Genomic DNA, 114,398 nt, shown 5'->3' with positions numbered 1-114,398 from the left:
CGTGTCCCATCGAGATGCCGTCCGAGACCGAGATGGTGCCGAACTGCAGCGGATAGCCGCCGCCGGCATGCACGCCCTCTTTCGCGGCCTGGGCCAGCCGGTCGAGGCTCAGGTTGCAGGGCGTGATTTCGTTCCAGCTCGACGCGATGCCGACCTGCGGTTTGTCCCAGTCCTCGTCGCCCATGCCGACGCCGCGCAGCATGCCTCTGGAGGTCGTGGCCTCGATGCCGTCGGTCACGACCCGACTGCGGGGTTTGATGTCGATTGACCCAGATTCGACGGCGTCAGATTCGATGGCCTCAGATTCGATGGCCTCAGATTCGATGGCGTCACGGCCTGCGGTGCTCATGGCCCCAATCTAGATCGATCACTCCACCCCGCGGGCGTTCCGCACCGCATCGAGCAGCCGGTCAGCCACCTCACGCTTCGAGCCCGCCGTCTCGGTGACGACCTCATCGTCAGCACCCAGCACCAGCAGCCGGTTCTCGGCCGCCTCGAACCCCTTCGTCCAGCCCACTTCGTTGATGGCGAGCAGGTCGACACCCTTGCGCCGGCGCTTGCGGCGTCCCCGTTCGAGCAGTTCGTCACCGGTGGCCGTCTCGGCCGCGAACCCGACGACGGTCTGGCCCGGACGACGCTGCCGCGCCAGCCCCGCGAGGATGTCCTCGTTCTCGACCAGGGTGAGCACCGGCGGCCCTGATTCCTTGGTCAACTTCTGTTCCGAGGCTTCGGCCACCCGGTAGTCGGCGACGGCGGCGGCCATGATCACCACATCGGCTTCGGCGGCGGCGCGGCGCATCACCGTGCCCAGCTCGGCGGCCGAGCCCGCCCGGGTGATCTCGATGTCGGGCCGGTCAGCCTCGCGCAGCACGTCGGCCTCGATGTTCGCCGCCGCCAGCAGCACCCGGGCGCCGCGGTCGGCGGCCGCGACCGCCAGCGCCACCCCCTGGCGCCCGCTCGACCTGTTGCCGATGAAGCGCACCGGGTCGATGGGTTCGCGGGTGCCCCCGGCCGAGACCGCGAACGTCAGCCCGGCCAGGTCGTGTTGCAGTTCTCGTGGACGAAGCAGGTCGAGCGCCGTCGCATGGATCGCCTCGGGCTCGCTCATGCGCCCCGGCCCCGAGTCGCCGCCGGTGAGCGGCCCGTCGTCCGGCCCAACCAGGTGCACGCCACGCGACCGCAGTGTGGCCACATTTGCCCTGGTGGCGGCGTGGTGCCACATCTCGGTGTGCATTGCCGGCGCGATCAGCACCGGGGCAGTGGTGGCCAGCAAGGTGGTGCCGAGCAGGTCATCGGCCAGCCCGGCCGCCATCGACGCGATCGTGTTGGCGGTGGCGGGGGCCACCACGACCAGGTCGGCCTTCTGACCCAGGGCCACATGCCTGACCCGCGGCACGTCGTCGTGCACCGAGGTGGTGACCGGGTGGCGCGAGATCGCCTCCCAGGTGGGCAGCCCCACGAAGCGCAGCGCATCGTCGGTCGGCACGACATGCACTTCGTGACCGTCGGCAATGAACAACCGGACCAGGTGGACGACCTTGTAGGCAGCGATGCCACCGGTGACTCCCACGACAATGACCATGGTCGATTGTTTCACTTCACCCCGGCCGAGTACGGTCGCCCCATGTGCACCGTCGTGATCCGCGTGCCCGAACCCGGCGCAGGCCCCATCAGGATGCTCGCCGTCCGCGACGAGGACCCCGGTCGTCCATGGCGCCCACTGGGCAGCTGGTGGCCCGACCACCCCGGTGTGCAGGGGGTCATGGACGAACTCGCGGGCGGGGCCTGGCTGGCGGCGGACGACGAGCGCCTGGCGGTGCTGCTGAACCGCGCCGGTGGCGCCGAAGGCCCGGTATTCACCTCGCGCGGGACGCTCGTCCTCGACTCGGTGGCCGGCCGACCCCTGCCCGACCCGCTGACCACGCTGGGCTTCAACCTCGTCGAGGTCAGCGCGGACGGCGCCCGGGTCACCTCGTGGCACGGCGGCGCGCCCCAGGTCGTCGACCTGGCGCCGGGCACCCACATGATCGCGCACGACGACGTCGACGACCCCTCGACAGCCCGCATCGCGGCCTGGCTGGACGCCTTCGCCGCCGCCCCCACCGACGACCCGCACCACAACGGCGAGGGCAACTGGTGGGACGAATGGCTGGCCGTGCTGGCCCGGACCACGAGTGTCGGGCCGCTGGACGACCGCGCCATCATCCGCGACAACCGGGTGCACGGCTACCCGACGCTGTCGCTGCTGGTCAGCGTGGCCTCGGTGGGCGTCGGTGGCGTCGAGGTGGCGATGCGCACCCTGGCCGAACCGGGGCAGTGGAACGAGGCCGTACCGGCTCGCCACCGCTGAGCGCCGGTGCTGCGCGGGTTCACGCGGGCGGCTGGTGTCCTGCGGGGAGTCAGCCATGATCCATTCTGCCTCGTCCGCCCCGAATGCGCGCCATGGCAGGATGGAGCGCGTGCCTGCTTCGTCCACGACCCCCGGAAAGCGCCGGGGGAGCGCCGCATGAGCCCCACCGAACTTGTCATCGTCGCCCTCGCGGGTGTGCTGGCCGGTGCGATCAACGCGTTGGTCGGTTCAGGCACCCTGATCACGTTCCCGACGTTGGTGGCATTCGGGGTGGCCCCGGTCTCGGCGACCATGTCGAATGCGATCGGCCTTGTCGCGGGCGGTTTCTCGAGTGCCTGGGGGTATCGCCGCGAACTGCGGGGGCAGTGGGGACGCCTGCGTTGGCAGATCCCGGCGTCGCTGGGCGGCGCGCTGGTCGGCTGCTGGCTGCTGCTGCACCTGCCCGAGACGGTATTCGGTGCAGTCGTCCCGGTGTTGTTGGTGCTGGCGCTGTTGTTGGTCGTCTTTCAGCCCCGCATCAATGCGTGGGTCAGGGCCCGCAGTTCGGACGAGGCTGCGCAGGCGGGTGGCGAAGGACACCTCGGCCGGGGGCGCCTGCTGCTGCTGGTCGTCGGCACGTTCCTGGTCGGTATCTATGGCGGCTATTTCACGGCGGCGCAGGGCATCCTGCTGATGGGCCTGACCGGGGCGCTGCTGCATGACGACCTGCAACGGCTCAACGCCGCCAAGAATGTGCTCACCCTGGTGGTCAACATCGTGGCGGCGCTGACGTACACGATCGTTGCGCCCGACCGGATCCACTGGGACGTGGTCGTGGTGATCGCCATCGGGTCGACCATTGGCGGCTGGCTCGGGGCCCGCTACGGGCGGCGGCTCAAGCCGGGGCCACTGCGTGCCGTGATCGTGGTGGTGGGGCTGATCGGGCTCGTGCGGTTGCTGATGAGCTGATGGTCAGGGCCGTGCGGGCTGGCGGTCGCGGTGGGTGAATGCCCAGGCCGGGTCGAAGATCATCATGGACGCGACCAGTCCGCAGATCATGGTGATCACCTGCAGCACCACGAAGATGCCGTTCGACATGAACCCGAACAGGTCGCCGTTGTTGAAGTGCAGCAGTGCCTGCAGCGCCGGGGCGCCGGGGATCATCACCAGCAGCGTCGGCACGAGCATGATCAGCCTCGTCAGGCCAAGGCGCCGGGCGACGATGTGGCACAGCGAACCCATCACCAGCGCCCCGACGAACGTGGCGACATGCGACATCGCACCGGCGTCGACCAGCACGAGCCGCGCGACACTGCCGGCGATGGCCACGATGGACGAGCCCAGCGCCTCACGCCACGGTGAATTGAACATCAGGGCCCAGCCGAGCACGGCGAAGAAGCTCGCGACCACCCGTAGCGACCAGAGGACGGCCGGTTCGCCCAGTGCGGGCGGTGGGTCGGTCGGCTGCAGCCCCGTCACCGAGGCGACCGTCCAGATGCCGACCCCGATCGACAGCATGACGACCACGGCATAGACCATGCGGCCCACCCCGGCTTGCAGGTCGAGCCTGGCCAGGTCGAGCCCACCGGTGAACAGCGGGAAACCCGGTACCAGGAAGACGCTGGCGGCGACGAATCCGGCCAGCAGTTTCGGTGTGGACAGCAGTTCACCACCGTGCAGCAGGAATGCGAGGGCGGCGTAGATCGTCGAGGCGGCAACGGTCGAGATGACGACACAGCCGAACAGGTTGAGGTGGCGGCGCAACAGAAACCGGTGCACGACAAATGCGCCGGTGGCGGCCAGCAGTGCCGAGAGCACTTCGCGCGCCCCCGCCCCATTCAGGAAGGCCACTGAGGCGCAGGCGAGTCCGACGGCCAGGGTGACCAGCCAGGAGCGGTGCAACGGTGTGCGGGCCCCGATGGCATCGAGAGCGGCGGCGATGTCGTCCGGGGTCTGGTGCTCGGGCAAACGCCGGGTCAGGTGCTGGATGGCCCGGATGCGGTCGGCGTCGACGCCCGGGGTGGTGATCTCGCCGGCCTGGGTGCGGAACAGCCCGCCGCGGTGGATGGTCACCACGATGGTGGTGAACGTGATCTGGGCCTGCAGGTGGTCGACTCCGAGGCTGCGGGCGACCCGCTGCATGCTCTGGCGCACGCGCAGTGAACTCGTGCCGGCGCCGAGCATCAGGTTGCCCGCGCGCAGCACCAGGTTCGAGGCGCTGATGAGTTGGCGCGGCTCGAGTGCACGCTCGTCCGGGAAGTGGGCGTCCGGGTGGGCTTTGGTCACGGCAGCAGTCTAGGACGGGTGTGATGAGTGCGGCCGTGACCCCTGGGCGGTGGGTTGACGCGCGCCAACAATGCGTCAGGAATGTCCATTGTGCGGGGGTGGGTGGGCAACGATAAATCTGTTCTATAACATGAGCGTGGAACCTCGGGCATTCCCGACAAAAGTTCGTCGAGTGTGTGCGGGTTCAGCCACCAGGCCACCCCTCCGATGGCCGTCACCACCCTGTGACCCTGGTCACATCTGTCCTGGAAAGGACCACTCGAATGAAGTTCAACCTGCGTGGGATCGCCGCTGCCGCGGCGGCATCCGCGCTGTTGCTGACCGGCACGGGCATTGCCCAGGCCGAAGAAGGGGCGCTCGTCACCGACGCGGCGCTCGCTGCCTGTATCAATACCGCCATCGACCCGACCCGGGCTGCCGATGCTGCCATCAGCACGGCCGATCTCGACAAGCTGACCGCGCTGACCTGCAGCGGCAAGGGTGTGGCCGACCTGGCCGGCCTGGAGCACGCCACCAACCTGACCTCGATCAATGCGTCCAACAACGTGCTCACCGATTTCGATGAGCTGGCCGGTCTGTCGAAGCTCAAGACCGTGTCGCTCGACGACAACTACATCGCGGCGCTGCCGGCTGACATGAGCGCAATGACGAGTCTGTCGATGCTGCAGTTGCAGCACAAGACTGCGGGTGCGCCCAACAAGGGGATCACCTCGCTGGCGCCGTTGGGCGATGTCACGACCCTGGGCCTGATCAATGTTGGTTTCAACCAGGTGGCTGACCTGTCGCCGCTCACGGCGTCCAAGGACACCCTGACCGCGATCTATGCCGCGAGCAACCCGCTGACGTCGTTCGCGCCAGTGGCTGAACTGACGAAGCTGGGTCGGCTGTGGGCCTCGGGCCCGGCCGGGACGACCACCGCGCTGGATGTGGCCCCGATCAATGGTCTGCCCGAGCTGCAGCAGCTGTACCTGAACGACCGCGCGCTCGGTAACGCCGACATCGCCAAGCTCGACAACCTGCCGAAGCTGAACCAGCTGCGCATCCACAACAACAAGATCACCGACCTGTCGGTGCTGCAGCCCTACCTGGCCCGCACGCCGTTCCAGCTGTGGGCGACCGGCCAGAAGATCACGCTGGCCGACACCGCGCTGAACGTGGCCCAGACCCACATCGTCAAGGACGTCGACGGCGACCTGATGCAGTTCAAGGCCCCGGAGGCCGACGCTGCCGCGCTGAAGATCGACTCCGTCCAGGTCACCCACCTGCGCGGCGGCACCCACAAGTTCACCTGGAACAACGGGTCGAACGACTGGTCGACCAACGGCAAGGTCTTCAGCGGCACCTTCACCCAGACCGCGGTGAAGCCGTTCCAGGCCACCGCCAACGGTGACCTGTCGACCGGCTGCACCGTGAACTGGCAGGCCGCTGCGGTGATCGACCAGGACCTGGCCGACTACTCCAACAACGGCTTCATCAAGGTGGTGCGCCCCAGCCTGTTCGCCGAGAATGATGGCCTGCTCGACGCCCACCACTGGGTGGGTGCCTATGGCGCCGGCCCGCTGCATTTCCGCATCCCGGTGGCCACCAACCATGCCATCAATGACGCCAAGCTCGTGATCACCCCGGGTGCCAACTGGGACATCGCCGAGGCCTCCGTGGCCAACAGTGACTGGGCCAACTTCGTCAAGGTCAACTCGCTGACCGACGATGAGCAGGCTGCCTGGCCGGCCGCCAAGGCGATCCATGCCCCGGCGCCGACGGTCGAGGACGGCAAGCTCGTCTTCAACCTTGGTGACCTGCCCGCAGGCACCTCGTTCCAGGTCACGTTCGACGGCATCATCACCGACGGGTCGAACCCCGCCGCTGGTGGCGTCTACCAGGTCGATGCCAACCTGAGCGGCGCGTTCGTCCCCGGTGCCGGCGCTGAGGGCTGCACGCGGCCCGAGCTGCCGCCCCTGGGCAAGGACTTCGCCTGGGGCGACCAGAGCGGTGACCGCATCGGCGACATCATCGCCGTCGACAAGCGTGGCGACCTCTACACCTGGTTCGGCACCCCCGGTGGCCTCAGCGGCTCGTGGGCCAAGGCCGGCGGCGGCTGGCAGAACTTCACCTGGATCTCGCACACCCCCGACGTGAACGGTGATGGCAAGGACGACCTGATGGGCCTGCGCAAGGACGGCGCGATGTTCCTGTACCTGGGCCGCGGCCTGGGCCAGTTCAGCTCGCCGACCCAGGTGGGCAAGAACTGGAACGGGATCACCAACATCACCGTCGTCGGTGACATGAACAAGGACGGTCGTCCCGAGGTGGTCGGTGTCGGCAAGGACAACGGCAACCTGTACCGGTACACGCTGACGGCTGAGGGGCTCAAGAACGCCAGCTTCATCGGCAAGAACTGGCAGGGCATCAACCGGATCACCTCGGTCGGTGACTTCAACAATGACGGCACCGCCGACATCATCGCCACCAATGCCGCGGGCCAGCTGTTCGCCTACTACTCCGGACCCGGCGGCACGATCATCCAGGCAGCCCTGGTCGGTCGTGGCTGGACCGGCTTCACCGCGATGTTCGCCCCCGGCGACATGACCGGTGATGGCCGTGTCGACATGGTCGGACGCAACGCGGACGGCGTGATGTACCTGTACGCGAACCTCGGCGGCGGCCGCTGGGGAGTCGCCAAACAGATCGCCACTGGCTGGCAGGGCTACACCCTGTTCGGCTGATCGGTTGATGGGCTGGCCGGCTGACCGAGTCGCGGTTTGCCCTACAACGCAACAGTTGCCCCAGTGCCTGCACTGGGGCAACTGTTGCGTTCAGGGGCAATTCGGGGGCGGGCGCGTGAGTCCGGGCGTGCGGGCATCGGGGGTGGACGAGGCAGGCGCTGGGCCCTTCACCGGCTTGACCCCATGCATAGCGGGGCGACTCGTCCACACGACAGTGTCGGCACGCCCTTGTCGGGGCGGGCGGGGTGCCCGCGGCGGTGACCACGCTCCCGATGAGGGCATCACGCCCCCCTGTAAGTGCACGCCGCACCTCGTGGGTTCATGCCGCTCCCTTTGGGGCCCGGCGCAGGGGGAGCGTCGCGAACCGCACGGGAGCGTCGTGCACCGGAGGGGGAGCGGCGTGCGAGGGGGCAGACCATCCGCCAACGGCTCGTGCCCGTGGGCATGCTGGGCCGGGTTGGCGGGGCAGGCGCGACGCTCGGCTACGGGTTGATGCCGGTGGGTGCGTTCCTCGGTGGCGTCGTCGGTGAGGTGTGGGGGCTGCCGGCCGTCCTGTGGGGCTCCGCCGCCGTCAGCGTCGTGGCCGTTGCCTACCCGTTCTTGCGGGTCTCGCAGCGGTTGGTGGACGCGCACGAGGTGGCCGAGGGCGCGGACTGAAGGGGTGCGCTGATGCGGGGGCCTGAAAATGTCGGACGTGGCGCGTAGCGTGAAACCATGGCACCCGGGGCGGATCCGAGGCCACCAAGAGGAGGACATCGATGTCCCTTGCAGCATCCATCTCCATCGCCTTCCCCGGCAACGCCGCGGATGCGTTCACCTTCTACCAGTCCGTGTTCGGCGGCGACCTGAAGCTCTTCCGGTACAAGGATTTCCCTGACATGGGCATGCCGGACGATGCCGTGGCACACGCCTCGCTCACCACGGACACCTTCATGCTGGTCGGGGGCGACAGCATCGGCGAGACCCCGAGCACCGTCTCGGACGTCTACTCGATCATGCTGGTGCCTGACTCCGTCGAGGCGGCGCAGGAACTGATCACCGCATTGACCGCGGACGGCGGTGAGATCGCCATGCCCTTCGAACTCGCCCCCTGGGGCGACCACTACGGCCAGGTGCGCGACCAGTTCGGTGTGCTCTGGCAGCTTGACGTCGGCCCGGCGCAGGAAGCCTGAGGCGCGCGACCCGGGCTACTCGTTCGACACGTCGAACACGTTGCCCTGCGGGTCGGCCAGCGTCACCCGGCGGTACGCCTCGTCGTCGCCATCACCACCCCTTGGGGTGGGGCAGCCAGGCGACGGCGAGGTGGACCGCTGCGAAAAATGGGGCGCGGACGGTGAAGTGGGGCATGGGTGGCTTTCGTGGTGAAGCATGGGTGACCCGGTGCCGAGGGGATCGGAGCCGGTGGGGCTGGAGGGGCCCGGGTGCGGTTCGGGAGGGGGACCTGGTGAACCGGCGGAACTCTTGCGTGACGTCCATGCATGACGCAGTTACAAAATAGCCCGGCCGTCCCTTGAACGTAAAGAGATTTACCTTGGTTGGGCGCGGAGTGAGCGATGCGCCCACCGCTAGGATCAAGTGCTTGACTGCTGAAGGGAAGAAGCTCGTGGACTACCGCCGACTTGGACACTCCGGACTGACCGTCTCTGCCGTGGGGCTCGGTTGCAACAACCTGGGCCGCATCGGCACGCTGACCGAGCACCAGGCGGGAGTCGACCAGGTGGTACACGCCGCCGTCGATGCGGGAATCACCCTGTTCGACGTGGCAGACACCTACGGCGGCAGGACTCCCGGGCTGTCCGAGCAGATGCTGGGCAAGGCGCTCGGCAAGCGCCGCGACGAGGTCATCGTCGCGACCAAGTTCGGCATGGACATGGCTGGGGTCAACGGCAACGACTTCGGTGCCCGGGGTTCGCGGCGCTACATCGTGCGTGCCGCCGAGGCCTCGCTGCGTCGGCTCGGCACCGACTGGATCGACCTGTACCAGTTCCACACCCCCGACGCCCTGACCCCGATCGACGAGACCCTCGCCGCCCTCGACGACCTCGTCACCGCCGGCAAGGTCCGCTACATCGGGCACTCGAACTTCGCTGGCTGGCAGGTGGCCGAGGCCGAGTTCACCGCGCGAGCGCTCGGTAGCACCCGGTTCATCGCGAGCCAGAACCACTACAACCTGCTTGACCGCCGCGCCGAGCTCGAAATCACCCCCGCCGCCGAGGCCTACGGGCTCGGTGTGCTGCCCTACTTCCCGCTCGCCAACGGGCTGCTGACCGGCAAGTATTCCCAGGGTTCCGCCCCCGACGGGTCGCGGCTCACGTTCACCCGCCAGCACCTGGTCGAGAACCTCGACCTCGCGCAGATGAAGGCGTTCGGCGACTTCGCCCGCGAACGTGACCTGACCGAGGTGCAGGTGGCTTTCTCGTGGCTGGCCTCCCGGCCCAGCGTCGGCAGCGTCATCGCCGGGGCGACCAAGATAGAGCAGGTGCAGCAGAACGCCGCGGCCGCCGGCTGGGTGCCGACGGCCGATGACGAGGCCGCACTCGACGAGATCTTCCCGGTGGCGCCGAAGGTCGCGCTGTTCTGAGTCGGTTGTGGCTCTGAGACGGTGCTGTGGCTCGACCTCAGCGGCGCCGCGTAGGCACCTCGGGTTCGCCCAGCGACAACATCAGCCGGTTGGCCCAGTTGAAGAAGGCCGCGCCATTGATCACGTCCACGATCTCGGCGTCGTCCAGCCCGGCATCACGCAGCCGCTGCACACTGTCGGCCCCGAAATCGAGCGGGGTGTCGCTGAGCGCCACCGAGGCCGCGGTGACCGCGTTCCACACGTCGTCGCCCACATCGGCCGAGGTACCCTCGTCGAGCAGCCGCTGCACGTCATCAGTGCGGCCCGACTCGCGGGTGGCGGCAGCCGAGTGCACTGAGGCGCAGAAGACGCAGCCGTTGTGCCGCGAGGCGGTTGCCGCCGCCAGTTCGCGTTCGGCCCGGCCGATGCCGCCCTGGATGTTGAAGAAGATGTCCAGGTCGGTCAGCGTGCGGGCCTTCAGCGCCGCCGCATTGCGTGCCAGCAGCCGGAAGTACGGCATCTTTGCCCGTGCAGGCTCGATCAGGGCCTCGCGCTGCTCGTCGCTGAGCTCGTCCTCGGCCAGCGGCGCGAGCCACGGCACCCAGCCGAGGCCCTGCTGGGTGAACTGCTCGGGGCGGGCCAGTTCGGGGTAGTTGGTGACCAGGTGGTCGCTCATCGGGTGGTCCCTCCGTCGGTGTTGAGCACGCGCAGGCCCCAGGCCACGCGCAACTGGAAGCTCAGGAATGCCACGAGGTGGCTGAGGGTGACGATGTCGTCGGCGCCCCAGCCGGCGTCCACGAGCGACTGCAGTGCAGCCGGGCTCGACTCGCGGGGCCTGAAGACCAACAGGTGGGTGTGGGCCAGGGCCGCGGCAAGCCGTGGCCCGAGCGCGGCGATGGCCTCATCCGATGGCTGCCAGCGCAACCCATCGGTGTTCTCGCCGGTCAGCCCCGGTTCGCGGTAGTTGCCGAAGGGGCCCCGGGTGGCCGAGGCCGCAGCCGCTTCGCGCACTGGCGCGACCAGTGCCTCGTCCTCGTCGGTGAGCAGGTCGGCGTAGAACGCCGTGGCCTGCGCGAAGCCATGCAGCAGCGAGACAAACGTGGCGACCGCGTAGCGTTCGCGCAGCAGGAAGGTGCCGGGCTCGACCGGTTCGAGCAGCGCTTCGAAGCTCAGTTGGGCGTTGTCGCGGGCCTGGGGACGCTGGTCCCGCACGCTGGCGAGGCGACTGCCCGGGCTGATGCCGGCGAGCAGGTCGATGAGGTCGGCCGTCATGGGCGCTCCTGTCGTGGGTGGGTCGAACGTGCGTGGGTCACACATCCGTGGTTCGGACACGCACGTGCTCGGTGCAACCCGGGAAGGGCGCGCCCGTATTCCCGCAGTCCGGTGGCTGGGACGAGACCCTGCGGTGGAAGGATGGGCCCATGGAACCCACGCCAGGACGCATTGAACTCGGGCCCTCGAACGCCGACCTGCTGCTGCACACGACGTGCGAGGGGGCGATGGCCCGCATGGGACATGACCTCACGCTCGAGGTCCGCGACTGGACCGGCGAGCTGGTGGTCGGCGCCACGCCAAGTGAGTCGCAGCTGAAGGTCACCGCCCAGTTGGGTTCCCTTGCAGTGCGCGAGAGCCGCGGCGGGTCGAAAGAGGTGTCCGACGGCGACCGGGCGGCGATCCTGAAGAACGCCGCCAGTTCGATGGGGGTGGCGAAGCAGCCGCAGCTGGTGTTCACCGCCACCTCGATCACCGGCACCTGGGACCGTGGCAGGGTCGAGGGCGCGCTGTCGCTCAACGGGCGTTCCGAGGTGCAGGCATTCGACGTGGCGGCGGTCGAGGACGGCTGGCGGCTCAGCGGTGTGATGAGCCAGGGCCGCTATGGCATCAAGCCGTACAGCGCGCTGATGGGTGCGCTGCGGGTGGCCGACGTGGTCGATGTCGAGGTGACGCTCACCATCTGAGTCGGGTTTCTCGCCACGGGCGAAACCTGCCCTCACATTTCGCCGACTGCTTCGGTGAAGGTGGGCGGGCGCGGTGTACTTGGGTGTTGTGACCGTCCTGATCGACAAGCCCAGGTGGCCGGCCCATGGCACGCTGTTCGGGCACCTGGTTTCTGACACCTCGCTCGAGGAACTGCACGACCTCGCCGAGGCCGCCGGCTTGCCACCGCGTGCGTTCGACCGCGACCACTACGACGTGCCGGCCAGCCTGTACGACGACTGCGTGGCCGCCGGTGCCCTCGAGGCGCCCTCGCGTGAACTCGTCCGGGCGCTGCGCCAGGCCAACCTGCGGGTGACCAAGGCCGACTGGCATGCCGACCGCGAGGCCCGCCGTGAGCGGCTGCGGCAACGGTGGCCGCTGGCCACCGGACCGGCCGACGACCTGCTCGAGCGGTGGTCGTCCCGTGGTCGCTACTACCACGACCTGCGCCACCTGGAACACTGCCTCGACTCACTCGACGTCGTCGGCGCGGACGAACCCGTGGTGGCGCTGGCCGCGTGGTTTCACGACGCGGTCTACGAGGGGCGGCCGGGCCGCGACGAGGACGACTCAGCCGCACTCGCCGAGTCAACGCTCGAGCCCATCCTGCCCCGGGCCGACGTGCGTGAGGTGGCAAGGCTGGTGCGGCTGACCGCCGGCCACCAGCCCGCCGACGCCGACGTGCGCGGCCAGCAACTGTGCGACGCCGACCTGGCGATCCTGGCCGCCGACCCCGCCCGCTATGCCGTCTATCGCCGCGACGTGCGCCGTGAATACCACGAGGTGCCGTTGGCGATGTTCCGGTCCGGGCGCCGGCAGGTGCTCACCCACTTGGCCGCGCTCGACCCGCTGTACCGCACCGACCCCGGACGAGAGCTGTGGACGGCGCCGGCGATGGTGAACCTGGCGGCAGAGATCGCCCTGCTCGAGGCTCGTGCGCGGGCCAGGTGAGTCAGTCGCGGTCCACGTTCCACGGCGGCGGGGCATTGCGGTAGGTCTCATGGGTGGCCACCGGTTCGGCTGCCGCGCCCTGATCGTCCGATTCGGGGGTGGCCGCATCGCTTGCCTGGGCATACGTCCGGCTCACGCGGCGGTAGATCGGTGAGAACAGGGCCGCGAGTGCCGCCAGACCCATGATCACCCCGGACACCAGGAAGATCAGGGCGATGCCACGCGCCTGGCCGTCCCCGAGCAGCGGGCGAATGGCGGCTGCTCCGGCGTCAGAGCGGGTCCACGGGAAGATCCACACCTCGGCGATCGGCGCGATCAGGAACGCGGTCACGGGCGCGGCCGAGGTCTCGACGGCGGCAGCGAAACCGAAGACGCGACCCTGCTTCTCGAGCGGCACCACCCGCTGGATCACCGTCTGTTCAGCGGCCTCGACCGCGGGGGACAGGGCCATGTAGACCCAGATGCCGATGATGAACAGCAAGGCCCATTCGCGGATCGTGAACAGCGCACCCACCGCGGCCATCAGCATCAGGGCGAACAGCATCGTCCGCAGCGGGTTCTTGCCCAGGCCGGTGCGGCCGATGATCGCACCGCCGACGATGAACCCGGTACCTGCGATGGCATAGACGACGCCCCACACCTCGACGCTGAACATCTCGAGGCCATAGGGGTCGAGCAGCGCCATGTAGACACCCCCGATGAAGTTGTTGAACGTCGAGAACAGCAGCAGCGCGAGCAGGCCCGGGATGGCGCGCACCGCCAGCCATGAACCCATGAGGTCGAAGTGGCCCTGGGCATCGGACGCCGCGGGCTCGACCTCTTCGGGCATGTGCAGCGTCAACAGGTGCACCCAGACCGCGGCGGTCAGCACGAGCGCGATCACCAGTGTGCCGCCCATGCCGAGCTGGCCGACGGCCAGGCCGGACAGCACGCTGGTGACCATGAAGGCCAGGCCCTGCACGGCGCCGACCATGCCATTGGCCTTGTCGCGGGACTCGGCGTCGACCAGAATCGTGACGGTCGTCGACAGCGCAATGTTGCGCATGTTCTCGACGATGGCACCGACCAGGATGAGCGCGGCGAACACCCACAGCCAGGGCTGGTCCATGCGGATGCGCGAGGCGGCTGGGGCCATGAAGAAGACCCCTGCCGCGAGCACGAAACAGGCGAGCGTGAACAGGCCGGCGAACCGCATGATGTCAAGTTTGCGGAACCGGTCGACGAGCGTGCCGAAGCTGATGGCGGTCACCGACATCAGCAGCATGTAGCCGCCGCCGACGATGCCCGTGGCGCGCACATCGCGGGTCTCGAGATAGATCCAGAAGACCAGCGCGAACCACAGGAAGCTCGTGGTCAGGTTGGCCAGTCCGGTGTTGACCAGGATCGACCAGAACGTGCGCATGCGTGCCTCGACCGGGCGGCGCGGGGCCGTCGTCGGTGAGGTCGCCGGTGCAGCGGCGGGTGGGGCCGTGGCCGGTGGGGGTTGCTCGGTCATCGTCGTCTCCTCGGGTGCTGCAACTCCCCGAGTTGCCGAACAAATCTATGCGCGCCGTGGTGGTGGGACAAGCGTGTTTCGGTGGCGGTTCAGGGGCGGGGCCACGAGCAGGTGGGGCATCTGCGCGTCCGGCGCCGCGAGTGAGTGTCCCGAACCGGGCAGGAGTCCGCGAAAGGCGCCAGTGGGGGGCCAGGTCCCGGAACTCCGGCCCGGTTCTGGACAGGGTGGCGATCGGTCCGGCCGGAGCCGGGGCATCGGTTGCCTCTCGGGGCACACCGGGCTCCAGGGCATGCTGGTCTGGCCCGTTCGGGTACAAGCCGCCTCCTGTGGGCACACGCCGCTCCGTGAGGCACACCGGTCCATCGCGGTCAGGCGCCGCCGCTCCCTTTGGGCGCACGCCGCTCCCGTCAGCCCGGGGTCCAAGGGCAGCGGCGTGGCAGTCAGGGGAGCGTCGTGCGCTTGACGGGGTGCGGCGTGCTCCGAAGGGGAGCGTGGCGGGGCCGGGGCGTGATCCTCCCCCCTTGCAGCGGCGTGGCGGGCCGGGGCGTGATCCTCCCCCTGCCGCGGTGTGGCGGGGCCGGGCAGCGGTCCTCACCCACCCGTTGAAGCCTGAACCCCGAGGTGAACCTTGAACTCGAGAGAGTGTCCAGAACCCGGCCGAAGTCGGGGAATCGCGCCACCAGCGCGTCACATCCGCCAACTCCGGCCGGGTTCTGGACACCCGGGAGCCGGCCCCGCACACCCCGCCCCGCACACCCCGCCTCGCACCCGCCGCCCACAGGCTGAGAACGGCACCCGCACCCCCGCACCGCACCCACCGCCCACTCTCGGCTGAGAATCCGGCGCCACCTCTTCCCCTGCCGCCCCGCGTACAGCATTGTTGCTGCATGAGCGAGCGCATCGTCGTGCTCGGCGGCGGGTACGTCGCCATCACCCTTACCAAGGGCCTGGCCCGGGCCATCCGGCGCGGCCAGGTCGAGGTCACCGTCGTCAGCCGCGAGAACTACCAGGTCTGGCACGGGTTCATCGGCGAGATGTTGACCAGCCGCATCTCGGCCCACACGATCCTGAACTCGGCGCGCCGCATGGTCGCCCCCGCACGCCTTGTCGTGGCCGAGGTCACGGGCATCGACCTCGCCGCCCGCACGGTCACACTCGAGGATGACCGCGGTGACCAGCGCATCCTGCGCTATGACCAGCTGGTGATCGGCATCGGCACCGCCGACCGCCAGGACGCCTTCGACGGCCTGACCGAGCACGCGTTCATGATGAAGACCTTCGACGATGTGTTCCGGCTGCGCAACCACCTCATCGCCTGCTTCGAGCGGGCCGACCACGAGCCCGACCCCGCCGAACGACGCCGCCTGCTCACCTTCGTCGTCGCCGGCGGCGGCTTCGCCGGCTGCGAGATCGCCGGCGAGCTCACCGACTATGCCCGGCTGCTCGGCCGCATCTACCCGGGAGTCCAGCCCGACGACCCGCGCATCGTGCTGGTCTACCCGGGTGAGCAGGTGCTGCCCGAGCTGACCCCGCGCACCCTGCGCCAGGGCCAGCGCTCGCATCCCGAGCTCGTGGCCTATGCCACCCGACGCCTCGAGCGCCTGGGCGTCGAACTCATCGAGTCAGAACGCGTCGCCGGCGTCACCGACCATGCCGTGCAATTGCGCGACGGTGAGGTGATCCCCACCGCCACGGTCATCTCTGCCATCGGGTCGAGCCCGCACCCCGTGCTCACCCAGGTCGAGGGGCTGCCGCGCACCGAGTCGGGGCGCATCCAGGTCGATGCCACCTGCCAGGTCGTCGGGCACCCCGGGGTCTGGGCGGCCGGCGACTGTGCCGCGGTGCCGCATCCCCGCGGTGGCCTGTGCCCGCCCGTGGCGATCCATGCCCTCGAACAGGGACGACACGTGGCCAGGAATGTGCTGCGCCGCGCGCATGGGCAGCGGCCGACCCCGTTCGCGTTCACCGGTTTCGGGCAGGGGGCGTCCTTGGGGCGGCGCAGCGCGGTCGCCGAGATTTATGGCCGCGAGATCACCGGCACATTTGCGTGGGTGCTGTGGCGCACGCTGCTGTGGCGCTACGTGCCCACGTGGGATCGCAAACTGCGGCTCGTCGCCGACTGGGCGATCTGGCCACTGGTGGGCCGTGACGCAGTCGAGATGAGTGTCTCTGATGCCGATGACTTCGAGCTGCACCACATGCGGTTCACCGATGGAGAGGTGATCGTTGACGAGGGCCGCGCCCGATTCGTCCACGTCATCATCGAGGGTCAGGCAGAGCAGGTGGCGGCGGGTGAGGTGCTGCACCGGTTCGGCGCCGGAGACGTCGTCGGCCTGCGCTGGCTCGACCAGGCCCACACCGAAAGCGTCGTCGCCCGGGGCGTCGTGCGCACCATCAGATTGCGGACGAGGCAGGCGCGCGAGCTGCAGACGCTGGTGAAGGCCCTGTCGCAGGTGGCCACGGATCGGGCAGACACGTCGCTTCCCTTGTCGGATCGGCAGCCGGACCCTGTCGAGGGCGCTAGCGTTTGAAGCCACACATCGTTTCTGATGACAGAAGGTGACACACATGCCCTATCCGAGCTCCCTGTCAGGTACCTGGGTTGCCGACCCGGCGCACTCGTCGCTCGTGTTCATCGCCCGGCATGCCGTGGTGACGAAGATCCGTGGCAAGTTCACCGATTTCGACATTCGCATCGACGCGAATGCCGACGATGTCGAGGCCTCATCGGTGCAGGTGCACGTGCGCGTGGCCAGCGTCGACACCAACCAGGAACAACGCGACGCGCACCTGCGCAGCGCCGACTTCTTCGACGTCGAGCGCTGGCCCGAGATGACGTTCATCAGCACGTCTGTCGAAGAGGTGGATGAGGACGTCCTGCTCGTGCAGGGTGACCTGACGATCCGTGATGTCACCCGCAGCATCTCGTTGCCGCTCGACTTTCTCGGCGTGCAGGTCGACCCCCTCAGCGGGGTGGAACGCGCCAGCTTCGAAGGCACCCGTCGCATCAACCGCGAGGACTTCGGACTGAGGTGGAATGTGCCGCTCGACAAGGGTGGCGTGCTGGTCTCGGAGCGGATCAACATCGAGATCAGCGTCAGTGCGGTGCGTGAGCAGGACCTGCCGAAGCTGGCCGGCGAGGGCTGAGGAACCCGTCCACGGGCCAGCAGCCGCCTGCCACCACACGACAGAAAGAAACCCTGCCCTCGACGCATCAAGGGCAGGGTTTCTGGTGGTTCCTATGACTCAGAGCCCGTGGTTCAGCGGTTGCTGGGCGCGAAGATCTTCTTGATCCAGCCCATGAACCCGCCCTGGGCAACCTCGGCCTTGGGCTCGTCCTCGACGGCAGCGCGGGTCGGGGCGGGCTCGACGACCTCGGCCTCGGCGGCCTCGACGACCTCATCGGCAGCGGTCTCGTCGGCGGCAGCCTCGACAGCCTTGATGGCCGAGACCTCGAAGTTGAGGGTGATGTCCTCGCTCACGAGCACGCCACCGGTCTCGAGGGCGGCGTTCCAGGTCAGGCCGAAGTCCTTGCGGTTGACCACGACCGAGCCGCTCAGGCCGACGCGCTCGTTGCCGAACGGGTCGAGCGCAGCGCCCTCGAACTCGAAGGGGATCTCGATGGCGCGGGTGACGTCCTTGATGGTCAGGTCGCCGGCAACCAGAAGGGTGTTCTCGTCGGTGGCGCTCACCCGGGTCGAGGTGAAGGTGATCACCGGGAAGGTGGCGGCGTCGAAGAAGTCGGCCGACAGCAGGTGGCCATCGCGGTCAGCCGAACCGGTCTTCACCGAGGCGACCTGGACGGTCAGGTTGATCGAGGCGTTGGTGACGCCGGCCTCGGTCGAGGCGTTGCCCTCGAACTCGGTGAACTGGCCGCGCACCTTGGTGACCATGGCGTGGCGGGCGACGAAGCCGATCTCGGTGTGGGTGGGGTCGATGGTGTAGGTGCCGCTGAGGGTGTTCAGGGTGCTCATGAGTGTCCTTGGGTGACGGGGCGAGCCCAGAAGCCCACCGAAAGTTGAATGCACAAGTAATAGTAGGCCGTGCTGGTTGAACTGTCAACTACGACGACCCCAGCCTAGCCCCTTGTGTTCCTGGTTGCGCCGAGCGTACGCTGAACATGTTCACTGAACATGTTCGATGAATGCATTCACTGAAAGGCGGACGACCGTGCGCACCACCCGTGCCCAGCTGAAAGAAGCGACCCAGGCGCTTGTCATCGACGCGGCCAGCCGCTTGTTCATGCAGCGTGGGTTCGCCGCCACCACGGTGCGCGACATTGCCGAGGCCAGCGCGGTCAGCCCGGGCACGGTGATGGCCGTCGGCGACAAACCCGCCCTGCTGGTGCGCGTCTTCGACGACCTGGTCGCGGCGCTGCAGCGGGAATGGGCCGGCGCCGATCCGGTGGCATCCGCGCCCGGCGAGAGCTGTGCCGACGGGCTGCTGCGCGTCGTCCGGCCGTTCGTCACGCTGTTCACCGACCACCCGGGCCTGTCGCGCTGCTATGTCTCGATCCTGGTGTCGGGCAACCACTCGTCGTCGCTGCTGACAGACCTGGCCGACCGCTTGGTCGAGCAGTTCGGCGAGGTGATCGTCACCCACGGCGTCCCTGCGCCGCAGTCCCGCGACAGGGCGAGGGCGCTGTACGCCGCCTACGTGGGCACGCTGTTGCTGTGGGCGTCCCGCAGCACGGTCGACCCGGACGACGTCGCCGCCGACCTGCGCGCCACCTTCGACGCCATCTGCCCCGGCAAGGAATAGCCCTCATGTCCATCATCCCCGATCCCTGGTGGCCCTCGGCCGCACTGGCCCTGGTCGTGCTGGTCGATGCCCTGCTGACCGCGTACCCACCGAAGTTCGTCCGCGACTGCCTCGACGGCGTCCACTTTCCGCGTGAGTGGTGGTGGGTGCTGGTGGTGGTCAAATTGCTCGCCGTCGCCGGGCTGGTCGTCGGCCTGTGGTGGCCGGGTGTGGCCCTGGCCGCCAACGTCGGCGTGATCGCCTATTTCGTGTGCGCGGCCGTGGCCCATGTGCGCGCACGGTTCACCGGCCAGACGTTCTGGGTCAACTGCGTGGGCATGCTGGTGCTGTCCGTCGCGGCGCTCGTGCTCGCCTTCGGCCCGGCTTGACCTGCGTCAAGGAATGCCGCGCGCCGGCGACCTAGCGTGGTCACATCCGGTCCGAACATTGGAGGAATGATGACCACCACCATCGCGATCACCCTCGCGATCATCACCGGCCTGGCAGCCCTGGCCGCAGCGCTGTTGCTGCACCCCGCCACCGCCAGTGCCCATTGCGACACCATGGACGGCCCCGCCGTCAAGGACGGCCGCACAGCCCTCGAGGAGGGCAACCTCAACATCGCCCTGAAGTGGGTGCACGCCGACGGCACCGAAGAGCTCACCCGCATCTTCGACCAGGCCCGGGCGGCCCGCGCCCTCGGCGAGGCAGCACGGGTCGTGGCCGACCAGTGGTTCCTCGAGAACTTCGTCCGCATCCACCGCGCCGGTGAGGGGGCGCCGTACACCGGCATCCAGCCCAGTGGGACCGCCATCGACCCCCGTGTCGCGGCGGCTGACGAGGCGATCGAGGTCGGCAACCTGGCCCCGCTCCAGGCACTGGTGCCCGCCGAACTGCATGACGAGCTGGCTGAACGGTTCGCCGACGTGCTGGCCCGCAAGGACTTCAACGTGGATGACGTGGAGGCCGGGCGGTCCTACATCGAGGCCTATGTCAGCTTCTTCCACCTTGCAGAAGGTGAAGAGCACGGTCACCACGGTCACGACGAGCACCACGCCCACTGACCAACCACCACCCGGGAGGAGGACCCATGAACCAGCTCACCTGGCTGCTGGCCATCGCCGCCATCGCCATCGCTGGCGCCGTGGCCGGCCTGGCACTGCGCCGCTGGGTCCTCTTCCCGGCCCGGGTCGAGTCGTCGTCGATGCGGCCGACGCTCGACCCCGGTCAGCGGCTGCTCGTGCGCCGGGTGCGCGGCCTGCACCAGCTCAACCGTGGTGACGTCGTGCTCGTCCACTCGCACGAACTGGGTCGCGTCGTGGTCAAGCGGGCCGTCGGGTTGCCGGGCGACTGGGTCGTCTTCGACAAGGACGGACGTGCGCACCGGCACCAGGTCGGCGACGGCGGCGTGTTCCTGGTGGGTGACAACCGCGAGCAGTCCAGTGACAGTCGCCGGTGGGGCCGACCCGATGTGCCGGTCGGGGCGGTGCTGGGCAGGGTGGTGTGGCCGCGAGTGGGGCGAAGGCAATCAGCGCCGCGGGCGCTGGCGTCGTCCGGGTTCAGCCCTGCATGTCGACGAAACGTGAGTAATGCCCCTGGAACGCCGTCGTGATGGTGTCGGTCGGCCCGTTGCGGTGCTTGGCCACGATCAGGTCGGCCTCACCGGGGCGATTGTCCTTGTCATAGACGTCTTCGCGGTGCAGAAGGATGACCATGTCGGCGTCCTGCTCGAGCGAGCCTGACTCACGCAGGTCGGACAGCATCGGCTTCTTGTCACCGCGCTGCTCGGGGCCACGGTTCAGCTGGCTCAGCGCGATGACCGGCACCTCGAGCTCTTTGGCCAACAGCTTGATCTGGCGGCTGAATTCCGAGACCTCGAGCTGGCGGCTCTCGACCTTCTTGCCAGAGGTCATCAGCTGCATGTAGTCGATGATCACCATCTTCAGGTCGTGGCGCTGCTTCAGGCGCCGCGCCTTGGCCCGGATCTCCATCATCGTCAGGTTGGGCGAGTCGTCGATGTAGAGCGGTGACTCCGAGATCAGGGGGGTCTTGTTGACGACGCGGCGCCAGTCCTCGTCGTTCATCTTGCCGCCGCGGATCGAGCCCAGGAACACCTGGGCCTCGGCGCTGAGCAGGCGCATGACGATCTCGGTGCGGCTCATCTCGAGGCTGAAGAAGACCGTGGCCAGTTTGTGTTTGATGGCCGCCGCGCGGGCGAAGTCGAGCGCCAGGGTGGACTTTCCGACTGCCGGACGGGCCGCGACGATGATCATCTGCCCCGGGTGCAGGCCGTTGGTCAGGTTGTCGAGGTCGGCGAAGCCGGTGGGCACGCCCGACATCATGCCCTTGCGACCCTCGATGGCCTCGATCTCGTCGATGGTCGGCTCGATCAGGTCTTTCAGCGGCTGGTAGTCCTCGCTCGCCTTGCCGTCAGCGACCTCATAGACCGCCTGCTGGGCCGCGTCCACGATGTCGGCGACGTCACCCTGGGCCTGGTAGCCGAGCTGGGCGACCTTGATCGATGCCTCGACCAGCCGGCGCAGCACGGCCTTGTCGCGCACGATTTCGGCGTAGTACGAGGCGTTGGCCGCCACCGAGATGGACGAGAGCAGGTCGTGCAGGTACACATGGCCGCCGACGCGGCTGAGTTCACCACGCTTGCCCAGTTCATCGGCGACGGTGATGGGGTCGGCCGGTTCACCGCGGCCGTACAGGTCGATGATGGCGTCGAAGACCTGCTCATGGGCGGGGCGGTAGAAGTCGCGCCCCCGCAGCACCTCAACGACATTCGCGATGGCGTCCTTGCTCATCAGCATGGCACCGAGCACGCTCTGCTCGGCGGCGATGTCCTGAGGGGGAGTGCGGTCGATGCCCTGGTCAAAGCCCTCGCTCACCGGTCCCCCTCACTCGTTCCACGGCCAACAGCACCCGACTCTAGTGGGCGGAAGGGCCCCTCAATAATGCACCTTGCCCTCATGGGCCGCCCAGGCCTGGAAGGGGGCCAGCCGGTCGTCGGGGTGGTCCAGGTGCGCCCGGGTCACCGGGGTTTCGAGCACTGCTTCACCCCGAAGGCCCCGCAGGATCAGGTCGTCGTCGAAGCCGGCTGCGGCGGCATCGTCGCCGGTGGCAGCGAATTCCACCCGGTCGAGGCGGGCCCACTGCGCTGCCGCGAGGCACATGGGGCACGGCTGGCACGAGGCGTAGAGCACGCAGCCGGTCAGGTCGAAGGTGCCGAGGGCCGCGCCGGCCGCCCGGATGGCCATGACCTCGGCGTGGGCGGTGGGGTCATTGAGGTCGGTCACCCGGTTGGCGGCCGTGAACGTTCGACCATCCGGGGCGACCAGGACAGCACCGAAGGGTCCCCCGCCTGCGGTGACGTTGGCGATCGCCGCGGCAATTGCTGCCTCGAGATGGTCCATGGTGATGCCCTCCTGGCGGTGCTCGGGCCGGCCCTGCCTGACATGGCGGACTGCGCAACGATACGGCCCCGTTGGGTTGCGCGCAAGCGGTTCGGCAATGCGAGTTATCCACAGGCTGGGGTCCCGCCTGTGGACTGTGGTGGACGTGCGGGGAGAATGCTGTGGACAACACTGTCATGGCTGTGGGTATCTCGTTCATCTGGCCAGTAACCCGCTGTTGACTACCGGTTTTACCAACGAAGGAAAATTCTTTGGGGGCGGGGGCTGTTGACAGCGATGCCCAAAGCAGGTTCTCAGGTTGGGGAAAAGCTGATCATTCAACCGGCTCGCCAGGGCTTTGTCCACAGGTGGTAGGAGGTCGCGGAGCGCCGAGCTGTTGATCTTGGTCGGGGCGGACCCGGTGAAGCTGCTGGTGGGCTGCTGTTGATCTTGGAACCGGGTGCCCACCGTGCGGGGTTCGCCTCGTCTGCCGACAGGCGAATTTGCCACCCCCGGTTTTGGGGCCAGTACCCCCCGGGGGTATGGTCGGCGCATGACCGAAACACCCACTGAAGACGTGACCCATGACGGCCACCACGGTGGTCACCATGGCTACATGTCTGCCAAGGACGACTATCTGAAGCGCCTGCGTCGCATCGAGGGGCAGGCCCGCGGCCTGCAACGGATGGTCGAGCAGGACACCTACTGCATCGACATCCTCACCCAGGTGACCGCCATGAAGAGCGCCCTCGAGTCGGTGGCGCTGGCCCTTCTCGAAGACCACATGAGCCACTGCGTGCTCGACGCGGCCCGCAAGGGTGGCGTCGAGGCCGACGAGAAGATCTCTGAAGCCAGCGCGGCCATCAAGCGCCTCGTCAAGTCCTGACCGGCGTCGCACCACCTGGCAACAACCCACCACACCCACAAGGGAGAACCATGATCAGCAACTACACCGTTACCGGTATGACCTGCGGCCACTGCGTCGGCGCTGTGACCGAAGAGGTCAGCGGCATCGAGGGCGTCTCGGACGTCCAGGTGAAGCTCGAGGGCGGCACCATGGCCGTCACCAGCGCCCAGGCCGTCGACTTCGAGGCCATCAAGGCCGCCGTTGCCGAGGCCGGCAACTACGCGGTGCAGCCGGCCTGAGCCGACCCCCAACCTGTCGCATCGCGGCATGTCCACAACCCGGCAGGAGTTCGCGATCCGCGCCATCGTGTGCCGCTGGTCGCCAACTCCTGCCCGGTTGCGGACACCACCGGCGAGGCACCCCACCCAGCACCAGAACTCCTCAGGAGAAGCCCGGCATGACTGCCACCACTGGCACCACTGAACCAACCCGCATCGCGCCAGAACGCGACCTGCGCAACTCGATCGAACTCGACATCCAGGGCATGACCTGCGCCTCGTGTGCCGCCCGCATCGAGAAGAAGCTCAACAAGGTCGAGGGCGTGCAGGCCAGCGTCAACTACGCCACCGAGAAGGCCCACATCCTCGCCCCCGAGGCCATGGGCGCCGACGACCTGATCAAGGTCGTCGAGAACACCGGCTACGGGGCGAGCATCCCCGAGCCCGAAGCCGTGCCCGTCGACCGGGCCGCCCAGCTGCGCACGCGGCTGATCGTCTCGATCGTGCTGAGCGTGCCCGTCATGGCGATGGCCATGATCCCCGCGCTGCAGTTCACGGGTTGGCAGTACGTCTCGCTGGTGCTGGCGCTGGTCGTGTGGTTGTGGGCCGGCTGGCCGTTCCACAAGTCCACGCTGGTGAACCTGCGCCACGGCGCCACCACGATGGACACCCTGATCACCCTGGGCACCACTGCCGCCATGGGCTGGAGCATCTACGCCCTGGGCTTCACCCATGCCGGTGACCTCGGCTTCGTCCACCCCTTCGAGTTCACGCTCGACCGCTCGATGTCGGGCGCCAGCGTCTATTTCGAGGCCGCCGTCGCCATCATCACGTTCCTGCTGCTGGGCCGCTACATCGAGGCGCGCTCCCGGCGTGAGGCCGGTGCCGCCCTGCGCGAGCTGTTGAACATGGGCGCCAAGCAGGCCGTCGTGCTGCGCGATGGCCCCGATGGCGGCCAGGTCGAGGTCGAGATCCCGATCGAAGAACTCGCCGTCGGCGATGTCTTCGTCGTGCGCCCCGGCCAGAAGGTGGCCACCGACGGCGTGGTGCTCACCGGCAACTCGGCCATCGATGCCGCCATGATCACCGGTGAGTCGGTGCCCGTCGAGGTCGGCCCCGAGAGCACCGTGGTGGGTGCCACCATCAACACCAGCGGCCGCCTCACCGTGCGCGCCACCGCCATCGGCCAGGACACCCAGCTCGCCCACATCGCCCGCCTCGTCGAACAGGCCCAGACCGGCAAGACCCAGGTGCAGCGGCTGGCCGACAAGATCTCTGGCATCTTCGTGCCCGTCGTGCTCGCGATTGCCCTCGTCACGTTCATCGCCTGGCTCATCGCCGGCGCGTCCCTGTCGTTCGCCGTCACCAGCGCCGTCGCGGTGCTGATCATCGCCTGCCCCTGCGCCCTGGGGCTCGCGACCCCCACGGCGCTGCTCGCCGGCACCGGACGAGGTGCTGAGCTCGGCATCGTCATCCGTGGCCCCGAGGTGCTCGAGCAGGCCCATTCCATCGATACCGTCGTGCTCGACAAGACCGGCACCCTGACCACCGGCCAGATGTCGGTGACCTCGGTCACCGTCGCGGACGACGCCCGCACCGCGACCAGAGAGTCGCTGCCGGCAGAGCAGTTGCTGGCCCTCGCCGGTGCCCTCGAGTCGAACTCGGAACACCCGATCGCCCGCGCCATCGTCGAGGCGGCAGGCCAGGTCGAACCGGCCACCGACTTCGAGAACCTGCCCGGCTTCGGCGTGCGCGGCACCGTCAACGGGGTCGTGCACCATGCCGGCAACCGTGCGCTCATGCAGCAGCAGGGCCACGAGCCCGGCCCCGAGCTGGTGGCTGCGGTCAACCGCGCCGCCGACGAGGGTGCGACCCTGGTGTTCGTCGCCGACGACCGCGGGCTGCTAGGCCTGGTCGAGGTGCAGGACACCGTGAAGCCGACCAGCGCCGCCGCCGTCCGCGAACTGCGCGACCTGGGTCTCGAGCCCGTCATGCTGACCGGCGACAACGAGCACGCCGCCCGGGCGATGGCCGCGAAGGTGGGCATCGACAAGGTGCATGCCGAGGTGCTGCCCAGCCACAAGCTCGACGTCGTGCGTGAACTGCAGTCGCAGGGACGCCGCGTGGCGATGGTGGGTGACGGCGTGAACGACGCCGCAGCGCTGACCCAGGCCGACCTCGGCATGGCGATGGGCAGCGGCACCGATGCGGCGATCGCTGCCAGCGACATCACGCTGATGCAGTCCGACCTGCTGCTGGCCGCCGATGCGGTGCGCCTGTCGCGGGCCACGTTGAAGACGATCCGGGTGAACCTGTTCTGGGCGTTCTTCTACAACGTGATCGCGATCCCGGTCGCGGCCCTGGGCTTCCTGAACCCGATGTTCGCCGCCGCCGCGATGGCGTTCAGCTCGGTGTTCGTGGTGGGCAATAGCCTGCGACTGCGAGCATTCAAGCGCCGTCGCTGAGGCCTCGTCCACGGAGCCCACACACTGCAGCCGCCCCGTCGACCCACAAGGTCGGCGGGGCGGCTGAAGGTTTCTCAGCTTTCATTTGGGAATCTCTCATCGAACGCTTATGCTGAGACAGGCTTGGCTCAGGCTGGGCCCGTTCCGAGACGCTGTCATCACCCGGGCTGCGTCGCTGTTGAGAGGTAACAAAGCTCGTGAAGAAGGTTTCCCGCCCCGCGCTGATCGCGCTGTCCGGCGTGGTCGCCCTTGGCTTGATCGGCGGGGGCACCGCCACCGCGATCGCCATGGACACCGATGCCGTCACCGTCACCACCGACGGCCAGGTGCAGAACGTGTCGACCCGCGCGAAGGACGTGCAGGGTCTGCTCGACCAGCTGAACATCACCGTCGGTGAGCATGACGTGGTCGCGCCGGCCCTGAACACCAAGATCAGCGACGGTACCGCGGTCACCGTCAAGGTGGGCAAGCCTGTCACGCTGACGATCGACGGCAAGACCGTCACCCGCTGGACGACCGCGCTGACCCTCGACGACGCGCTGGCCCAGTTCAACCTGGACGATGCCGACAACATCCTCTCGACCAACCGGTCGACCGCGCTGGGCCGTGAGGGCCTGCAGGTGAGCGTCACCACCCCCAAGACGGTCACGATCACGAGCAAGTTGGGCACCACCACCGTCGAGGTGCCCGGCAACGCCACCGTCGGCGACGCGCTCAAGAAGGCCGGCATCACCCTGGATTCCCTCGACAAGGTGAGCGCCAAGCCCGAGAGCCCCGTGAGCGCCGGCCAGAAGATCACCTACCAGGACGTGGCCTACCGTCCGATCGTCGTGACCTCTGATGTCGCCTACGACGTCAAGGAGCAGAAGGACGCCACCCTGCCCAAGGGCGAGACCAAGGTCATCACCAAGGGCGTCAAGGGCCAGAAGCAGACCTTCATCACGCAGGTCTACCTCGACGGCAAGCTCGTCTCGAACAACCACAAGACGGGCGAGAAGGTCGTCAAGCAGCCGGTGACCGAGGTCATCGCCGTGGGCACCAAGCAGCCCGAGACCAGCTCGAACAACTCGTCCCCGTCGTCGACGTCGACCGCCCCGAAGACCACCAGCACCCCCAGCACGACCAGCTCGACGCCCAAGTCCGGTGGCTACTCGGGCAGCTGTGAGGCTTCGATGTACTGGCAGGGCCAGATGACCGCCACGGGCGAGACGTTCAACCCCTGGGGCATGACCGCCGCGCACAAGACCCTGCCGTTCGGCACCAAGCTCAAGGTGACCAACGTCGCCAATGGCAAGAGCGTCGTCGTGACCATCAATGACCGTGGCCCCTACATCGGTGGCCGCTGCCTCGACCTGGCCAAGGGGGCGTTCCTGCAGATCGCGCCCGAGAGCGCCGGTGTCGCCCAGGTGACTTACGTGCAGGTCTGATCCAGCAGCTTGCTGTCAACCCACAGCGCGGGCCCTCCTTTGATGGGGGGCCCGCGCTGTGTGTTTGGGGTGTCTGCTTTGGTGGTGTTGGACGAGGCAGTCGCTCGGCTCAGGAAGAAGCCTCGAGCCACTTTGTGGCGGTGACGCCCGCCTGGGCCACCGGCTGCTTGACGGTGAACTGGACGTAACCGTCAGCCAGGTCGATGAAGCAGCTCGCGGTGTCGGTGTCGTCGCTGGTGGCGGAGTTGCCGCAGACGGCATCGCCGCTCACTGCAGCGTTGACCAGCTTCGCCCGCGCCGCCTCGCCGCCGTTCGGCACGGCCAGCACGATCGCGAGGGCCGCAGTCTGGCCCTTCAGATAGATCGAGACGGTGTTGGTGGTGGCGGTGGTGTTCGAGTTCTGCCAGCCGTCGAACGATGCTGCGGGCTTGATCGACTTCGCGCTCAGTGAGGTCCATTTGCCGGGGTCGGCCGGCGCCTTACCGGTGTTCGGGGGTGCCGAGGTGGTTTCGGGTTCGGTGGTTTCGGGTTCGGTGGTTTCAGGTTCGGTGGTTTCAGGTTCTGTGGTTTCAGGCTCGGTCGACTGCGGCTCGGTGCTGGTCTGCGGCTGTGTCGAGTTCTGCTGCGTCGTCTGGTTGGTCGTGGGCGCCGCGGTGTTGTCGTCCCGGTTCAGCAGCCACACGCCACCCAGGATCAGGGCCAGCGCCACCACGGCGGCACCGATGATCATCGGCAGGTTGTTCTTCTTGGGCTGCTCGGGGCCGGGACCGGGGTAGTACGGGCCCTGCCCCCCACCCTGCTGCCCGTAGCCCTGCGGCTGTTGGCCGTACTGCTGCGGCTGCTGGCTGTACTGCTGGCCATAGCCCTGCGGCGGGCCATAGCCCTGCGCCTGCTGGCCGTAGCCCTGCGGGGCCTGCCCGGCGCTCGGCTGTCCATAGGGCTGCCCGGCGCTCGGCTGGTTCTGTGGCTGCCCCTGGGGGCCCCACGGGCCATGGGGATTCGGGTTTCCCTGGTTCGGGGGATTGGACATGTGTACTCCTGGAACGACGTTCGGGGTGCGTCACCGGTGGACGTGTTGGCTGTGGAAGTGGCGCTGCCCACCCGGGAAGAGCCGGGTGGGCAGCGCTGTGATGCAGGGGGCCGCTACTAGTTGGCGCGGCTCATGCAATAGGTACGCGGCGCGGGGCCGTCGGGAGCGACTCGCACCGTGTTGCCGGTGCCGGCGGTGCAGAGGTTCTTGTCGGCCTTGCCGTCGACGCGCTTGACGAGCTTGAAGTCGGTCGACTTGGTCGACTTGGCGCAGTCGATGACAGCCTCGCCGAACACCTTGGTGGTCGACTTGGTGTAACACTTGCCCTGCTCGAGGTTTTCCATCAGGCACAGGCGGGTCGTGGTGCCACCGCGGGTGGTGGTGTAGCGCGCGTAGTTGGTGGCACAGGTGCCGCCATCGGTGATGACCTTGGCCACGTAGAACGAGCTGCCGGACAGGTCGCCGCACTCAGCCTTGGACAGGTTGTAGCGCGAGGTCGAGACCTCGGTGATCCGGATGCAGTCGCCCGCCTTGTAGCCCAGCGCCGTCTCGGTCTCTTCAGGCGTGGTCTCGGTCTCTTCAGGCGAGGTCTCCGTTTCCTCGGGGGACGTCTCGGTCTCTTGGGGTGAGGTCTCAGTCTCGGACGGCGATTCGCTCGGCGACTGGGACGTCGCGGTGCTGACCGGGGTGGTGGTCGCGGAGTCGCCGCCGCGGGTCAGCGCCCAGATACCGACGCCGGCCACGAGCACGGCCACTGCCACGATCGCGGCAATCAGCGGTGTGTTGTTCTTCTTCGGGGGCTCCTGCTGCGGGGTGTACCCGCCGCCGTAGCCGCCGCCTGCCGGGGGCTGTCCGTAGTTCTGCTGGCCGTAGCCGCCCTGCTGGGGCTGCTGGCCGTAGCCCTGCTGGGGCTGCTGGCCATAGCCACCCTGCGGTGACTGCTGACCATAAGGGTCCTGGCCGTAGCCGCCCTGCTGGGGCTGCTGTCCGTAGCCGCCCTGCTGGGGCTGCTGGCCGTACGGGTCCTGGCCGTAGCCTCCGGGCTGGTTCGGGTTGTAGGGCGGGTTCGACATGTGAGACTCCTCGAAAGTCCTGAATGAGGTGAATCGATCGTAACGATCGAAAGGGTCACCCGAGGATGGTCAGAATTCAGGACCCGGTGGGCTGTTCGCCGTCCCGGGCCTTCGCGATGGCCTCTTCCAGACGCACCAGCTTGCCGTCCAGTTCCCCGGTGTGACTTGGCCTGATGTCCGCCTTCAACACCAGTGAGACCCGCGGTCCGTACTCGAGCATGGCGTCCGAACACCGGCGCACCACATCCATGCATTCGTCCCAACTGCCCTCAATGGTCGTGAACATGGCATCGGTGCGGTTCGGCAGGCCAGAATCACGCACGATCTGCACGGCACGGGCGACCGCATCATGCACCGAGGCGTCGGGATTGTTCATGCTGGGGGCGACTGAGAAGGCAACGAGCATGGTGCCCATCCTTCCATGCGCCGGGTGCGGGGCAACAGGTGCCGGACAACACCGCTACCGGGCTGTGACCTGACCTGTGCCGGTGTCGTGCCCGGCGAGGTCAATGATGCGTCCGCACGCGGCAATGACAGCCGGGTCGTGGGTGATCACCAGCACCGGGCGGTCCCCGGCCGCCTGCCACAGGTCGTCCATGAGCGCCTGTGCCGTCTCGCTGTCGAGGTGCTCGGTGGGTTCGTCGATGATCCAGCAGTCCGAGTCGTGGACGAGCACCCGCGCCAGTGCCAGGCGCCGGGCCTCGCCACCGCTGATGGCGGTGCCTGCCTCGGCCAGCACACGATCGGGTGCCAGGGGCAGTCGGGCCCGCCCCAGGGCTTCGAGCACGTCGGCGTCGGTGGCGTCCTTGTGGCCGATGCGCACATTCTCGGCGACGGTGGTCGCGAACAGGTGCGCGTCCTGGGCCAGGTAGCCGACGCGCCCGCGCACGGCCACGGTGCCCGACTGGGGCGGGATCGCGCCCATCAGGGTCGCGGCGACCGTCGTCTTGCCGCTGCCCGAGGGGCCGACCAGGGCCACCCGCTCGCCGCGCCCGACCGCCAGCGAGAAGTCGCGGACCACGGGGGCGTGCCCCGGCCAGCCGATGTCGGCATGGTCGACGACCAGGGCGGGGTCAGTGCTGTGTTCGCCGGTCACATCGCCCTGGCCGACCGGTTCGGCGGCCAGCACCGCGTCGAGTCGGGTCAGGGCACTGCGGGTGCGGGTGAAGGTCTGCGCGGCCTGGGTGAGGCCATTGATCACCTCGTGCATCGCCAGCGGCACCAGCACCAGCACCGCGAGCAGCCGCGGCTTCAGGTCGCCGGACTCGACGGCGGCCCCGCCGATCCACAGGGCGCTCGCCACGGCGATGCCGGTGGCAAGCAGTTGGGCGCCCTGGGCCAGCCCGCGAACCCACGAGGTGCGGGCCTCGATGCGGCGCAGTTCGGCGTCGCGGGCCAGGGCCTTGTCGAGGGCGGCCGTGCCGGCCCCGGCGGCGACCAGGTCGGACGCAGCCCGCGCCAGTTCATGCACCTCGTCGGCGAGGCGTCCGCGCACGGGGGCGACCGCGGCGTCGTGGCCACGGGTGATGCGGCTGGTCAGCAGCGGCACGACGATGCCGGCGAGCACCGAGGTGGTGAACAACACCAGCGCCGAGCCGATCGAGAACCGGCCGAGCAGCAGCGTCGTCCCGATAATGACGAGCGACGCGGCACAGAACGGCACCACCACGCGCACGACCAGGTCGTTGATGGCGGCAACGTCGCCGATGACACGGTTGAGCAGGTCACCGCGACGTCGTCCGAGCAGGGTGGTGCGGCTCAGCGAGTCGTAGGTGCGCAGGCGCAGGGCCTGCTGCAGGCGCAGGGCGAGGTCGTGGCCAACGAGGCGTTCGACGTAGCGGAAGAACCCGCGGCTGATGCCGAAGAACCGCACACCGACGGCGGCGGCCTGCAGGTAGAGCACCGGCGGCATCTCGGCGGCGCGGCTGAGCAACCATCCCGAGACGCCCATGAGGGCGACCGAGGCGCCGGACGCGCACGCCGCGAGCAGGACCGAGGCCACGAGGCGCCAGCGGCCGTGGGGAACGTCGGCGAGCACCTGGCTGAAGAGGTGGCGCAGCTGGTTCATGCGGGCACCCCATTCCTGGTGGTCTCGAGTTCGACGACACGGTCGGCGACGGCGAGCACCGCCGGGCGGTGCGAAACCACCAGTGCCCCGGCGCCGGTGGCGCGGACGGTGGCCAGCACCTGGGCCTCAGCGTCGGCATCGAGGCCGGCGGTGGGCTCGTCCAGCACCAGCCAGCGGGCGGCGCCGTGGGTGATGCGCAACCAGGCGCGGGCCATCGCGACGCGCCGGCGCTCACCCGACGAGAGTCCCTCGCCCAGGTCTTCAACGCGCTTGTCAGGTGGGAAATCGACGCTGGCGGCGGCGAGTGCCTCGGCGACCTGGTCATCGGTGGCGGTGGGCAGGCCCAGGCGCACATTGTCGGCGACGGTGCCGTTGACCATGCCGGGGGTCTGCGGCACCCAGGCGGTGAGGGCGTGCCAGCTGTCGGGGTCGGTGTCGGCCAGCGGCTGGGCGCCGAGCAGGATCTGGCCGCGGGTGGGGCTGGCGAACCCCATGACCAGGCTGAGCAGCGTGGTCTTGCCGCTGCCGGACGGCCCGGCGAGCGCAACGACCTCGCCGGGGTGGACCGTCAGCGAGACGGCATCGACTGCGGGGCGTTCGGCGCCGCGGTGCTGGAAGCTGACGGCGTCGACGACGATGTCGGCACTGGCCGGGGCTGCGGCGGTGCCGGTCATGGCCGGGGCCGAGTGGTCGATGATCTCGAAGGCCGCGTCGGCGGCGGCGACCCCATCGGCGGAGTCATGGAAGTGGGCACCGACCTGGCGCACAGGCAGGAAGGCCTCGGGCGCCAGCACCAGCACGAACAGGGCATCGAAGAAGGTGACGTGGCCGTAGACCACGCGGAAGCCGATCGTGACCGCGACGACGGCGACCGAGAGCGTCGCCAGGAATTCGAGGGCGAACGAGCTGAGGAACGAGACGTACAGCGTGCGCATCGTCTCGCGGCGGTTGGCATCCTCGGTGATGATGACGCCCTTGCGCTGGGCCCGTGCGCGGCCGAAGGCCTGCAGGGTGGGCAGGCCCTCGATCAGGTCGGCGAAGTGGTGGGCGAGGCGGTCGGCGACGGAAAAGCGGCGGGCGACGGCCTTCTGGGTGGTCCAGCCGATGAGGGCCATGAACACCGGGATCAGTGGCAGGGTGAACGCCACGATGATCGCCGAGGGCCAGTCGGTGACCAGGATCGCGGTGCCGATGATGAGCGGCACCACCAGTGCGAGGCCGAGCTGGGGCAGGTATTTGGAGAAGTAGCCGTCGAGGTCTTCGAGGCCCCGGTTGACCACCTGGATCAGCGTCGAGGTCGGCACGTCGGTGCGGGTGGGGTTGGCCAGTCGCGCGGCCAGGATGTCGCGGCGCAGGGTCGACTTCACCTCGGCGGCGGCACGGTGGGCGAGGGTCTCGTTGACCCATGAGACCAGGCCACGCAGGGCGAACACCGTGACCAGCGCGGGGATGACCCAGGTCACGGGGCCGAGTTGGTGGGTCTCGAAGACGCCGACGATGCCGCGGGCCAGCAGCCACGCCTGGGTGATCATCAGGGCGGCTGAGACCACGCCGGGGGCCACGCTGGCCGCCATGTAGCGGCGGGTCGGCTGCGCCCGCTGCCACAACCTCGGGTGGATGGGGCCGGCCATGGTGTGCCTCCTGGTGGTGATGTCGGGTGCTGGGTGTCCGGGACCGGGCAGGACTCACGGTATTCCGCCTGTGCAAGGCCGGATCGGAGAAGTTCGGCCCGGTTCTGGACGCTGGTTCTGGGCGGTGGTGCTGGGCGGGTGGATGAATGGGCAGCCCCACATGCAGACGGCCCCACACCGGGTGGTGCGGGGCCGTCTTTGTTCAGCCAGGGCCAACGCGATCAGGCCGGAGTCGGCACCGGCTCCGGCGCGTCTTCGGGCAGGTTGTCGAGGCTGATCCGCTTGCGGAAGACCCAGTAGCTCCAGGCCTGGTAGCCGATCACGATGGGCACGAAGATCGCCGCGGCGATCGACATGATCGTCAGGGTGTAGGGCGACGACGACGCCTGGTACATGTCCAGGCCGGGGCCCGACACGGTGTAGAAGCCGAGGTTGCCGTACATCTTGATGAAGATGGCCACGACAAGGCCGATCACACCCACACCCGTGCACACGAACGCCCAACCGGTGCGATTGCGACCGACGAGCACACCAGCCGCGAGCACGGCGAGGCCGCCCACCAGCCCGAGCACCCAGGTCACCACATGGGCGGCTGGGTTGTCAGGACCGTAGGCCAGGTTGCCCCACACCGCGAACACCAGCAGCAGCACGCCGGCCACCAGGGCCAGCTTCTGTGCCAGCGCGCGCGCGTCCTCGTGCATTTCACCCTTGGTCTTGAGCGACACGAAGGTGGCGCCGTGGGCGCAGAAGAGCACCACGAACAGCACACCGCCGAGCAGCGCGAACGGGGTGAACAGGCCCCAGAACGAGGTGGGGATCAGCGGCGGGTCACCGGCGACGGCAAGCCCGCGCACGAAGTTCGCGAAGCCGATGCCGAGCACCAGCGAGGGCAGGAATGAGCCGATGGTGGCCATCCAGTCGAAGGTGTTGCGCCAGCGGGAATCGGGGTGCTTCGAGCGGTACTCGAACGAGACACCTCGAATGATCAGGCCGAGCAGCACCAGCAGCAGTGGCAGGTACAGGCCCGAGAACAGGGTGGCGTACCAGCCGGGGAATGCTGCGAACATCGAACCGCCGGCGGTGAGCAGCCACACCTCGTTGCCGTCCCAGAGCGGGCCGATGGTGTTGACCATCAGCCGCTTGCGACGCTCGGTGCGGCCCAGGATCGGCAGCAGCATGGCCACGCCGAAGTCGAACCCCTCCAGGAAGAAGAAGCCGGTCCACAGGATCGCGATCAGCACGAACCAGATGGGCGTCAGGACCGGGTGCCCGGTCTCGAGCAGGGTCATGGTTTCCAACATTTCTTCACACCTCCTAGTAGGCGAACGACATCGGCGCGTCTTCGTCCGTCTGGACTTCGACCGGGCCCACCTCGGGCAGGCCCTTGCGCATGTAGTGGAAGAACAGGCCGACCTCGAGCACCGCCAGCCCGCCATAGACCAGCGTGTAGACGATCATCGAGAACAGCACCTCACCCGTCGAGGTGCCCGGGGAGACACCCGCGAGGGTCGGCATGACACCGGCCACGAGCCAGGGCTGGCGGCCCATCTCGGTGAAGAGCCAGCCGAACGAGTTGGCGAACAAGGGCGCGAACGGCAGCACGCCCATCGCCAGTTGCCACCACTTGGTGGGGGTCGGCACCTTGTCCTTGCGGACCATCCAGAGGATGAGCAGGGCCCCGCCGATGCCGATGAAGCCGAGGCCCATCATCAGGCGGAATGCCCAGTATGCGACCGGCACGTTCGGGGTGATCTTCAGTCCGGGGTAGTTCTTCTGCAGCTCAGCCGCATAGGTGCGCTGCAGTTCGGTCTGGCTGCCGTCGTTGCGCTTGAAACCCTCGTTGGCGTACTGCTCGCGCAGGTCGTTCATGCCCTGCACCTCATCGCCCCACACGCCCGTGGACAGGAAGCCCAGCAGGCCGGGGACCTCGATGATGTGCTTGGCTTCGGTGCCGGCAGGGTTGCCGATGGACAGCACCGAGAAGTTGGACCCGTCCGAGGTGTTGTAGTGGCCCTCGGCGGCGGCCATCTTCATGGGCTGCACCTCGACCATCACCTTGCCCTGGTAGTCGCCTGAGATGATGACGCCGACACTGGCCACCAGCAGCACGCAGGCACCGAATCTCGAGGCCCAGCGCCACGTTCCGGCGTCGTGCTTGACCTGCTCAGGGACGTCCTCGCCCTTCAGCCGGGGCTTGAGCTTGGCCAGGTGCCAGGCGCCGACGGCGGCAACGAGCGCGCCGGCGACCATGAACGAGGCCGCGATCTGGTGGGGGTAGGTGGCCAGGAAGACCGGGTTGGTGAGCAGCGCGCCGAAGTCGGTGAGTTCGGCGCGGCCGTTGCGGAAGGTGGCGCCGACGGGATTCTGCATCCAGGAGTTGGCGGCCAGGATGAAGATGGCCGAGATCATGGTGCCGATCGCGGCGCAGTAGATTGCCATCAGGTGCAGCTTCTTGGGCAGCTTGTCCCAGCCGAAGATCCACAACCCGAGGAAGGTCGACTCGAGGAAGAAGGCGAGCAGTGCCTCGAGCGCCAGCGGTGCACCGAACACGTCGCCGACGAAGCGGGAATACTCCGACCAGTTCATGCCGAACTGGAACTCCTGGACGATGCCGGTGACGACACCCAGGGCGAAGTTGATCAAGAAGAGCTTGCCGTAGAACTTGGTCAGCTTGAGGTAGCGGTCGTTGCCGGTCTTGTACCAAACCGTCTGCATCACAGCGACCAGCATCGACAGCCCGATGGTGATCGGCACGAAGAAGAAGTGGTACACCGTCGTGATCCCGAATTGCCATCTGGCAATCACTTGAGCGTCCATGGGTGGAATGTACTACGTCCTGTGGTATTGTCCCAAACGGATCGCTACACTGAGCACGTGGCCATGTTGGGAGATCTCGAGAGCGCGATCATGGACGTCTTGTGGGCGTCGCGTGAGCCGCTGTCGGTGCGCGTGGTCTTCGAGCAGTTGAGCGCCGATCGCCAACTCGCCTACACGACCGTGATGACCGTGCTCGACCGGCTGGCGAAGAAGGGCACGGTGCTGCGTGAGCAGCAGGGGCGGGCCTGGATCTACAGGCCGTCCGAGACGAGGTCGGCGATGATCGTGGGCGAGATGCAGTCGTTACTCGACCAGGCGGGCGACGAGGCCAACCTGGTGCTGGCGCAGTTGGTGGAGCGGCTGCAGGCCACGCAGCGGGAGCATGTGGCGCGGGGTGCTGAACGCGTTGCCGGCGGCCAACTGAACACTGCCGTGCCGGGGCTGGCCACCGGGCTGCTGCCTGGCTGTGACCAGAACCGGGCGGGAGTTCGCAAAATCGGGCAGGTGGCGCCGTGATCGGGCAAGTTCTGCCGGGTTGTGGACGGCGGGCTCGGGGCGGTCGGCTGTGGACAACGCCGAATTTCAAAGTTGTCCTGTGGAAAACCGACGCTCGGAGCTGAATCCCCACATAACCGTGGTGTGAAGACCGCAGATGTGCTTGATGAGCTGGACCGCCACGGGGTGGTGCGCGCCGCCGACCTGCCCGGCAGCGCCCGTACCCTTTCGAGGCTCGCGGCGCGTGGGGTGGTGGTGAGGATGTTCCCGGGCATCTATGCCCTGGCCGCCCACGCGACCGTGCTCGAGGTGCGCTGTGCCGCGCTGATGCTCTGGGACCCCGATGCCGTCATCACGGGTCATGCCGCCGCCAAGCTCTCATTCTGGGACGAGGCAGACATCGACCAGATCGAGTTCCACTCCACCCGCAAGAAGTGGGCGCCGCGGGGGTACCGGCTGCATCGCTCGCGGGTGCCGGTGGCCGATGTGATCACCCGCCGTGGCCTGAGGATGACGCGTGCGGCCCGGACAGCGGTGCACCTGGCCAGGCATGACCTGGGCGAGGCCATCGACCGGGCCCTGTTCGCGGTGCGGGAGTTGAAGGCCCGCCACCTTGACCAGGCGCTCGAGCGGGCCAGGGGACGGTGGGGCAACGGCAAGCGCCGGCCGGTGGTCTGGGCCAGCCGCGATGAGCCATGGTCACAGTTCGAGCGGGCCATGCACGAGTTGCTGCGTGACGCCGGCATCAAGGGGTGGGTGGCGAACCTCGGGGTGGTGCTCGACAAGGAGCGTTCCCTCGACATCGCCTTCAAGGGTGTGCGCGTCGTCATCGAGGCCGACAGCTATGTGCACCACTCGAAGCGCAACCAGTTCGAGGACGACCGCGACAAGCAGAATGCGCTGGTCGAACACGGCTGGTGGGTGATCCGTGTGACGTGGCGCATGCTGGCTGACCCCGTCCGGCTGGTGGCCCTGATCAAGAGGGTGCTGGCGCTGGCCAGGCAGGATGCGCGCCGCAACCGGCGGCGTCAGTCGGCGGCGTCGAAGGTGCGGTAACGCCCCCGGGTGTGGTGCAGCGGGTTCTCATCGGGCCCGATCGCGATGTCGACGGCCCGACAGGTGAGTTGCAGGTTCCAGCCGACCTCGTCGGTGGATTCCAGTTCGAGGGCCGCCCAGGTGGTGGCATCGACGAGTCGGGGACCATGAGCCGTCTGGGTGAACTCGCCGTGCCTGAATGCCCCGCCCGGCGCCGGCGCGATGCCGCCGAACATGTCCGCGAGCCCACGGTGCTGCCATTCCAGCAGCGCCACCGTGGCCCGACCCGTGTGCTCGATGGCGGCCGCGAGGTCTGAGGCAGGGTCGACGAAGCCCACCACCCGCCATGGCTCGCCTGGCACGACCAGGCAGGAGCTGACGGTGAGCCCCGCGGGGCGTTCATTGCCCGTGCCGGCGAGGTCGCCGGCGCACCACAGGCTGACGCGGTTGCCGAGCCGGCCGCGCAATTGACGCCCCAGCACCCGCTCGGGGTCGATGAACGGGTGCTCCGCATGGATGGTCATGCGCGCCAGCGTAGTCCGCGGGCCCCCGGCAACCACTGCTGACCAGAACCGGGCCGAAGTTCGCCGGATCCGCCCGTGAGGGGGCGGTTCCGCAATCTCCGGCCCGGTTCTGGTCAGTGGGGCACAGGGTGGCGTCAGGCGGGTCAGGGGCATCGCGGGTCGAGGGCAACGCCGCCGACATGAGCATGCCGTTGGGCCCGGCTCAGCCCATCATGCCCATGCCGCCAGCACCGCCCCCTGGGGCCGCCCCCGCGAGCTCAGCGCCGTCGTCAACCTCAAGCGCGGCCTTGAACTGGGACTCGTAGAGGTCGTAGTAGTGACCCTCACGGGCCAGCAACTCGGCGTGAGTTCCCTGCTCGACGATCCGGCCCTGCTCCATGACCAGGATCACGTCGGCATCTCGAATGGTCGACAGCCGGTGCGCGATCACGAACGCCGTGCGGCCCTGCCGCAGCCGGTTCATCGCATGCTGCACCAGCACCTCGGTGCGGGTGTCGACAGAGGACGTCGCCTCATCGAGGATCAGGATCGCCGGATCGGCCAGGAACGCCCGCGCGATGGTGATCAGCTGCTTCTCGCCAGCAGAGATGTTCGAACCCTCGTCATCGATGACAGTGTCATAGCCATCGGGCAGCGAGTGCACGAACCGGTCCACATAGGTCGCCCGGGCGGCCTCGAGCATCTGCTGTTCGGTGGCCTCGACGTTGCCGTACAAGATGTTCTCGCGAATCGTGCCGCCGAACAGCCAGGTGTCCTGCAGCACCATGCCGAGCCTGGTGCGCAACTGCGCCCGCGACACTGAGGCGATGTCGACGCCGTCCAGGGTGATCCGGCCACCGTCCAGCTCATAGAAGCGCATCAGCAGGTTCACCAGCGTCGTCTTGCCGGCACCGGTCGGGCCGACGATCGCGACCGTCTGGCCCGGCAGGGCGGTCAGCTCCAGGTGCTCGATCAGCGGCTTGTCGGCCGAGTAACTGAAGCTCACCTGCTCGAAGCGCACCAGGCCCTCGGTGACCGGCAGCTCACCATCCCGGTCGGGCACGATCTCTTCGGCGTCGAGCACCTCGAAGACGCGCTCGGCCGAGGCCACGCCCGACTGCAACAGGTTGGCCATCGACGCCAGCTGGGTGATCGGCTGGGTGAACATGCGTGAGTACTGGATGAACGCCTGCACATCACCCAGTGGCATCTGCCCCTGGGACATCCGAACCGCCCCGAACACCGCGATGACAACGTAGTTCAGGTTGCCGATCAGGAACATCACCGGCATCATCATGCCGCTGAGGAATTGCCCCATGAAGGCGGAGCGCTTGAGTTCGTCGTTGCGTTCGGCGAAGACGTGCTCGACCTCACGCTGGCGTCCGAAGACCTTGACCAGCGCGTGACCGGTGAAGCTCTCTTCGATCGTCTGGTTGAGCTTGCCCGTCGAGGCCCACATGCCCTTGAACTGCACCTGGGCACGCTTGCCGATGACCGCCGCGGCCACCCCCGACAGGGGCAGGATCAGCAGGGTGATCAGCGCGAGTTCCCACGAGACCCAGAACATCATCGCCAGCACGCCGACGACCATCAGCACTGCGTTCAGCATCTGCTGCAGCGTCTGCTGCAGGGTCTGCGAGACGTTGTCGATGTCATTGGTCATGCGGCTGAGCAGCTCACCGCGTGGCTGCTTGTCGAAATAGCTCAGCGGCAGCCTGTCGAGCTTGGCCGAGAGTTCCTTGCGCATCGAGTACACCAGGCGCTGCACGATCCCGTTGAGCACATAGCCCTGGATGAACGTCAGCAGCATCGCGCCCAGGAACAGCCCGAGCGCCAGCATCAGCACCGAACCCAGCGCCGTCGAGTCGATGCCCTGGCCCGGCACGACCGGCATCGTCCGAAGCAGGTCGGCGAAGTCGCCACGACCCTGCGCCCGCAGTTGCTCGATCAGCACCTCTTTCGACACGCCGCCGGGCAGTTGCTTGCCCACTACGCCGGCGACGATCAGGTCGGTCGCCCGGCCCAGGATCTTCGGGCCCACGACGTTGGCGGCGATACCGGCGATGGCGAGCAGCACCACCACGATGACCAGCGGACGTTCGCCGCGCATGCGCCCCAGCAGGCGCTTCAACGACGGGCCGAAACTCGCCGCCTTCTGGGCCACGGCCATGCCACCCATCGGCCCGTGCCCCGCACTGGCACCCGCCTTGCGGGCGATCGCCTCGTTCTCGTCGCGTGCATTGGCCTTCACTGGCTTGACCTGCGCGCTGTCGGTCTTGTTCCCGGGGTCCGTGCTCATGCTGCGGCCTCCTCTGCGCTCAGCTGCGAATCGACGATTTCGACATAGGTCGGGCAGGTCTGCATCAGTTCTTCGTGGATGCCACGCCCGACCACGCGCCCGTCGTCGAGCACGATGATCTGGTCGGCATGGCGAATGGTCGAGACCCGCTGTGCGACGATCAGCACGGCCGCCTCGCGCGTCGCCGGCCGCAGCGCCTCGCGCAGACGCGCGTCCGTGGCAACGTCGAGCGCCGAGAACGAGTCGTCGAACACATACAGGTCGGGCTTCTTGATCAGCGCGCGGGCAATCGAGAGCCGCTGCCGCTGGCCGCCCGAGACGTTGGTGCCGCCCTGGCTGATCGGTGCCTGCAGTTGCTCGGGCATCTCGCCGACGAAGTCCGCCGCCTGGGCGATGGTCAGCGACTGCCACATCTGCTCGTCGGTCGCGTCCGGGTCGCCGTACTTCAAATTGGACGAGACCGTGCCGCTGAAGAGGTAGGGACGCTGTGGCACCAGGCCGATGGCAGCCCACAGAGTGTCCGGGTCGAGGTGGCGCACGTCCACCCCGCCCACCAGGATGCGTCCGCGGGTGGTGTCGAACAGCCGCGGGATCAGGTTGACCAGCGTCGACTTGCCCGAACCCGTCGAGCCGATGATGGCCGTCGTCTGGCCGGGGTGCAGTTCGAAGCTCACGTCGTACAGCACTGGCACCTCGGCACCTGGGTAGTTGAACGTCACATTCTCGAAGCGCACATGGCCGGGGCGCGGCATCTCGGTGAGCCCCTGCTTGGGGGGCAGCACGCTGGTCTCGGTGTCGAGCACCTCGTTGATGCGACCTGCAGAGACCTCGGCGCGCGGCGCCATGAAGACCAGCATCGTGGCCATCATCACGCTCATCAGGATCTGCACGAGGTAGACCATGAACGCCGTCAGCTGGCCGACCTGCAGGGCACCGGAATCGATCCGGGTGCGGGCGAACCACATCACCGCCACCTGCGAGATGTTCATCACGCCGAACATCAGCGGGAACAGCAGCGCCATCAGGCGTCCGATGCGCAGGTTGAGGTCGGTGAGGTCGGTATTGGCCTCGTCGAAACGGCGGGCCTCGTAGGGCTCGCGGGCGAATGCCCTGACGATGCGGATGCCCGTGATCTGTTCACGGACCACCCGGTTCAGTGTGTCGATCTTCTGCTGCACCTGCTGGAACAGCGGCATCGCGCGCATGATCAGCAGCCCCAGCGAGACGCCGAGCACGATCACCGCGACCAGGATCACCCCGGACAACTGCACATCTTCACGCAGCGCCATCACGACGCCCCCGATCATGGTGATCGGTGCGGTGATCATCATGATCAACGACATCAGCACCAGCATCTGCACCTGTTGCACGTCGTTGGTATTGCGGGTGATCAGCGAGGGCGCGCCGAAGCGGTTGACCTCGCGGGTGCTGAACGACAGCACGCGGTTGAACAGGTGTGAGCGCAGGTCTGCGCCCAGGCTCATGGCGGCCTGCGCGCCGAGGTAGGCCGCCGAGATCTGGCACAGCGCCTGCAGCGCGGCGACGCCCAGCATGATGAAGCCGTTGCGCCAGACCAGGGCGAGGTCCTGGTTGAGCACGCCGTCATCGATGATGCGGGCGTTGAGTGTGGGCAGGGCGAGGGACGCGGCGGTCGCCACGACCTGCAGCAGCACCACGGCGCCCACGAGGCCGAGGTACGGCCTGATGTGGGTGTTGATGAGTCGGATGAGGTTCACAGTGACTCCTGGAGAATCGGGGAGGACTGGGTGCTGGGTGGGGCCGTGGTGGTGACGACACCGTGCAGCAGCACGTTGACCACCTCGGTCATGTCGATGGCATCGCGATCAGCGTGCGAACCGAGCATCGGGTGGTTCACGCTGAAGGCCAGCGAGCGCAGGTGGAAGGCGACGGTCAGGGTGGGCAGTCGCAGCTGGTCCGAGAAGGGTTCGAGTGCCTCGGCGATGGCGCGGTCCATTCGGTGCATGCGCTCGAGATGGGCCGCGTGGTCTTCTGGACGGTGGAACGGCTTGCCGGCCGCGTGGGCGGTGATTGCCGAGAACAGCGTGGTCATCTCGCGAATGCCGACGCCCAATGTCTCGAGGATGGCGGTGACGGTGCCTTCGAGGGTGTCCTGGCGCAGGGTCGCCAGGTGGTCGGCAGCGGGACCGCTGTCGAGCCGGCAGGTGACCAGTGCCTCGACGAGGTCGGCCTTGGTCTCGAAGTAGCGGAACAGGGTACCTTCGGCGATGCCCGCGGCCTCGGCGGCCTGGCGGGTGGTGAAGCCGAGCGGGTCGCTCAGCAACAGGGGGGTGGCGGCTGCGATGATGGCAGCCCGCCGCTGGTCGGGTGGTAGCGCAGGTGCTCGTGGGCTCACGTCGTCCAAGAATAGTGAGTGAGTACTCACTCATCAAATGAATTCTGGGCCACGAATCCATGTCAGGGGCATTGCCTAGGATGAACCCGTGAGCGCTCCTGTGACCCGCAGCATCCTCGGCCCGCTGGCCGGGCAGACCTTCGACGCCGTCATCTTCGACATGGACGGCACGCTCGTCGACTCGACCGCGGCGGTGATGCGCAGTTGGACGACCTGGGCCATCCGTTACGGGATCACCGCCGAACAGCTGGCCCACAGCCACGGCATGCCCTCGGGCATGATCATCGAGCGGCTGCTGCCCGAACACACTCGGGCCGAGGCCACCGAGTTCATCAACCAGCTCGAGGTCGACGATGTTGAGGGCGTGGTGCCGCTGCCCGGTGCGCGCGAGGCGCTGCTGGCGCTGGACGAGTCGCGTCGCGCCATCGCCACCTCATGCCACCGCCCACTCATGGATGCTCGGATGCGCGTCAGTGGGCTGCCCCGGCCCAAGGTCATTGTGACCGTCGATGATGTCGAGCGCGGCAAGCCGAACCCCGACCCGTTCCTGCGGGCGGCGGAGTGGCTGGCCGTTGACCCCGCCAAGTGCCTCGTGGTCGAGGACGCCCCGGCCGGACTGCAGGCGGCGCGGGCGGCCGGGTGCGCCACGCTGGCTGTGATCAGCACCAATACGCGTGACCGGCTTGAACCCGAGGCCGATGCCGTGGTCGACAACCTCGCCGCCGTGCGGTTCATCGACGACAGCTTCGACGGGGCCCGCCCCGGGGTGGTGGTCACCACCGCCTGAGCGGGCCCGTGGCAGTGCGTCTGATCAGAAGCCCGTGAACGGGTTGTGCTGTTCCTGCTCGTGCTGGGGCTGGTCGTGCTGCTGCTCGCCCTGGTCCTGGTCGTGCTGGGGCTGGTCGTGCTGCTGCTCGCCCTGGGGGTCGGCTTCGGCCTGGTCCTGCGCGTCCGAGGCGCGCTGCGGGCCGTCGAACTTCACGGCCGTGCCGTAGGCGGTGACCTCAGAGGCGCCGTCGCTGATCTTGCCGCCGTCGAAACGCAGGCCGATGACCGCGTCGGCGCCTGCCCGGGTGGCCATGTCGACCATCGCGGTGACGGCGGCCTGCCGGGTTTCGGTCAGGATCACGGCCAGGTCAGCCTGGGCGCGCATGTCACGCGGGCGGGTGACCACACCGATGACCTCACCGAGGATCTCGTGCACCTCGTGCCCCGGGATCGCCTCGGTGGTCGCCACGATGACCTCACGCTCGGCAATGACGGCCCTGCGGGGTTCGGGTTCGGGCACTGGGCTCGGCGGCACCGGGCTGGGCGGCACCTGACCCTGCTGGGGCTGGCCCGGGTACTGCTGGCCGGGGTACTGCTGACCGGGCTGCTGCGGCGCCGACTGGCTGTGCTGCGGCGCGCCCCAGCCAGGCTGCCCCGGCTGGTGTTGCTGCGGGGGCTGCCCGGGGCGCTGCGGGGCACCCCAACCACCGGGCTGCTGTGGCGGTTGCGGCTGCTGCGGCTGGCCCCACTGCGGGCCGGGCTGGCCCCACCCCGGCTGCTGCGGCGGCTGGTTGCCCGCGCCGGAGTTCGGTCCCCAGCCAGCCGACGGCTGTGACTGCGGCTGGCCATAGGGGTTCTGGCCGTACGGGTTGTTTCCGTAGGGAGGGTTGCTCATGCGCCCCAGCCTAGTTGGTGGTGTGGACCAGGACCCGGCAGAAGTTGGCGATCCTGCACGCGTAGCGGCAGCTCCGGCCAACTCCGGCCGGGTTCTGGACACCGCCGCTGGACACCGCCCGGCAGCCCATCAAATCGCCCCGGCCGCCACCGGTCGATAGGCTGGCCCCCGTGACTGAACAGAACGCCCCCACCCCCACCCCCGCGCAGACCGCCGCCGACCACGAGCAGGCCGTCTCGGAGCAGGTGCAGGTGCGGCGTGACAAGCGTCAGCGGTTGCTCGACTCGGGCCAGCAGGCCTACCCGGTCGACCTCGAACGTTCCCACACCCTGGCGCAGGTGCGCGAGCAGTGGGGCCACCTGGAGTCCGGTGACGAGACCCAGGACGAGGTCACCATCGGCGGCCGGGTCGTGTTCATCCGCAACACCGGCAAGCTGGCCTTCGCCACCCTGCAGGACGGCTTCACGCCGGCTGACAACGGCGAACGCCTGCAGGTGATGCTGTCGCTCGCCGAGGTCGGCGAGCAGCGGCTGTCCGACTGGAAGACCGATGTCGACCTGGGCGACTTCGTCTGGGTGCGCGGCCGCGTGATCTCGTCGCGCCGCGGTGAGCTCTCGGTGATGGCTGCCGACTGGCGCATGGCGTCGAAGGCCCTGCGGCCGATGCCCGTGCTGCACAAGGAACTCTCGGAAGAGGCCCGTGTGCGCCAGCGCTATGCCGATCTGGTGGTGCGCCCCGAGGCCCGCGAGATGGTGCGCACCCGCTCGGCGATCACCCGCAGCCTGCGCCGCACCCTTGAGGACCAGGGCTACCTCGAGGTCGAGACCCCGACGCTGCAGCTGATCCACGGTGGTGCCGCGGCGCGTCCGTTCAACACCCACCTGAATGCCTTCGACAACGACATGACGCTGCGCATCGCGCTCGAGCTCTACCTCAAGCGCGCCATGGTCGGCGGCACCGACCGGGTCTACGAGATGGGCCGCATCTTCCGCAACGAGGGCATCGACTCGACCCACTCGGCCGAGTTCACCATGCTCGAGGCCTACCAGTCCTGGGGCAACCAGTTCACCATTGCGCAGCTGGTCACCGACCTGATCCAGAATGCCGCCCGCGAGCTCGACCTGCTGCAGGTCGACTCGTCCCACGGCACCATCAACCTGGACGGTGACTGGACCTGGCTCGGCATGTACCCCGGCCTGTCAGCCGCGCTCGGCGAAGAGGTCACCCTCGATACCAGCCGCGCCGACCTCGAGCGCATCGCCGGCGCGCACGACATCGAGGTCAACCCCGCCTGGAACGACGGCAAGCTCGCCATGCAGCTGTTCGGCGACATCGTCGAGCCCACCCTAATCCAGCCGACGTTCGTGTGCGACTACCCGGCCGTCGCCCAGCCGCTGGCCCGTCCGCACCGCGACGACCCGCGCATGGTCGAGGCCTGGGACCTGATCATCGGAGGCGTCGAGCGCGGCACCGGGTTCAGCGAGCTGATCGACCCCATCGTGCAGCGCGACGTGCTCACCGCCCAGTCGCTGCAGGCGGCAGCCGGTGACCCCGAGGCGATGCAGTTGGACGAGGACTTTCTGGCGGCCCTCGAATTCGGCGCCCCGCCGATGGGTGGCCTGGGACTGGGCATCGACCGGCTCATCATGCTGTTCACCGGTGCCGGCATCCGCGAGACGATCCTGTTCCCGCTGCTGCGCCCGGCCTCGCACTGAGCCACCGACACTCCCGCACCCGACACCCCGCACCCGACACCCCGCACCCGAATCCCCGGACGCGCGAAACGCCGGGCCCCTCCAGGGGCCCGGCGTTGTCAACGTTCAGCGAGGGTGCCGGCTACTTCCACAGCGTCGACAGGGCAAACGCCGCCGCCATCAGGCCCATGCCGATCAGCACGTTCCAGTCACCCAGCGCCGACATGAAGTCGATCCGGTTGCCGGCGATGTAGTACACGACCAGCCACAGGCCACCCAGCACGCCGACAGTGATGAACAGCGGCGGTACCCAGCGGCGCGAGACATAGTCGGCCTTGGCCTGGCGCTCCCGGCGCTTCTGGGCGGCCTCGACGACGTCCTGCGTCTTGCGCTTGGTCGCCGCCGACTTCGACACCTTCGACTTGGCCATGCTTCGTGTCCCCCAATATCCGGTCGCGCCCATGGTCATGGGCCCCGTGGTTTCTGGAAGGTAGCCTAGTCGAGACCGGTCACACCACCGAAACCGCGAGGAGGAGCCATGGGCGCAGGCACCACCCCCGGGCCCCGACGGCGGCTGGCGACCCGGCTGCAGCGGCTGTTCCGCCGCGCCCATGCCCGTGCGCGACGACGCCGCAAGACCACCACCGGACGCCTCGCGAGCCTGCTGGTGGTCGCCATCGCGGCGCTGATGGCCACCATCGGCGCACTGTCGGTGCGCGGCGGTGACCCGCGCGCCGGCAACCGCGACCTTGCGGGGCAGGTGCAGGCTCGCTCGAACGAGAACAAGGCGTTGGCCGCCAAGGTGGCCGCCCAACGTGAAGAGCTCGACAAGCTCTCGAAGACGTCGGGCGACCCGGCCCTGAACGCGCAGCTCGAACAGGTATCAGCCCGGGCCGGCGCGTCCCCCGTGCAGGGACCGGCCGTGAAAGTCGTGCTCGATGACGCCCCGCTCGACGTCAAACCCGAGGGCGTCGACGAAGACCTGCTCATCGTGCACCAGCAGGACATCCAGATGGTGGTGAACCTGTTCTGGGGTGCCGGCGCCGAGGCCATGACGGTGCAGGGGCAGCGGGTCATCTCGACCACCGGCATCAAGTGCGTCGGCAACTCGGTGGTGCTGCACGGCATTCCCTATGCCCCGCCCTATGAGATCGTCGCCATCGGTGACACCGCCCGCCTGCTGACCGCGATCCAGGCCAGCAGCGAGGTCGCCATCTACAAGCAGTACGCCGAGGCCTATCGCCTGGGCTGGGCTCTCGAGCAGGTGCCGCACGTGACGATGCCCGGCTTCCAGGGCGAGGCGGCGCTGAAATACGCCAAGCCCCCGAGCTGAGCCCCTCGTGCACAGATCTCAGTAAACCCGGATCTCAGTCAACAGCAACCAACGGTGACATGCCCGCGGCCCGCTGCACCGCCCCCGCATCGCCGCAGTCGGCCAGCCAGTTGGCGAGCATCTGGTAACCGCCCTGGGTCAGCACCGATTCGGGGTGGAACTGCACCGCCTCGAGCAGCTTGTCGCGGTGCCGGATGCCCATGATCACGCCCGACTCGGTCAGGGCCGTCACCTGCAGTTCGTCCGGCAGGGTATCGGGGACGATCGCCAGCGAGTGGTAGCGCGTCGCCGTGAGCGGCGACGGCAGCCCCGCGAACACCCCCAGGTCGTGGTGGGTGACCAGCGAGGTCTTGCCGTGCAGCAATTCCGGGGCCCGGTCGACGACGGCGCCGTGCGCCACGGCCATCGCCTGCAGGCCCAGGCAGACACCAAAGATCGGGACGAGGCCGCCGTGGCTGCGGATGACATCGATGCAGACACCGGCGTCCTCGGGGGTGCCGGGGCCGGGTGAGACCAGGATGCCGTCGTAACCCGTGTGGAACCCGGGGTCGGCGAAGCGGGCGTCATCGTTGCGCCAGACGTCGACCTCAGCACCCAGCTGGGCCAGGTAGTGCACGAGGTTGTAGACGAATGAGTCGTAGTTGTCGATGACGAGGATCTTCACCGATCCATTGTGCCCCCAGGAGCCCGTCAGGGGGTGCCGTCGTTGCCCGGTGTGGACGCCCCGGAGCTGGTGTTCGGCGAACTCGGCGCCGGGGTCGAGGCCTGACTCGTCGCCGGTGTGCTCGGTGCGCTCGAGGCGGATGGGGACGAACTCACGGTCGGCGTCGGCGGGGCCACCGCCACCTCGACCTGGATCGGCTTGGTGCGGTCGGCCACCACACCGTCGCCCGGCGTCTGGTCGAACACCTCGCCGGGGCGTGCCTGCGAGGTCGGGGTTTCCACCACGGTGATCGTGAACCCGCTCTGCCGGGCCAGCGCCTCGGCATCAGCGGCGGTCTTGCCGCGCAGGTTCGGCACCACCGAGGTGCCGGTGGCGACGGTGATGGTCACCTCGGTGCCCTGTTGCACATCGGCGCCCTCTGAGGGGTTCACGTTCGAGACCTGCCCCTTGGAATACTGCACAGGCTCGGTCCTGGGGTCGTCCGCGACGACCTTGACCGTGAACCCGGCCTTCTTCAGCGCATCGGTGGCCTGGGCCTGGGTCATCCCCAACAGGCCCGTGGGCACCTTGCTGGTCTTCGGGCCAAGGTTCACCGTGATGTTGACGGCCGTGCCCTCGGGCACCGTCGCCTGCATCACCGGGTTCTGCTCGACCACCTGGCCACGGGTCTCTTCGGCCTGGTTCACATAGGTCACGGCACCGACCCGCAGTTTGTAGTTCACGATCGTCGACTTGGCGGCGTTCTCGCTGAGCCCGACCACGCCGGGCACCTGCACCTGGGTGACCACCGGGGTCTCGGCCGGCTTGAACACCTGCCACAGCCCATAGCCCAGAGCGCCCACGAGCGCCAGCACCAGCACGGCGACCACGATCGGCAGTGTGCGGTTCTTGCGTTCGGGTTCGTCGTCGACGTCGGCCATCGCGTCGACCTGGTCGGACGAGGCCCCTGCGCCGGCCACGAGGGGCGTCACGGGCGGGTCCGGCGGCACGGGCAGCGCCACGGGCACCACGGCGGTGACCGGCTCGCCCGCCAGCAGGCGGCCGATGTCGTCATGCATTTCCTCGGCGCTCTGGTAGCGCTGGGCCGGGTCCTTCGCCAGCGCCTTCAGCACGATCGCATCCATCGCCGGCGTGATCTCGGGGTCGAGCTCGCTCGGCGCGACCGGCAGCTCACGCACATGCTGGTAGGCGACGCTCACCGGGGAGTCGCCGATGAAGGGCGGGCGACTCACCAACAGCTCGTAGAGCAGGCAGCCGGCCGAATAGATGTCGGAGCGGGCGTCCACGGTCTCGCCGCGGGCCTGCTCGGGTGACAGGTACTGGGCCGTGCCGATGACCGCAGCGGTCTGGGTCATGGTGGCCGAGGTGTCCGACACGGCGCGGGCGATGCCGAAGTCCATCACCTTCACCACACCGTCGGCAGTGAGCATGACGTTGGCGGGTTTGATGTCCCGGTGCACGATGCCGGCGCGGTGCGAATAGGCCAGGGCGCCCAGCGTGCCCTGGACGAACTCCAGCGCCCGTTCGGGCAGGATCTTGCGGCCGTCGCGCAGCACATCCTTGAGGGTGTGGCCCTCGATCAGTTCCATCACGATGTAGGGCACGGTGATGTGCGTGGTGGGGTCGTCCGCCTCGCCGGTGTCGTAGACGGCGACGATGTTGGGGTGGTTCAGGCCGGCGGCGGCCTGCGCCTCACGGCGGAACCGGGCCTGGAACGTCGGGTCGGTCGCCAGGTCGACCCGCAGCCGCTTGATCGCCACGTCACGGTGCAACCGGATGTCACGGGCGCGCCACACTTCAGCCATCCCGCCGCGCCCGATGATCTCGTCGAGCCGGTAGCGGTCACCGAGCACACTGCCCTGCACCGTCATCGGTCTGGTCCTTTCCGTGGGCGGTGTCATCACCGTCGTCTGCTCCCCATCCTGCCCGGGGTGGTGCTGCTGAGTGTCGTCGTTGTCGTTCATTTCAGCGCCTCAATCACTGCTTTGGCGATGGGGCCGCCCAGACGGCCGCCCGCGATCTCACTTCGGTCAATGTCGGCGTCCTCGATGAAGACGGCCACGGCCACGTTCGGGTTCTCGCTGAACGCGACGAACCATGCATACGGGGGCCTGTTCGGGTCGGACTGCGCCGTGCCGGTCTTGCCGCCGACGCGCGTGCCGTCGACCTTCGCCGGCTTGCCGGTGCCGTCGTCCACGACCACCACCAGCATGTCGGCCAGCAACCTGGCGTTGTCGGTGCTCATGGCCTTGTCGAGCTTGACCGGTCGGTGCGTCGAGATCACCGACAGGTCGGCATCGCGCACCTCTTTGACCATGTACGGCTGCATCACCTGGCCGCCGTTGGCGATCGCGCCGATGACCATGGCCATCTGCAGCGGGGTGGCCGCCACCTCGTACTGGCCGATGGCGCTCATCGCGGTCTGCGGGGTGTCGAGCGTGGTCGGGAAGTTGCTCGTCGCCCACGGCACATCGGTCGGCACGGTCTTGTTGAAGCCGAACTTCTCGGCCTGGGCGTTGAGCTTGTCGGCACCCAGGTCCATGCCGATGTTGGCGAACGCCGTGTTGCACGAGACCTTGAGCGCCTGTTCGAGGGTCACCTCGGCGCCACCACAGTTGATCTGGTTGGTCAGCGTGACATTGCTCTGCGGCAGCCGCAGCGACTCGGGGGCCTTGAACAGGCTGCCCGGCGCCGACCCGTTCTCGAGGGCTGCGGCGGCGGTGACGAGCTTGAATGTCGAGCCGGGCGGGTAGATCTCTTTGGACGCCCGGTTGGCCAGCGGCCTGTTCTTGTCGGCGTTGAGGTCCTTCCACGCCTTCTGCGAGGTGGCGAGGTTCGTCGATGACAGCGCATTGGGGTCAAACGTCGGCAGGCTGACATAGGTCAGCACGGCCCCGGTGGTCCAGTCGAGCGCCACCACCGCACCCTTGCGGCCGGCCAGGCCGTCGTAGGCGGCCTTCTGGGCGGCGGCGTCCAGGGTGGTGAGCGTCGAACCGCCCGCCGGTGCCTTGCCGGTCAGCCGGTCGACCAGCCGGTTGAAGAACTGGTCGTCGCTGGTGCCGGCCAACTGCTTGGAGTAGTTCAGCTCGATGCCGGCCGAGCCGAAGTCATAGGCGTAGTAGCCGGTGGCATGGGCATACAGCGCCGGCTGGGAGTAGCGGCGTGCAAACGCGAATCGTCCCGACTGGGGCACCGACTGCGCGATCGCGTCGGTGCCCACCAGGATGGCGCCGCGGTTGCGCGCGTACTCGGCATCGGTGACGCGACGGTTGCGGGTGTCATGGTTCAACGTGGTGGCACGTCCCACTTCGAGCCAGCTCGCGTTGACCAGCAAGGCGAAGAACATCACGGCGGCCACCACGGCGACCTTGCGGATGGGTCTGTTCATGGGGTCACCACCTGGGTCTCGTCGTCCATGCCGGCCTGCCCGGTGGGGCCGCTCGGGCTGGTCAGTGCCACCTGTTCGGGCATCGGGTCGTGCTTGAGCACCGCAACGGGCTTGCGCCCGTTGTGGCTGATCACGATCAAAATGCCGATGATCACCCAGTTGGCGACCAGGGACGAGCCGCCCTGGCTCATGAATGGCGTCGTCAGCCCGGTGAGCGGCAGCAGCCTGGTGACGCCGCCGATGATGGCGAAGACCTGCAGGGCAAACACGAACGACAACCCGCAGGCGAGCAGCTTGGTGAACTCGTTACTGGTGCTCAGTGCCGCGCGCAGACCACGCGAGACAAGGATGGCGTAGATCAGGATGATCGCCATCAGCCCCGCGATGCCGAGTTCTTCGCCGATGGCGGCGCTGATGAAGTCACTCTTGGCCAGCGGGGTCAACCCCGGCCGTCCCAGACCCCAGCCTCGTCCGGTCAAACCGCCCCACGCGAAGCCGTACTGGGCGCTGATCACCTGCAGGTTCTGGTCGAAATTCTCGAACGGGTTCAGCCAGGCCGAGACCCGGACGCGCACATGCCCGAACAGTTGGTAGGCGGCCAGGGCCCCGACGGCGAAGCTCGACACCCCGATCACGACCCAGCCGATGCGCTCGGTGGCCACGTAGAGCATCATCACGAACAGCCCGAAGAACAGCAGCGCCGTGCCCAGGTCGGACTGGAAGACCAGCACTGCCATCGCGGCGGCCCACATCAGCCCGATGGGCAGCAGGTCGCGCAGCCGCGGAAACTGGATCGGCCCGAACCTGAACCCGGACAGCGCCAGCACCTCGCGCTTGGCCACCAGGTAACTGGCGAACGCGAACGCGAGCAGGATCTTGGCCACCTCGGATGGCTGGAACGAGTAACCGGCCACGCGGATCCAGATGCGCGAGCCGTTCAGCTCGACGCCAAGACCCGGTACCAGCGGCAGCAGCAGCAGCCCCAACCCGGCCAGGAACAACAGGTAGGGGAACCGGTCGAACCGGCGCAGGTCACGGATGAAGATGACCACCAGGGCGAACAGCACCATGCCCAGCCCGGTCCAGATGAACTGGGTGTACGCGTCGGCGCGCGGCGGGGTGGGGATCTGGTCGATGCGGTGGATCATCGCCAGCCCGAGCCCGTTGAGCGCGATCACGCACGGCAGGATCAGCGGGTCGGCATAGGGGGCCGCGAAGCGGATCACCAGGTGCGCGGCCAGGGCCATGCCGAGCCACAGCCCGCACACCCAGCCCCAGTTGTCGGGGATCTGGCCGGTCAGGTTCAGCCCGGTCAGCAGCCAGCCGCCCAGGCCGAGCGCGCACGCCACGAGCAGCATCGCGAGTTCGGTGTTGCGGCGCTTGTGGTAGCTGACCAGCACGGCTCCGGGGGCTGCGGTGCTGGGCAACCCCGCGACCGCGCGCCCGGACACGTCTGCGGCACCGGCTGCCTGCTGGGCGATGGCGGCGTTGCCGCCGTCACCGGTGGCCACGTAGCCGCTCATCAGCAACCCTCTCCCGGCGCGGGTGAGGCCGTGGCGGACGGCGTGGCTGCGGTCTGCGACAGCACCGGCGACGAGCTGGGGGTCTGTGATGCGCTCGGCCCGGCACTTGGCAACGCGCTGGCCGTCGAGGGCTGCGGCGTGCCGCTCGGGCTCGGGGCGGTCGAGGGGGTTCGTCCCTTCGCGCGCTGCTCGCGGCAGGCGTTGGCGAACACGCGCAACTCGGCGACGGTGGCGCGGGCGGAGTCGAGGTCGGCCACGTCGATCGTGGCGTGCACTTTTTGTTGGTAGAACGCCGGCAGGTCGTCCACCTTGACGTCGGTGTCCTCGGCCTTGCGCTGGAACTTCACGCCGAGCAGCTGGCCGGGCACGCCGTTGTAGATCGCGACCGTCCCGCCGCTGGCACCGACGTAGTACTGGGTGCGGGTGTAGGCGATGCCGGCGAATGCGATGCCCATGAGCGCGACGAGGATGAGCACGGTGCTGATCACAGGGGCGAACCAGCGGCGGCGGCGCACCAGGGTGGGGGCGTAGCGGATCGACTCGACCTGTTCGGGGTCGATCACCACTGGTGCCGGGGCGCGGGGGATGCGGTTGCCGTCTTCGGTCTGCAGCGGTTCGTCGTCGCCCAGGTCAATACCGGCCTCGGGCACGTCGGGGATGCGGGTGTCGATGGCTGCGCCGACGACCACGGCCGGCTTCGCGTCGAGCTCGTCGTCCTGGGGCACCACGTCGGCCAGCACGATGGTGATGTTGTCGGCGCCACCGCCGGCATAGGCGGCCTTGACAAGGCCGTTCATGGCATCGTCGAGTGATTCGTTGCGCAGGTGCTCGAGGATCGTGGCGTCGTTCGCGAAGCCGCACAGGCCGTCGCTGCACAGCAGCAGCCGGTCGCCCAGGCTCAGGTCGTACAGGAATGCGTCGGGGGTGTGGGTGGGCTGGCCGTTCAGCACCTTCAGCAACAGGTTGCGGTGCGGGTGGGTCTCGGCCTCGGCCTCGCTGATCTTGCCCTCGGCGACCAGCGACATCACCCACGAATGGTCGGTGGTGATGCGGTCGAGGTGGCCGTCGCGCAGCACGTAGGCGCGTGAGTCACCGATGTGGACGATGCCGAGCTGGTCACCCGAGAACATGGCGCCGGTGACAGTGGTGCCCATGCCGTCGAGCGAATGGTCGGCGGCGACGAGGTCGGCGAGCTTGTCGTTGGCCCGGCTGACGGCCCCGGCGAGCACCGAAAGCATGTCTTCGCCGGTGTGCCGCTCATCGACGCGTTCGACGAAACTGATGGCGACGGTGCTGGCCAGGTCGCCGGCGGCGGCGCCGCCCATGCCATCGGCGACGACCAGCATGTTGGGTGAGGCGAAGCCGGAATCCTGGTTGTTCTTGCGCAGGGGCCCGGTCTCGGAATGGGAGCGCACATCGAGGCTGAACGTCATGGGCGTTCCAGCTTCATGACGGTGCGGCCGATGCGGATGGTGTCGCCGTTCTGCACCTGGGTGGGCACCGTGACACGCACGGTGTTCAGGCTGGTGCCGTTGGTCGAGCGCAGGTCTTCGAGCCACCACTGGCCCTCGTCGTCACGGGTCAGCTGGGCGTGGCGGGTCGAGGCGTAATCATCGTCCAGGTTGAGTGCCGAGTCGGCGGCCCGGCCGAGACCCACCACGCCGGCGAGGGGGATGGTGAGGCCTGCCTGGCGACCCTCGATGACCCGCAGGACGGTGGGGGCGTTGCGCGCGGTGCGCTTCTTGCGGGGGCGGCCCGGGTGCTCGAGGGTGGGGCCTTCGGTGGCGGTCGCCACCTGCCGCCCGAACATGTCGGTGCGGATGACGTTGGCCGCGAAGAGGATGAAGGCCCACAGCACGGCGAGGAAGGCGATCTTGAGCGCCCCGACGATCAGTTCGCTCAAGCTATGACCCCGCGGGGGAGTGCACCAGCATGCGCGTGGTGCCGATCTCGAGGCGGGTGCCGTCGGTGATCGTGGCCTCGCGGCATTTTGTGCCGTTGACGATGATGCCATTGGTGCTGCCGAGGTCTTCGATGCGGATGCTCACATCGTCGCCGTCACCGCTGACGTGGATCATCGCGTGCTTGCGGCTGATGCCGGGGTCATTGATGCGCAGGTCGGCTTCTGAACCTCGTCCGATCAGCAGCCCGGGCGGGGTGAGGGGGTGGCGCACGCCGTTGACCTCGAGCACCAGCGGCGAGCGGTGCGCGCGGGGGCGGCGGTGCGGGTGGGCAGCTTCGTGGGGACCGTCGGCGGCAGAGCTCGAGACGGTGAACCGACCGGTCGGCAGCGACTCGTCGAGTTCGTAGTCGATGACGATGGGGCCATTGAACACGTAGCGACGCTCGGCGGCATGGTCGCGCAGTTCGGGCACGATCTCGGCATTGAGGGTCTTGGCATAGGGCACGAGCCGCTCGTAGTCACGCTGCGACAGGCCGACCACGAAGGAGTTCGGCACGAGGCGCTTGTCACGGCTGAGCAGCTTGGCCTCGGAGTCGAGCTCGCGCTGCAGTCGTGCGGCGATCTCGACCGGCTGCACGTCACCCTTGAAGGCGCGGGCGAACACGCCGTTGACGGCGCCCTCGATGGACTTCTCCATTTTGTCGAACAGGCCCACGGTCACTCCCTTCCGGTGATTGCCACTGTTGCCCTGGTCAATGCTAGCGACGCGGGGGCAGCCACCAGAGTACCTGCAGGGCTGGTGGGGGTCACTGCCCGCGCCGGTGGTGGAGCCGGTGGTGGAGCCGGTGGTGGGATGGTGGTGCGGGTTCGGGTGCCACTGGGGTGGTGGGTGCCGGGTGTCCGGAATCGGGCCGGAGTTGGTCAAACCGGGCGCTGGTGGGGCGGAATGGCGAAGTTCGGCCGGGTTCTGGTCACCAGCCCCAGCCGGCAGGTGCCCGCGAGAGCACACTGGAGGGGTGCCGATGCCGTCACCTGTCGAAGCTGCCCCACCCCTCGAACCCGCTCACCTTGTCGAGCCCGCCGTCGCCCTGGTCGAGCAGTGGCTGCAGACCAGCCACAGCATTCCGGTGGCCGGTCAGGCGGCCCAGCTGACAGCCCTGCTCGCCGACCCGCATGGCCTCGAGTTCGCCGTCGGGTTCATCGACGGGGTGATCCGCCCCGAAGACCCACGCGCCGCCGCCGACCAGCTGCGCAGGCTTGCCCGGGACGTGCCGCGCTCGATCCCGCCGCACCTGCGGGCGGGGCTGCGACTGGCTGCGGCGGGGGCGCGTGTCGCCCCGCAGCTCGTGGTGCCCGTGGTGCGCCGCGCCCTGCGCGCGATGGTGGGCCACCTGGTGGTTGACGCCTCTGACCGTGCTCTGACAAGGCAGCTCAGCCGCCTGACCCGTGACGGCGCCAAGCTCAACGTCAACCTGCTCGGCGAGGCCGTGCTGGGCCGCTGCGAGGCCGATCGTCGCCTGGCCCAGCTGCTCGACCTCGTGCACCGCCCCGATGTCGACCACATCTCGGTGAAGGTCTCGGCAGTCATCGCCCCACATTCGCCCTGGGCGTTCGACGAGGCCGTCGATGACATCTGCGCCCGGCTCACGCCCCTGTACCGCGCCGCCCACGTCGCGGGCTGCTTCATCAACCTCGACATGGAGGAATACCGCGACCTGCGCCTGACCACGGCGGTGTTCCGGCGCCTGCTCGATGCCGACGACCTGCTCACCATGCGCGCCGGCATCGTGCTGCAGGCCTACCTTCCCGAGGCCCTGCCCACCCTGCGTGACCTCACCGACTGGTCGAGCGCCCGCGTCGCCCGTGGGGGAGCCCCCATCAAGGTGCGCGTGGTCAAGGGTGCCAACCTGCCCATGGAGGTTGTCGAGTCGCAGCTGCGCGGCTGGCCCCGGGCCACGTGGTCGACCAAGCAGCAGACCGATTCCCACTACCTGCGCCTGCTCAACCAGGCCCTGCGCCCCGAGCACACGCAGGCAGTGCGCATCGGCATCGCCGGCCACAACCTGTTCGACCTCGCCTGGGCCTGGCTGTTGGCCACCGAGCGGGGTGTGCAGCACCAGGTCGAGGTCGAGATGCTGCTGGGCATGGCCCCCGCCCAGGCCGAGGCGGTGCGCCGCACCACCGGGTCGCTGCTGCTCTATACCCCCGTCGTGCACCCGCAGCACTTCGACGTGGCCATCAGCTACCTCGTCCGCCGCCTCGACGAGGGCGCCTCGCCGCAGAACTTCCTGTCCGCCGTCACCGGCCTGGCCGACGAACCTGCCCTGTTCGCCCGTGAACGTGACCGGTTCACCGCCTCGGTCACGGCCATGGACGAGGCAGTGCCGGTCACGTTCAGGACCCAGGACCGCACCCAGCACCCCTCACCCGCCCACTCGCCCAGCCCGTTCACCAACGAACCCGACACCGACCCCGCCCTGCCCGCCAACCTCGCCTGGGGCCGCGCTGTCCTGGCCCGCCTGCCCCTGCCCCCGGACGACCTCGCGGCCCACCGCATCACCACCCCAGATGCCCTCGAAACAACCGTTGACAAGGCCATCCGTTCCGCCACCGGCTGGGCCGACCTCGGCGCAGCAGGCCGCGCCCAGATCCTGCGCCGGGCCGCCGATGAACTGTCCGCCCGCCGCGCCGACCTGCTCGCCGTCATGGCCGATGAATGCGGCAAGACCCTTGACCAGGGCGACCCCGAGGTCAGCGAGGCCATCGACTTCGCCCGCTGGTACGCGGACTGCGCCGAGCAACTCGACCACCTCGACGGTGCCACCCAGGTGCCGCCGCGGCTCATCGTGGTCACCCCGCCCTGGAACTTTCCCCTCGCCATCCCCGCCGGGTCGACCCTGGCTGCCCTCGCCGTGGGGGCGTCGGTCATCATCAAGCCCGCCCCGCAGGCCGAACGCTGTGGCGTGGCCATGGTCGAGGCGCTGTGGGCGGCCGGCGTGCCCCGCGATGTGCTGCAGGTGGCACTCGTGCCTGAGGGCACTCTCGGCCAGGCCCTGATCAGCGACCCTCGCGTCGACCGGGTGGTGCTCACCGGCGGCTACGAGACCGCCGAGATGTTCCTGGGTTGGCGCCCCGGGCTGTCATTGCTCGCCGAGACGAGCGGCAAGAATGCCATCATCGTCGCCCCCAGCGCCGACGTCGACCTGGCCGTGAAAGACGTTGTCGCCTCGGCATTCGGCCACGCCGGGCAGAAGTGTTCGGCCGCCTCGCTGGTGATCCTGGTCGGCCAGGTGGCCCGCTCCCGGCGCTTTCGTGAACAGCTCATCGACGCCGTCGAAAGCCTCGCCGTCGGCTGGCCCGACGACCCTCGCAGCCAGGTCGGCCCGCTCATCACCCCTGCCGCCGGCAAGCTCGCCGACGCCCTCACACGGCTTGAAGCGGGCCAGTCGTGGTGGGTCGAGCCGCGTCCCCTCGACGATTCAGGCCGCCTGTGGTCACCGGGTGTGCGCGGCGGCGTGCGTCCCGCCTCGGAGTTCGCGCGCATCGAGTACTTCGGCCCCGTGCTCGGCGTCATGGCCGCCGAGACGCTGGACGAGGCCATCGCCTGGCAGAACGCCGTCGACTATGGCCTGACGGCGGGGTTGCACACGCAGCAACCGGCCGACGTCACCCGTTGGGCCGACCGGGTGCAGGCGGGCAACCTGTACGTCAATCGGGGCATCACCGGCGCGATCGTGCGCCGGCAACCCTTCGGCGGCTGGAAGAAGTCGGCCGTCGGCCCGGGCGCCAAGGCAGGCGGGCCCAATTACCTGCTGGCGTTGTCAGACTGGGTTTCAGCCCCGGCCGCACCTTCCGGGCCGATCACGTCTGCGGGGCTGGCACTGCTTGCGCAGCACATCACCCTGAGCCGCGACGAGCGCGACTTCCTGGACCGGGCCTTCCGCAGCGATGCCCGTGCCGCGGCCGAGCTCGGTGCCGCCCATGACCCCACCGGCCTCGAGGTCGAGGCCAACCTGCTGCGCTACCGACCCACCCCGGTGCTGGTGCGGGTCGGGGCCGACGCCAGCCCCAGCCAGGTGCTCAGGGTCGTCGGCGCCGGGCTCGCGCTCGGGGCCGACAAGGGGTCGCCGATCGTCGTCTCGTGTGCCGGTACCCTGCCGGGCGACGTCGTCCGGGCCCTGGCGGTCGCCGGCGTGCGCGTGAGGCCACGCGACCACGACTGGGTCTCGCGGCTGGGCCACCCGCACCACCGCGTGCGGCTCATCGGCATCGACCGCGCCGACGTCGCCCGCGAGGTGGGAGCTCGGGCCGATGTGGCCCTGTACGACCAGCCCGTCACCGAATCCGGACGACTGGAAGGCCTCGTGTTCGTCCACGAACAGGCGGTCTGCGTCACCAACCACCGGTTCGGCGAAGTCCGCGGGCTGAGCGATGCTGTCAGCGGGTGATCGGCAGCCCGCCACCGGTGCCGAAGGCCCGGCCGTTCGAGGGCGAACCGTCCTCGAACTGGTTCACCATCGAATGCGCCGCGCGCTGCAGGTAGTCGCGCAGCAGCGCATCGAGTTCCGGTTCGAGCGCCACGGCGTCGACGCCGGCCATGATGTGGTGCAGCCACCGGTCGCGGGCCGTGGGCGTCACGGCGAACGGCACGTGCCGCATGCGCAGACGCGGGTGGCCGCGGGTCTCGGAATAGGTCGTCGGGCCGCCCCAGTACTGCTCCAGGAACATCCGCAGCCGCACCTTGGCAGGGCCGAGGTCCTCTTCGGGGTACATCGGCTTCAGCAGGGGATCGTCCGCGACACCCGCGTAGAACACGTCGGTGATGCGTTCGAAGGTGGCGCGGCCACCCATGCGTTCGTACAGGGTGGTTTCGGGCTCGGTGGTTTCGGGCTCGGTGGTTTCGGACGACTCAGTGGTCTCGGTCATTCACAGCTCTCAGCGATTCGAGTGCCGCGCGGCAGGCGGCGATCTTCTCCTCATCCCATTCTGCCGCCTGCTCGGGATCGGGCTCGAACACACCCAGCATCAGGGCGGTGAAGCCAAGACCGACCATGGTCCACTCGGCCTGCGTGCCGGTGCCGAAGGGGTCACTCGTCGTCGGACGCCCCCAGGCGTTCGGATTGGTGATGGCCTTCAGGGCCGCACCCTCGAGCCAGGCCCCGCCGAGCCGGGTGACCGACTCGATCGTGGTCGTCGGCGCCAGGTCGGGCTTCAGCCGGAAGCCGATCAGGTCGAGCGTGGCCTGGTAGTACTCGGCGCTCAGCTCGTGGAACCGCGTCTCGGCAGCACCCATCGCGTCCTGCAGGTCGCCCTGGAGTGCGACCTTGGTCGGCAGCCCCGCAAGCGTGGCGCTCAGCGTCAGGAACGTGTGCCACTCATTCGACGTGGTCAGGATCTCTGCCGTGCTCTGGGACGTCGCCCGGCAGAGTTCAACAGCCACCGCGCGACGTCCGGCGGCCGTGGCGAGCTGGGGCAACAGTTCATCGGCGCGCTCGAGGGCAACCTTGGGCCCGGACTGCTGCCAGGCCGCCGTGGCGTGGTGGTTGCTCTGGGCGAGTTCACGCAGCAGGTCGGCGTAATAGTGCTGCTTGGTGGGCCAGCGGCGATAGACGGTGCTGCGGGCGACGTTCGCGTCGGTGATCAGTTCTTCGTAGCGCAGCTGGTCGAAGCTGATGCGCAGCCCCTCGCCCTGCACCCTCGCCACGCCCACGTCGAGCATGCGCTGGGTGGTTTCACGATCGGACAGTCGTTCGTGGCGCGGTTCGCGCCCGAAGGGGTCCAGCTCTGCCATCTGTCCTCCACAAGTTCAGCGCGGTCAGGTCAGAAACTTACCCGTGTCAATCGGTACTCGTCGACGGGCGCGCCTGATCTGCTGGTCCCATCATGTCTTCCAGGCCACCAGAAGGTGCAGCGGCCGCGCCAGCGGAGACGGCCATCACCAGATTGCCCCCGGTGACAGGGGTCTTCAGGCTCGGGACGTGAGTGCCCAGAATCGGGCTGGAGTTCGCCGAACGTGCCGTCCTCGGGGCTGTGTGCCAAGGTTTGGCCGGGTTCTGGACATGAACGCCGGCAGTGGTGAAGGCGGGTGCGTGCGGCTTGGTGGGAGTGCGGCACCTGCCCATCGACTCTCGCTGACGCCATGTCCACGTGTCTTGGCCACGAGCTGCCGCACAACACAGTTCAGCCCGGACCCTGTGAAGGATCCGGGCTGAACAGGTGGTCGGGGTGACAGGATTTGAACCTGCGGCCTCGTCGTCCCGAACGACGCGCGCTACCAAGCTGCGCCACACCCCGATTGGTTTCCTGCGGGAAGACCGAGGATCACTGTATCCCACATGGTCACGTGAGCGCCAAACGGGGTCAGTCCTCAGCGGGCGACGAGCCGCAGCAGTGTCGCCTCGGGGCGGCAGAACAGCCGGTAGGGGGCGAACGGTGAGGTGCCCAGGCCGGCTGAGACATGCAGTGCGCTCGTGTGGCCGCCGGCCGTGTGCTGGCTGAGGCCCTTGACCCGGTCGACGTCCAGGTCACAATTGGTGATCAGCGCCCGGGACGGCAGGCAGACCTGGCCGCCATGGGTGTGCCCGGCCATCACCAGGTCAACCCCGTCGGCCGTCATCGCGTCGAGCAGGCGCAGGTACGGCGCATGGGTCACGCCGATCGACAGGTCGGCCTGCGGCGTGGGAGGGCCGGCCACGACGTCATAGCGGTCGCGGGCCAGGTGCCCGTCGTCGGTGCCACGCAGTTCGATGGTGTGCCCGGCCACCTGCAGCAGCGCGCGCCGGTGGGTCAGGTTGGCCCAGCCGCGGGCGGTGAAGCCGTCCCGCAGCGCCGTCCAGGGCAGGTTGCCGAAGACTGGTGAGGCCGGCTCGTGGCCCGGCAGCGTGGCGCGGGTCAGGTAGCCCAGCGGGTTCTTGAATGTGGGCGCCACATAGTCGTTCGACCCGAAGACGAAGGCCCCGGGCACGTCGAGCAGTTCGTCGAGGGCTTCGAACAGCGGGGCGACGGCATCGGCCGACGAGATGTTGTCGCCGGTGTTGATGACCAGGTCGGGCTTCAGGTCGGCCAGGCCGGCGATCCAGTCCAGCTTCTTGTGGTGGCCCGGCAGCAGGTGGATGTCGCTGAGGTGCAGCACCGAGACCGGCGCGCTGCCCGGGGGCAGCACCCGTGCCGTGGCGCGGCGCAGGGTGTACATCCGCGCCTCGGCGAAGGCATAAGCCCCCACGGCCGCGCCGAGACCGGTCAGCGCGGCCAGCCCGAGCCCGACCCGACGGGCAGGGCTCAGCGGTTGCTCCGGGCTCACCGCTTGGGGCCGGGGGTGCCGTTGCCCGGCTTGGTGGGCTGGGTCGACGGCTGTGTGGCCTGGGTGGTGGGACTCGTCGGGCTGGCGGGCTTGGTCGCCGGGCTCGACGGCTGCGGGGCAGGCTCCGGCCCGGACGAGATCATCAGGTAGATCGTGGCACCCATCGGCTGGCTGCCCTTGGGGCTCGTGCCCAGGAACGTGCCGGCGGGGAAGTTCGAGGCCCGTCGCCAGGTCACCGTGTTGAAGCCTGCCGCCTCGAGCGTGCGGCGGGCCTCGGCCAGGCTCATGCCCGAGGTGTCGGGCACCTGCACCTTCTTGCCCTCGAGCACCCGCGTTGACGGGGCGGTGAACGCGGTGTTCGGCTGGCCCTTCAACGCCTCGGCCATGGCGACCTTGTAGATGCGGCCGGCGTCACCAGAACCGGAGCCCTCGAGGCTCGTGCCGGACGGGGTGGTCCAGCGCTTCAGCGACTTCGTGCGGCCGTTCCAATAGGCGTTGCCCTTGTCGACGGCGATCATCGCGATACCGGCCCGCTCGGGGGTGTAGCCGGCGAACCAGACGGCCTCGTTCGAGTCGGTGGTGCCGGTCTTGCCGGCCTGGTTCCAGCTGCCCTCGATGCGGGCGCGCACACCGGTGCCGGGGCGTTCCATGACCTTCGACAGCACGTAGTTGACGCCGTCGGCGACCTCGGGCTCCATGACCTTGGTGCACTTGCTCGGGGGCACCGCGAACGACTTGTCCTGCTTGTTGACGACCGACTTCAGGATGAGGGGGTCGCAGCGCACGCCGCGGTTGGCGAAGGTGGCATAGGCCGAGGCCAGCGACAGCGGGGTCACCTCGGCGGCACCGAGCACGAACGAGGGGTTGCTGCCCTGGTCCTTGTTCAGGTCGGCGCCACTGGCGAGCTTCACACCCGCGCGCTGGGCGATGTCGGTGACCTTGCAGATGCCGACGGCCTGTTCCAGCTGCACGAAGTAGGTGTTCACCGAGCCCTGGGCACCCTGGATCATGTTGATCCGGCGGTTGTCGTAGCCGCCCACCGAGTTCGAGACCGTCCAGTCCTCGTTCAGGGTGAAGCTGCCCTCACAGTTCTTGAACGTCTTGCCCTCGAACGACATCGGCGAGGTGGCGGTGAACGACTGGTCGGGCGTCATGCCCGCCTCGATGGCGGCCGCGACGGCGAACGCCTTGAACGTCGAACCGGCCTGGAAGCCCATGCCGTCTCCGTACTTCTTCTCGACGTTGTAGTTCAGGAACGTCTGGCCGGCCTTGGTGCCCATCTCGGTGCGCGACTGGGCCATGGCGACGATCAAACCGGTCTGCGGCTCGATGATGACCGACGAGCCGATGGCCGGGTCGGTCGGCGTGATCATGTCATTGATGGCGGCCTCGGCAGCGCGCTGGGTGCGCGGGTCGATCAGCGTCTGGATGGTCAGGCCACCACGCTTGATCAGGTTCCACCGCTCCTCCTCAGTCTTGCCGAGGCTCGGCATCGCATCGCTGACCATCACCCGGCGCACATAGTCACAGATGAAGGGGAACTCCGAAGCAGCGCAGCCGTTCGGCTGTGGCTGCACGTTCGAGGGGTTCCACTTCACCTCCTTGGCCTTGTCAGCCTGCTCCTGCGAGACATAACCGAGGTCAGCCATGCGGTTCAGCACCACATTGCGGCGCGCGACCGCGGCGCCGGGGTTCAGCCGCGGGTTCGTCAGGTTCGGGTTCTGCACCAGGCCGGCGAGCATCGCGGCCTGGTCGAGCGTCAGCTTGGCCGCGGTGGTGTTGAAGAAGTGCCGGGCAGCCGCCTCGACGCCATAGGCGCCGTCGCCGTAGTAGGCGATGTTGAGGTAGCGCTCCAGGATCTCCTGCTTCGACAGGCGCTTCTCGAGGGCGATGGCATAGCGCAGCTCGCGCACCTTGCGGGCCAGCGTCTCTTCCGTGGCACGCTGCAGGGCGGCGGGGTCATTGTTCTGCTCGGCGTCATTGACGAGCACCTGCTTGACGTACTGCTGGGTGATGGTCGAACCACCCTGGGTCGAGGCGCCGGCCGAGTTGCGCACCAGCGCACGGATCGTCCCGGTTGGGTCGAACGCGCCGTGCTCATAGAAGCGATGGTCCTCGATGGCGAGCTGTGCCCACTGCATGTTGTTGTGGATCGAGCGCAACCCCACGTAGACGCGGTTCTGGTCATAGAAGGTGGCCAGCACCGAGCCGTCGGCCATCAGGATGCGCGACTGCTCGGACTGTGGTGGGATCTCGAGGGAGGCCGGCAGCTGGTCGAGGCTGTCGGCCCCTGCCTTCGACACGCCGCCCAGCATGGCGACGAACGGCACGGCGAGTCCCGCGGTGAGCACACCCGCCAGAACACTCACCGCGAAAAACATCAGCAAGGCATAGACCTTGTTGGCCTTCGTTCGCTTCATGGTTTTCAGGGTACGTGACACGCGCAAGATTTCCGGCATCTGCCTAGTGGGCTGTGGATACCCCTGTCAAGCGTGCAGTGACAAGCCCGGACGATCATGACCCGGGCCCCTGCACGGGGGTGCGGCTGAAGTAGTGTGTGCGCCATGACGACTTGGGAGTACTTCACCGCGCCGATCCTGACCCACGTGTCGACGCAGATCCTCAACAACTTCGGCCGTGATGGCTGGGAGCTCGTGCAGATCGTTCCGGGGCCGAACCCCGAGAACCTCGTCGGCTACTTCAAGCGCCCGCTGCAGCAGGCGCCCGACGCCTCGCAGGCCCAGCGGTGAAGCCGTCGGAACGCCTCGCGGAGATGGGGCTGAGCCTGCCCCCCGTCGCTGCGCCGCTGGCCGCATACGTGCCCGCCATCCGCGTCGGTGACCAGGTCTGGACCTCTGGCCAACTGCCCCTGATCAACGGCACGCTGCATGCGGCCGGCAAAGTCGGCGCCGAGGTCGACATCGAACAGGCCACCGAGGCGGCGCGGGTGGCGGCACTCAATGCCATCGCCGCCGCCGCGTCGCTGGCGGGCGGCATCGATGCGATCCGCCGCGTCGTGAAGGCGACAGTCTTCGTGGCCTCATCGCCCGGGTTCACGGGTCAGCCCGGCGTGGCCGATGGCGCGTCCAGCCTGCTGGCAGATGTGTTCGGTGACCAGGGCAACCACGTGCGTTCGGCGGTCGGCGTCGCGGTGCTGCCCATCGACGCGCCCGTCGAGCTCGAGCTGGTCGTCGAGGTCTGAGGACCTACCGGAGCAGGCCGGTGGCCCGGGGCGGATTCATTCCACCCGGGCCAGCAGTTTCTGCGGCATCAGCACCCGGAACTCGCGCGGCCGCACCTCGATGATGCCCCGGCTCTCGTAGTCGGTGAGCACCTTGTTGACCGTCTCGCGTGAGGCGCCGACGATCTGGGCCAGTTCGGTCTGGGTGAGGTCGTGGCGCACCCACTGCGAGTCCTCGTTGACCGGGTCGGAATCCTCGCCGAACCGTTCGAGCAGGTGCATCAACAGCCATGCCACCCGGCCCGAGACGTCCGAGAGCACCATGCCGGTGGTGTGGTCGTCGCTGCGGCGCAACCGGGTGGCGACGACCTGCAGCATCGCCAGCGCCACGTCCTGGCGCATGCCCACGAGCGCGGCCAACTGGTTGCCCTCGAACCGCAACAGCGTGGCTGCTGTCACCGCCTTGGCCGTCGACGAGCGGGTGCCCTGGTCGAACACCGACAATTCGCCGAACATGTCGCCGGGGCCCATCACCCACAGCAGCGACTCGCGTGTCTGCACCGTCGTCGCCCGGCGACGGGCGGCCACCGTCAGCTTCTCGCCCGGCCGCGGCGGGGGTGGCGGGGGCTGGTGCTTCGAGGTGCGGCTGAGCTTCACCTTGCCGGTCAGGATGAGATAGCACTGCCGTGCCGGGTCGCCGGTGTGGAAGATCTCTTCACCCCGGTGCACCCGCAGTTCGGTGGCCGCCGCCATCACGCGTTCGCGCGAGGCCTCGCTGAGCTGGGCGAGAAACGGCGCCTGCTTGAGTGCAGCCGCTCGTTGTGCCGCCGTTGATGCCTGTGTTGGCCTTGACAACTCATCCCCCTATGGTGAGCGGTCCCGTGCTGTCCTGTCACTGACCTTACGGTTCCGTAACTGTCACACTGAGCGTATCGGAGCGCTGTGACATTAATTGCACCGGGTATCGCGAACTAGACTGCCTGCGTGCCCCGTCCCGTCGCCCCCGCCGTCGTCCCGCCCTCGCAGGCTGCCCGCGAGCAGGCCGCGCTGGTCAACCAGCTGCTGGCCGAGACCTATCCGCAGGCCCGCTGCGAGCTCGACTTCACCGACCCGTTCGAGCTGCTGGTGGCCACCGTGCTGTCGGCCCAGTCGACGGACAAGCGGGTCAATGCGATCACACCCGCATTGTTCGCGCGATTTCCTGATGGGCGGGCGATGGCCGCCGCGGATCTTGACGAGCTCGAGCAGATCATTCGTCCCACGGGGTTTTTTCACAACAAAGCACTTGCGTTGAAGGGGATCGGGCAGGCGCTGGTCGACGAATTCGATGGTGCCGTGCCCGGCACGCTGGACGAACTGGTGACCCTGCCCGGGGTGGGGCGCAAGACGGCCAATGTCGTGCTCGGCAACGCCTTCGGTGTGCCCGGCATCACGCCTGACACCCACCTGATTCGCGTGTCGGGACGGTTGGGCTGGACGACCTCTGCCAAGCCCGACATCGTCGAGGTCGAGGTCGGCAACCTGTTCGACCCCGCCGACTGGGTGATGGTCTGCCACCGGGTGATCTGGCATGGACGCCGCCGCTGCCATGCCAGGCGACCGGCCTGCGGGGCGTGCCCGCTGGCAGGGGTGTGCCCGAGCTTTGGTGAGGGGCCGACCGACCCCGAGGTGGCGACCAAGCTGGTGAGGGAACCGCGAGGATGAGGGTGACAACGTTGGTGGCCAGGTCGTGGATGACGCGCACCGCCGCGGCCCTGGTGGCCGTGCTGCTGGTGGCCGGGTGCAGCGCAGGTGGGGCGTCGACGGTCACGTCGAGCCCGACCGTGGATGCCGAACTGCAGGCCGCCTACAAGGCGGCCGGGATCACCCCGTGCCCGGCGGGGCCCGCGACCGAACCGGTCGAGGGCGGCCTGCCCGACGTGACCCTGTCGTGCCTTGACACCGGCAGCCAGGTCTCGCTCGCCGGTCTGGCCACGGGCAAGCCACGGGTGATCAACCTGTGGGCGCAGTGGTGTGGTCCGTGCCGCACCGAGGCGCCCGTCCTGGCCGCGGTGAGCAGCCAGATGGTCGGCAAGGTCGACTTCCTGGGCATCGACGTCTCTGATCCGCAGCCGGCGATGGCCATCGAGTTCGCGAGGGCCGCCCACTGGACCTATCCGCAACTGGCCGACCCCGAGGGGCTGAGCAAGCAGGCGCCGATCAGTGCGCCCGGGTTGCCGGCGACGGTGTTCGTGGACGCCGGGGGCCGGATCGTGGCCCGACACTTCGGCGTGCTCGACACCGAGACAGAGCTGCAGGGGCTGATCACCAAGCATTTCGGGGTGCAGCCGTGACCACGCCGCCACCGCCGGTGGGGGCGTCGCCGTTCAGTGAGCTGGTGGGCAGGCTTGACGGGCTCGGCGGTCCGATCCCCGATGTGTCGGCCGCGCAGTTGGCCTGGCCCGCACGCAAGCATCCGTCCGCGATTCTGGCGCTGCTGACCGAGGACGTGACGCCCGAACTGCTGTTCACCGAACGCGCGGAGACCCTGCGCAGGCACCCGGGCGAGGTGTCGTTCCCGGGTGGGCGGATTGACCCGGGCGATACCGGGCCCGAGGACGCCGCCCTGCGTGAGGCGTCCGAAGAGGTGGGCGTCGACCCGCGCGGGGTGACCCTGCTCGGACGACTGCCGGCCACGAGGGTCATCAGCAGTTTCAATGCCACGATCGTGGTGGGCACCTGGGACGGCCTGCAGCCGCTGGTGCCCGAACCCGGCGAGGTGGCGCAGGTGCTGCGCTACCCAGTCGACCTGCTCGCCAGCCATGAGGTGCGGCACATGTCGCGGCTGGTCAATGGGCACAGCGGGCCGGCGTTCGTGATCGACGACATCGTGATCTGGGGGTTCACGGCGCACCTGGTCGACTGGCTGCTCGACCTGGGTGGGTGGCGGCTCGACTGGGACGAGTCGCAGGTGGTCGAGGTGCCGAGGCGGTTCTGGCGGCACCGGCCGGCGTAGGGGCCGCCCGGGATGGGTGGCGTGCTGCTTGGTGGACTACGGGGCGCGATGGACTACTGGGCGCGGCGCGCGGCCTTGTGGGCGGCGTCCTCCATCTGGGCCACAGCTTTCTTGTCGGCCTTCAGGGCGGCCCGGTCAGCCACGTTGACGGCGACTGCCTGCTGGCCGCGCTGGATCGAGGACTTCAGCGCCTCGATGTCGGCCTTCACCTCGGCGATGGTGGCTTCAGGCTTCTCGATCTTCTTGATGAAGCGGAAGTAGCCGACAGCGGCAAGCGCCGCTGCGACCAGGATCATCACGACGCCCATGGTCACGAATCCGAGGGCGGCGGCTGGCAGCAGGCTCCAGTCCAGGATCGCCTGCCACATCTTCGAGAACCCGAAACCGCCGGCCATGAACAGTACCCACAGCGCGCTGAGCACGAAATAGGCCGCGCCCGCGAACAGGCCGCCACCAATGCCGCCCTTGACGACCATCGGCTTGACCTCGGCCTGGGCCAGCGCGAGGTTGTCCTGCACCATTCGGGTGCCATCGGTCTTCAGTGCCGTGATGATGTCGTTGAGCTGTGGGGTCAGGCCGGCGCCGCCAGTCTGCTCGTCCCGGGAGCCGTAGCCGGTGTTGAGGCGGGCTTCACCGGGGTGGCGCGGAGCCTCGAACTGGGGTCGAGTGGTGTCCGGCTGGGTCACGGTGGTCTCCTTCACGGTCGGGCATGTGCGACATGCTGCATGACAAACCCTAGCCCGGACGGGGCTGGTGACGTGGGACTCAGGGTCGGGCAGCGGCGGATTGGTGGTGCCGTCCGCGCGCGGCGAGCATGCCGCCGCCGAGCACGGCAGCGACCAGGGACGCCGTGAGCACCGATGTCTTGGCCAGTTCGACGTGGTGCGGGGTGCCGGTGAACGCGAGCTCAGAGATCAGCATCGAGACGGTGAAGCCGATACCGGCCAGCACTGCGGCGGCGAAGACGTCGGGCCACGTGACGCCGGGTGCCAGGGTGGCGCTGGTGAACCGGTTGGTGAGCCAGGCCCCGCCGAAGACCCCGATCGGTTTTCCGAGCACGAGCCCGAGCATGATGCCCCAGGCCACGGGCTGGCGCACCATGTCGGCGAACACTGCGGCATTGAGCGGCACCCCGGCGGCGAACAGGGCGAAAACGGGCACGGCGAACCATGCCGACCAGGGGTGCACCTTCTTCTGCCAGCGGTCGAGGTTGTCGTTGAGCTGGAACTCATCGGTGCGCACCAGCAGGCCGAGTGCGACACCGGCGATGGTGGCGTGCACCCCCGACTGCAACATGCACCACCACGCTGCGACGCCGATGGGCAGGTAGGCCCAGCCGTTGGTGAGCTTCGTGAACCGTTGCAGGCCCCACCAGAGTGCGAGCAGTGCAGCGACGGCAGCGAGCCACCACAGGTGGATGCCGCTGCTGAAGAAGACGGCGATCACCATGATGGCGCCCAGGTCGTCGACGATGGCGAGCGTGAGCAGGAATGCGCGCAGCCCGGTGGGCAGGCCGCGGCCGACGACGGCGAGCACAGCCAGGGCGAAGGCGATGTCGGTGGCCATCGGGATGGCCCAACCGTGCGACTGGCCGGTGGGGGAGGTGAGGTTGACGGCCAGGTAGATACCGGCGGGCACGAGCATGCCGCACAGCGCGGCCACGATGGGCACGAGGGCGTCGGCGGGCCGCGAGAGCGAGCCCTCGACGAACTCACGCTTGAGTTCCATGCCGGCGGCGAAGAAGAAGACCGTCAGCAGCCCGTCAGAGACCCAGTGGGCCAATGACAGTGAGCCGAGTTCGAGGTGTGACAGGCGCTGGTAGGTGCCGCCGCCGAAGTTGGCCCACAGCAGGGCGGCGATGGTGGCGACGAGCATGATGATGCCGCCGGCCTTCTCGTCCTCGAGGATGCGGGGCAGGTGCAGCCGGTCGGCGAGGCGACCGGGGCCGAAGGTGGTGCGGCGGCTGGGGGTGGGGTTGCTGGCCATGGCGGCCTTTCGTGGGGTGGGCGGGGCGGCGTCGACCAGACTTCCCGACACACCTCGGGCGATGTTACCGGTTGCGCTGAGTTGTCACCGAATGTGAGGTGCCCCACGCAGTCGCCTGCGTGGGGCACACTCCCGGGTGCACGACCAGCGCCACCAGGGCCGGCTCAGACTCCGCGGCGTGCCGCGAAGACGCCGCCGTGGTTCACCACCGCCCACACGTTTCCGGTGACCGGGTCGACCCCGTGGGTGCCCAGCGCATGTCCCGGACGATGGGCGCCGCGCACGAAGCGCTTGGTGCCGCCGTGGTTCTCGTCCACGGCATTCACCCAACGGCCATCGCGGGTGCGCGTCGCCAGGCCATAGCTGCCATCGGCGCGGAAGCCCTGCGGTGTGCCCGTCAGCTGCAGCACGAAGGTGTCGGACTCGTCGGTCTCGTCGGCGTGGGGCCACAGGCCGGTCAAGGTGGGGTCGTTGAGCTGCAGGTTGTCGGCGATGCCCCACAGGTACAGGCGGTCGGAATCGTCGCCGGGACCGGCGGCCTGCCAACCGGTGCCGATCTGCTTGCTCATGCGGCGTCCGGCGTAGTCAGCCTTTGTCGAGCCGTTCACGCCCTCGAGGATGCGGGCACGGGTCTTGCCGAAGGAGTCCTGCACGACCTGGTAGCCCTCACCCGGCGCCACGACGAAGTTGCGGCCGTTGAGCGAGTAGCCCCACTGCTCACGCCAGAACCAGCCGGTGTCGGGCGGGGTGCGGCCCAGCCAGGTCGTCTGGTAGTCGACGCCGGTGCTCATCGAGTAGAGGTCGATGTACAGGCGGGGCCCGTCCACGGTGACCACGTAGTGGGTCAGGGTCCACAGTTCCTGCGACAGCACCGTCTCGTTGACGCCGTAGGTGTCGGCGATGGCGGGCACGCGGGGGGTGTAGAACTTGGCGCTGTCGTTGCCGGCAATGAGCTGTTCGACCGTGCTCTGGCCATCGGGGCTGACCACCAGCGAGCGGTGGTGCATGTGGTCGTGGCCGCTGGCGACGGTGTGGACGTTGCCGCGGTCCATGATCGAGATGAAGCGGTTGAGGGCGGCCTTGTTGGCGGCCGGGGTGCCACCGAACATCGAGTCGACGTGGTTCTGCCCGACCAGGTTCTTGTGTGCATAAACCAGGCAGTGCATGCCCTCGGGGCGGTTCAGCACGCGATCCTCGATCCAGTCGAGCTGGTCGAGCATGTTGTTGTTCGTGCTGCCCGAACCGTCGGGGCGGGTGAACTGGTCGAGCATGAGCACGCGCAGGTTCTTGACGTCGAACGAGTACGACAGGCCGCGCAGCAGTTCGGAGGGCGACGAGAAGTTGGTGGCCCCACCCAGCACGGGCCCGTCGCCGGTGTTCTGCGGGAAGACCACGGGGAACTCGCGGGCGGCGCGGGCCGAGGCCTCGTGGTTGCCGCGCAGGGTGTAGAAGCCGACCCCGGCGTCGTACAGCGGCTGGACGGTCTGCGCCTTGATCGGCAGGCTGCGCACCTCGGCTTGGCCGTTGTAGCCGTTGTGCTCCTGGTCGACGTTGTCGCCGACCTGCACGACGAACTTGACGTCCTTGGCGAGCAACTGGTCAAAGACCATCGCCTGGATGCCGGCAGCCACACTGCCGGGGTTGATGCCGTCGGCGTTCTGGGCCCACTGGGTGTCGGCCATCAGGCCGAACGTCCAGGCCTCGTCGCTGAGCGGGCGGACGGGCTGGGCGAATGCCGGCGCGGCGCCGGCCGCCGAGGCGGCGCCGACGACACCGGCGCCCACGGTGAGGCCGATGAAGGACCGGCGATTGACTGGGGGGATGGACATGGTTCTCCTGAGCGAAAGTGGAGTTTGACAAGGGAGGATGTCCTCTGAGGCTAGGGAGTCCGGCTTGATTCGGGGTGTCACTTTGCTGACGGGGTGGCGAAGTGCGGGTGAACCCCGGGTGACGGGTGGGTCACGGGTGCAGCGTGGGCGTCGACCGGTGTCCGGGATCGGGCAGGAGTTGGCGAGTCGGGCGCTCGGGGACCGGGTTCGAGAAGTTCGGCCGGGTTCTGGACGCGGTGATCTGGCGCAGGGGGTCCGTGTGCACCTGGGCGGGATCGCTCGGTGCCCCGGACGACCCGAACCTGCACAAGTGGCACCTGCGCCGCGAGTGCGCCCAATTCGTGCCCAACCAGGTGCGGACGAGGCATTCGTGCCACTTGTGCAGTTCGGAGCACACACACCGTCACCCTCGAGTGGTCGCACAGCGGACGCACAGCAACCGCACAGCGGTCGGACAGTCGGGGCACTTAGCGTCGTTGGCATGACCAACCATGAAGCCAACGTCCACACCCGCGAAGACGGGGTACGCATTTACGAGGGCCGCGCGCTGGCCCACCAGCACGAACCCGTCGTCGACCAGGGCCTGCAGTTCGACATCGGCACCTTGCTGAACCGGCGCGGCATGTCGCGCCGCGGGGTGTTCGCGGTGCTCGGCAGCGGGGTGGCCACCGTGGGGCTGGCAGCCTGCTCGCCGGCGGCCACGAACTCGGGGGCGACGAACTCGGGGGCGACGAACTCGGGGGCGACCACAGCTGGGGCCGCGAGCACAGCTGGCGCGGCGACGACTTCAGCCGCAGCAGCGACCACCGCAGCCGTCGGCGAGGCTCCCGCCGTCGAGATCCCCGAAGAGACGAACGGCCCCTACCCGGCTGACGGCAGCAATGGCCCCGACCTGCTCGAGCAGAGCGGGGTGGTGCGCAGCGACATCCGGTCGAGCTTCGGCACTTCGACGAACACCGCTGCCGGCGTGCCGATGACGCTGACGCTCAGCCTGTTCGACCTGTCGAGCACCGGGTCTTCGGGTGGGGCGGCGGCGATGGCGGGTGCGGCGGTCTACATCTGGCACTGCACCGCCGACGGCAAGTACTCCATGTATTCGCAGGGCGCCGAGAACGAGAACTACCTGCGCGGGGTGCAGGTCGCCGACAGCTCGGGGCAGGTCACGTTCACCAGCATCTTCCCCGGCTGCTACTCGGGGCGTTGGCCACATGTGCACTTCGAGGTCTATCCCGATGAGGCCTCGATCACCGACACGGCGAACCTGCTCGCCACATCACAGGTGGCGCTGCCCCAGGACGTCTGTGAACTGGTCTATGCCACGGATGGCTATGACGGCTCGGCCGCCAACCTGGCCGGAGTGAGCCTGACCAGCGACAACGTCTTCGGCGAGGACGCTGGTGAACACCAGCTGGGCACGGCCACCGGCGACGTCACCAGCGGGTACGCCGTCGCCCTGTCCGTGGGGATCGACCCGACGACCACGCCGCAGCTCACGGGTGGCGGCGGTCCGGCCCCGTCGCGGTGAGGTCGCCGGCGTCGGCTGCTGGTGATTCCCAACCGGCTTGCTGCAACCGTGCGATGCCGTCCAGCAGCACGTCGAGGGCGAAGTCCATCTCGAAGTCCTCGTCGCAGCCCGTGGCCCGGGGGCGCCGCTGCTGAGCATCCGCAGCGATCGCCAGGATCGACGGGTAGTCAGCCGGGTCGGGTGTGCGGCCCCGTCCCCTGCTGGGACCGGGTCCGGAAGCGGCACGGCCCAGGTGGTCGGTGAACAGTTCCGGGCTGAAACCCCAGATCCGGTTGCCCAGCAGGTGCATCACGTGGTGGGTCAGGTCGGCGCTGAATCCTGCGTTGATGAACACCGCGCTGAGGCGTTCCATGTGGTCGAGCACCGCAGCGGTGCGCTCAGTGCGACTCTCAATCGCGAGCCGGGCCCAGGGGTGGCGTCCCAGCACCAGGCGCGACCGGTGCAGGGCCGCACGAATGTTGTCGCGCCAGTCGTCCGGGTGGGCTACCCCGGGCACCGCCATGTCGTCGACGACCGCGTCGACCATTCCCGTGAGCAGGTCTTCTTTGTCGGCGACGTGCTTGTAGAGCGCCATCGGGGTGACGGCCAGCTCGTCGGCAAGTCGGCGCATGGTCACCGCGCCCAGGCCCTCGGCGTCGGCCAGCCGCACGGCAGTGGTCAGCACCCGGGCGCGGTCGAGTGGGGCGCGGGCGGTGGGCATGTCGAGCTCCTGGCTGCAGGTCGGGGCGAGGGATTGACGAGGTATACAGCGTATGCCTATCGTGGGGTTCGCGACGGTATACGTCGTATACCTTTTGGATGGAGTCAGCAACATGACCAGATCGACCTTGACCGCCCGTGCCGCAGCAATCCTGTTCCTGATCACCTGGGTGACCTCGGTCGCAGCCCTGCCCCTGTACGGCGGCTCGGCCCTGGGCACCGAACTCGCGCTGGCCGGTCGTACGTCGGTGCTGGTGGCCTCGCTGCTCGAGGTGATCCTGGCCGTGGCCGTGGTCGGTACCGCCGTGGCGCTGTACCCATTGCTGCGCCCCCACGGCGCGGGCACAGCCGCGGGTTACCTGGCATTCAGGGGGCTCGAGGCTTCGGTCATCCTGGTCGGTGTCGTCGCGATTCTGCCGGCGGTGGCTCGCCCGGCCACGACTGCGTCGCCAGGGCTCAGCACGCAGGTCGTCTCGGCGCTGCACCTCGTGCACGACTGGACGTTCCTGGTCGGCCCGGGCCTGGTGAACCCCGTCACGGCCGTGTTGCTGGCGATGCTGCTGCTGCGGCGTCGGCTGGCTCCCCTCGTCGTGCCGGTGCTTGGCCTGGTGGGGGCGGTAATCGTCGCAGGCCAGAACCTCGCGGTGATGTTCGGCTTGACGAAGCCGGTGCCCGTGCTCGCTGTGCCGTTGTTTGTCTGGGAGATCGGGTTGGCGATCACCTTGTGGGTGCGCGGCATCAAGCCGCTGCGGCGGGTCGACGAACGTGTCGTGGGTTCCGGGGCTGTGGCGCCGTCGTGACCGGTGCCTGGACTCGGCCGGCACCGGTGGCGGGGGCCCGTGACCACAACCGGGCAGGAGTTCACGGTTCAGGGCGCTCGGGGGCCAGAACAACGAACTCCTGCCCGGTTCAGGACAAGCTCGCGTGCAGCGCCCCAGGGCGGGTTCACGCCCAGGGCGGGATCAGCTCAGAGCGGGATCACGAGGCCGTCATCATCGACCTCGATGGGCGCGGTGAGTTCCGCGTGGTCGACCTCGGCCCTGACACACAGCAGCGTGTACGGCAATTGCAGGTCGTCCGCCCCCGGCGCGGCGTCGTCGTACAACGCCCCCACCTCGGCAAGAAATGCGCCACGTTCCGCCTCGGCCATGCCCTGCACCACCGCGAGCCCGCCGACCATCCCGAGCACCCCGTCCCGGGTCGCGGGCACCCAGTGCCGAAAACTGCGCTGCTGGAACGTCGGGAAGTACTTGCTGTGGCGCAGCTCGTCGAGCGCGTCCGCGCCGTAGGCCCCGGCCATGGCGTCCGGGTCGACCGACTGCACCAGCGCCACCAGTCGGCGCACCCAGGGCACCGAGTCGTCGCGCACCAGGTATGACGCCGCCGCACGCCCACCGGGCCGCAGCACCCGGGCCATTTCGCTGAGCACCAGCCCTGGCGCGTACAGGTGGAAGACCTGGTGCGAAGCGACCACATCGAAGACACACGGGTCGAACGGCAGCGATTCGGCCTGGGCCGCCACTGCGGTCACCCGTCCGGTGGTCGCGAGGCTGCGGGCGATGTGTGGGGCCTTGTCGATGGCCCACACCGCGTGGCCGGCGCGCTGCAACAGCCGGGGCAGGGACGAGCCCGACAAGGTCAACACCCGCTGCGGGGTGGGGCCGATCAGCCAGTCAATGGCTGCCGGGGGCAACTGGAACCCCGGCATGGCTGGTCGTGACATGCCCGCCATGGTAGTTGACCTGCGCCCCGCCGGGGGACTGCCGGGCCGTGCGTTGTCAAGGGCACCCACCCGAACTGTGGACAACCCGTCTACGCAAGAAACTCCTGTGGACAACCGACGCATCGCGTCGATTCCGCCCATAACCGTGGTGTGAACGTGCGTGTGAATGAGTCCATGATCATCTGCCGCGACGACGGCCTGGTCGAGCAGGTGCAGGCCGCGGCCGCAGCCGTACGTGCCCCGGTGCGGCGGGTGCGCGAGTCGGCCGAGGTGCGCCAGGCATGGCGCGGGGCACCCGCGGTGTTCGTCGGCGCCGACCAGGCGGCCTGGGTGGCGGGGCTGGGGCTGCCTTCACGCCGCGGTGTGCACGTGATCGGTCGATCCGCCGACGAGGTGATGGCCTGGTCCGTGCCCCTCGAGGCCGCCGTGCTGGTGCTGCCCGCCCAGGCCGGGTTCATCAGTGCGGTGCTCGACCAGGGCTCGGTCGAGACGTCGGGCACCTTGGTGCGCGTCATCGGGGCCAGCGGTGGTGTCGGCACCAGCACACTGGCCGCGGGTCTCGCCCAGGTCGCCGCCCGCGATGCCCCCGCCGCGCTGGTCGAACTGGCCCGCAGCGGCGGGGGCCTCGACCTGCTGCTCGGCGCGGAGCAGGCTGAGGGCTGGCGCTGGGACGAACTTGCCGCCGCCACCGGACACCTCGGCGACCTGGTGCCGCGGTTGCCGCAACAGTTGGGTGTCACGCTGGTCTCAACCGGCCGTCAGGGGCATGTGCCCTCGTCCGAGGCCGCGATAGCGGTGCTGCGGTCGATGCTGCGCGGTCACCCCGTTGTCGTGGTCGATGCCGGACGAGGCGAGCAGGCGACCGGTGAACACTGGTCGCACACACGCACGCTGCTCGTGGTCGCCGCCGATGTGCGCGGCGTCGTCGCGGCCAGGGCACTGGTGGCGGCCCAGGGTTGGCACGACCTCGAGGTCGTGCTGCGCAGCGGCCCGGGGCGCACCCTGCCCGAATCCGATGTGCTGGCGGCGCTGGGCATCCCGGTGGTCGGGCGCATCGGACACCACCCGCACCTGCCCCGTGACCTGGCCCGCGGTGTGCCACCGGCCTCGGGGCGCTCCCGGTTCGTCCGCGAATGCCGGGCCGTGCTCGAGGCGGTGCGGACATGACCCCCGACGACCTCGAACTGGTGCGGGTGCACCTGGCCGGCCTCGGTCGCCCGCACACCCCCGACGATGTCGCCGCGGCCATGCGTGACCTCGGCCTCATCGTCAGCGACCAGGTCGTGCTGTGGGCGCTGGAAGCCCTGCGGCGCACGTCGGTCGGCGCCGGCCCCCTCGACGCCCTGCTACAGCTGCCCGGGGTGACCGATGTGCTCGTCAACGGTCCCGAGCATGTCTTCATCGACCGGGGCCAGGGTCTCGAACGCACCAGCGTCACCTTCGAATCGGACGAGCACGTCAGGCGGCTGGCGACGCGCCTGGCGGCCAGTGCGGGCAGGCGGCTCGATGACGCCACCCCGTGGGTCGATGCCAGGATGGCGGACGGCACCCGCGTGCATGCCGTGCTCCCGGCGCTGTCGGCACCCGGTACCTGCATCTCGCTGCGGGTGCCATTCCGTCGCTGCTTGTCGCTGCAGGAATGGCGCGACGGCGGCGGCATCGACGACCTGGGTCTGGCCGTGCTGCAGGCGGTGGTCGCCCAGAAGGCCGCCTTTCTGATCAGCGGTGGCACCGGGTCGGGCAAGACCACGCTGATGGCCTCGCTGCTGGGCGCGGTGCCCGCCGACGAGCGGGTGCTGGTCGTCGAGGATTCCCGCGAACTGAGCCCCGACCACCCCCACGTCGTGCGCATGGAGGCCCGCCTCGCCAACGCCGAGGGCGTCGGCGCGATCACCCTGACCACCCTGGTGCGCCAGGCGCTGCGGATGCGCCCGGACCGGCTCGTGCTCGGCGAGGTGCGCGGCGCCGAGATCTGCGACCTGCTGATGGCCATGAACACCGGCCATGAGGGCGGGTGCGGCACGATCCACGCGAATTCGGTGGCGGATGTGCCCGCGCGCATCGAGGCACTGGCTGCCCTGGGTGGGCTCTCGCGTGAGGCCTGCCACGCTCAGGCGCTGGCCGCGCTCGACCTCGTGGTGCACGTGTCGCGGTGGCCCGATGGACGACGCCGGCTCACCCAGATCGGTGTGGTGGGCGGCAGCGTCGGCGACTTCGTCATCGAGCCGGCGCTGGACTGGGCGCCGGGTTGGTCGGGTGCGCGACGTGGCCCGGGGTACGCCCGGCTCGTCGACAGGCTCGGCCTCGCAGCAGAGCCGGGTGCCGACCTCGAGCCCGCCCCACAGGCGCTGCCGAAACGGGGCATCGCATGATGGCGCTGGCGGCCGGCGCGGCGGCTGCGGTCTGTGTCTGGCTGCTGTTGTCACCCCCCGCCCGCACCGCCTTCCGGTTCGACCACCCGCCACGGGCCGCGCGGCGTCCACCGCGATGGCTGTGGGCGTGCCTGGCGGCAGCGGTTGGGCTTGTCGCCGCCGCAATCGTCGGCGGCGCCGGAGCCGTGCCGGTGCTCGTCGGGGCAGCCGTGCTCTTGGCGACCGGAGGCGTGCTCGTGGTGCGTGGACGTCGCCGGTCGGCCGCGCGGGCCATGGCCGAACAGGTGGCCCGGGCCTGCCAGGTCTTCGCGGGCCAGCTGCGCATCGGGGCACTGCCGGTGGCAGCGCTTCGCGAGGCGGTCGAGGACTGCCCCGCGCTCGGCGCGGCGGTGTCAGCCCATGAGGTCGGCGCCGCAGTGGCCGAGTCGCTGCGCACGCTCGCGTCGCGTCCGGGGGCGGCCGGGCTGGCCACGCTCGCGGCGGCCTGGCAACTCTCGGAACGCTCGGGCGCGCCGCTCGCGATGGCAGCCGAACGGGTCGCCGTGCAACTGGGCGAACGAGCAGCGTTGCGCCGCTCGGTCGAGTCCGAGCTGGCGCCCGCCAGGGCCACGGGCAAGCTGCTGGCCGGGCTGCCGTTGGTGGGCCTGGCGATGGGGGTGATGGTGGGCAGTTCGCCTGAGCAGTTCCTGGCGGGCACGACGCTCGGACGATGGCTGGTGGCGGGCGCGGTGACGCTGGCCTGTGTCGGCATCCTGTGGACCGAGGCCCTCGCCGAACGGGTCGAACGGCGCACCGCATGAGCGCGCCGTTCATCGCGGCTGTCGCCGCCTTCATGCTCGTGCTGCTCGCCTGGCCCGCGCGCAATGGCCGGCAGTTGCTGCGCGCTCCCGATAGTGGGGCGACGGGGGTTCGTTGGGGGCCGACTTCTGGACGCCGGCTCGGTTTCGCCGTCGTGCCGGCAATCGCCGTGGTGGCGTTGGTTCCGGGGCCGTGGGCCGTTGTCGGGGGTGTGGTCGTCGCGACCGTGGCCTTCGTGGCGCTCGACCGGTTCGAGGACGCAGCGGTGGTGCGACGCCGACAACGGTTGGCCGACCAGCTCGTCGAGGCTCTCGAGCTCTTGGCGGGGGCGCTCGCGTCCGGATCGCCCGTGCGCTCGGCCATCGCCGAGGTGGCTGCGGTCAGCCCGCCCGAGACGGCCGAGGTGCTGGGGCTGGTGACGAGTCACATCCGCGTGGGGCGCAGCGAGCGCGATGCGTGGTTGGCGCTGGCCGGCGACCCAGTGGTCGGGCCGGTATGGGGACGCGCCGCGCGCGATCTTGCCCGCAACGCCGAGACGGGCGCTGCGGTGGTGCAGGTGCTGCGCGTGCACGCGGGCGAGGCGGTGGCGGTGCGTCGCGGACAGGTCGAGAAGCAGGCCAAGACGGTCGGAGTTCAGTCCGTGCTGCCGCTGGTGTGCTGCTTCCTGCCGGCGTTTGTGCTTGTCGGGGTCGTGCCGGTGATCGCCGGGCTGGTGCGGGCATACCTGCCGTGAAGGAGTTGTCCACAGGGTGTTGTCCGTATCGAACGGGTGGCCGAATGCCGCCCATGGTCGTGGTGAACCCGCCGCCGACTGGTGGGTCACGACGAAAGGGAACCACCACCATGTCCGAGATCACCACCACTGCCCGGGGCACCGACGCCGAGGTCACCGCCGCCGAGGTCATGCTGCCCGCCGGCGCCGCCCAGGGCATTGACCTGCTCGACACCGCGACCCATGCCCCCACCCGCCGTCGCAACCAGCGCGGCATGTCCACCGCCGAATACGCCATCGGCATCCTGGCCGCGGTCAGCCTGGCCCTGGTGCTGCTGCGCGTCGTCACCGACAACGAGTTCTTCAAGGTGCTGCTCAAGGTCGTGCTCAAGATCATGGACTGGGTCGCGGACAAGATCTGAACCAGCTCGGCCGACCCTGGCCTGCAGACGTGGCACTCATGTCACGAATGCAGCCCCCGCCAGCCGTACGACCTGCGGACGTGGCGCCCATGCCACGTCCGCAGGTTCGCACCCGCACCACCCCCATTGCGACCAGCTGCCAAGGAGCATCCCGTGACCGCAGCACCCACCATCCCGGAACCCGCCCTGGCCCCGGAACCCGCGGCGACGCCACGACCAGCCACTGATGCCGCACGTGCCCGCGGCATGGTCACCCTGGAACTGGCTGTCGGGCTGCTGACCACCACCCTGGTGCTGTTCGGGGCCTCGGCGGTCGTCGGCCTGTTGATCACCCAGGACCGGGCCGAGACCATTGCCGTGCAGGCGGCCCGTCACGCCGCCCGCGGTGACCAGAAGAAGTTGGCGGCGGTCAAGGCTGCGGCCCCGTCCGGTGCCAGCGTTGACCTGGTCACCCGCGACGGCTGGGTGCATGCCACCGTGGTCGTCAGGCGCTCGTGGGGCGCCATCGGCCCGGTCACCCTCACCGCAACCGCCCAACAGCCACTGGAACCCGGCGCATGAGCAGGCGGGCGACGCCGACAAGACCCTGGGCGTCCATCCTCGAGCGGGGCGCAGGCACTGTACTCACAGCCACGGTGGCGCTCGTCATCGTGGCGGCCACTCTGGTTGGCGTCTGGGCCGTCGGCTGGGTGACCAGCCACCACCGCGCGGCCCGCATCGCCGACCTGGCCGCCCTGGCCGGCGCCGAGGCCATCGCCCGGGGAGCGGACGGCTGCGCAACCGCCCGTGCCACGGCCCGGCGCAACGGCGGCACGGTCCGCGACTGCACCACCCGGGGAACTGCGCCCTCATTCGTGCTGGTCGTGACGGTCTCGACGCCGCTGCGCCCCGAGATCAGGGGCCCCGGCGTGCCGCGTACCGCCAGCGCCACGGCCGCCGCGGGCACTGGCTGATGAGCCCGCGCCGCATTGTTTGTCGGACCCACCGCCTACGCTTCCGGCATGATCACCACTCTGGCCGTCCATGGCTACCGGTCGCTGCGCGACCTGGTGCTGCCGCTGGCGCCGACCACCGTGATCACCGGGGCCAACGGGTCGGGCAAGTCGAGCCTTTACCGGGCACTGCGCCTGCTGGCGGCCACAGCCGCCGATGGGGTCGTGGCACCATTGGCCCGCGACGGTGGCCTCGAGCGGGTGTTGTGGGCGGGTCCCGAACAGGTGACCAGCGGCATGCGGTCGGGCCTGGTGCCGGTGCAGGGCGCCCACAAGCGGCGCAAACCGGTGAGCTTGATGCTCGGATTCGCCACCGACGACCTCGGCTACCTGATCGACATCGGGCTGCCGGTGCCGGGCCCCAGCATGTTCATCCACGACCCCGTCATCAAGCGCGAAGAGATCTTCGTGCCGCCACTGTTTCGACCGTCCGGCAGTCTGGTGCACCGCAAGGGCGGCACCGTCACCGCCATCGCCGAGACCTCGTCCGAGCGCCGCCGGGTCCACGACGACCTGTCCACCCGCACCTCGATGCTGGCCGAACTGGGCGACCCGCAGCAATACCCCGAGGTGCTCAACCTGCGCCGCCTGGTCTCGGGCTGGCGCTTCTATGACAGCTTCCGCACCGATCCCGATTCGCCGGCCCGCAGCGGCTGCGTCGGCACCTGGACGCCCGTGCTGGCCGCCGACGGGAACGACCTCGCTGCCGCCGTCGCCACCATCTGCGAATCGGCCTGGCAGCAACCCCTGACCGACGCCGTGGACGAGGCCTTCCCCGGCACCACGCTCGAGGTCACCCAGGCCAGTGGCCTGTTCAGCCTCGAGGTGCACCAGCCCGGCATGCTGCGTCCACTCACCGCCGCAGAACTCAGCGACGGCACCCTCCGCTTCCTGTTGCTGGCCGCCGCGCTGCTCAGCCCTCGTCCACCCAGCCTGCTGGTGCTCAACGAACCCGAGACCAGCCTGCACCCGCATGTGCTGCCAATCCTGGCCCGGCTGGTCCACGAGGCCGCCGCCCGCACCCAGGTCATCATCGTCAGCCATGCCGATGACCTCATCGCGCCGCTGCTCGACGCCGCCACCACGGACGACGCCGTGCGCCACCACCAACTGGTCAAGAACACGGGTGAAACCCTCGTCGAGGGCCGGGGTCTGCTGGGCGCAGCCAGATGGGAGTGGGGCTCTCGCTGAACCCCTGCTGAACCTTCCGGGTATCCCGGGGGTGTGCGGCAGGGTCACTGATATTGTCACGTTGTCACGAAAACCCCAGTGGTGAGTGGCGCAGCACGGCGTTGGTTCGGTTGGGGTACCATTCTGAACTTGTGTCGAGGTTGCACAATGGTTTGTATGGGTGACCTGCCCACCGGGTAACCACACCCGGCCGGGAGCCAAGGTCAGCCATCGAAAGGCCCTGCGGCCCATGTCATCACCTTGGCGGGGATGGCACTTGCGCCTTAGCGCGCTGCGGGGGATTGTGCATGGCCCTTCTCTGAGGGGATGAGGGGCCATGCACATCACCGCCTGCCGCACACACGTCCTGTTTCACGCCAGCATCGCCCTTCACGCCAGCATCGCCGTCACCAGCGCCAGTGCGCCGTCCTTGTCGAGCATCTGGTTGCCGTTGCCGCACTTCGGCGAGACCACACATGCCGGGCAGCCCGCTTCGCACGCGCACGTCGCCAACCGCTCCCTGGTCGCTGCCAGCCAGTCCCGCGCCGCCTCGAAGCCCCGTTCGGCGAACCCCGCCCCGCCCGGGGTGCCGTCGTGCACGAAGATCGTGCACTCACCCGTGTCCGGGTGCAGCGCCGTCGACAACCCGCCGATGTCCCACCGGTCGCACGGGGCGAACAGGCCCATCAGCCCGATCGCGGTGTGCTCTGCCGCGTGCGCCGCAGCCCCCAGCCGCATGCCCGACAAGCCGGCCCGCGCACTCACCCCCTCGGGGATCGTCCACCACATCGACCGGGTGACCATGGAGCGTTCCGGCAGGTCGAGCGGTGTCTGGTCCCACACCGCACCAGTGCGCTCGTCCCGGCGCAGGTAACCGATCACCTGCCCCGAGTTGCGCACGTCCCCCAGGTGCAGGCGCACCCCGTCGTCACCGAACGGCTGCGTTTTTGCCACCCGGACGACCTCGAGGTCGTTCACCTGGACCGGTTGGGTCCAGTACATCGGCCTGGCCGGTCGCACCAGCGCCTGCAACTGCCCCGGCAGGTACTGGTCGACGAGCCACTGGTCGCCCTGGTGCAGGTAGACCGCGCCCGGGTGCACCGTCCGGTCCGCAGCCCCCGGGTCGACCTGACCAATGACCCGGCCCGTCTCGTGCTCCACGATCTGGATCGCCCCCGACCCCATCGAGCGCAGGCTGATGCGGTCGACGGCCCGGTCGGGCCGCGTCCAGAACCACTGGTCACCCCGGCGCCGCAGCACCCCCTGGGCAGCCGCCGCCTCGGCCAGCCCCGGCATCGTTGGCCCGAACCAGCGCTCGTCCGCCGAGCCCAGCGGCATTTCCTGGGCCGCCGCGGCCAGGTGCGGCCCCAATACATGCGGGTTGTCCGGGTGCAGCACTGTGCGCTCGACCGGGGCCGAGAGCACCAGGTCGGGATGGGCCAACAGGTACTGGTCACGCGGGTCGTCCCCGGCCATGACCACCACCAGCGCGTCGCGGTCGCGTCGCCCCGCCCGGCCGGCCTGCTGCCACAACGACGCCATCGTGCCAGGGAACCCCGCGATGACCACGGCATCCATGCCTGAGACGTCGACGCCGAGCTCGAGCGCATTGGTCGCCGCGACCCCGGTCAGGCCACCGGTCTGCAGCCCCGCCTCAAGTTCGCGTCGGTCGACGGCCAGGTAGCCCGACCGGTACGACGCGACCCGTGCGCCGGAGCGCACCTTTTCGGCCGCACGCTGGGCCACGAGCTCTGACTGCGTGCGCGACCCGATGAACGTGATCGTCTGGCGGCCCTCGTCGACCAGCCGCCCCATGACCTCTGCCGCGTCCCCGGCCACCGAGTCGGTGGGCTGCCACAACAACAGGTCACGTGCTGGACGAGGCGAGCCGTCGGCCCCGACCACCTCGACGACCGGTTCACCCACCAGCAGCCCACCTGAAACGCCCGCGTCCGTCGCGGTCGCCGAAGCCAGCACGAACGTGGGCTCGGCGCCGTAGTGTGCGCAGACCCGCCGCAGCCGGCGCAGCACCTGCGCCACCTGGGCGCCGAACACGCCGCGGTAGCGGTGCGCCTCGTCGACCACGACATAACGCAACGACCCGAGCAGCCCCGCCCAGCGCGAATGCTGCGGCAGCACCGACAGGTGCAGCATGTCGGGATTGGTCAGCACGAAGTCAGCATGGTCGCGGGCGAACCGGCGCTCGGCCTGGTCGGAATCACCATCCAGTGTGCCCACCCGCCACCCGGCCGGGCCCAGTTCGCGGGCCGCCCGGTACTGGTCATGGGCCAGGGCCTTGGTGGGGGACAGGTAGATCGCCGTGTGCTGGCGGCGGGTGACGATGCGGTTGCGCCGCTGCGAGACCGCGACCCCCAGCGACGGCTGCGACGATGCCGTGGCAGCCATCACCGGCAACAGGTAGGCCAAGGTCTTGCCCGATGCCGTCGCCGTGCAGATCGCCGCATGCCGCCCGGAGTGCACCAGGTCGGCCAGCTCGCGCTGGTGCGACCACGGCGCGGGAATGCCAGCAGCCTCGACCGACTCGCGGACGTCCGCAGGCAGCCAGTCGGGCCACGCCGCCACGACACCTGCCCGCGCGGGCCGATGGTCATGGTGCACGACGCGACCATCACCTGTCATCCACTGCGGAACTGCCACCGGACGAGCATGCCACGCGGGTCCGACAAGTTCTGGTCCCGGGCCGCCTGCCCACCCTCTGCCTACGGCCGGGATGGGTGCGGGTGCAGCGGGCCGGCTGCTGGGTGTGGGGTGCCGCCGCGCTCCCCCTGAAGGACACGCCGCTCCCTTTCGGGTCGCGCCGCTCCCTTTCGGGTCGCGCCGCTCCCGTTCGTGCCGGGCCCAAGGGGAGCGTGGTGCCCGTTGCGGGAGCATCGTGCACCTGAGGGGGAGCGGTGTGCGCCTTCGGGGAGCGTGGACCAGCGTCCGCCCACCCCCGGATGTCCTGGGAGTTTTGTCAGAGGCGTGGTGAATACTCGCCCCATGCTCAACACCACCCGCCTGCGCGACGGCCTGCTCGCCCTCGGCTACACCCATGACCGCGCGCTCGAGCGCATCGGCGACGACGGCCAGGCCGGTCTCGGCCGCAACGTCACCGTGCCCGCCGACCTCGCGTTGACCACCGGTGATGCCCTCGACGACGCCATCCGCCTGTGGGTGCTGCAGCGTCCCGTGCCCGCCCACCGGCTGGCCGCACACCTCGAACTGGAAGACCTCGCGGCCGCCGGCCTGATCACGCGCCAGGGCGACAACCAGCTCATCGCCGCTGCCGACCTGCGCCCCTACGGGTCCCCCGACGACGGCGCCTCGGGCTGGCTCGTCAGCGATCTGACCCCCGGCCTCGACCACCAGCCGGTGCGCATGCGCACTGACTATGTGCTCGGCGCCAGCCCCGCCTCGACCACGCTCGCACAGCTCACCATGCGCACCCCGGTCGGTTCGGCCCTCGACCTCGGCACCGGCTGCGGCATCCAGTCGATGCACCTGGCCCGCCACGCCGACCGTGTCGTGGCCACCGACCTGAACCCCCGCGCCCTCGAACTGGCCCGCATCGGTGCCGAGCTCAACCAGGTCGACCTCGACCTGCGAGTCGGCAGCCTGTACGAACCGGTCGCCGGCGAGCGGTTCGACCTGATCGTCACCAACCCGCCCTATGTGATGAGCCCGCCCACCACCACCCGGCTGACCTACCGCGAGGGTTCGCATGTCGGCGATGGGCTCGTCCGGGCCGTGGTCGAGGGCGCCCCCGCGCACCTCAACCCCGGCGGCACGCTGCAGGTGCTCGGCAACTGGGCCATCACCGCCGACCAGCCCTGGGACGAACGCCTGGCCTCGTGGGCTGCGCCCGACCACGACCTGTGGGTGGTCGAACGCGAACGGCTCAGCGTGCACGAGTACATCGAGATGTGGCTCGCCGATGCCGGGGTGCACCAGACCCCCGGCTGGCGGGACGCCTATTCCGACTGGCTCGACTATTTCGCCGAGCTGGGCATCACCGGCGTCGGCATGGGCTGGCTCACGCTCACCGCACCCAACCCCACCCGCGACACCCCCGAGCGCCGCTTCGAGGAATGGCCATGGGCCGTCCAGCAGCCCGTCGGGGCGGCCATCGCCCGCCACCAGCGCGACCTGACCGCCAGCCACCTGCCGTGGGCAGACCTCGCCGCCCGCTCCCTGACGCTGACCGACGACATCGTCGAGGAATCCGTCGGCGCCCCCGGTGCCAGCGGCCCCGACCACATCGTGCTGCGCCAGCAGTCCGGCCTGCGCCGGGCGATCGATGCGGGCACCGCGCTCGCGGCCGTGCTGGGTGCCTGCGACGGCGACCTGGCACTCGGCACCATCATCGCGGCGGTCGCGAACCTGCTCGAGGTCGATGTGATTGACCTCACCATTGAGCTCGAGCCAGCGCTGCGCGAGGCCCTCCGCGACGGCTTCCTCGATGTCTGAGGCTTGACAGGCCCCGGTACTGTCTTGGAAAGTCTCCCCCGTTTCCACGCACACCACACCAGCAAGAAGGCACCCCATGGCAGGCAAGCGACTCGTCATCGTCGAGTCACCCACCAAGGCGACCAAGATCGCCGGCTACCTCGGTAGCGGCTACATCGTGGAATCCTCGCGTGGGCACGTCCGCGACCTGCCGCGCAATGCCTCTGAGGTGCCCGCGAAGTTCAAGGGTGAGAGCTGGGCCCGCACCGGTGTCGACGTCGACAACGGCTTCGAACCGCTCTACGTCGTCGATGCCGACAAGAAGGGCACCATCCGCCAGCTGAAGTCCGACCTCAACCAGGTCGACGAACTGCTGCTCGCCACCGACGGTGACCGCGAGGGCGAGGCCATCGCATGGCACCTGCTCGAAGAGCTCAAGCCCAAGGTGCCCGTCAAGCGCATGGTCTTCCACGAGATCACCAAGGACGCGATCACCAAGGCCGTCCAGAACCCCCGCGAGCTCGACCTCGACCTGGTCGACGCGCAGGAGGCGCGCCGCATCCTCGACCGGCTCTATGGCTTCGAGGTCAGCCCGGTGTTGTGGAAGAAGGTCAAGCCCAGGCTGTCCGCCGGTCGGGTGCAGTCGGTGGCCATGCGCCTGGTCGTCGACAAGGAACGCGAACGCATCGCGTTCACCAGCGCCAGTTACTGGGGCATCGACGCCACGCTTGAGGCCGAGGGCACCGCATTCCCGGCTCGCCTGGTCGGGCTGGACGAGGCCAAGGTGGCCACCGGTGCAGACTTCGACGCCAACGGCCGGCTGACCCGCGCCAACACCCTCGCGCTGGGCGAGGCCGGGGCCACCGCGCTGGCATCAGCCCTTGCCGCAGCGAAGTTCTCCGTCGCCTCGGTCGAGTCCAAGCCGTACACCCGCAGACCCTACGACCCGTTCCGCACCTCGACGCTGCAACAGGACGCGGGTCGCAAGCTCAACTTCAGCAGCGAGCACACGATGCGCATCGCCCAGTCGCTGTACGAGGGCGGCTACATCACCTACATGCGTACCGACTCGGTCACGCTGAGTTCGCAGGCCATCAGCGCCGCCCGTGCGCAGGCTACCCAGCTCTTCGGTGCCGACTCGGTGCCGGCGCGTCCGCGCATCTATGCCAGCAAGGTCAAGAACGCGCAAGAGGCCCACGAGGCCATCCGTCCCGCCGGTGACACGTTCCGCACCCCGGCGCAGTCGGGGCTGACCGGTGACCAGTTCCGCCTCTATGAACTGATCTGGCAGCGCACCGTCGCCAGCCAGATGATCGATGCCACGGGCAGCACGCTGACGGTGAAGATGACCGCTGCGCCCGCCGAGCCGCTCACCATCGACGGCGCCGAACGCCCCGTCACGACGGCCCACTTCACGGCGTCCGGGCGCACGATCACCGAACCCGGCTTTCTGCGCGCCTATGTCGTCGGGGTCGACGAGGGCGAATCGGACGATGCCCAGGCCCGCCTGCCACAGCTGTCGAAGGGCCAGCTGGTCGACCCCAGCAAGCTCACCCCGTCGGGGCACGACACCCGCCCGCCGTCGCGATACACCGAGGCGACACTGACGGTGAAGCTCGAAGAGCTCGAGATCGGTCGTCCGTCGACCTATGCCTCGATCCTGCGCACGCTGATCAGCCGTGACTACGTGTGGAAGAAGGGCTCGGCGCTGGTGCCGACCTGGCTGGCGTTCGCCGTCACCCGGCTGCTCGTGGAGCACTTTCCGACCCTGGTCGACTATGACTTCACCGCCCGCCTCGAAGACCAGCTCGACGAGGTCGCCAAGGGCAATGCCGACCGCAAAGACCTGCTGGGTGCCTTCTATTTCGGCGACACCGACCATTCGCTGGGCAAGGCCTTCGACGAGTGGCCGGGCCTGAAGTCGCTGGTCAACGACCTGGGCGAGATCGATGCCAGGGCGCTGTCGACTTTCGAGCTGGGTGACCTGGACACCGACATCGACGTGCGCGTGGGCCGCTACGGCACCTATGTCGAGGATGCCGAGGGCAAGCGTGCCAACGTGCCCGACGACCTGCCGCCCGACGAGCTGACGGTCGAGAAGGCTCGCGAACTGCTCGCCAACCCCATGGGCGAGCAGCGTGAACTGGGCCTCGACCCGCAGACCCACACCCCGATCGTGGTGCGCAACGGCCGCTTCGGCCCCTATGTCACCGAGGTGTTCGACGAGGGCGACAAGACCAAGCCGCGCACGAGCAGCCTGTTCACGTCGATGAACACCGAGACCATCACGCTGGACGATGCGCTGAAGCTGCTGACCCTGCCACGGCTGGTCGGGGTCGACGACGACGGTGCCGAGATCACCGCCCAGAACGGGCGCTACGGCCCCTATCTCAAGAAGGGCACCGACTCGCGCTCGCTGCCCAGCGAGGACGCCATCTTCGACGTCACCCTCGACGAGGCCAAGGCGATTCTTGCCCAGCCCAAGACCCGTGGACGAGCGGCTGCTGCTGCACCGCTGAAGGAACTCGGTGCCGACCCGGTCAGCGGGGGAGCGGTAGTGGTGAAGTCGGGGCGCTTCGGCCCCTATGTCACCGACGGCGAGTACAACGCCACGCTGCCCAAGGACGAGGACATCGCGGCCCTGACCCTGGACCGTGCCGCAGAACTGCTGGCGGCCAAGCGGGCCAAGGGTCCGGCGACGAAGACGACGCGCAAGAAGACGGCAGCCAAGAAGACGACGGCAGCCAAGAAGACGACGGCAGCCAAGAAGACGACGGCAGCCAAGAAGACGACGGCAGCCAAGAAGACGACCGCAGCCAAGAAGACGACCACAGCCAAGAAGACGACCACAGCCAAGAAGACGACCACCGCACCCCGCGCGGCGGCGGTAGCATCCAGCAACGACGATTCGTAAGCCCTCGAGCAGCACCCTCGAGCACACACCACGGACGGGACGCAGATGGCCAGGCGCAGGAAGATGCTGTTCGAGTTGCCCTATTCGCTCGATGCGCCGCGGCTGACCAACCCGAGTGTGGGCATCGACCGGCTGACCGTGCGCAGTGATGCCACCTACGAGATGGTCATCACCCTGCTCGACGCCCCCGACCACCGGCTGCTGCGCGCCGGGGTGATGCTGGCCCACCGCGTCGTCGACGGGCTGGGCGACTGGTATCTGGATGCGCCGTCCTGGCAGCCGTGGCTGCCCGCCGACCATTCCGAGCCCCTGGGTGCTGCCGGTGACCTGCCCGCCGACCTCGCCGAACTGGTGCGTCCGTTCCGCCGCCGGGCACCGCTCGGGCCGGTGGCAGCGGTCAACATTGTGCGCAACTCCTACACCCTCAAAGACCCCGAGGACGTCACGCTCGGCACCCTGCGTGACGAGAAGATCACCATCCGCCGCAACGGGCTGACCACCTCGAGGTTCCGTGAGGTGACGCTGGTGCCCAGCCCCGCGATGACGGGCGCCCAGCGTCGTTTCCTGTCCGAGGCACTCACCATGTCGGGCGGCATCCAGGTCGACTCGTTCCCCGACCTCGTCTTCCGCCTGGGCGCCCCGGCCACCGGGCTGACCGACTACCCCGAGCCGCGCGAGTGGGATGCGAAGGTGAGCCTCGAGACGTTCGTCTCGCAGGTCTTCGCCTCACGCCTGCAGGACATCGTGCGCGCCGACCTGGCCCTGCGTGCCAGCGAGCTCGCCCAGCGCACCCGCGCCGCCGCAGACGATGACGATGCCGCCAGTGCGGGGACAGGGCCGTCGGACGACCCGTCTGCCGAGCGCCGGCCATCGTCGTCCATGGGGATCGCGCCACTGCTGCGCGAACTTGTGCAGTTGCGCCACATCGTCGCGAGCCTGTCGGCGGTGCTCGAACCGACATGGCGCCAGACGATGCACAACGACCTGACTGCCATCATCGACGCCGGCCCCGAGCGGCCGGTCAGCAGCCTCGACGATCGGTACTACGGGGTATTGGACGAGCTCATCGGCGCGGCACGGGCGCCACAGCTGGGCGACCTCAGCAACCGGCAGGCGGCGCCGGTGCTGCGCCAGCAGCTCGAGTCGGGCATGCGCATCCTGGTGACCCGTTGCCAGCGTCTGCGTGCCGACAGCCCGGACGATGACTGGCAGGCGGCACTGGTCGCCACCCGCGAACTGCTCGGTACCAGCGAAGGCCTCGGCATCTTGTTCGGCAAGCTGGCGCGCAAGGTCGCCAAGCAGCTGCGCAAGGTGGCCAACCTGCTCGAACCGGCCCAGGGCATCGCCGAGTGGCCCAGTGATGCACAGCTCGCCGAGTGGAGCGCCGAACAGGCGTTTGTGGCCGGGCGCAACCTGCAGCGCGCAGGTGATGCCCGCGATGCGGCCCGGGCGCGGTTTGTCGAGGAGTGGCCGGTACTGAGGCGCAAGCTGCTGAACCTGAGGCAGCAGGCGTGAGCGGTGTCTTCGTGGTCTTCGAGGGCGGCGACGGAGTCGGCAAGTCCACCCAGGTCAAGATGCTCGCGGGTTGGCTCGACGAGGTCGGCATCGCCCACCGGGTGACCCGTGAACCGGGGGACACCTGGCTGGGCGGCCACCTGCGCCAGCTGCTGCTCGACCCGGCCTCGGGGCCGATTTCACCCCGGGCCGAAGCGCTGGTGTATGCCGCTGACAAGGCACAACACGTCGACGAGGTGGTCATGCCGGCGCTGGCGGCCGGGCAGGTGGTGGTGTGCGACCGCTACGTCGACTCGACCCTGGCCTACCAGGGGGCCGGCCGGGGCATGCCCCTGGACGAGCTCGAGGCGGTGGCGCGCTGGGCCACCCGCGACCTGCGCCCGCACCTGACGGTGCTGCTCGACGTCGACCCGCAGCAGGCGGTGCACTCCAAGGACGAGCCTGACCGGCTCGAGAGCGCCGGTGAACAGTTCCATCGCGATGCCCGGGCGCTGTTCCTGACGCTGGCCCAGGCTGACCCGGGGCGCTACCTGGTGCTGGACGGGCGCCAGAATCGCGACGCGATCGGCCGCGAGGTGCGCGAGCGGCTGCGGCCACTGCTGGTGGCGCAGGGCTTGCTGGGCTGAGGGTCTCGGCCCCGGCGGTGATCAGCGCGGGTCGGCCAGGCTGACCATCAGCGATTCCATGGCGATCAGCGGCGCCACGTTCATCTCGAGCGCCTCGCGGGTGGCCAGGATCGCGTCGATGCGACCCAGGGTCTGTTCTGGTGTGGACGACCTCGCGGCCGCCTGCACCTGGGGAGCCATCTCGGCGTTGATCAAGTGCGGGCCGCTGCTGTGAACGTCGCCGGGGTCGGCCACCGACAATTCAAGCCCGAGGCCCCCGGTCTGCACGCCGAGCACATCGCGGTACCAGGTGGTCAGCTCGGTGAGCACCCGGTCGAGGGAGTCGCGCTGCAGCCGCTTCGCGCGGGCTTTCTGCTGGTCCTCGAGGTCTTTGAGTGCGGCCGCGGCGTGCTTGGGCCTGGCACCCTTTGTGCCCATGCCGAGCGCTTCTGACAGCTCGGTCTTCTCGCGCACGTCGAGGTCTGCGGTCGCGGCGGCGGCCTCGTCCAGACTGGCCTTGACGAGGTTGTCGGCCGCGGTCAGGCAGGCACCGATCGATGTGAGCTGGCCGGGGATGTCGAGGATGCGCCGCCGTCGGTCGCGGGCATGGTCGTCGCGGGCCAGCGCGCGCGCTCGTCCGATGTGGCCCTGTGCGGCGCGGGCGGCATAGCTCGCCATCACCTCATCGACCCCGTCGCGGCGCATGAGCAGTTCGGTGACGGCCTGGTCGGTGGGGGTGGCCAGCTGCAGGTTGCGGGTGCGCGACCGGATGGTGACGATCACCTCATCGGGGTTCGGCGCGCACAGGATCCACACGGTGCGCGGCGAGGGTTCTTCGATCGCCTTGAGCAGGGCATCGGCGCCGCGGTCGGTGACCCGGTCGGCGTCCTCGATGATGATGATCTGGAAGCGCCCCACCACCGGGCTCATGGCGGCCGCGCGCACCAGGTCGCGCACCTCGTCGACGCCGATGGACAGCTTCTCGGTACGCACGAGCGTGACATCGGGATGCGCGCCTGACAAGGCAGTACGGCATTCGGTGCACTCACCGCAGCCCCCGCGGGGGCATTGCAGGGCGGCGGCGAAGGCGCGGGCGGCGTTGGAGCGTCCTGAGCCCGGCGGGCCGGTGAACAGCCAGGCATGGGTCATCGCGTGGCCTTTGCCGCTGCGCGTGCCGGCGACGGCCCGCTGCAGGGTCGCCACGGCGTCTGCCTGGCCGACCAGGTCAGCCCAGACGCCTGTGCTGGTCGTCGTCGTGCCGGCCATCGGCCCACCCCCTGTGTCGTGCCCCTGTGTTTCGACTCGGGGACCATCCTGCCAGCAGGGTGTGACAAGTTCTTGTGCGACAAGTTCTTGCGCGGCGGGGTGGGGTGGGGCGGCCCGGACTCACGGCGGTCGGCTCCTGAACTTGTACAAGTGGCGCCAGTGCCTCGTCCGCAGCTGGGTTAGGGCGCAATCGGGTGCATTCGTGGCGCTGGTGCCAGTTGTGCAGGGTTGGGTGGTCGGGGGTGGCTCGATGTTCCCGATCCGGGGTGCAGGCTGGCACCTTTGGGTGCGCTTCGACACCCGTCGAACAGTGTCGGCGTGCTCGTGAGGGTGTCGGCGTGCGCGGACGAGGTCTGCCGAGCCCGTTCACACCGCCCGGCCCGGCGGGGCTCGCTCCTGATCTTGTACAAGTGGCGCCAGTGCCTCGTCCGCAGCCGGCTCGGCCGCAATCGGGTGCATTCGTGGCGCTGGTGCCAGTTGTGCAGGGTTGGGTGGTCGGGGGGTGTGGCCATGGTGCTGGACGAGGCCTGCCGGGGCTCTTCGGGACCCCGTCGCCTGGTTGGGGGTGCTCGGCCCGGCCCTGCGGTCGGCTCCTGATCTTGCACAACTGGCGCCAGTGCCTCGTCCGCACCTGGCTCGGCCGCAATGTGGCGCAAAGGTGGCATCCATGCCAGTTGTGCAAGTTTCGGCCGCCCGGGCGGGGGTCTCCACCCCCGGCATGTCGCCCAATCCCCGGTGTGTTGCGTGTCCCCGGCAGCCCAGAGGGGCCAGAGTGTTTGACTAGCCATGACCATGACGCGAGAGGAGCTCCGATGAGCGACGACCTGCAGCACGACCCGGAGCACCGCCCGGGGCACGACCAGCACCACCCCGGTGACGATCATGGCGACAATCCCTTCGCGGCCCACGAGTACCACCGCGACCACGAGCCGACCGAGGTGCTGAACCCGGACGAGCCCACCGAGGCCCTGCCCGCCGACCCCGAGGGCGCAGGAGCCCACGATGCCGACGACGCCACCCGGATCGTGCCCCGGACCGACGTCGAGCACCCCGGTGATGCGGCCGATTCCGAGCCCACCCAGGAATTCAGCCCGCTGGGCGATGCCCCCGAGCACGCCCCGCACGCCGACAATCCCGAACCCACCCTCGCGCTGCCTGCCCAGGACCCCCAGAACCCCCAGAACCCCCAGAACCCCCAGGACCCCCAGAACCCCCAGGACCCCCAGTCACCCAGCAGCACCTACCGGGCCCCGGCCTACCAGGCCCCGGCACCGCGCCCGGCACCTGAGCCCTATGTGCGCGGACCCGTCTTCAGCCCCACAGGTTTCGAGGGCCGCCCCGCGCAGCCCGCCGGCGAGGCCGACCCCTCAGAAGCCGCCACCGCCGCCTTCGCCGCGTCCGTCGACCCCGAACAGGCCCAGCGCGACGAACAGCAGGCTCGCGAGCACGCTGCAGCCGTTGCCGCCGAGAATGCCCGCCGCCGCGAGGCCGCCGAGGCCGCCCGGCAGCGTTCGCTCGGCACCGTCACCCCGCAGGATGACGCCGACACCCCGCGGCAACCCCCCGCGCGTCGTACCACCGACAAGTGGTTCGGATCACTCGGCATCTTTGTGCTGCGGCTGGTGCTCGCCGCCATCCTTGCCGTGCGCGGCTACCAGATGATCACCGACATCGCGGGCACCCGCGACCTGCTCGGCCAGATCGGCATGCCCTACCTCGAGTACTTCCCGTGGGCGCTCGCCATCGCCCATGGCCTGGCCGCGCTGGGCCTGGTCTTCGGCCTGGGCACCCGCGTGATCGGCCTGTGCGTGGCCGCGCTCGGCGCATGCGTGCTCGCCCTTGTGAAGTGGGGCACCGTGCCGGTCTTCCAGAGTGGCATGCCGGGCTTCAACGGTGAACTCGAGGTGTTGGTGACTGCCGTCGGCTTCGTGCTGTTCACCCTGGGCAGTGGCGGCTGGGGCCTGGATGCCAGCTGGCGCCACAACCGCCAGCGTGAGAAGTACGGGGAGTAACCACCGCCCGGCAACACCCGCCGGCCGTTGTGCCCGCCGACTAGAGTCAACGCCATGAGCGAGACCGGGGCGCGGCAGGTGATGGCCGTCACCTTCGAAGAGCATGGCCAACTGCACTACCTGCGCGCCCACCACGGTGAATACGCCGTGGGTGACTGGGTGTTGTACCCGACCTCCGGGGGGGCTGAAGTGGCCCGGGTTGTCTGGGCCACCGAGCCCAGCGACGACGCCGACGAGTTCCCCATGTGCGCCGGTCGCGCGTCCCCGGGTGACCTCGACCGGGACGCCCGCAACCGCACGGCACGCGCCGAGGCCTTCGCCGCCGCGCGGCGCCTCGTCAAGGAACACGGCCTGGCCATGAAGGTCGTCGCCGTCGACGTGCTCGACCGGCCCGAGGGCCAGTCGGGCCTGCCGCACGGCAACCAGGGCACCCAGCCGCAGGGCACGCTGGTCGCGATCTATTACACGGCTCCCGACCGGGTCGACTTTCGCGCGCTGGTGCCTGACCTGGCCCGCACCCTGCAGGCCCGCATCGACCTGCGCCAGATCGGTGCCCGCGACGCCGCCTCGGTCGTCGGCGGCATCGGGTCATGTGGACGAGAGCTGTGCTGCTCGACCTTTCTGAAGCGGGTCGAACCCGTCGGCATGCGACTGGCCCGCAGCCAGCGGCTGCCGAACAACCCGCTGCAGATCGCAGGGGCCTGCGGAAAGCTGATGTGCTGCCTGAAGTACGAACACCCGTTGTACGTCGACTTCTACCAACGTGCACCCCAGGTGGGCGAGGATGTCGTCACGGACCAGGGCCCGGCGCGGGTCATCGGCCACAACGTGCCCTCGGACTCGGTCGTCGTGCGTGACCCCGAGGGCCAGGTGCGGCGGTGCCCGCTCGAGTCCGTCTGCCCGAGCCACCAGGCCAGACGCCAACGCAGTGCCGACCTCGACCACGACCAGGAGCCATGATGCGCACCCGCCCCCGATCGATCCGGCTCGCCTCGATCGCCGCCGCCACGGCCCTCGCGCTGGTCGCCAGCGGGTGCACCCTGCTGGGCATCGGCCCCTACGGCAAGGACGACCCGTCTGCCCAACCCACCGAGGTGCAGCAATCGACCCAGCAGCAGCCGTCGCCGACCACGGCGGCCCCCCAGAGCCCCGGCGGCGATACCCCGGCCCCCGTCGACCCCAACGACGTGCCCGTGGCCTCCTACGATGCGTCGAAGCATGAGACCTGGCCCGACGCCCCCACATCCCCCGACCGCACCAACCTGAGTTCGAACGCGAAGCCCGACGGGTTCGCCGACCCGCCGGCCGGTCAGGGCATGGACCGCTACCTCAACCAGCGCATCAGCTGGCAGGCGTGCGGTGACTTCCAGTGCGGCACGGTGCTGGTGCCGCTCAACTGGGACGAACCCGACGGGCAGGCCATCACGCTGAAGATGAAGAAGCGGCCGGCGTCGGCCCCCAAACAGGGCAGCATGTTCATCAACCCCGGTGGCCCCGGGGGCTCGGGCCAGGAATATGTCGAGGGCTTCGAGGCCGGCGGGTTCCCCGGCTACGACATCATCGGCTGGGACACCCGGGGCGCCGGTGAGTCGACCCCGGTGAAGTGCGCCAGCAATGCCCAGATGGACGAGTACAACGATGTCGACATCTCACCCGACGATGACCCGGAGTTCACGGCCCTCGAGAACGCCCAGAAGGACTTCGCCAAGTGGTGCCGCGACCAGTCAGGCGCGCTGCTCGACCACATCTCGACCATCGACACCGCCCGCGACCTCGACTACCTGCGCTACCTGGTCGGCGACAAGCACCTGACCTATCTCGGGGTCTCGTACGGCACGTTCATCGGCTCGGTCTATGCCGAGCTCTACCCCAAGCGCGCCTCGCGGCTGGTGCTCGACTCGGCGGTCAACATCACCGACAAGGACACCGTCATCCAGGCCATGGGCTTCGACCTGGCGCTCAAGGAGTTCGGCGCCTGGTGCGCCCGCCAGCAGGAATGCCCCTACGGCGAGACCCAGGACGCCGTCGTCAAGGACCTGACCGACTGGTTCGCCAGCCTTGACCAGAACCCGATCCGCAAGGGCAGCTCGGTGCTCACCCAGAACGAGGGCGTGCTCGGCGTGGCCGCATTCCTCTATTCGGGTGAGGCCGCCTATGTCTCGCTGCTGAACTCGCTGCGCTTCGCCCGCGAGGCCGGCGAACCGCAGTACCTCGAACTGGCCGCCGGGTTCCTGATCGGCAAGGACGAGAACGGCAATTACGGCTCGCTCGCGTTCAGCTTCCCGGCCATCGCCTGTGCCGATTCGCAGGACGGCGGCGCCGGGGTGGTCAAACCCGAATGGGACGACGCCCGCAAGAAGGCCCCCATCTTCGGCAACTACATGGGCCCGGGCATGCAGTGCACGTACTGGTCGGCCAAACCCATGGCCAACCTGAAGCTCACTGCCAAGGGGGCCCAGCCCATTCTCGTGCTCGGTGCCACCGGTGACCCGGCGACCCCCTATGAGCAGGCCGTCTGGATGGCCGAGCAGCTCGAATCGGGCACCCTGGTCACCTGGAAGGGTGCGGGCCACGGTGTGTACTCGCTGGGCAACCAGTGCGCCAAGCAGGCGGTCGAGAACTTCGTCAACAAGGGCACGGTGCCCAAGGACGGGCTGGAGTGCTGAGGGGCTGATGGCGCCGGCAATGATGCCCGCCAACACGTGAAGTGGCATCACGCCCCGGCACCCCGGTATAGTCCTTCCGGCTGGGTTCGTCCCGGCAAGGCCGTCTTAGCTCAGTCGGTAGAGCGGCGCTCTCGTAAAGCGCAGGCCACGGGTTCGATTCCCGTAGACGGCTCCACCCTCAGTTAGGCTCGACCCCATGCTCTCGATGCTCTCACTCGTTGTGCCCTGCTACAACGAAGCCGCTTCATTGCAGCGGCTCTATGCAGAGACCGTCGAGGCCACTGCTGGGTTGAGCCAGGAGTTCGAACTGATCCTCGTCAACGACGGCTCGCGCGACAACACACTGGACGTCGCGCGCCAGCTCGCCGACCACGACCCGCGCGTGCGGGTGCTGTCGTTCAGCCGCAACTTCGGCAAGGAGCCGGCCATGCTCGCCGGCCTGCGCGCAGCCCGCGGCGATGCCGTCGCCATCATGGACGCCGATCTGCAGCACCCGCCCCAGCTGCTGCGCGACATGGTGGGCGTGCTCGACCGTGGCGAGGCCGACCAGGTGGTGGCGCGCCGCTCGCGCGACGGCGATTCGAAGGTGCGCACGTTCTTTTCGCGCATGTTCTACAAGGTCGTCAACGGCATGGTCGACGTCGAGTTGACCGACGGTGTCGGTGACTTCCGGGTGATGAGCCGCCGGGCTGTCGATGCGCTGCTGCAGCTGGGCGAACAGAACAGGTTCTCGAAGGGCCTGTTCAGCTGGATCGGCTACCCGACCGTGATGCTCAGCTACAAGAACGTGCTGCGTGACGCCGGTGAGTCGTCGTGGACGTTCAAGGCGCTGGTCAACTACGGCATCGATGGCGTCGTCAGCTTCAACCAGAAGCCGCTGCGGGCGGTGTTCATCATCGGTGTGGCGGCGATCGTCGCCTCGCTGCTCTACCTGGTCTGGCTGCTGGTCGGCTGGCTGATCTCGGGCGTGCAGACACCCGGCTACCTGACCACGATCACCGCCGTGACCCTGTTCAGCGGTGTGCAACTGATCAGCCTGGCGATCATCGCGGAGTACATCGGGCGCATCTACCTCGAGGTCAAGGGCCGCCCGCACTACATCATCGCCGAGTCGATCAACGACCCCGCCGATCCCGCCGTGACAGCCCTCGACCACCCCGCCACCAACGCGCAACTCGAGCGCGGTGGTCACGCGTGAGACCAGCCGTCGAGCAGGTCGACCGGTTCGTGGGCAACCTCGTCGACCGGCTGCCCCCGCGGCTGGCCGCCGTGACGCGCAAGCCCGTCGTGGGCCAGGTGATCCGGTTCGGCATCGTCGGGGTGACCAACACGCTGGTCTACTACGCGTTCTATCGACTGCTGCTGCTCGCGCTGCCCTACCTGGGTGCGCACCTGATCGCGTGGGCACTGTCGGTGGTCTTCAGCTTCTTCGCGAACTGCTGGTTCACCTACCGGGTGCGACCCACGTGGCGCCGGTTTATCGCGTTCCCGGCAACCACCCTTGTCAACGTGGCCTTCACCACCTTCGGCTCGGTCATCCTGGTGAGCCTGTTCAGCGCCGATGTGCGCTATGTGACGCTGGCGATGGGCATCCTGGCGATCCCGTTCACGTTCCTGGTGACCCGCATGGTGCTGGTCGGCCGTCCCGAGGACGCGCCGCAGCGCGACTGGCGTACCTGGGTGCGGGGCGCGGCGGCGCCGGTGACCGCAGCCCTCGGCGCGATCAGCGCGAACGTGCTGGTCGCGAGAGCGCTGGGGCTGACGCCATTCGGTGAGGTCGGGCGCGGCATCGGCGACTACGGCCCGCAATACCTGCCCTTCCACCTGTACCTGCACGACGTGCTGACCAACAACACTGACGGGTCCATTGCGGATCTGGGCAACGTGGCCTTCACCTGGGCCGGGGCGGGCGGCACCGGGTTCCTGCCCGAGTACGCCACCTACCTCGGTGGGCCGTTCACCCTGCTGGTCGGGTTCTTCCCGCTGCGGCTCATGGATGTCGCGATCCTGGTCGTCTCGCTAGTGCGCATCGGCTGCGCCGCCGCGGCCATGATGGCGCTGCTGCAGGTGCTTCGTCCCCGGGCCCCGCGGTTGGCGGGCATCTGCCTGTCGATCGGCTACGCCACGTCGAGCTGGGTCGTCCAACTGGGCATGACCACGCCGCAGTGGCTCGACGGCCTGCTGGCGTTTCCGCTGATGTGCCTGGCGGCCGTGCTGACCGTGCGCCACCGCGCCGTCGTCGCGCCCGTGGCGCTGGTGGCGCTGGGCTGGTGGTCGAACTACTACTCGGCGATGATGGCCAGCCTCGGCGCGGCGTTCTTCGCCCTGGCGTGGCTCGTGGCCGAGGGTCGTCGCCCGGTCGCGGTGCTGCGCGGGCTGGTCGGGTTCGCTGTGCGCGGCGGGCTGGGTGTGGGTACGGCGATGTGGTTGTTGTGGCCCTCGCTGGTCGCGGTGGGTCGGGCGTCATTCGCGCCGAGCACGCTGATGCGGGTCGAGCCGAACGAGATGACCCTGCGGTTGTTCGGGTTCACGGCGGGCGTCGACTTTCCGCCGATGCTGTTCGCGGGGTCGCTGGTGCTCATCTGCGCCGCCGCGGTGGCGCTGGCGCCGGCTCTGGGCTGGCGCGCCCGCATCACCTGGGCGGCGCTGGCCGTCGTCGCCGTGGTCTCACTGCAGTGGAAGATCGCGATCCAGTTGTTCAACGGCGGCGACGTGCCCAACGGCAATGCCTATCGCTGGAGCTTCATCGTCGTCGGCCTGCTCGTGGTCGCCGGGTGGCATGCGCTGACCGAGCGTGCCGATGGACGAGAGGATGCGCGCGGCTGGCTCACCCGGGCACAACTGGTGGTGGCGCTGGTCGTGGTGTCGTTGCTGGTCTGGCATGCCTCAGGCGTGACCGACCTGGAGCATGTGACCTATTCGGCGTGGTGGCTGGGGCCGTATGCGGCGATCGCGGCACTGTTCGCCTACACCTTCGTCGCGCGGGTGCCTCGTCCACGACGGCAGGCGGTGCGTGCAGTGGCGCAGGTCGTCATCGTGTGCTGCGTGGTGGTCGAGCTGGTGTGGTCTGGGGTCATCATCACCCCGCATTCGCGCTACCAGTACGGCGTCAGCGAGCCCTATGTGCTGACCTCGGCCGCCGAGCGGCAGGCGGCGGCGAAGACGGTCGAGACGTCCCAGTGGCCCACCTATCGTGTGGGCAGCCCGGTCGGGCATGACCTGCCGAGGTGGAACGTCCCCAACCTGCCGCTGCGCATGCATCTGCCCGGCACGGCCATGTACACCTCGACGATGCCGGCCCAGGTGCAGGAGACCATGCGTCAACTGGGCTACCCCGCTGGGTCGCGCCGGGTGCAGGACCAGCCGGGGCTGCTCAACGACGTGGTGCTCTCGGTGGCGGCACGCTGGGATGAAGAGCACCAGGTGGTCGCAGTGCAACCTGCGCTGCCGATGGTGCGGGTCGTCGGTTCGCCGCGGCCGCAGGTCGACCCGGCGAACCCGCCCCGCGGTCAGGAGCGGGTGGTGCACCTGCAGAGCCTGTTCACCCGTCCGGTGGTGAGCGCACCGGTGACGAGCCTGGCATGGCAGGACGGCAACCCCGCCGAGGTGACCAGCGGCAGTTTCGTCGCGTCCCGCAAGGACCAGGTGCTGGTGCTCACCGCCACCTGCGAGCGGGGCACCCTGAGCTTCCGCACCCCGAACCTGGCCGGCAAGGCGACGTGGGTGAACACCGCGACCGACGAGAAGCTCTACCCCTCGCAGGGGCAGTTCATCGACGACCTCGCGGGCACCGGCCAGACCGCCCGGTTGCGCTATGTCTCGCGTGACGCGGGCTATACCGAGCTCGGCCTGGCGCTCTGTGTCGACTACCAGCAGCTGATGGACGAGATCAACCAGACCCCGGTGCCGCAGATCAGCGTCGACGGGGCGCGCATCACGGCCCGCTTCGCGGGCCCGCAGACGGGTGACGCGGTGCTCGCCGTGGCGAACCAGCCCGGGTGGTCGTGCAGCACCGACGGGCGCGGCACCCGCCACGTCGAGCGCGCAGGGCTGATCGCGGTGCCCATGAATGGTGCAGAAGAAGTGAGCTGTGTCTACCGCCAGCCCGGGGTGGGGGTGGGTGTTGGCGCTAGTCTGCTTTCGCTGCTGGCCACGGTTGCCCTGACGGTGCTGGCGGCCCGACGCCCGGCCGCACAGCGCAAGCCGCAGCAGGGCACCCCCGTGGAAGGAGCCTGAGATGCCATCAGTAGAGTCGGCAGCAACTGTCGAACGAGAGGGGTCCCAGGTGCTCGACTGCGCGATCATCGGCGCCGGACTCGCGGGTCTGGTGGCCGCCACCGAACTGGCCGACCGCGGGCGCAACATCGTGGTATTCGAGGCCCGTGACCGCGTCGGTGGCCGGGTTGAATCGGCCCAGCTCGCCACGGGCGACCACGTAGACCTCGGCGGCCAGTGGGTCGCCGACCTGCACACCCGCATGCTGGCCCTCGTCCACCGCATGGACCTGAACCTGATCGGCACCTCGCGCGGCGACATCACGGTCAAGCTCGGCGGCGTCGTGGCCACGGTGCCCAGCCAGGAAGAGATCGAGGCAAGCCTCAACCCGTTCGAGGTGGCCGACCTGGGACAGGGCCTGGCGCGTTTTCGCCGGTTGGCTGAGCGCATCGCCCGTGACAAGGTGTGGGCCGAGGGCAATGCCACATGGCTCAACCAGCTGCTGCGCCGCTGGGTGCACAGCAACCTGCGCACCCCCGGCGGGCAGGCGTGGTTCTCGCGCGTGTTCGAGGGCGCGTTCGGGGTGCAGTTCAACGACGTCACCCTGGGTGAGAGCCTGCACCGCGCCAACTCGGGCGTCGACATGGAGGCTCTGGTCGCCGTCAACGGCGGCGTGAACCAGCAGCGCGTGGTCGAGGGCATGGCCGAGGTGCCGCGCCGGCTGGCCGAGGCCCTGGGCGACCGGGTCAAGCTGGGCCACGAGGTGGTGGGCATCGACTCGTCCGGGGACTTCGCCGTGGTGAGCCTGGCCGACGGCAGCACGGTCAAGGCCCGCACGGTGATCGTGGCGCTGCCGCCGAAGCTGGCGGTGGCGCTTGACTACAACCCGCCGCTGGAACGATGGCGCGCCGAGACGGCCGCGAGGGTGCCGACCGGCTCGATCATCAAGGCCGTCGCGCGCTACCCGCGTCCCTGGTGGCACGACGCGGGCTTCTCGGGGCAGATGGGCTCGGACGCGGGACCGGTGCGGGTGCTGTTCGACGTGTCGAACAGCGCGGACGGCGCCGGCCTGCTGATCGGCTTCTTCGGTGCCGGCGACCAGGAGAACCTGTCGGACCGCACCCCCGGACTGCGCGAGGCCGCGCTGTCGCAGGTGGTGACGGCGGCCTTCGGCGACGGCCCGGCGATGCAGGAATACGTCGAACGCGACTGGCGCGCCGAGCGGTTCACCGGCGGCTGCCACGGCGCGCACTTCGCACCGGGCGTCTGGACGGCCTCAGGGCCGGCCCTTGCCGAACCGCACGGACTGGTGACATTCGCGGGCGCAGAGTTCGCCCCGCGGTTCAACGGCTACATGGAAGGTGCGGTGCGCTCGGGCCAGGAGGCTGCGGCGGCGGTGGGGCGAGAGCTGGGCTGAGGGCGTGCGTCGCCTGGCGGCTGTGCGTCGGGTTCGGCGGGTTCGGGGTGCAGACGGGGCGGTGGTGTCAGTTCTGCAGGTTCGTGGACGAGCGGGGCTGGTGAAGGGCCGGTGTTGGCGTCGTCCGGAGGCTGGGCCCCCACACCAAACCTGCACAACTGGCATGGGTGTCGCCAATACATCTGGTTCGGCTGGTTCCGGTTGCAGACGCGGCGTTGGTGCCAGTTCTGCAAGTTTTGGACGAGCGGGGGCTGGTGTGCGCGACAGCACACAAACCTGCCCTCGAATCATCGAAGGCAGGTTTGGTGTGGGACAGGTGCTGGTTGGGTGGCGTCACACCGCGGCCGAGTCGAGTTCCCCCGTCCTGATCCGGATGACATTCTCGACCGGGGTGACCCAGACCTTGCCGTCGCCGACAGATCCGGTGCGGGCGTGGGTGACGATCACCTCGACCACCCCCTGCGCCTCGTCGTCATCGCAGAGGATCTCGAGCTTGACCTTCTCGATGAAGTCGATGGTGAACTCGGCGCCGCGGTAGACCTCGGTGTGACCACGCTGGCGGGCATACCCGCTCACCTCGGTGATGGTCATGCCGTGGATGCCGTGGTGCACCAGGGCGATCTGGACGGCGTTCAGCACGCCGGGCTGGACGATGGCGGTGACGAGTTTCATGCCTTGACCTCCTGATCGATGGACGGCAACTCATCGATGGCCGCCACGTGATCCATGGACGGCACCACCGAGGGCGATTCCGGGGCGGCGGGCACCACCAGGGTGCGCTTGACCCGGTAGGACGAGTAGCCGACGTTGGTGAGGTCGTAGCCCACCTCGGCATGGGCGGCCAGGTCGAGGCCGCGGCTCTCGGATTCCTGGGTGGCGCGCAGTCCGATCGTGTACTTGATGGCCAGGGCAATCAGGGTGGTCATCACACCCGAGTACACGAGCACTGCGGCGGCGCCGATGGCCTGGCGGCCGAGCTGCTCGACACCACCGCCGTAGAAGACGCCGGCAGCCCCGCCGGTCAGCGAGCCCTTGGCGAACAGGCCCACGGCGAGGGTGCCGATGAGGCCGCCGACCAGGTGCACGCCGACAACGTCGAGGGAATCGTCGTAGTTGAACCGGTTCTTCAGGCCCACGGCCAGCGCGCAGCCGACACCCGCGAGCACACCGACGCCCAGTGCGCCGAGGGGGGTGACGGACGCGCAGGCCGGGGTGATCGCCACCAATCCGGCGACGATGCCCGAGGCCGCACCGAGCGAGGTGGCGTGCCCGTCACGGATGCGCTCGACGACCAGCCACGACAGCATCGCGGCGGCGGTGGCGGCCAGGGTGTTCACCCAGGCCAGCCCGGCCAGGCCGTTGGCTCCGAGCGCCGAACCGGCGTTGAAGCCGAACCAGCCGAACCACAGCAGGCCGGCACCCAGCATGACCATGGTCAGGTTGTGGGGGCGCATCGGCTTGGTGCCGAAGCCCATGCGGGGTCCGACGACCAGGGCCAGGACGAGCGCTGCCATGCCGGCGTTGATGTGGATGGCGGTGCCGCCGGCGAAGTCGAGCGCCTTGACGGAGTTGGCGATCCAGCCGCCCTTCTCGGCCACCACGCCGTCGAACGCGAAGACCCAGTGTGCGGCCGGGAAGTAGACGAGGCTGGCCCAGATGATCGAGAACGCGACCCAGGCCCCGAACTTCATGCGGTCGGCGATGGCTCCCGAGACCAGCGCGACCGCGATGATCGCGAACGCCGCCTGGAACCCGACGAAGACCAGCAGCGGGATCTGGTGGCCCTCGGCCCCGATCAGCATGTCCGCGGTGTTGGCAAGCCCGGCGAACTGGGCCGGGTTGCCGATCAGCCCATGCCAGGAGTCGCCGAAAGTCATCGAGAAGCCGAACAGCACCCACAGCACCGCGACGGTGCCCATGGCCACGACCGACATCATCATCATGTTGAGCACGCTCTTCGCACGCACCATCCCGCCATAGAAGAGCGCCAGGGCTGGGGTCATCAGCAGCACAAGCGCTGCGCTGATGAGCACCCAGGCGGTGTCGCCGGTGTTGAGTTCAAGGAATGTCATGCCGGTAAGCGTGCAGCACCGATGTTTCACCACATCGCTGCGTGTGTGGCGGCCAGGTTTCAGTCTGGGGCCGGGTGTTAATGCTGGGTTTCAGCGGGTGCTGGGGGCGGGTGGCGGGCGTGACCAGAACCGGGCAGGAGTTGGCCGACGCGGCGTTCTGATGGGCGGTTTCGTGAACTCCTGCCGGGTATTGGTCACCCGATCCCGGCACACCGATCCAGCCGCTGGGCCGTGGTCGGCCCCTCGTCCATGGTTGCCGCCTGGCGGACGATCTGCATCATGGCGGATGATCTGCCGTGCGGCGCCGGGGGGCAGATCATCCACCGGGGGGCAGATCATCCGCCGGCAGGCAGTCTCTGCCGCCGCGCCCCTTGCCCTGACCCCCGTGCCTGACCGCGGTGTCCAGAACCCGGCCGGACTTGCCCGATGGCCCGTACCAAGAGCCCATTCCATGAACTCCTGCCGGATCCTGGTCACCCACCTCACCCCACCCCGATGCCCCGCCCCGGCCGCCCGGCCACCCGCCTTTGTATGCTGGGGTGCCGGACAGAGGTTCGGAGTGCTGCTGATGACTCCCGGCGGGGGCGGAGGTGTGACATGTTCTGTGCCCGGTGTGGCGCCGAGGCGGGTGCACGCGCCGTCGTGTGCCGCAGCTGTGGTGCCGACCTGACAAGGGCGGGAGCCCTGCGCATGACCGCGGGCGGGATCGCCGAGAACGCCGCGGACCTCGACCTGCCCGAGGCGCTCGTGCACCGGATGCGGGCCGACGAGCTCCAGCGCTGGGCGGCATCGCAGCCGACGGTCCTGCAGCCTGCGGTGTCCGATCCCGAGCCCGAACCCGCCCCCGAGCCAGCCGAACCTGCACCCACGGTCGAGGGTTCGACGACCTTGCGTGAGGCCCTCGCTGCGGTCGCCGCGAGCCCTGCCGAGCGTGGACGACGCCGCACGATCATTGCCACGGCCCTGATGGTCGTGCTCGTGGTGGCGACCATGTTCCTCGTGAACCTGCTCGCCCAGCGCCTGATGGAGCCCCTGACGCCCGTACCCGGCCAACCCACCAGCGCGGCGCCGTCCAGCAGCGCACCGCAGACGCCGGGCGCGACCCCGTCGCGCTAGGCAACGACCAAGCTGCGGCGCCTAACCCCGCACCCGGTACAACCTCGCCAACCTGGTCGGGTGCTCGCCCAGCTCAGCCCAGCCACCCTCAATGCTCAGCGCCGTCACCGTGGCCGTCGGGTAATGCCAGGCGATGTCGTCCGCGGTCCCGGGGTCTGATTCGTGCAGCAGTTGCGCCGCCAGCGCCGGGATCGTGGGGGAGTGGCCCACCACCAGCAGCCGGGTGACCTCGTCGCCGATCTCGCCGATGCGCTGCTTCATCGTGTCGGTGCCCGCCTGGTACAGCGCGTCCATGATCTCGGCGCGGCAGTCGAGGCCGAGCGACTCGAACGTCTGCACGGTGCGCGTCGCCGACGAGACCAGCGCCAGCTCAATGCCCGCGCCCTGCAGCCAGTGTTCGCCGACGCTCGCAGCGTCCGCGCGGCCCCGTGGGGCGAGCGCTCGTCCCTTGTCGGCGTGCGGGTCATGGTCGACGGCCTTGGCGTGGCGCATCAGGTACAGCGTTCGCATGCTGACAACGGTACGCGTCACAACCGGCACCCGCGCCCGATGGCGTGCGCCGCCCCGCTAGTATCCCGCCATGGCTTTCTTTGACCTGCCCCTCGACGAACTGCGCGCGTATCGTCCGGCCATTGCCGAACCCGACGACTTCGAGGAGTTCTGGCGGGCGAGCATCGCCGAGGTCAGCACCCACGACCTCGCCGTCGAGGTCACCCCCATCGACAACCGGCAGTCGCAGGTCGACGCCTTTGACATCAGCTTCGCCGGCTGGGGCGGCGCGCGGGTGCGCGGCTGGTTGCTGGTGCCCGCCGGTGCCACCAGCCCTCGTCCGGGCGTGGTGCATTTCGTTGGTTACAACGGTGGACGAGGCCTGCCGCTCGGCACCCCATGGGTGGCCGACGGCAACGTGCAGCTGATCATGGACACCCGCGGCCAGGGCTGGAACACCATGGGCATCTTTGACGGCACCGACGATGACGACCCGGCGGCCGGTGCCTCGAGCGTCAGCGGCTGGATGACCCGCGGCATCCGCTCACGCGAGACGTATTTCTATCGCCGCGTCTTCATCGATGCGCTGCGCGCGGTGCAGGTGGCCCGCACCCTGCCGCAGGTCGACCCCAGCAAGTTGTTCACCCAGGGTGGTTCGCAGGGGGGCGGCATCGCCATCGCCGCCACCGGGCTGGCCCAGCTGGCGGGGGTCTCGCTGAGCGGGGCGATGATCGACGTGCCGTTCCTGTGCCATTTCAACCGCGCGATGACCCTGGTCGACACCCACCCCTACAAGGAACTCTCGGGCTACCTGCGCAGCCGTCCCACCGAGGAACAGGCCGTCGCAAACGTGCTCTCGTACTTCGACGGGGTCAACCTGGCGAAGCGGGCGCTGGCACCGACCATGTTCAGCGTGGGCCTGATGGACCAGATCTGCCCGCCGTCGACGGTCTTCGCCGCCTACAACCAGTGGGGTGCCCTGCACGAGGAGCGCCCGGACACCGACATCCGCATCTACAGCCACGCCGGTCACGAGGGCGGGCGCGAACTGCAGGTCTGGGAGCACCTGGGCTGGATGCACTCGGTGCTCAAGGGCGACTGAGCCCGGGGGTGGCCGGACGGCCTCAGACCGGCTTCACGCCCACCATCAGATCCCGCTGGATCGACGAGTCCACCCGGTGCGAGAACTGCAACCACGGGCCATCGTCCTGCACCTCGAGCCCGGCTTCGACCATGATCGCGGCCAGGTCTTCACGGGTGAGCCCGTGGGTGTTCCACGAGAGGCCCATCGCACCACCCGGACGCAGCTGAACCGCCCACACGGGCAAGGCCTCGCGCAGCAGCGCGGCGGGTGACCGGTCGCGCGACCCACCTGCCCGCGCCCCGTGCGCGGCGGCGCCATGCACGACTCCGTACGGGGCGTCGGTGACCACCGCGTCGAACTTGCGCTTGCCCCACAGCTGGGCCGAGTCCCGGGCATCCCCGGTGAAGACTCCCATCGTCAGCTCGCGGCGTTCCGGCAGCCGCAGGGTGGCGTCGAACCGTTTGCCGATGGCACATCCCTCACGACGGACGGGCGTGGTGTCGGCAGTGTGCTTGAGCCGCTTGCGACGCAGCCAGGTCTTCAGATAGGCGGCCATCGCCTCGACGGCCTTCGGGTCTGCCTCGACGCCGAACCCGTCATGGCCCAGCAGCCACGCGGTCATCATCGTCGTGCCGCGCCCGGCCATGGGGTCGAGCACCTCACGCGGCCCCGGCTCACGGCGCACCGCCGCCAGCGTGACATTGGTCAACAGCCGGGTGAACTGCTCATTGGTCTTGCCCGGGTACTTCGGGATGGTGACCAGGTCGTCGTCGAGCCAGTCGGTGACCGGCAGTGGCACCGGGCGCAGCAGGTCGCCGGTGGTCTCCCCAGCGCCCGACGATTCCACTGCCTCGAACAGCGCCAGTGCGGCCGACTGGCCGGCCACCACCTCGGCGTCCAACCCGCCAGGGGCGTCCACCTTCAGGTAGTCGACACCCGCGAGCGCCACCGGGACGACGTCAGCGCCCGGATGGCAGAGCTTCAGTTCGGCCGCGGCAAGGCCCAGCGCCTCGCCGGCATAGACGCGGTTGGCGGCGGGGGCGAGCAGGACGTAATGGGTCACGCGAGGTTCGCGTGGTGGTGCTCGTACGGGGTGCCCTTGGCGCGCTCGAACGAGGCGGCCACCTCGGCCTCGGCCTCTTTGCGTCCCACCCAGGTGGCGCCCTCGACCGACTTGCCGGGCTCGAGGTCCTTGTAGACGGTGAAGAAGTGCTCGATCTCGAGCAGCATCATTTCCGAGACCGAGTCGACGTCGATGATGTTGTTCTGGCGCGTGTCAGCAGTCGGAATGCACAGCACCTTGTCGTCACCGCCCATCTCGTCACGCATGCGGAACATCGCCACGGCGCGGCACTCGATCAGGCAGCCGGGGAAAGTCGGTTCGGGCACGAGCACGAGTGCGTCGAGGGGGTCACCGTCCTCACCCAGGGTGCCCTCGACGAAGCCGTAGTCATACGGGTACTGGGTCGAGGTGAAGAGCGTGCGGTCCAGACGGATGCGGCCGGTGTTGTGATCCATCTCGTACTTGTTCTTGGTCCCCTTGGGGATTTCGATGGTCACGTCGAACCGGATGCCGTCAGGGATCGGGCTGAGCTCAACAGACTTGAAATCGTTGGTCACGGCTTGCTCTCTCTATGATGGGGACACCCTCGTCAGGGGGCCAGCTTACTGCTTTCACACCCCGGAGGTGACCGCCATGGAGCCACCCGAGACAATGCCGCAGCGAGCCCCCCAATCGGCCCCCCGCAAGCGCACCCGTCTGGCGGCCGGCGCGGTGGCCATGGTCGCGGTCGGTGCGGTCGGGGCCAGTGTCTTCGCCCACCAGCCGCTGCTGCGCGCGCTGGGCTTGCGCGATGCGCGGGTGTTGCCCCCGGCTGCGACGACCCTGTTCCCCCAGCCGAGCGCCACCGGTTCGTCCAGTGACCCCTCGGTCGTGGTGGGCACGGCGGGGCCCGCCAGCCCGTCGGCCGGCATCGTGCCCGCGAAGCTCGCCGCCCAGGTCACTGCGGTGCCGCAGCGCTTCGGCGGCACCTCGTCCGCGCTGGTGCTCGACAGCGCCACCGGGGCGGTGCTGTATGCCAACAGGCAGAGCCAGCGCATGATCCCCGCCTCGAACATGAAGACGCTGACGATGCTCGGCGTGTTGCATGCGATCCCGGGCGAAACGCGGCTGACCACGGCGGTCACCCAGCCGCAGGCCGGGGTCCTGGTGCTGCGCGGTGGGGGTGACCCGTACCTCAATTCCGTGCCCGACCCGACGATGCCGGGCACGGCGACCACGCAGCAGCTGGCCGTGCTGACCGCCGCGGCGTTGAAGGCCGAGGGCGTCACCAGCGTCACCGTCGGCTTCGACCAGACCCTGTTCGTCGGCCCGGAATGGGCCCCGACGTGGCCCGCCGGGTATGTCGACCAGGTGACCCGGGTGCGTCCCCTGATGGTCGACGGTGGACGCACGCGTGGCGCCGACGGCAGGATCACGGCCACCGCCCGGACGACCACCCCCGCGCTCAGTGCCGCGACGGTGTTCGCCGCGCAGCTGAAGGCCAACGGCATCACCGTCACGGGCACTATCACCGAACGACAGGCGGGCACGACCGCACCCATCGCCACCATCCAGTCGCTGCCCGTCGAGCAGGTCGTCACCCACGCGATGGTCGCCAGCGACAACACCGCCACCGAGATGATGCTGCGTCACCTGGCGCTGGCCACGGGGGCTGCGCCGTCGTTCGAGGGCGGGACGACGGCGCTGAAGCAGGTGCTCACCGAACTCGGCGTCTGGCGGCAGGGGGCGGTGTTCGCCGACGGCTCGGGCCTGTCGCGCAGCAACCTGGTGACCGCCGAAATGCTGGGCGCCGCCTGGACCACCATCGCCGCCTCGGACGACCTGCGCGACCTGCTCACGGCCACCCCTGTCGCCCGGGCGTCGGGCACGCTGCGCGAGCGGTTCCTGATCGACGAGGCCGCTCCCGGGCGGGGTCGGGTGCATGCCAAGACGGGTACTCTGAGCGAGGTGTCATCACTGTCTGGTTGGACGCTCACCGCTTCGGGGCAGAGCGTGGTCCTGGTGCTGCTGGTCAACCAGTCGAAGGACGACTGGTGGGCGCGCGCCTGGATCGACACCGTGGCTGCCGAGATCAGCGAATGCGGGTGCTCGTGAGCGCGCTGCCCTGGGTCGACTTCGACCTTGCCATTTCTGTGGCCGGTCGGCTGATGCCGAAGGCGCCGCCCACCACGCGCGCCATGCGCACCGAGGCCGTCGCCGAACTGCGCGAGGCCGCGGCCCTTGCCCCCGGGTTGGTCTCGCAGGCCACCGGGCTGCCGCTGGTCACCGACGGCGTCGACCTGGTCGTCGACCGCCGCACGTGGGCGGCGTCGATGGTCGGCACGGCGCAGCTGCTGTGGGCACGGCTGGGTGTGGCCGCGACGCCGGGGTTGGGCCAGCGCATTACCGGCCGGGTCGTCGCCACCCAGCTCGGCGGGGTTCTCGCGGTGCTCGGGTCACGCATCCTGGGCCAGTTCGACCCCTTTGCCGCCACCCCGCGGCTGTTGCTCGTGGCCCCGAACGTGATTGCGGTCGAACGCCAGCTGCGGCTGGTGCCGCGCGACTTCCGCACGTGGGTCGCACTGCACGAACAGACCCACCGGGTGCAGTTCGCCGCCGCCCCGTGGCTGCCGGATTACTTGTTGGCGCTCGTCGACGAGGTGGTCTCGGCCGAGGACGACGCGGGCGAGAGTGTGGGTGACGTGCTCGCGCGCGTGCTGCGCCGTGGCGAGCGGCCGCAGCATTCACAGGGCGCGATGCTCGACGTGCTGTCCGCACCGCAGGCCCACGCGCCTCTTGACAAGGTGACCGCCGTGATGTCGCTGCTCGAGGGGCATGCCGACGTGGTGATGGACCTCGCCGGACCCGGACTGATCACCACCCTGCCGACCATCCGCGCACGTTTTGAATCGCGGCGTGACCAGGGCGGACGCTTCGCCGCCCTCGGCAAGCTGGTCGGCCTCGACGGCAAGCTGGCGCAGTACCGCGACGGTGCGGTGTTCTGCCGCGCCGTGCTGGACGCCGCGGGACACCAGGGCCTCAACCGGGTCTTCGAGGGCCCGGAGCAGCTGCCCACCCGTGACGAACTGCTGTCGCCCGCGCTGTGGTTGCGCCGGGTGCTCGGACTGGGTGCGCGGCCGCAGTGATGGCGAAGCGGGTGTGATGGTGCGGGGATTCTGATGGCGCGGGGGTTCTGATGGCGCGGCGCGAGCTGGGGCCGGCGGCCCTGCAGGTCGCCCGGGCCGTCGAGGACTGCCTGGCCACGCTGACCGCCTCGCGGGTGGTGCTGGGAGTCTCGGGCGGGGCTGACTCGATGGCGCTGGCCGCCGGGACCGCCTGGGTGTTGCGCCGCTTCGAACGCGCCGGTGTTGATCATGAACTGCAGGTGCAGGCGGTGGTTGTTGATCATGGTCTGCAGGCTGGTTCCGACGAGGTCGCCGCAACTGTCGCGGGCCGGTTGCGCGGGCTGGGGCTCGAGGCCGGGGTGGTGGCCGTCGAGGTCCCCTCCGCTGGTGGTCGGGGCCCCGAAGCGGCCGCCCGTGATGCCCGCCATGCCGCCCTGCTCGCCGCAGCGGGCGCCGACGGCGTGGTGCTGCTGGGCCACACCCTCGACGACCAGGCCGAGACGGTGTTGCTGGGGCTTGGCCGCGGTTCGGGAACCAGGTCGCTGGCTGGAATGAAGCCGTCGACGGGCGCCCTGCGTCGTCCACTGCTGGGGGTGCGGCGCGCGATCACGCGCGAAGCGTGCCGGCAGTGGGCGCTGCCCGTCTGGGACGACCCGCACAACGCCGAGGCGCGGTTCACGCGGGTGAGGGTGCGTTCGAGGGTGCTGCCGTCGCTCGAGGCAGAGCTCGGGCCCGGTGTGGCCGAGGCACTGGCCCGCACGGCCGCGCTGGCGAGCACCGATGCCGACGCCCTCGATGAGTGGGCCGCCCGTGAGCTGACGCGCGAACTCGCCCGCCGCCCGAGCCGCCCGACCGACGACGGCGCGCTGGCCTGCACCACACTGCAGGCGCTTCCCGCGGCGATCGCCACCCGGATGGTGCGCGCCTGGCTCATCGGCGCCGGCGTCGACCAGCCCACCGCCGCCCATGTTGCGGCCGTCACCGGGTTGGTCGAGAACTGGCACGGCCAGGGCGCGGTGCACCTGCCGGGTGCAGTGGTTGAGCGCCACGATGGACTGCTGCGGGTGACACCCCGCTAGGCTGGCCCTCGTGGATGCCAAGGACATTGCCCAGGACTTCGAACATGTGCTCTTCACCGCCGACCAGGTGCAGGACCGCATCACAGAGCTCGGCGCGCAGATCGATGCCGACTACGAGGGCAAAGAACTGCTGCTCATCGGTGTGCTGAACGGCGCCATCATGGTGATGGCCGACCTGTCCCGGGCGCTGCGCAGCCACTGCACCATGGACTGGATGGCGATTTCGTCCTATGGCTCGGGCACGAAGAGCTCGGGCGTGGTGCGCATTCTCAAGGACCTGTCGACCGACATCTCGGGCAAGCATGTGCTGATCGTCGAGGACATCGTCGACACCGGCCTGACCCTGAGCTACCTGGTGCAGAACCTGCAGTCGCGCGAGCCCGCCTCGCTCGAGATCATGACCATGTTCCGCAAGCCCGAGGCGATCACCACCGACGTGGACGTCAAGTACGTCGGCTTCGACATCCCCAATGAGTTCGTGGTCGGCTACGGGCTCGACTATGCCGGCCGCTACCGCAACCTGCGCGACGTGGGCACCTTGGCCGAGCACGTCTACCGCTGAGCCCGTCCCCAGGATTGCCCCTGAACGCAACAGTTGCCCTGGTGCCGGAAACAGGGCCAACGGTGGCTTTAAGAGAAAACCGCTCCGGTCAACCGCTGGG

The 114,398-nt window shown here is 69.0% G+C and carries 101 protein-coding genes and 2 tRNA genes (1 of these 103 only partly in view); 56 read left to right on the top strand and 47 right to left on the bottom strand.

The window, feature by feature from the left end:
- Positions 1-349 carry the start of a dihydroxy-acid dehydratase gene (ilvD, locus tag ACQCX5_RS04600; protein ID WP_434540834.1) on the bottom strand. Its footprint begins 1,421 nt before the window's first position, so only the first 349 of its 1,770 coding nucleotides appear in the window; it begins with the start codon at positions 347-349; its stop codon lies off the left edge, out of view.
- 18 nt (positions 350-367) lie between these two features.
- Complete coding sequence (coaBC, locus tag ACQCX5_RS04595; RefSeq protein ID WP_434540833.1) at positions 368-1,582, bottom strand: bifunctional phosphopantothenoylcysteine decarboxylase/phosphopantothenate--cysteine ligase CoaBC; 1,215 nt, start codon at positions 1,580-1,582, stop codon at positions 368-370.
- Between the two features lie 42 nt (positions 1,583-1,624).
- On the opposite strand from coaBC, the gene ACQCX5_RS04590 reads away from it, so the two are divergent.
- Positions 1,625-2,350: an NRDE family protein gene (locus ACQCX5_RS04590; RefSeq protein WP_434540832.1), complete on the top strand. Its 726-nt coding sequence runs from the start codon at positions 1,625-1,627 to the stop codon at positions 2,348-2,350.
- 156 nt (positions 2,351-2,506) lie between these two features.
- Positions 2,507-3,298, top strand: a complete 792-nt coding sequence (locus ACQCX5_RS04585) for a sulfite exporter TauE/SafE family protein (RefSeq protein ID WP_434540831.1) — start codon at positions 2,507-2,509, stop codon at positions 3,296-3,298.
- A 3-nt stretch (positions 3,299-3,301) separates the two neighbouring features.
- On the opposite strand, the gene ACQCX5_RS04580 is transcribed toward ACQCX5_RS04585, so the two are convergent.
- Positions 3,302-4,615, bottom strand: a complete 1,314-nt coding sequence (locus ACQCX5_RS04580; protein WP_434540830.1) for a threonine/serine ThrE exporter family protein — start codon at positions 4,613-4,615, stop codon at positions 3,302-3,304.
- Between the two features lie 263 nt (positions 4,616-4,878).
- On the opposite strand from ACQCX5_RS04580, the gene ACQCX5_RS04575 reads away from it, so the two are divergent.
- From ACQCX5_RS04575 to ACQCX5_RS04560, 4 genes are all read left to right on the top strand, one after another.
- Positions 4,879-7,338 carry an FG-GAP-like repeat-containing protein gene (locus ACQCX5_RS04575; protein WP_434540829.1) on the top strand — a complete coding sequence of 820 codons (2,460 nt, stop codon included), beginning with the start codon at positions 4,879-4,881 and terminating at the stop codon, positions 7,336-7,338.
- Between the two features lie 444 nt (positions 7,339-7,782).
- On the top strand, positions 7,783-7,995 hold the full coding sequence (locus tag ACQCX5_RS04570) for a hypothetical protein (protein ID WP_434540828.1): 213 nt from the start codon (positions 7,783-7,785) through the stop codon (positions 7,993-7,995).
- 101 nt (positions 7,996-8,096) lie between these two features.
- Positions 8,097-8,510, top strand: a complete 414-nt coding sequence (locus tag ACQCX5_RS04565) for a VOC family protein (RefSeq protein ID WP_434540827.1) — start codon at positions 8,097-8,099, stop codon at positions 8,508-8,510.
- Between the two features lie 407 nt (positions 8,511-8,917).
- Positions 8,918-9,919, top strand: coding sequence for an aldo/keto reductase (locus ACQCX5_RS04560; RefSeq protein WP_434540826.1), 1,002 nt, complete (start codon positions 8,918-8,920; stop codon positions 9,917-9,919).
- A 37-nt stretch (positions 9,920-9,956) separates the two neighbouring features.
- Here the strand turns inward: ACQCX5_RS04560 and ACQCX5_RS04555 are convergent, their stop codons facing one another.
- Both ACQCX5_RS04555 and ACQCX5_RS04550 read right to left on the bottom strand, forming a co-directional pair.
- Entirely contained in the window at positions 9,957-10,574 is a 618-nt protein-coding gene (locus ACQCX5_RS04555; protein ID WP_434540825.1) for an alkylhydroperoxidase domain protein, read from the bottom strand.
- Entirely contained in the window at positions 10,571-11,170 is a 600-nt protein-coding gene (locus tag ACQCX5_RS04550; protein WP_434540824.1) for a CMD domain protein, read from the bottom strand. The genes ACQCX5_RS04555 and ACQCX5_RS04550 overlap by 4 nt, the downstream gene beginning before the upstream one ends.
- A gap of 149 nt (positions 11,171-11,319) precedes the next feature.
- On the opposite strand from ACQCX5_RS04550, the gene ACQCX5_RS04545 reads away from it, so the two are divergent.
- Both ACQCX5_RS04545 and ACQCX5_RS04540 read left to right on the top strand, forming a co-directional pair.
- Entirely contained in the window at positions 11,320-11,856 is a 537-nt protein-coding gene (locus ACQCX5_RS04545) for a YceI family protein (RefSeq protein ID WP_434540823.1), read from the top strand.
- A gap of 88 nt (positions 11,857-11,944) precedes the next feature.
- Positions 11,945-12,826 carry a DUF4031 domain-containing protein gene (locus ACQCX5_RS04540; protein WP_434540822.1) on the top strand — a complete coding sequence of 294 codons (882 nt, stop codon included), beginning with the start codon at positions 11,945-11,947 and terminating at the stop codon, positions 12,824-12,826.
- 1 nt (position 12,827) lies between these two features.
- Here ACQCX5_RS04540 and ACQCX5_RS04535 read toward each other — a convergent pair whose 3' ends face one another.
- Positions 12,828-14,321, bottom strand: a complete 1,494-nt coding sequence (locus ACQCX5_RS04535; RefSeq protein WP_434540821.1) for an MFS transporter — start codon at positions 14,319-14,321, stop codon at positions 12,828-12,830.
- 887 nt (positions 14,322-15,208) lie between these two features.
- On the opposite strand from ACQCX5_RS04535, the gene ACQCX5_RS04530 reads away from it, so the two are divergent.
- Both ACQCX5_RS04530 and ACQCX5_RS04525 read left to right on the top strand, forming a co-directional pair.
- A complete protein-coding gene (locus ACQCX5_RS04530; protein ID WP_434540820.1) occupies positions 15,209-16,852 on the top strand; it encodes an FAD-dependent oxidoreductase in 1,644 nt (547 codons plus the stop codon).
- Between the two features lie 37 nt (positions 16,853-16,889).
- On the top strand, positions 16,890-17,468 hold the full coding sequence (locus ACQCX5_RS04525; RefSeq protein ID WP_434540819.1) for a YceI family protein: 579 nt from the start codon (positions 16,890-16,892) through the stop codon (positions 17,466-17,468).
- A 113-nt stretch (positions 17,469-17,581) separates the two neighbouring features.
- Here the strand turns inward: ACQCX5_RS04525 and ACQCX5_RS04520 are convergent, their stop codons facing one another.
- A complete protein-coding gene (locus ACQCX5_RS04520) occupies positions 17,582-18,295 on the bottom strand; it encodes a YceI family protein (RefSeq protein WP_434540818.1) in 714 nt (237 codons plus the stop codon).
- 196 nt (positions 18,296-18,491) lie between these two features.
- Between ACQCX5_RS04520 and ACQCX5_RS04515 the strand changes: the two genes are divergently transcribed.
- From ACQCX5_RS04515 to lepB, 4 genes are all read left to right on the top strand, one after another.
- Complete coding sequence (locus tag ACQCX5_RS04515; RefSeq protein ID WP_434540817.1) at positions 18,492-19,082, top strand: TetR/AcrR family transcriptional regulator; 591 nt, start codon at positions 18,492-18,494, stop codon at positions 19,080-19,082.
- Between the two features lie 5 nt (positions 19,083-19,087).
- Positions 19,088-19,450, top strand: a complete 363-nt coding sequence (locus tag ACQCX5_RS04510; RefSeq protein WP_434540816.1) for a DoxX family protein — start codon at positions 19,088-19,090, stop codon at positions 19,448-19,450.
- A 69-nt stretch (positions 19,451-19,519) separates the two neighbouring features.
- On the top strand, positions 19,520-20,125 hold the full coding sequence (locus ACQCX5_RS04505) for a DUF6448 family protein (protein WP_434540815.1): 606 nt from the start codon (positions 19,520-19,522) through the stop codon (positions 20,123-20,125).
- Positions 20,126-20,151: 26 nt separating this feature from the next.
- Positions 20,152-20,673 (top strand): signal peptidase I, encoded by a 522-nt coding sequence (gene lepB, locus ACQCX5_RS04500; protein WP_434540814.1) that lies wholly within the window; start codon positions 20,152-20,154, stop codon positions 20,671-20,673.
- Here lepB and dnaB read toward each other — a convergent pair.
- The gene (gene dnaB / locus ACQCX5_RS04495) at positions 20,621-21,955 is read right to left on the bottom strand and encodes a replicative DNA helicase (RefSeq protein ID WP_434540813.1); all 1,335 of its coding nucleotides are present in this window, start codon (positions 21,953-21,955) and stop codon (positions 20,621-20,623) included. The genes lepB and dnaB overlap by 53 nt on opposite strands.
- Before the next feature lie 60 nt (positions 21,956-22,015).
- A complete protein-coding gene (locus tag ACQCX5_RS04490; RefSeq protein ID WP_434540812.1) occupies positions 22,016-22,480 on the bottom strand; it encodes a nucleoside deaminase in 465 nt (154 codons plus the stop codon).
- Positions 22,481-23,012: 532 nt separating this feature from the next.
- Between ACQCX5_RS04490 and ACQCX5_RS04485 the strand changes: the two genes are divergently transcribed.
- From ACQCX5_RS04485 to ACQCX5_RS04470, 4 genes are all read left to right on the top strand, one after another.
- Positions 23,013-23,345 carry a metal-sensitive transcriptional regulator gene (locus tag ACQCX5_RS04485; RefSeq protein ID WP_434540811.1) on the top strand — a complete coding sequence of 111 codons (333 nt, stop codon included), beginning with the start codon at positions 23,013-23,015 and terminating at the stop codon, positions 23,343-23,345.
- A 50-nt stretch (positions 23,346-23,395) separates the two neighbouring features.
- Positions 23,396-23,605 carry a heavy-metal-associated domain-containing protein gene (locus ACQCX5_RS04480; protein WP_434540810.1) on the top strand — a complete coding sequence of 70 codons (210 nt, stop codon included), beginning with the start codon at positions 23,396-23,398 and terminating at the stop codon, positions 23,603-23,605.
- A 158-nt stretch (positions 23,606-23,763) separates the two neighbouring features.
- Positions 23,764-26,049 (top strand): heavy metal translocating P-type ATPase, encoded by a 2,286-nt coding sequence (locus tag ACQCX5_RS04475; protein WP_434540809.1) that lies wholly within the window; start codon positions 23,764-23,766, stop codon positions 26,047-26,049.
- Positions 26,050-26,246: 197 nt separating this feature from the next.
- On the top strand, positions 26,247-27,476 hold the full coding sequence (locus ACQCX5_RS04470; RefSeq protein WP_434540808.1) for a septal ring lytic transglycosylase RlpA family protein: 1,230 nt from the start codon (positions 26,247-26,249) through the stop codon (positions 27,474-27,476).
- Positions 27,477-27,585: 109 nt separating this feature from the next.
- On the opposite strand, the gene ACQCX5_RS04465 is transcribed toward ACQCX5_RS04470, so the two are convergent.
- The 7 genes from ACQCX5_RS04465 to ACQCX5_RS04435 all read right to left on the bottom strand — a co-directional run bounded on the left by ACQCX5_RS04465 (position 27,586) and on the right by ACQCX5_RS04435 (position 36,095).
- The gene (locus ACQCX5_RS04465; RefSeq protein WP_434540807.1) at positions 27,586-28,506 is read right to left on the bottom strand and encodes a hypothetical protein; all 921 of its coding nucleotides are present in this window, start codon (positions 28,504-28,506) and stop codon (positions 27,586-27,588) included.
- Between the two features lie 116 nt (positions 28,507-28,622).
- Positions 28,623-29,579, bottom strand: coding sequence for an LppU/SCO3897 family protein (locus ACQCX5_RS04460; protein ID WP_434540806.1), 957 nt, complete (start codon positions 29,577-29,579; stop codon positions 28,623-28,625).
- Between the two features lie 76 nt (positions 29,580-29,655).
- Entirely contained in the window at positions 29,656-29,985 is a 330-nt protein-coding gene (locus ACQCX5_RS04455) for a thiamine-binding protein (RefSeq protein ID WP_434540805.1), read from the bottom strand.
- A 54-nt stretch (positions 29,986-30,039) separates the two neighbouring features.
- Positions 30,040-31,647 carry a thiol reductant ABC exporter subunit CydC gene (gene cydC, locus ACQCX5_RS04450; RefSeq protein ID WP_434540804.1) on the bottom strand — a complete coding sequence of 536 codons (1,608 nt, stop codon included), beginning with the start codon at positions 31,645-31,647 and terminating at the stop codon, positions 30,040-30,042.
- Positions 31,644-33,221, bottom strand: coding sequence for a thiol reductant ABC exporter subunit CydD (cydD, locus tag ACQCX5_RS04445; RefSeq protein ID WP_434541290.1), 1,578 nt, complete (start codon positions 33,219-33,221; stop codon positions 31,644-31,646). Before cydD ends, cydC begins: the two co-directional genes overlap by 4 nt.
- 278 nt (positions 33,222-33,499) lie before the next feature.
- The gene (gene cydB / locus ACQCX5_RS04440) at positions 33,500-34,567 is read right to left on the bottom strand and encodes a cytochrome d ubiquinol oxidase subunit II (protein ID WP_434540803.1); all 1,068 of its coding nucleotides are present in this window, start codon (positions 34,565-34,567) and stop codon (positions 33,500-33,502) included.
- A gap of 25 nt (positions 34,568-34,592) precedes the next feature.
- Complete coding sequence (locus ACQCX5_RS04435) at positions 34,593-36,095, bottom strand: cytochrome ubiquinol oxidase subunit I (RefSeq protein ID WP_434540802.1); 1,503 nt, start codon at positions 36,093-36,095, stop codon at positions 34,593-34,595.
- Positions 36,096-36,158: 63 nt separating this feature from the next.
- Between ACQCX5_RS04435 and ACQCX5_RS04430 the strand changes: the two genes are divergently transcribed.
- Both ACQCX5_RS04430 and ACQCX5_RS04425 read left to right on the top strand, forming a co-directional pair.
- Positions 36,159-36,611, top strand: coding sequence for a BlaI/MecI/CopY family transcriptional regulator (locus ACQCX5_RS04430; RefSeq protein WP_434541289.1), 453 nt, complete (start codon positions 36,159-36,161; stop codon positions 36,609-36,611).
- Positions 36,612-36,734: 123 nt separating this feature from the next.
- On the top strand, positions 36,735-37,646 hold the full coding sequence (locus tag ACQCX5_RS04425; protein WP_434540801.1) for a type IV toxin-antitoxin system AbiEi family antitoxin domain-containing protein: 912 nt from the start codon (positions 36,735-36,737) through the stop codon (positions 37,644-37,646).
- On the opposite strand, the gene ACQCX5_RS04420 is transcribed toward ACQCX5_RS04425, so the two are convergent.
- From ACQCX5_RS04420 to ACQCX5_RS04405, 4 genes are all read right to left on the bottom strand, one after another.
- Entirely contained in the window at positions 37,619-38,149 is a 531-nt protein-coding gene (locus ACQCX5_RS04420; RefSeq protein WP_434540800.1) for a flavin reductase family protein, read from the bottom strand. The genes ACQCX5_RS04425 and ACQCX5_RS04420 overlap by 28 nt on opposite strands.
- 202 nt (positions 38,150-38,351) lie before the next feature.
- A complete protein-coding gene (locus ACQCX5_RS04415; protein WP_434540799.1) occupies positions 38,352-40,427 on the bottom strand; it encodes an ABC transporter ATP-binding protein in 2,076 nt (691 codons plus the stop codon).
- Positions 40,424-42,163: an ABC transporter ATP-binding protein gene (locus ACQCX5_RS04410; RefSeq protein ID WP_434540798.1), complete on the bottom strand. Its 1,740-nt coding sequence runs from the start codon at positions 42,161-42,163 to the stop codon at positions 40,424-40,426. The genes ACQCX5_RS04415 and ACQCX5_RS04410 overlap by 4 nt, the downstream gene beginning before the upstream one ends.
- The gene (locus tag ACQCX5_RS04405) at positions 42,160-42,801 is read right to left on the bottom strand and encodes a TetR/AcrR family transcriptional regulator (protein WP_434540797.1); all 642 of its coding nucleotides are present in this window, start codon (positions 42,799-42,801) and stop codon (positions 42,160-42,162) included. Before ACQCX5_RS04405 ends, ACQCX5_RS04410 begins: the two co-directional genes overlap by 4 nt.
- A gap of 88 nt (positions 42,802-42,889) precedes the next feature.
- Between ACQCX5_RS04405 and ACQCX5_RS04400 the strand changes: the two genes are divergently transcribed.
- Entirely contained in the window at positions 42,890-43,588 is a 699-nt protein-coding gene (locus tag ACQCX5_RS04400) for an HAD-IA family hydrolase (RefSeq protein ID WP_434540796.1), read from the top strand.
- A gap of 24 nt (positions 43,589-43,612) precedes the next feature.
- Here ACQCX5_RS04400 and ACQCX5_RS04395 read toward each other — a convergent pair whose 3' ends face one another.
- Positions 43,613-44,464, bottom strand: coding sequence for a heavy metal-binding domain-containing protein (locus tag ACQCX5_RS04395; RefSeq protein ID WP_434540795.1), 852 nt, complete (start codon positions 44,462-44,464; stop codon positions 43,613-43,615).
- 245 nt (positions 44,465-44,709) lie between these two features.
- Between ACQCX5_RS04395 and lysS the strand changes: the two genes are divergently transcribed.
- Entirely contained in the window at positions 44,710-46,179 is a 1,470-nt protein-coding gene (gene lysS / locus ACQCX5_RS04390; RefSeq protein ID WP_434541288.1) for a lysine--tRNA ligase, read from the top strand.
- A 121-nt stretch (positions 46,180-46,300) separates the two neighbouring features.
- Here lysS and ACQCX5_RS04385 read toward each other — a convergent pair whose 3' ends face one another.
- Positions 46,301-46,588, bottom strand: coding sequence for a cell division protein CrgA (locus ACQCX5_RS04385; protein WP_434540794.1), 288 nt, complete (start codon positions 46,586-46,588; stop codon positions 46,301-46,303).
- 108 nt (positions 46,589-46,696) lie between these two features.
- Here ACQCX5_RS04385 and ACQCX5_RS04380 point away from each other — a divergent pair, with 108 nt between their 5' ends.
- Positions 46,697-47,491: a DUF881 domain-containing protein gene (locus ACQCX5_RS04380; protein ID WP_434540793.1), complete on the top strand. Its 795-nt coding sequence runs from the start codon at positions 46,697-46,699 to the stop codon at positions 47,489-47,491.
- Positions 47,492-47,525: 34 nt separating this feature from the next.
- Here the strand turns inward: ACQCX5_RS04380 and ACQCX5_RS04375 are convergent, their stop codons facing one another.
- The 7 genes from ACQCX5_RS04375 to ACQCX5_RS04345 all read right to left on the bottom strand — a co-directional run bounded on the left by ACQCX5_RS04375 (position 47,526) and on the right by ACQCX5_RS04345 (position 55,684).
- Positions 47,526-48,155, bottom strand: coding sequence for an aminodeoxychorismate/anthranilate synthase component II (locus ACQCX5_RS04375; RefSeq protein ID WP_434540792.1), 630 nt, complete (start codon positions 48,153-48,155; stop codon positions 47,526-47,528).
- A gap of 26 nt (positions 48,156-48,181) precedes the next feature.
- Positions 48,182-50,026 (bottom strand): Stk1 family PASTA domain-containing Ser/Thr kinase, encoded by a 1,845-nt coding sequence (gene pknB, locus ACQCX5_RS04370; protein WP_434540791.1) that lies wholly within the window; start codon positions 50,024-50,026, stop codon positions 48,182-48,184.
- An 89-nt stretch (positions 50,027-50,115) separates the two neighbouring features.
- Positions 50,116-51,543 (bottom strand): peptidoglycan D,D-transpeptidase FtsI family protein, encoded by a 1,428-nt coding sequence (locus ACQCX5_RS04365; protein WP_434540790.1) that lies wholly within the window; start codon positions 51,541-51,543, stop codon positions 50,116-50,118.
- The gene (locus tag ACQCX5_RS04360; RefSeq protein WP_434541287.1) at positions 51,540-52,901 is read right to left on the bottom strand and encodes an FtsW/RodA/SpoVE family cell cycle protein; all 1,362 of its coding nucleotides are present in this window, start codon (positions 52,899-52,901) and stop codon (positions 51,540-51,542) included. Before ACQCX5_RS04360 ends, ACQCX5_RS04365 begins: the two co-directional genes overlap by 4 nt.
- Before the next feature lie 164 nt (positions 52,902-53,065).
- Positions 53,066-54,499: a protein phosphatase 2C domain-containing protein gene (locus ACQCX5_RS04355; protein ID WP_434540789.1), complete on the bottom strand. Its 1,434-nt coding sequence runs from the start codon at positions 54,497-54,499 to the stop codon at positions 53,066-53,068.
- On the bottom strand, positions 54,496-54,969 hold the full coding sequence (locus ACQCX5_RS04350) for an FHA domain-containing protein FhaB/FipA (protein ID WP_434540788.1): 474 nt from the start codon (positions 54,967-54,969) through the stop codon (positions 54,496-54,498). Before ACQCX5_RS04350 ends, ACQCX5_RS04355 begins: the two co-directional genes overlap by 4 nt.
- A gap of 1 nt (position 54,970) precedes the next feature.
- The gene (locus ACQCX5_RS04345) at positions 54,971-55,684 is read right to left on the bottom strand and encodes an FhaA domain-containing protein (protein WP_434540787.1); all 714 of its coding nucleotides are present in this window, start codon (positions 55,682-55,684) and stop codon (positions 54,971-54,973) included.
- A 301-nt stretch (positions 55,685-55,985) separates the two neighbouring features.
- Here ACQCX5_RS04345 and ACQCX5_RS04340 point away from each other — a divergent pair, with 301 nt between their 5' ends.
- On the top strand, positions 55,986-59,417 hold the full coding sequence (locus ACQCX5_RS04340) for a proline dehydrogenase family protein (RefSeq protein ID WP_434540786.1): 3,432 nt from the start codon (positions 55,986-55,988) through the stop codon (positions 59,415-59,417).
- On the opposite strand, the gene ACQCX5_RS04335 is transcribed toward ACQCX5_RS04340, so the two are convergent.
- From ACQCX5_RS04335 to ACQCX5_RS04315, 5 genes are all read right to left on the bottom strand, one after another.
- Positions 59,407-59,895, bottom strand: a complete 489-nt coding sequence (locus ACQCX5_RS04335; RefSeq protein ID WP_434540785.1) for a globin — start codon at positions 59,893-59,895, stop codon at positions 59,407-59,409. The genes ACQCX5_RS04340 and ACQCX5_RS04335 overlap by 11 nt on opposite strands.
- Positions 59,879-60,760 carry a hypothetical protein gene (locus ACQCX5_RS04330; RefSeq protein ID WP_434540784.1) on the bottom strand — a complete coding sequence of 294 codons (882 nt, stop codon included), beginning with the start codon at positions 60,758-60,760 and terminating at the stop codon, positions 59,879-59,881. Before ACQCX5_RS04330 ends, ACQCX5_RS04335 begins: the two co-directional genes overlap by 17 nt.
- Before the next feature lie 426 nt (positions 60,761-61,186).
- Positions 61,187-61,263 (bottom strand) — tRNA-Pro (locus tag ACQCX5_RS04325).
- 73 nt (positions 61,264-61,336) lie between these two features.
- Positions 61,337-62,251, bottom strand: coding sequence for a metallophosphoesterase (locus ACQCX5_RS04320; protein WP_434541286.1), 915 nt, complete (start codon positions 62,249-62,251; stop codon positions 61,337-61,339).
- 14 nt (positions 62,252-62,265) lie between these two features.
- Positions 62,266-64,689: a transglycosylase domain-containing protein gene (locus ACQCX5_RS04315; RefSeq protein WP_434540783.1), complete on the bottom strand. Its 2,424-nt coding sequence runs from the start codon at positions 64,687-64,689 to the stop codon at positions 62,266-62,268.
- Between the two features lie 144 nt (positions 64,690-64,833).
- Here ACQCX5_RS04315 and ACQCX5_RS04310 point away from each other — a divergent pair, with 144 nt between their 5' ends.
- Together ACQCX5_RS04310 and ACQCX5_RS04305 are read left to right on the top strand one after the other, a co-directional pair.
- The gene (locus ACQCX5_RS04310) at positions 64,834-65,019 is read left to right on the top strand and encodes a DUF4177 domain-containing protein (protein ID WP_434540782.1); all 186 of its coding nucleotides are present in this window, start codon (positions 64,834-64,836) and stop codon (positions 65,017-65,019) included.
- Between the two features lie 23 nt (positions 65,020-65,042).
- Positions 65,043-65,471 (top strand): RidA family protein, encoded by a 429-nt coding sequence (locus tag ACQCX5_RS04305; RefSeq protein ID WP_434541285.1) that lies wholly within the window; start codon positions 65,043-65,045, stop codon positions 65,469-65,471.
- Positions 65,472-65,507: 36 nt separating this feature from the next.
- On the opposite strand, the gene ACQCX5_RS04300 is transcribed toward ACQCX5_RS04305, so the two are convergent.
- Positions 65,508-66,305: a Crp/Fnr family transcriptional regulator gene (locus tag ACQCX5_RS04300; RefSeq protein ID WP_434540781.1), complete on the bottom strand. Its 798-nt coding sequence runs from the start codon at positions 66,303-66,305 to the stop codon at positions 65,508-65,510.
- Between the two features lie 129 nt (positions 66,306-66,434).
- On the opposite strand from ACQCX5_RS04300, the gene nth reads away from it, so the two are divergent.
- The 3 genes from nth to ACQCX5_RS04285 are packed head-to-tail and all read left to right on the top strand — an operon-like array spanning position 66,435 to position 68,445.
- Positions 66,435-67,154: an endonuclease III gene (nth, locus tag ACQCX5_RS04295; protein ID WP_434540780.1), complete on the top strand. Its 720-nt coding sequence runs from the start codon at positions 66,435-66,437 to the stop codon at positions 67,152-67,154.
- Positions 67,155-67,156: 2 nt separating this feature from the next.
- Positions 67,157-67,783 carry a TlpA family protein disulfide reductase gene (locus tag ACQCX5_RS04290; RefSeq protein WP_434540779.1) on the top strand — a complete coding sequence of 209 codons (627 nt, stop codon included), beginning with the start codon at positions 67,157-67,159 and terminating at the stop codon, positions 67,781-67,783.
- Positions 67,780-68,445, top strand: a complete 666-nt coding sequence (locus tag ACQCX5_RS04285) for an NUDIX hydrolase (RefSeq protein WP_434540778.1) — start codon at positions 67,780-67,782, stop codon at positions 68,443-68,445. The genes ACQCX5_RS04290 and ACQCX5_RS04285 overlap by 4 nt, the downstream gene beginning before the upstream one ends.
- A 53-nt stretch (positions 68,446-68,498) precedes the next feature.
- On the opposite strand, the gene ACQCX5_RS04280 is transcribed toward ACQCX5_RS04285, so the two are convergent.
- From ACQCX5_RS04280 to ACQCX5_RS04270, 3 genes are all read right to left on the bottom strand, one after another.
- Positions 68,499-69,131: a phage holin family protein gene (locus ACQCX5_RS04280; RefSeq protein ID WP_434540777.1), complete on the bottom strand. Its 633-nt coding sequence runs from the start codon at positions 69,129-69,131 to the stop codon at positions 68,499-68,501.
- Positions 69,132-69,210: 79 nt separating this feature from the next.
- A complete protein-coding gene (gene nhaA / locus ACQCX5_RS04275; RefSeq protein WP_434540776.1) occupies positions 69,211-70,431 on the bottom strand; it encodes a Na+/H+ antiporter NhaA in 1,221 nt (406 codons plus the stop codon).
- Between the two features lie 164 nt (positions 70,432-70,595).
- Positions 70,596-72,260, bottom strand: coding sequence for a metallophosphoesterase family protein (locus ACQCX5_RS04270; protein WP_434540775.1), 1,665 nt, complete (start codon positions 72,258-72,260; stop codon positions 70,596-70,598).
- Between the two features lie 481 nt (positions 72,261-72,741).
- Between ACQCX5_RS04270 and ACQCX5_RS04265 the strand changes: the two genes are divergently transcribed.
- Positions 72,742-73,785 (top strand): intradiol ring-cleavage dioxygenase, encoded by a 1,044-nt coding sequence (locus tag ACQCX5_RS04265; RefSeq protein ID WP_434540774.1) that lies wholly within the window; start codon positions 72,742-72,744, stop codon positions 73,783-73,785.
- Here the strand turns inward: ACQCX5_RS04265 and ACQCX5_RS04260 are convergent.
- Positions 73,751-74,485, bottom strand: a complete 735-nt coding sequence (locus ACQCX5_RS04260; RefSeq protein ID WP_434540773.1) for a TetR/AcrR family transcriptional regulator — start codon at positions 74,483-74,485, stop codon at positions 73,751-73,753. The genes ACQCX5_RS04265 and ACQCX5_RS04260 overlap by 35 nt on opposite strands.
- Before the next feature lie 112 nt (positions 74,486-74,597).
- Here ACQCX5_RS04260 and ACQCX5_RS04255 point away from each other — a divergent pair, with 112 nt between their 5' ends.
- Complete coding sequence (locus ACQCX5_RS04255) at positions 74,598-75,284, top strand: DUF4386 domain-containing protein (protein ID WP_434540772.1); 687 nt, start codon at positions 74,598-74,600, stop codon at positions 75,282-75,284.
- A gap of 167 nt (positions 75,285-75,451) precedes the next feature.
- Here the strand turns inward: ACQCX5_RS04255 and ACQCX5_RS04250 are convergent, their stop codons facing one another.
- A complete protein-coding gene (locus ACQCX5_RS04250; protein WP_434540771.1) occupies positions 75,452-76,207 on the bottom strand; it encodes a class I SAM-dependent methyltransferase in 756 nt (251 codons plus the stop codon).
- 174 nt (positions 76,208-76,381) lie between these two features.
- Between ACQCX5_RS04250 and ssd the strand changes: the two genes are divergently transcribed.
- The 8 genes from ssd (at position 76,382) to ACQCX5_RS04210 (ending at position 82,694) form a co-directional block, all read left to right on the top strand.
- Positions 76,382-77,374 (top strand): septum site-determining protein Ssd, encoded by a 993-nt coding sequence (ssd, locus tag ACQCX5_RS04245; RefSeq protein WP_434540770.1) that lies wholly within the window; start codon positions 76,382-76,384, stop codon positions 77,372-77,374.
- Entirely contained in the window at positions 77,371-78,579 is a 1,209-nt protein-coding gene (locus ACQCX5_RS04240; RefSeq protein ID WP_434540769.1) for a TadA family conjugal transfer-associated ATPase, read from the top strand. Before ssd ends, ACQCX5_RS04240 begins: the two co-directional genes overlap by 4 nt.
- Positions 78,576-79,379, top strand: a complete 804-nt coding sequence (locus tag ACQCX5_RS04235; protein ID WP_434540768.1) for a type II secretion system F family protein — start codon at positions 78,576-78,578, stop codon at positions 79,377-79,379. The genes ACQCX5_RS04240 and ACQCX5_RS04235 overlap by 4 nt, the downstream gene beginning before the upstream one ends.
- A complete protein-coding gene (locus ACQCX5_RS04230; protein WP_434540767.1) occupies positions 79,376-80,110 on the top strand; it encodes a type II secretion system F family protein in 735 nt (244 codons plus the stop codon). The genes ACQCX5_RS04235 and ACQCX5_RS04230 overlap by 4 nt, the downstream gene beginning before the upstream one ends.
- A gap of 110 nt (positions 80,111-80,220) precedes the next feature.
- Positions 80,221-80,511: a DUF4244 domain-containing protein gene (locus ACQCX5_RS04225; RefSeq protein ID WP_434540766.1), complete on the top strand. Its 291-nt coding sequence runs from the start codon at positions 80,221-80,223 to the stop codon at positions 80,509-80,511.
- 153 nt (positions 80,512-80,664) lie between these two features.
- Positions 80,665-81,072 carry a TadE family type IV pilus minor pilin gene (locus ACQCX5_RS04220; protein ID WP_434540765.1) on the top strand — a complete coding sequence of 136 codons (408 nt, stop codon included), beginning with the start codon at positions 80,665-80,667 and terminating at the stop codon, positions 81,070-81,072.
- Positions 81,069-81,464: an Rv3654c family TadE-like protein gene (locus tag ACQCX5_RS04215; protein ID WP_434540764.1), complete on the top strand. Its 396-nt coding sequence runs from the start codon at positions 81,069-81,071 to the stop codon at positions 81,462-81,464. The genes ACQCX5_RS04220 and ACQCX5_RS04215 overlap by 4 nt, the downstream gene beginning before the upstream one ends.
- Before the next feature lie 48 nt (positions 81,465-81,512).
- Positions 81,513-82,694, top strand: coding sequence for an AAA family ATPase (locus ACQCX5_RS04210; RefSeq protein ID WP_434540763.1), 1,182 nt, complete (start codon positions 81,513-81,515; stop codon positions 82,692-82,694).
- A 369-nt stretch (positions 82,695-83,063) separates the two neighbouring features.
- Here the strand turns inward: ACQCX5_RS04210 and ACQCX5_RS04205 are convergent, their stop codons facing one another.
- Positions 83,064-85,313, bottom strand: a complete 2,250-nt coding sequence (locus tag ACQCX5_RS04205) for a DEAD/DEAH box helicase (RefSeq protein ID WP_434541284.1) — start codon at positions 85,311-85,313, stop codon at positions 83,064-83,066.
- A gap of 360 nt (positions 85,314-85,673) precedes the next feature.
- On the opposite strand from ACQCX5_RS04205, the gene ACQCX5_RS04200 reads away from it, so the two are divergent.
- The 4 genes from ACQCX5_RS04200 to tmk all read left to right on the top strand — a co-directional run bounded on the left by ACQCX5_RS04200 (position 85,674) and on the right by tmk (position 92,174).
- Positions 85,674-87,140 carry a DUF7059 domain-containing protein gene (locus tag ACQCX5_RS04200; RefSeq protein WP_434540762.1) on the top strand — a complete coding sequence of 489 codons (1,467 nt, stop codon included), beginning with the start codon at positions 85,674-85,676 and terminating at the stop codon, positions 87,138-87,140.
- Between the two features lie 76 nt (positions 87,141-87,216).
- Positions 87,217-90,033: a type I DNA topoisomerase gene (topA, locus tag ACQCX5_RS04195; RefSeq protein ID WP_434540761.1), complete on the top strand. Its 2,817-nt coding sequence runs from the start codon at positions 87,217-87,219 to the stop codon at positions 90,031-90,033.
- A gap of 45 nt (positions 90,034-90,078) precedes the next feature.
- Positions 90,079-91,548, top strand: coding sequence for a hypothetical protein (locus ACQCX5_RS04190; RefSeq protein WP_434540760.1), 1,470 nt, complete (start codon positions 90,079-90,081; stop codon positions 91,546-91,548).
- A complete protein-coding gene (tmk, locus tag ACQCX5_RS04185) occupies positions 91,545-92,174 on the top strand; it encodes a dTMP kinase (RefSeq protein WP_434540759.1) in 630 nt (209 codons plus the stop codon). Before ACQCX5_RS04190 ends, tmk begins: the two co-directional genes overlap by 4 nt.
- Positions 92,175-92,195: 21 nt before the next feature.
- Here tmk and ACQCX5_RS04180 read toward each other — a convergent pair whose 3' ends face one another.
- Positions 92,196-93,419 carry a DNA polymerase III subunit delta' gene (locus tag ACQCX5_RS04180; protein WP_434540758.1) on the bottom strand — a complete coding sequence of 408 codons (1,224 nt, stop codon included), beginning with the start codon at positions 93,417-93,419 and terminating at the stop codon, positions 92,196-92,198.
- Between the two features lie 812 nt (positions 93,420-94,231).
- Between ACQCX5_RS04180 and ACQCX5_RS04175 the strand changes: the two genes are divergently transcribed.
- The 7 genes from ACQCX5_RS04175 to ACQCX5_RS04145 all read left to right on the top strand — a co-directional run bounded on the left by ACQCX5_RS04175 (position 94,232) and on the right by ACQCX5_RS04145 (position 103,729).
- Positions 94,232-95,431, top strand: coding sequence for a DoxX family protein (locus ACQCX5_RS04175; RefSeq protein ID WP_434540757.1), 1,200 nt, complete (start codon positions 94,232-94,234; stop codon positions 95,429-95,431).
- Between the two features lie 54 nt (positions 95,432-95,485).
- On the top strand, positions 95,486-96,391 hold the full coding sequence (locus tag ACQCX5_RS04170; RefSeq protein ID WP_434540756.1) for a PSP1 domain-containing protein: 906 nt from the start codon (positions 95,486-95,488) through the stop codon (positions 96,389-96,391).
- Positions 96,391-98,097 (top strand): alpha/beta hydrolase, encoded by a 1,707-nt coding sequence (locus tag ACQCX5_RS04165; protein WP_434540755.1) that lies wholly within the window; start codon positions 96,391-96,393, stop codon positions 98,095-98,097. Before ACQCX5_RS04170 ends, ACQCX5_RS04165 begins: the two co-directional genes overlap by 1 nt.
- Positions 98,098-98,196: 99 nt before the next feature.
- Positions 98,197-98,272: transfer RNA gene (locus ACQCX5_RS04160), tRNA-Thr, on the top strand.
- 21 nt (positions 98,273-98,293) lie between these two features.
- On the top strand, positions 98,294-99,295 hold the full coding sequence (locus tag ACQCX5_RS04155) for a glycosyltransferase family 2 protein (protein WP_434540754.1): 1,002 nt from the start codon (positions 98,294-98,296) through the stop codon (positions 99,293-99,295).
- A complete protein-coding gene (locus tag ACQCX5_RS04150) occupies positions 99,292-102,333 on the top strand; it encodes a YfhO family protein (RefSeq protein ID WP_434540753.1) in 3,042 nt (1,013 codons plus the stop codon). Before ACQCX5_RS04155 ends, ACQCX5_RS04150 begins: the two co-directional genes overlap by 4 nt.
- Positions 102,334-102,382: 49 nt before the next feature.
- The gene (locus ACQCX5_RS04145; protein ID WP_434541283.1) at positions 102,383-103,729 is read left to right on the top strand and encodes a flavin monoamine oxidase family protein; all 1,347 of its coding nucleotides are present in this window, start codon (positions 102,383-102,385) and stop codon (positions 103,727-103,729) included.
- A 333-nt stretch (positions 103,730-104,062) separates the two neighbouring features.
- Here ACQCX5_RS04145 and ACQCX5_RS04140 read toward each other — a convergent pair whose 3' ends face one another.
- Positions 104,063-104,401, bottom strand: a complete 339-nt coding sequence (locus ACQCX5_RS04140; RefSeq protein ID WP_434540752.1) for a P-II family nitrogen regulator — start codon at positions 104,399-104,401, stop codon at positions 104,063-104,065.
- Complete coding sequence (locus tag ACQCX5_RS04135; protein WP_434540751.1) at positions 104,398-105,801, bottom strand: ammonium transporter; 1,404 nt, start codon at positions 105,799-105,801, stop codon at positions 104,398-104,400. Before ACQCX5_RS04135 ends, ACQCX5_RS04140 begins: the two co-directional genes overlap by 4 nt.
- A 597-nt stretch (positions 105,802-106,398) precedes the next feature.
- Here ACQCX5_RS04135 and ACQCX5_RS04130 point away from each other — a divergent pair.
- The gene (locus tag ACQCX5_RS04130; protein ID WP_434540750.1) at positions 106,399-106,917 is read left to right on the top strand and encodes a hypothetical protein; all 519 of its coding nucleotides are present in this window, start codon (positions 106,399-106,401) and stop codon (positions 106,915-106,917) included.
- A gap of 21 nt (positions 106,918-106,938) precedes the next feature.
- On the opposite strand, the gene ACQCX5_RS04125 is transcribed toward ACQCX5_RS04130, so the two are convergent.
- Entirely contained in the window at positions 106,939-107,427 is a 489-nt protein-coding gene (locus ACQCX5_RS04125; protein WP_434540749.1) for a SixA phosphatase family protein, read from the bottom strand.
- 70 nt (positions 107,428-107,497) lie between these two features.
- On the opposite strand from ACQCX5_RS04125, the gene ACQCX5_RS04120 reads away from it, so the two are divergent.
- A complete protein-coding gene (locus ACQCX5_RS04120) occupies positions 107,498-108,508 on the top strand; it encodes an acetylxylan esterase (RefSeq protein WP_434540748.1) in 1,011 nt (336 codons plus the stop codon).
- Between the two features lie 22 nt (positions 108,509-108,530).
- On the opposite strand, the gene ACQCX5_RS04115 is transcribed toward ACQCX5_RS04120, so the two are convergent.
- Positions 108,531-109,553, bottom strand: coding sequence for a TRM11 family SAM-dependent methyltransferase (locus ACQCX5_RS04115; RefSeq protein WP_434540747.1), 1,023 nt, complete (start codon positions 109,551-109,553; stop codon positions 108,531-108,533).
- Positions 109,550-110,110: an inorganic diphosphatase gene (locus tag ACQCX5_RS04110; RefSeq protein ID WP_434540746.1), complete on the bottom strand. Its 561-nt coding sequence runs from the start codon at positions 110,108-110,110 to the stop codon at positions 109,550-109,552. Before ACQCX5_RS04110 ends, ACQCX5_RS04115 begins: the two co-directional genes overlap by 4 nt.
- A gap of 76 nt (positions 110,111-110,186) precedes the next feature.
- Here ACQCX5_RS04110 and dacB point away from each other — a divergent pair, with 76 nt between their 5' ends.
- From dacB to hpt, 4 genes are read left to right on the top strand one after another with little or no spacing between them, the layout of a single operon-like run.
- Positions 110,187-111,647 (top strand): D-alanyl-D-alanine carboxypeptidase/D-alanyl-D-alanine endopeptidase, encoded by a 1,461-nt coding sequence (gene dacB, locus ACQCX5_RS04105; protein WP_434540745.1) that lies wholly within the window; start codon positions 110,187-110,189, stop codon positions 111,645-111,647.
- The gene (locus tag ACQCX5_RS04100) at positions 111,644-112,678 is read left to right on the top strand and encodes a zinc-dependent metalloprotease (protein ID WP_434540744.1); all 1,035 of its coding nucleotides are present in this window, start codon (positions 111,644-111,646) and stop codon (positions 112,676-112,678) included. Before dacB ends, ACQCX5_RS04100 begins: the two co-directional genes overlap by 4 nt.
- A gap of 50 nt (positions 112,679-112,728) precedes the next feature.
- A complete protein-coding gene (tilS, locus tag ACQCX5_RS04095) occupies positions 112,729-113,736 on the top strand; it encodes a tRNA lysidine(34) synthetase TilS (protein WP_434540743.1) in 1,008 nt (335 codons plus the stop codon).
- 10 nt (positions 113,737-113,746) lie between these two features.
- Positions 113,747-114,298: a hypoxanthine phosphoribosyltransferase gene (gene hpt, locus ACQCX5_RS04090; protein ID WP_434540742.1), complete on the top strand. Its 552-nt coding sequence runs from the start codon at positions 113,747-113,749 to the stop codon at positions 114,296-114,298.
- Positions 114,299-114,398: the final 100 nt, after the last annotated feature.

This window comes from Aestuariimicrobium sp. G57 (genome assembly GCF_050110855.1).
Classification (GTDB): Bacteria; Actinomycetota; Actinomycetes; order Propionibacteriales; family Propionibacteriaceae; genus Aestuariimicrobium.
Note: the sequence above shows the minus strand (reverse complement) of the source record. Positions and strands in the feature narration are given on the sequence as shown.

Excerpts from the sequence above, each read along its gene's own strand:
- coaBC (WP_434540833.1), bottom strand. The coding sequence starts at position 1,582 with ATGGTCATTGTCGTGGGAGTCACCGGTGGCATCGCTGCCTACAAGGTC.
- ACQCX5_RS04590 (WP_434540832.1), top strand. The coding sequence starts at position 1,625 with ATGTGCACCGTCGTGATCCGCGTGCCCGAACCCGGCGCAGGCCCCATC.
- ACQCX5_RS04585 (WP_434540831.1), top strand. The coding sequence starts at position 2,507 with ATGAGCCCCACCGAACTTGTCATCGTCGCCCTCGCGGGTGTGCTGGCC.
- ACQCX5_RS04575 (WP_434540829.1), top strand. The coding sequence starts at position 4,879 with ATGAAGTTCAACCTGCGTGGGATCGCCGCTGCCGCGGCGGCATCCGCG.
- ACQCX5_RS04570 (WP_434540828.1), top strand. The coding sequence starts at position 7,783 with ATGCTGGGCCGGGTTGGCGGGGCAGGCGCGACGCTCGGCTACGGGTTG.
- ACQCX5_RS04565 (WP_434540827.1), top strand. The coding sequence starts at position 8,097 with ATGTCCCTTGCAGCATCCATCTCCATCGCCTTCCCCGGCAACGCCGCG.
- ACQCX5_RS04555 (WP_434540825.1), bottom strand. The coding sequence starts at position 10,574 with ATGAGCGACCACCTGGTCACCAACTACCCCGAACTGGCCCGCCCCGAG.
- ACQCX5_RS04550 (WP_434540824.1), bottom strand. The coding sequence starts at position 11,170 with ATGACGGCCGACCTCATCGACCTGCTCGCCGGCATCAGCCCGGGCAGT.
- ACQCX5_RS04545 (WP_434540823.1), top strand. The coding sequence starts at position 11,320 with ATGGAACCCACGCCAGGACGCATTGAACTCGGGCCCTCGAACGCCGAC.
- ACQCX5_RS04535 (WP_434540821.1), bottom strand. The coding sequence starts at position 14,321 with ATGACCGAGCAACCCCCACCGGCCACGGCCCCACCCGCCGCTGCACCG.
- ACQCX5_RS04530 (WP_434540820.1), top strand. The coding sequence starts at position 15,209 with ATGAGCGAGCGCATCGTCGTGCTCGGCGGCGGGTACGTCGCCATCACC.
- ACQCX5_RS04525 (WP_434540819.1), top strand. The coding sequence starts at position 16,890 with ATGCCCTATCCGAGCTCCCTGTCAGGTACCTGGGTTGCCGACCCGGCG.
- ACQCX5_RS04520 (WP_434540818.1), bottom strand. The coding sequence starts at position 18,295 with ATGAGCACCCTGAACACCCTCAGCGGCACCTACACCATCGACCCCACC.
- ACQCX5_RS04510 (WP_434540816.1), top strand. The coding sequence starts at position 19,088 with ATGTCCATCATCCCCGATCCCTGGTGGCCCTCGGCCGCACTGGCCCTG.
- ACQCX5_RS04505 (WP_434540815.1), top strand. The coding sequence starts at position 19,520 with ATGACCACCACCATCGCGATCACCCTCGCGATCATCACCGGCCTGGCA.
- lepB (WP_434540814.1), top strand. The coding sequence starts at position 20,152 with ATGAACCAGCTCACCTGGCTGCTGGCCATCGCCGCCATCGCCATCGCT.
- ACQCX5_RS04490 (WP_434540812.1), bottom strand. The coding sequence starts at position 22,480 with ATGGACCATCTCGAGGCAGCAATTGCCGCGGCGATCGCCAACGTCACC.
- ACQCX5_RS04485 (WP_434540811.1), top strand. The coding sequence starts at position 23,013 with ATGACCGAAACACCCACTGAAGACGTGACCCATGACGGCCACCACGGT.
- ACQCX5_RS04480 (WP_434540810.1), top strand. The coding sequence starts at position 23,396 with ATGATCAGCAACTACACCGTTACCGGTATGACCTGCGGCCACTGCGTC.
- ACQCX5_RS04475 (WP_434540809.1), top strand. The coding sequence starts at position 23,764 with ATGACTGCCACCACTGGCACCACTGAACCAACCCGCATCGCGCCAGAA.
- ACQCX5_RS04465 (WP_434540807.1), bottom strand. The coding sequence starts at position 28,506 with ATGTCCAATCCCCCGAACCAGGGAAACCCGAATCCCCATGGCCCGTGG.
- ACQCX5_RS04460 (WP_434540806.1), bottom strand. The coding sequence starts at position 29,579 with ATGTCGAACCCGCCCTACAACCCGAACCAGCCCGGAGGCTACGGCCAG.
- ACQCX5_RS04455 (WP_434540805.1), bottom strand. The coding sequence starts at position 29,985 with ATGCTCGTTGCCTTCTCAGTCGCCCCCAGCATGAACAATCCCGACGCC.
- cydC (WP_434540804.1), bottom strand. The coding sequence starts at position 31,647 with ATGAACCAGCTGCGCCACCTCTTCAGCCAGGTGCTCGCCGACGTTCCC.
- cydD (WP_434541290.1), bottom strand. The coding sequence starts at position 33,221 with ATGGCGGCCAGCGTGGCCCCCGGCGTGGTCTCAGCCGCCCTGATGATC.
- cydB (WP_434540803.1), bottom strand. The coding sequence starts at position 34,567 with ATGACCCTGCTCGAGACCGGGCACCCGGTCCTGACGCCCATCTGGTTC.
- ACQCX5_RS04435 (WP_434540802.1), bottom strand. The coding sequence starts at position 36,095 with ATGGACGCTCAAGTGATTGCCAGATGGCAATTCGGGATCACGACGGTG.
- ACQCX5_RS04430 (WP_434541289.1), top strand. The coding sequence starts at position 36,159 with ATGTTGGGAGATCTCGAGAGCGCGATCATGGACGTCTTGTGGGCGTCG.
- ACQCX5_RS04420 (WP_434540800.1), bottom strand. The coding sequence starts at position 38,149 with ATGACCATCCATGCGGAGCACCCGTTCATCGACCCCGAGCGGGTGCTG.
- ACQCX5_RS04415 (WP_434540799.1), bottom strand. The coding sequence starts at position 40,427 with ATGAGCACGGACCCCGGGAACAAGACCGACAGCGCGCAGGTCAAGCCA.
- ACQCX5_RS04395 (WP_434540795.1), bottom strand. The coding sequence starts at position 44,464 with ATGAGCAACCCTCCCTACGGAAACAACCCGTACGGCCAGAACCCCTAT.
- ACQCX5_RS04385 (WP_434540794.1), bottom strand. The coding sequence starts at position 46,588 with ATGGCCAAGTCGAAGGTGTCGAAGTCGGCGGCGACCAAGCGCAAGACG.
- ACQCX5_RS04380 (WP_434540793.1), top strand. The coding sequence starts at position 46,697 with ATGGGCGCAGGCACCACCCCCGGGCCCCGACGGCGGCTGGCGACCCGG.
- pknB (WP_434540791.1), bottom strand. The coding sequence starts at position 50,026 with ATGACGGTGCAGGGCAGTGTGCTCGGTGACCGCTACCGGCTCGACGAG.
- ACQCX5_RS04365 (WP_434540790.1), bottom strand. The coding sequence starts at position 51,543 with ATGAACAGACCCATCCGCAAGGTCGCCGTGGTGGCCGCCGTGATGTTC.
- ACQCX5_RS04360 (WP_434541287.1), bottom strand. The coding sequence starts at position 52,901 with ATGCTGCTCGTGGCGTGCGCGCTCGGCCTGGGCGGCTGGCTGCTGACC.
- ACQCX5_RS04355 (WP_434540789.1), bottom strand. The coding sequence starts at position 54,499 with ATGACGTTCAGCCTCGATGTGCGCTCCCATTCCGAGACCGGGCCCCTG.
- ACQCX5_RS04335 (WP_434540785.1), bottom strand. The coding sequence starts at position 59,895 with ATGACCGAGACCACTGAGTCGTCCGAAACCACCGAGCCCGAAACCACC.
- ACQCX5_RS04330 (WP_434540784.1), bottom strand. The coding sequence starts at position 60,760 with ATGGCAGAGCTGGACCCCTTCGGGCGCGAACCGCGCCACGAACGACTG.
- ACQCX5_RS04315 (WP_434540783.1), bottom strand. The coding sequence starts at position 64,689 with ATGAAGCGAACGAAGGCCAACAAGGTCTATGCCTTGCTGATGTTTTTC.
- ACQCX5_RS04310 (WP_434540782.1), top strand. The coding sequence starts at position 64,834 with ATGACGACTTGGGAGTACTTCACCGCGCCGATCCTGACCCACGTGTCG.
- ACQCX5_RS04305 (WP_434541285.1), top strand. The coding sequence starts at position 65,043 with ATGGGGCTGAGCCTGCCCCCCGTCGCTGCGCCGCTGGCCGCATACGTG.
- nhaA (WP_434540776.1), bottom strand. The coding sequence starts at position 70,431 with ATGGCCAGCAACCCCACCCCCAGCCGCCGCACCACCTTCGGCCCCGGT.
- ACQCX5_RS04270 (WP_434540775.1), bottom strand. The coding sequence starts at position 72,260 with ATGTCCATCCCCCCAGTCAATCGCCGGTCCTTCATCGGCCTCACCGTG.
- ACQCX5_RS04265 (WP_434540774.1), top strand. The coding sequence starts at position 72,742 with ATGACCAACCATGAAGCCAACGTCCACACCCGCGAAGACGGGGTACGC.
- ACQCX5_RS04260 (WP_434540773.1), bottom strand. The coding sequence starts at position 74,485 with ATGCCCACCGCCCGCGCCCCACTCGACCGCGCCCGGGTGCTGACCACT.
- ACQCX5_RS04255 (WP_434540772.1), top strand. The coding sequence starts at position 74,598 with ATGACCAGATCGACCTTGACCGCCCGTGCCGCAGCAATCCTGTTCCTG.
- ACQCX5_RS04250 (WP_434540771.1), bottom strand. The coding sequence starts at position 76,207 with ATGTCACGACCAGCCATGCCGGGGTTCCAGTTGCCCCCGGCAGCCATT.
- ssd (WP_434540770.1), top strand. The coding sequence starts at position 76,382 with ATGATCATCTGCCGCGACGACGGCCTGGTCGAGCAGGTGCAGGCCGCG.
- ACQCX5_RS04240 (WP_434540769.1), top strand. The coding sequence starts at position 77,371 with ATGACCCCCGACGACCTCGAACTGGTGCGGGTGCACCTGGCCGGCCTC.
- ACQCX5_RS04235 (WP_434540768.1), top strand. The coding sequence starts at position 78,576 with ATGATGGCGCTGGCGGCCGGCGCGGCGGCTGCGGTCTGTGTCTGGCTG.
- ACQCX5_RS04230 (WP_434540767.1), top strand. The coding sequence starts at position 79,376 with ATGAGCGCGCCGTTCATCGCGGCTGTCGCCGCCTTCATGCTCGTGCTG.
- ACQCX5_RS04225 (WP_434540766.1), top strand. The coding sequence starts at position 80,221 with ATGTCCGAGATCACCACCACTGCCCGGGGCACCGACGCCGAGGTCACC.
- ACQCX5_RS04215 (WP_434540764.1), top strand. The coding sequence starts at position 81,069 with ATGAGCAGGCGGGCGACGCCGACAAGACCCTGGGCGTCCATCCTCGAG.
- ACQCX5_RS04210 (WP_434540763.1), top strand. The coding sequence starts at position 81,513 with ATGATCACCACTCTGGCCGTCCATGGCTACCGGTCGCTGCGCGACCTG.
- ACQCX5_RS04205 (WP_434541284.1), bottom strand. The coding sequence starts at position 85,313 with ATGACAGGTGATGGTCGCGTCGTGCACCATGACCATCGGCCCGCGCGG.
- ACQCX5_RS04200 (WP_434540762.1), top strand. The coding sequence starts at position 85,674 with ATGCTCAACACCACCCGCCTGCGCGACGGCCTGCTCGCCCTCGGCTAC.
- topA (WP_434540761.1), top strand. The coding sequence starts at position 87,217 with ATGGCAGGCAAGCGACTCGTCATCGTCGAGTCACCCACCAAGGCGACC.
- ACQCX5_RS04190 (WP_434540760.1), top strand. The coding sequence starts at position 90,079 with ATGGCCAGGCGCAGGAAGATGCTGTTCGAGTTGCCCTATTCGCTCGAT.
- ACQCX5_RS04180 (WP_434540758.1), bottom strand. The coding sequence starts at position 93,419 with ATGGCCGGCACGACGACGACCAGCACAGGCGTCTGGGCTGACCTGGTC.
- ACQCX5_RS04175 (WP_434540757.1), top strand. The coding sequence starts at position 94,232 with ATGAGCGACGACCTGCAGCACGACCCGGAGCACCGCCCGGGGCACGAC.
- ACQCX5_RS04170 (WP_434540756.1), top strand. The coding sequence starts at position 95,486 with ATGAGCGAGACCGGGGCGCGGCAGGTGATGGCCGTCACCTTCGAAGAG.
- ACQCX5_RS04165 (WP_434540755.1), top strand. The coding sequence starts at position 96,391 with ATGCGCACCCGCCCCCGATCGATCCGGCTCGCCTCGATCGCCGCCGCC.
- ACQCX5_RS04155 (WP_434540754.1), top strand. The coding sequence starts at position 98,294 with ATGCTCTCGATGCTCTCACTCGTTGTGCCCTGCTACAACGAAGCCGCT.
- ACQCX5_RS04140 (WP_434540752.1), bottom strand. The coding sequence starts at position 104,401 with ATGAAACTCGTCACCGCCATCGTCCAGCCCGGCGTGCTGAACGCCGTC.
- ACQCX5_RS04135 (WP_434540751.1), bottom strand. The coding sequence starts at position 105,801 with ATGACATTCCTTGAACTCAACACCGGCGACACCGCCTGGGTGCTCATC.
- ACQCX5_RS04130 (WP_434540750.1), top strand. The coding sequence starts at position 106,399 with ATGTTCTGTGCCCGGTGTGGCGCCGAGGCGGGTGCACGCGCCGTCGTG.
- ACQCX5_RS04125 (WP_434540749.1), bottom strand. The coding sequence starts at position 107,427 with ATGCGAACGCTGTACCTGATGCGCCACGCCAAGGCCGTCGACCATGAC.
- ACQCX5_RS04120 (WP_434540748.1), top strand. The coding sequence starts at position 107,498 with ATGGCTTTCTTTGACCTGCCCCTCGACGAACTGCGCGCGTATCGTCCG.
- dacB (WP_434540745.1), top strand. The coding sequence starts at position 110,187 with ATGGAGCCACCCGAGACAATGCCGCAGCGAGCCCCCCAATCGGCCCCC.
- tilS (WP_434540743.1), top strand. The coding sequence starts at position 112,729 with ATGGCGCGGCGCGAGCTGGGGCCGGCGGCCCTGCAGGTCGCCCGGGCC.